Consider the following 90152-nt stretch of genomic DNA (forward strand, 5'->3'; position numbering starts at 1 on the left):
CGCAAGTCGCAGGCCGTCGACCAGCAGCAGGCGCTCGACCGTGCGCGCGCGTATCTCGGCGTGAGCGGCTTCACGAATCTCGATGCGCAGCTCGTCGCGTTCGTCGACAAGGCCGGCACGCACACCGCATGGAAGGTGCGCGGCCGCCCGCAGGACGGCCCGAAGGGCGACTGGGAACTGCTGATCGATTCAGGCAGCGGCGAAGTGCTGCGCGCCGAGGACAAGGCGTTCTATGCGACCGACGGCACCGGCTTCGTGTTCCGGCCGGACCCGCTGTCGCCGACCAAGAGCAGCTACGGCAGCACCGGCTACAAGGACAGCAGCGACGCCGATTCGACCCAGCTCACGGCCGCGCGTGTGCGCGTGACGCTGAAGGATCTCGCGCAGTCGGGCGCGCGCTATGCGCTGTCGGGCCCGTATGCGGTGTGCGTCGACTTCGACGCGCCGCGCGACAACGCGTGCCCGCTGCAGTCGACGCCCGCGTTCGAATTCACGCGCGGCAACCTGTATTTCGAGGCCGCGAACGCGTACTACCACATCGACACTTTCCTGCGCTACGTGAACCAGACGCTCGGAATCAAGGCGCTGCCGTACCAGTACACGGGCGGCGTGCAGTACGACCCGCACGGCGAATCGGGCGACGACAACTCGTCGTACTCGTCGAGCAGCGGCCGGCTGACCTTCGGGCAGGGCGGTGTCGACGACGCGGAAGATGCGGACGTCGTGATCCACGAACTCGGCCACGGCATCCACGACTGGGTGACCAACGGCGGCCTGTCGCAACAAGAGGGGCTGTCCGAAGGCACCGGCGACTATCTCGCCGCTGCGTACAGTCGCGACTTCAACCAGTGGAGCCCGTCGGATGCGCAGTACCACTGGGTCTACAACTGGGACGGCCACAACGAATTCTGGGGCGGCCGCGTGACCAACTGGAACGTCGGGCGCACCTATGCGCAGGCGCGCGGTGCCGAGATCCACACGGCCGGCCAGTACTGGGCATCGTGCAACCTCGTCGCGCGCGACGCGATCGGCGCGCAGGCGATGGACAAGGCGTTCCTGAAGGGATTGTCGATGACCAACGGCTCGACCAACCAGAAGGCCGCCGCGCAGGCCGTGCTGACGGCCGCCTCCGCGCTCGGCTACAGCAGCGCGCAACTCACGGCGATCGGCAATGCGTACAACAAGAGCTGCACGTACGGCGTGACCGTGCCGCAGAAATCGTAATTCCGCAGCAGGCGGGGGCGCAGCGCACGACCTGCGGCGCGCCCTCTTCCCCGACTTCGTTACCCTCGCGAGATCGAACATGCCTACTCTGAAACTGACTCATCTGAGCGCCGCGCTGGGCGGCATGCTGTTGTCCGCCGCCGCGCATGCGGCCCCCGTGTGGATCACGCTCGGCGATGCGGCGTTCCGCCAGCTTCAACGCATCGACGCAAGCGCGACCGCGCAATACAGCACGGCGGTCGATGCCGGCAAGACCGCCGACGGCGCCGCGCGCCGCGAAACCGTTCACGTCGTCGAGATCGACGATTCGCGACTCGGCGAGCTGGCCCATGCCGTCCACCACACGCGCGGCCACGGGCCCGGCTACGTCGCGCACGACTCGTTCGACGAAGCGCGCCAGGCGCTGCAGCCGCTGCCGCCGTCGCTCGCGAAGCAGGCCGCAGCACCCGCGTACAAGGTGTCGAATGCGCCGCAGATCGGCACCTGGATCCAGCAACTGCAGGCCAGCAACATCGTCGGCACGATCACGTCGCTGTCCGGCTTCACGAACCGCTACTACACGACGTCGCACGGCGTTGCCGCATCGGACTGGCTCGCGCTGCAGTGGAAGCAACTGGCGGGCGCACGCGCCGACATCACCGTCGAACAGTTCGCACACACGGGCTTTCCGCAGAAATCCGTGATCCTGACGATCCGCGGCAGCGATCCGGCCGCGGGCACCGTCGTGCTGGGCGGCCACCTCGATTCGACCGTCGGCCGCACGACGGAGAACACGCGCTCGCCCGGCGCGGACGACGACGCATCGGGCATCGCGAGCCTCACCGAAGCGCTGCGCGTGCTGCTCGCGAACAACTACCGGCCGAAGCGGACGATCAAGTTTGTCGGGTACGCGGCAGAAGAGGCCGGCCTGCTCGGCTCGAAGGCGATCGCGAAGCAGTTCCGCGCGCAGAATGCGAACGTGGTCGGCGTGCTGCAGCTCGACATGACGAACTACAAGGGCGATCCGAAGGACATCTATCTGATTACCGACTACACGAACGCATCGCAGAACACGTACCTGACGAATCTGGCGAAGACCTACCTGCCGGAACTCGCGATCGGCACGTCGCAGTGCGGGTATGCGTGCTCGGATCATGCGTCGTGGAATGCGCAGGGCTATCCGGCGTCGTTCCCGTTCGAGGCCGACCAGAACGACAGTCCATATATCCATACCGTGAACGACACGCTGGAGAACTCGGATCGCCAGGCGAATCATGCGCTGAAGTTCGGCAAGCTGGCGCTGGCCTATGCAATCGATCTTGGCGGGGATGGCACCGTAGTCGCGAAGCCCTGACGGCGAGCGGCCGGGTCGTTCGTCTATCCGGACACGAAGGAAGCGTGTGCTCGCGGGTTCGCACACGCTTCCTCCCGGACGACCTTGATCGGACCACCTCGCCCAGCGTCCCGTAGAGACGCACGCCCGAAGCCAGCGCGCCCCCACGGAGGCTTCATGACGCAACACGTGCCGTGCGATTGACTCGATCGAACCGGACGCGCGCGCTCATCCGGATAGAATCGTCACTCTGCCACTCCGCTACACACTTCTCTTCATGACCGACACCACCCGCTCCGTCGACGATCTGTCGCCCGCTCGCGTCACGACCGCATTCGACCTGCCCGGCCATACGACCGTTCGCTCGCTCGGCGTCGCACAGGGCATCATCGTGCGTTCGCGCTCGATCGTCGGCTCGTTCGGCGCATCGCTGCAGACGATCTTCGGCGGCAACATCACGCTCTACACGTCGCTGTGCGAGAAAGCGCGCCAGCAGGCATTCGACAAGATGCTCGCCGATGCGCGCAAGCTCGGCGCGAATGCGGTCGTCGCGATGCACTACGACTCGACCGAGATCGGGTCGGGCGTCACGGAAGTCATCTGCTACGGCACGGCCGTGCGCGTGATGCAGGACGCGTGATACGCATCACACGTCGCGCTCGAGCGACTTCATGTTCGTGAGCTGCGGAAACAGCCGCATCCACGCGAGCGCGACGGCAATCGTCGCGGCACCGCCGACGACGATCGCCGTCGGTGCGCCCCACCATGCGGCCGTCACGCCCGATTCGAATTCGCCGAGCTGGTTCGACGTGCCGATGAACAGCGAATTGACCGCGCTCACGCGCCCGAGCATGTCCTCGGGCGTGCGAAGCTGCACGAGCGACAGGCGCACGACGACGCTGACCACGTCCGACGCGCCGAGCGCGGCTAGCGCAACGAGCGACAGCGCGAAGTGCCGCGACAGCCCGAACACGATCGTCGCGATGCCGAACGCGATCACGCCGCCGAACATCGCGCGGCCCGGCCGCCCTTTCAGCGGAAAGCGCGTGAGCCACAGCGTGCCCGCGAGCGCGCCGACCGCGGGCGCCGCGCGCAATGCGCCGAGCCCCCACGGCCCGACCTGCAGGATGTCGCGCGCGTAGATCGGCAGCAGCGCGGTCGCGCCGCCGAACAGCACCGCGAACAGGTCGAGCGACAGCGCGCCGAGGATCGCCGGTTCGCGCCGGATGAACGCGATCCCCGAAAACACCGAGCGCAGCGTGACCGGCTCGCGTGCAGGTGGCGCGCTGCGCAGCGGGATCGTGCCGCTCAGCACCGCCGCGATCGCGAATGCCACGACGCTCGTGCCGAATGCGACGGGCGCACCGACACCGTAAAGCAGCCCACCGAACGCGGGACCGAGGATCTGCGCGGCCTGGTTCGCGGACGTCGACAGCGCGGTCGCGCGCGGCAGGTCGGTGCGCGGCACGACGGCCGGCAGCAGCGACGACACCGACGGCGACTCGAACGCGCGGGCCGTGCCGACGATCGCCGCGAGCGCATACACGGCCGGCGCGGTCAGCCACCCTTGCGCGGCGCCGAGCAGGAACACGCCGGCGGCCAGCGCCTCGACGCCTTGGCAGATCGTCGCGATGCGCCGCCGGTCGTAGCGGTCGGCCACCTGCCCGACGACGAGCGTCAGCGCGAACATCGGCACGAACTGCGCGAGACCGACGAGACCGAGTGCGAACGCGCTGTGCGTGAGCGCATACACGTACCAGCCGATCGCGACCGACAGGATCTGGAAAGCCAGGGACGACATCACGCGTGTGCCCCAGAAGCGCTGGAACGGGGCGTGACGGAACAGGTTGGCGGGTAACGGGGAGGAAGGGGCGGATTCGGGTAAAGGGGCGGTCATCGGGGTCTCGGCAATCGGCGGTGCGTGACGCAACCGCTCAACGAGCGGCTACCTGCGCATGTACGTGCTTGCGCAACGACTTGCCCATCGCGACGCGATATCGGTCCCCGGTCGTGGAGACGGTCGGCTGGACAGCGCAGACGCGGCCAAATCGCGATGATATGTCAATCACGGCAAACCGGCCGGTCGATCGGCCGAGGCAGGAGCGCACTACACCGGCGCAGCCGCCCCACCCCGCACCGACAGACGCAAGCGTTGAGTTCCGGTCTCGGTCGAAGCAGCGGCCGTCTGATCGTGGAGTAGTATTTCCCCATGTCCAAGTTGTTGCTCGGCCTCTACTGCGCACGACCAACCCATCCGTGACGAGGCGGCAAGCTCGTTAAAGGGTTTGGAAACTGCTTCAACGATACGTGCGGTGGCCTCGGCCGTGACGACGGCATTGATGGGAATGCATCATGTCAACCGAGTGGAAGCACCGCGTCAGACTGTTTATCCAGCGTTTCTGGCAGCCGACCAGTGCGTGCATGACCTGCATGCCGGGGAGCTGGGGCAATATCATGAGCCTTGCCCACTGGACTATTGCGTTTCATACAGGTCTGCTTACCGGGCTCCTGGCTGTACTTTTGACTTTCACGCCTTTGGCGAAACTCTACGCGCATCGATACGGCAATGCGCTGGTCGTTGGCGTCCTGACAACGTTGGGCGATGCCTACTCGCACACGAGTCACTACCGTATCCCCTATGTCGAGCACATCGTGACGGGTGCGATTTCAGGTCTCTTGACGCTGGCGGCCTCATATCTCTTCGAAGACCGCGCGCGACGCCTTCGGGCGGTATGGGCTCGGGTTTTCGGATAGCTTGTCCGCTGACTTTTTGAACCCACCGGGCCAAACGGAAAGAGGCTCCCCGGCGTGGCTACGCTTCATGATCGGGAGGCTGTGCATGGACGACGGGAGCTCGCGACCGTTACATGCCCCGGCCGAACTGCGCTTCATGGCGGCGGATTCAACCGGTCGATCTGGAGGTCAGAATCGTTGACAATCGAAGCCCGTCGCCGCTGTGCCTCGCTATGCTTGACTAACGAAAAATCTATGAACCAACGTTTACTGACCCAATGCGCTGTACTTTTCCTGTTTCTCGTTTTCGGAAAGCCAACATGGGCGACGCCCCTTGCCGAAAGCAATCAAATTGTGATCGCCGTGGACTATGGCAGCCTTGATTTGACGCGACTACACCAGCTGGAAGACGAGCTGGAATCGGTAGCGAGGGAGACGAAGTTAGGCGAGCTGGATGGTGATGAAGTGACAATCGATGGTGGCAAGGCGTCCATCTATATGATGAGCGTCCACACGGATAAATTAATCGACGCTATCCGTCCGGTGCTAAAGACATACGATTTCTCGCGTGACGCTCACATTCGTGTGGGGCGCTAAAAGTGCGGCGCGACGAAAAACGAAATGTCCGCATTTGAGAAAGCCGAAGGTCACTTCAGGGTCGGACAGCCCCCCGGAAATCCCCGAAGAAAAAAAAAGCGCGAACCGCAGTTCGCGCCAAAGAGAGACCTCGCTGAAGACGTCGCTGCTCTAAACCACCCCGCTCAGAACGAATGCCGCATCCCGATCCGCACGTCGGCCTGCGTCTGCGTCGTCGACGGCGTGAAGCTGTAGCCGACCACCGCATCGACGCCTTGCGACGCGCGCAGGTAATCGCCGGAGATATACACGTCGGTGCGCTTCGACAGCAGGTAGTGCAGGCCCGCCGTGCCCTGGTTCCAGTGATGGCCTTCGAAGCGCGTATGCTGGTAGCCCGCGATCAGGCTCAGCGCCGGCGTGAACTGGTACAAGCCGCCGCCTTCATACACCTGCATGTGCGACGACTGGCCGAAACCCTTGATCGTCGTATACGAGAAGTTGGCGTCGAGCGTCAGCTTGCCGATCGTGTAGCTCGAGCCGATGCCGAACGTGCCCTGGCTGTCGACGTTCATCGGCGTGTTCGAGAACAGGTCGGTGCGCGCGCCGGTCGCAGGATCGACGGTAACCGTCTGCTGGCCGAGGAACGTGTGCGTGCCGATCATCGCGTACGGGTCGAACGCGTAGATGCCGTTCGGGTTGTTCAGGCGCGTGTACGCGGCGCCGATCGAGAAGTCGCCCTTCGTGAAGCTCGCGCCCGCGCTCCATGCGCTGTTGCGGTGGAAGTTGCCCGCGACGTTGCCGAACGAGTACATCGCGCCGAACTTGAAGCCGCTGAGGTCGTTCGACAGGAATTTCACCGAATTCGGCAGGCGGTCGCCGTTGAAGCGGTCGAAGTCGCCCTGGTGGATCGCATAACCGCTGCCCCACGCCGAGATGTTGTAGATCGACACGAGTTCGTTCGTGATGTCGAGCTGGTTGCCGAACGACAGCGTGCCCCAGTCGTTCTGCAGGCCGACATACGCCTGCCGGCCGAACTCCGCGCCGCCGAAGCCGAGCTGCCCGTTGCCGAGGTGGAAGCCGCTCTCGAGGGTGAACACGGCCTTCAGGCCGCCGCCCAGGTCTTCCGTGCCCTTCAGGCCGAAGCGGTTCCCGTATGAGACGCCGTCGTCGAACTTGACCACGTGCGAGCCGCCGGTGTTGTTCACATACGTGATGCCCGCGTCGAGAATCCCGTACAGCGTCACGCTGCTTTGCGCGTGCCCGATGGCGGGAATGCAGGCCGCGCATGCAAGCGCGGCGGCTACGGCGACTTTCGTGTGCTTCATTATCGACCACCCTCCCTGAACCGTTCGATGGAAAGAATCTCGTTCCGGCGCGTGCCGCGATGCGCCGGTGGATTCGAATTCAGTACGCCCGCTGGCTTCGGCATTTCGTTTTTCGCAATAACGCAGCCATTGGCGAAAAAATACAAACCCATATTTCGGGTCACCCGTCTGAAGGCGACACTAAATGGTCACGATGCGACGGGTCGGGAAAACACGTAGACGGGCGGCACGGCAAAAACCGGCCGCCCGGAGGCGGGGTCAGCGGCCGTCGAGGGCCGCGCGCACGGCCGGCAGGCCCGGTGCGCCGGCGGCCGTCGTCACGCCGTCCAGCCAGCCGGCGACCAGCGCCGGGTCGGCCTTCAGCGCGTGCTGCGCCGCGAGCGCGGGCGACGTTTTGTGGTCGAGCATGTCGGCGATCATCCGGTTCTCGACGTCGACGGAGAACGTCATCTGCCGGAACAGCCGCGCAAGGTTCGCGCACTGGCCGGCGAACCCGGCGCGCGTGACCGTGTTGACCGTCGCGCCGCCGTAGTTCGGGCCGAAGTACGCATCGCCGCCCGACAGGTAGGTCAGATGGAACTTCGTGTTCATCAAATGCGGCTCCCACGCAAGAAATACAATCCAGCGCTTGTCGCGCACCGCGCGCTCGACCTGCGTGAGCATTCCCGTCTCGCTCGATTCGACGAGCGACCAGCTGGCCGTGCCGAGCGCGTGGTCGGACAGCATCAGCTTGATGTTCTGGTTCGCGGGCGCGCCCGGCTCGATCCCGTAGATCTTGCCGCCGAAGCGGTCGGCATAGCGCGCGAGATCGGCGAACGTATGCACGCCCGCGGCCGCGACGTAGTCGGGCACCGCAAGCGTGAACTTCGCGCCGCTCAGGTTCGCGTGCAGCACGTCGATCGATTTATCTTCGACGAACGGCTTCACGAGCGGCGCCTGCGCGGGCATCCAGTTGCCGAGGAACACGTCGACCTGCCCTTTCTTGAGCCCCTGGTACGTGATCGGCACCGACAGGTTCGCCACGTCCTGCCGGTAGCCGAGCGCCTTCAGCACGACGCCCGCCATCGCGTTCGTCGCGTCGATGTCGGTCCAGCCGGGCGCCGCCATCTTCACGTCGCTGCACGTCTGCGGGTCGGCCGCATGCGCGCCCTGTGTCGTCATCAGGCAGGCGGCCGCGGCGAGCGCCGCGCCGACCCGGATTGCTGCATTGCATTGCCGTTCCATCGCCAGCTTCCTCCGTCGTTCGTCAATGATCGCGATGCGGGACGCTCAGCGCCCGACCCGCGGAAAACGCGCCATCGCCTCGAGCGTGTCGAGTTCGATGTGATTGCGCATGTAACGCTGGCTCGCGTCGGTGAACGGCTGCCAGTCCCACGCATGGATGCGGCCCTGCGTCGCCGCCGCGTAATGGAAGCGCCGGCGCCGCTGGCTCGCGCGCACCTGCCGGTCCAGCTCGGGCAGGTTCCAGCGCTGCGCGGCTTCAACGCGGAACGCCGCGAGCACGCCGGCGGCTTCCGGCGAGCCGGCCAGGTTCGTCAGCTCGCGCGGATCGTCGGCGAGGTTGTAGAGCTGGTCGGGATCGGCCGGGCAATGCACGTATTTCCAGTCGCCGCGGCGGATCATCACGACCGGCGCGACCGCGCCTTCCGCCAGGTATTCGCCAAGCGCGACATCGTGCGCGGGCGTGCCGTGCAGGTGCGGCACGAGGCTCGCGCCGTCGACCGGGTCCGGCCAGCCGCCGGCGGGCGCGGCGCCGGCCAGGTCGACGAGCGTCGGCACCAGGTCGACGTGCGACACCGGCCCGCGCACGCGCGCGGCGCCGAAGCGGCCCGGCGCATGGACGATCAGCGGCACGCGGCAGCCGCCTTCGAAGAACGTCATCTTGTACCAGAGCCCGCGCTCGCCGAGCATGTCGCCGTGGTCGGACGTGACGATCACGATCGTGTCGTCGGCGAACCCGCACTGCTCGAGCGCGGCGAGCACGCTGCCGAACTGCGTATCGACGTAGGAGGTTGCGCCGTAGTACGCGCGGCGCGCGGCGCGGATCTGCGCGTCGGTCGGCGGCGTGCGATCGTTCTCGCAGACGAAGCGCAGCCGCTGCGAATGCGGGTCGCTGTCCGCTGCATCGAGCCGCACGGCCGGCATGTCGATCTCGTCGTCGCGATACAGATCCCAGTATTCGCGCGTGATCGCATACGGGTCATGCGGATGGGTCAGCGACACGACCATGCAGAACGGCCGCGCATCGTGCCCGGCCGCACGTTCGCGCGCGACGTCGTACAGCTTCTGCTTCGCGGCGAACGTGACTTCGTCGTCGAAATCGAGCTGGTTCGTGCGCACGCACGGGCCCGCGTCGAGCACCGAGCTCATGTTGTGATACCAGCTCGGCCGCTCGGTCGGGCTGTCCCAGTCGGGCACCCAGCCGAAATCGGCCGGATAGATGTCGGTCGTGAGCCGCTCCTCGAAGCCGTGCAACTGGTCGGGCCCGCAGAAATGCATCTTGCCGGACAGCATCGTCCGGTAGCCGCCCGCGCGCAGGTAGTGCGCGAACGTCAGCGTTTGCGCCGGCAATTCGGCGGCGTTATCGTAGGCGCCGATCCCCGACGGCAGCTTGCCGGTCAGCAGCGAGAAACGCGACGGCGCGCACAGCGGGCTCGCGCAGTACGCGGCGTCGAACACCACGCCTTGCGCGGCGAGCCGGTCGAGCGTCGGCGTGCGCGCGACGCGGTTGCCGTACGCCGGCAGCGCGAACGGCGTGAGCTGGTCGGCCATCAGGATCAGGATGTTGGGTGTCGGGTTCGTCATCGGCGGTCGTGGGGAAAACGGTGTTCGAATGGAACGGCGCGCCGCTTTGGCAGCGAGACGTCCGGCATGACGGAGGCGGCCCGAAGAAAGTGCCGCGCGTGCCCGCCGCGACTGGCTAGAATCGCGGAAAGGCCCGGCGCGGCGGCCGTGAAGCGCGTGTGCCGTACCGTCCGATGCACTATCTCCCGCCCGAATTCGGGCGGGTAGGCGTCCTGCCCTTATGGGGCCATTAGAAGGACTTATGTCGAAATCCGAACCGTTACCGTCGATGCAGGCGCTGCGCGCATTCGAATCGGCCGCCCGGCTCGCGAGCTTCACGGCCGCCGCGCGCGAGCTCGGCTCGACGCAGCCGGCCGTGAGCCAGCAGGTGTTCCAGCTCGAGGCCGAGCTCGGCGTGCCGCTGTTCGAGCGCAGCCCGCGCGGCGTCACGCTGACGGCCGACGGCCAGTGCCTGTACGAAGCCGTGCGGCTGAGCCTCGACACGCTGCGCGGCGCCACCGCGACGCTGCGCGCGCGCCGCGAGCACGGCGCGCTCACGATCGTCACCGACTTCGGTTTCGCGACCTACTGGCTGATGCCGCGCCTGGCGGGCCTGAAGCACGTGATGCCGGATGTCGACGTGCGCGTCGTCACGTCACAGGATTACGACGCGCAGCGCGACCACGGCGACATCGCGATCCTGTTCGGCGACGGCCACTGGCCGTCGTGCACGGCCGCGCGGCTCTTTCCGGAATCCGTCACGCCCGTGTGCTCGCCCGCGTTCCGCGACGCGCACCCGCACGTCGCGCGGGCCGACCAACTGCTCGCGCTGCCGCTGCTGCACGTGCAGCCGACGCGCCCCGAGCGCTGGCTGTCGTGGTCCGGCTGGTTCGACGCGCACGGCCTCGACACGGCCGCCGCCGCGCGCGGCGTGACCTTCAACAGCTACGCGCTCGTGATCCACGCGGCGCTGCTTGGCGAAGGCGTCGCGCTCGGCTGGTCGCCGCTCGTCGACGAGCTCGTCGCGTCCGGCCAGCTCGTGAAGCTCGTCGACGCACCCGTCGTCACGTCGCGCGGCTACTTCCTGGTGCGGCCGCCGCAGCGGCCTGAGCCGGACGCGACCCACGTGTTCCGGCGCTGGCTGCTCGACGCGTGCGCAAGCGCGAGCGCGTGACGGCCCAAGCCCGCCCCCGCGCGCTGGCGCACCGATACCAGCCACACGGCGCGTTGGTTCTATCCTCCCCAAAATCGTCCTGATTTACTTGAGTCTCCCGCAACCCGCGCGGCGCGACGCTTTGGTGCGCTGCCGCGCGGCCGTGCGCCCCATGCCATCCGAGGATTCTCATGACCGCCGAGCACCGCCCCGATCAATTCGTCCTGACACTGTCGTGCTCGAGCGCGGCCGGCCAGGTCGCCGCCGTCGTCGGCTTTCTCGATCGCCATCGCTGCTATGTCGATGCGCTGAACGTGTTCGACGACGATCTCAGCAACCGCTTCTTCGTGCGCTGCGTCTTTCATCCGACGGATGAAACGCTGCAGATCGACGCGTTGCGCCAGGAATTCGCGCCGATCGCGGCCGGCCTGGGCGGCGACATGCAATGGGCGATCCACGACGTGAACGCGCGGCCGAAGGTGCTGATCATGGTGTCGAAGCTCGAGCACTGCCTCGCGGACCTGCTGTTCCGCTGGCGGATGGGCGAACTGAAGATGGACATCGTCGGCATCGTGTCGAACCACCCCGATTTCGAGCCGATGGCCGCGCAGCACGGGCTGCCGTTCCGGCACTTCCCGATCACGGCCGACACGAAGGCGCAGCAGGAAGCGCAGTGGCTCGATTTCTTCGAATCGAGCGGCGCCGAGCTCGTGATCCTCGCGCGCTACATGCAGGTGCTGTCGCAGGAGACGAGCGCGAAGCTCGCGAACCGCGCGATCAACATCCATCATTCGTTCCTGCCCGGCTTCAAGGGCGCGAAGCCGTATCACCAGGCGCATGCGCGCGGCGTGAAACTGATCGGCGCGACCGCGCACTTCGTCACCGACGATCTCGACGAAGGCCCGATCATCGAGCAGGTCGTCGAGCGTGTGGATCACGCGCTGCGGCCGGAGCAGTTGCTCGCGGTGGGGCGTGATGTCGAAAGCATCACGCTCGCGCGTGCGGTGAAGGCGTTTATCGAGCGGCGTGTGTTTTTGAACGGGGATCGGACGGTGGTGTTTTCGTAACAGCGCGGCGCGTTCGTTCGAGCGCGAAGAAAACGAAAAATGGCCCGACCGGCGTACCGGTCGGGCCATTTTGCAATCGCATTGCGTCTGACGCTTCACGCGACGGCCCCGTGTGCGGTTTCCGGCACCATCGCGCGGCGATACGCGCATTACTTCGTCACTTCACCCACGCAAAGTAATACGACAACCAGATCGTCAGCCCCGCCCCGATCAGCGCCGCATAAGGCATCAGATTCAACCACATGCTGCGCTTCGGCACCTCGAGCTCCATGTCGCGCTGCATCTGCGCGGGAAAGCGGCCGCGGTCCTGCCAGTAGTGTCGATAGAGGAACACCGGCACGATCAGCAGCATCGCGATCAAGCCGTTGCGCAGCGTACCTTCGCCCTGCAGGTTCGCACCCGCGCCGACATACACGAGGTTCGCATAACCGCAGATCGCGCCGCCGACCAGCAGCCACGTCGGGCAGCGGAACGGTCGATCCCAGTTGCCGCGATCCATCCGGTGGATCCAGCCCGACTGAAGATTCAGGAATACGAACAGCATGTAGCAGACGTTCGAGATCGACAGCACCGTCATGTAGTCCGACATCAGCAGCAACACGAGGTTGAAGCCGAGATCGGTCCACATCGCGCGCGTGGGCGAGCCGTGCTCGTTCACGTGCGACAGGTACTTCGGCAGCCAGCCGTCGACCGATGCCTGGTACAGCGTGCGCGACGAGCCCATCATCGACGTCATCACGATCAGCAGGATCGACAGCATCAGCATCACGACGACCGCGTTCGCGACCCACGCGCCGCCGCCGACGATCTTCGCCATCGCGGCCGCGACGCCGGTGCCGTCGCCGATCGCGGGATCGAGCATCGCCTGCGTGCCGAGCGCGCCCTGGAACGCCAGCGGCACGAGCGTCATCACGACGAGACACAACGCACCCGACCAGAAGATCGCCTTCGCGGTGTCGCGGCGCGGATCGCGGAATTCACGCGTGTAGCAAACGGCGGTTTCGAAACCGTACGACGCCCAGCCGGCCATGAACATCGCGCCGAGCGCCATCGTGACGCCCTGCCCGTTCCACGAGCCGAAGGTCGCGGCCGTGAGATTGCCTTGCGCGTCGTGGCCGAGCGGCAGCAGCGGGAGCAGGTTCGACATCGGCACGTCGCCCGTGACGAACGGCACGATGCCGACGATCAACAGCGGCGTGAGCGATGCGATGCCGAGAATGCGCTGCGTGCGCGCAGCCTTCGACGCACCGCTGTGCTGAAGCTTGAACGTGATGAGAAGCAGGATCGTCGCGATGATGAACGTCGCGTTGATCCGCAGGGACAGGCCGGGCTTGATAAAGCTCAGGTCCGCCAACTTGAGCTGCCAGTGCAGCACCGCCGCGTCGGCGGGAAAGAGACTCGTGAGCGCATAGCTCGCCGCGAGGCCGCAGCCGAGCGCGAGCATCGGCGACCACGCGAGCCAGTTGCACCACACGGACACCGGGGCAATCAGCTTGCTGTAACGGACCCAGCCGATCGCGCCATACACCGACGCGCCGCCCGATTTATGAGGAAATAGCCCCGAGATTTCCGCATAAGTCGCGCTTTGGATCAACCCCATCGTGATCGCGGCGATCCAGATCGCCCACGCGGGCTGGCCGATCGTCGCGCATACGCCGCCGATCGTGAACAGCACGCCTGCCGGCACGCCGCTCGTTACCCAGAACGCGTCTTTCCAAGTCAGGCCACGATGCAGAGTGTGGCCCGTCGAATCATGTGAGATGGTTGCCTCGACATCACTGGTGCTGTTCGCACGCAGTCCTGCTTGACTCATCCATATCCTCCTGTGATGACTCCGCACAAGGGCCGTAGTGTAACAACTTAAGCACTTACTTGCAGAATCAGTAAAAGAAAACCGGGATATGGCTGCATGAATTCACGATTATTTCGGATTCCTTCAGGTCATTCCCGGCGTATTTTTACGGTGCTTCGTATGACAAAGATTTTAGTGCTTACTGCGCGCCCTCCGTCCACGAATTCACGCGATCGGCATGCGCCGCAATCCACGCGTCGGCGGCCGCTTCCGGCTTCGAACCGTTCTGGATCGCCAGCATCACGCTGTCGATTTCACCCGGCTTCCACTGGAATTTCTTCAGGAACGCGACGACCGGCTTGGCCTTCGCTTCGAGGCCCGGATTCGCGACGCTGTCGACGTGCTCGGCGCCGCCGAACACCTTCTTCGGATCCTCGAGGAAGCGCAGCTTCCACTTCGCGAACATCCAGTGCGGCGCCCAGCCGGTCACGATGACCGGCTTGTTCGCGCTGACCGAACGCGACAGCTCGGCCGTCATCGCGCTGCCCGAACTCGGCATCAGCGTGTAGCTCAGCCCGTAGCTCTTGATCGCTTCGTCGGTCTTGCGCATCACGCCGGCACCCGCGTCGATGCCGACGATCCGGCCGCCGAAACTGCCCTTCTCCGCGTTCAGGTCGTCGATGCTCTTCGCCTTCACATAGTCCGGCACAATCAGGCCGATCTTCGCATCCGCGAAATTCGCGCCGAGGTCGACGACTTTGGTCTTGTACTCATCCCAGTACGAGCCGTGCGTGACCGGCAGCCACGCGGACAGCGTCGCGTCGAGATCGCCGCGCGCGACGCCCTGCCACATGATCCCGGCCGCGACCGGCACGAGCTTGACCTGGTAGCCGAGCTTCTTCTCGATGACGCGGGCCGCGACGTTCGACGTGGCAACGCTGTCGTCCCAGCCTTCGACGTAGCCGATCTTCAACGTCGGCTTCGTATCGGCAAGCGCGGATGCGCTCAATGCCACCATCGCCGACAGTGCGCCGGTCCACAACAGTTTTCCGAACAACTTCATGGTCGATCTCCTTGATATGCGCCTGCGCGCGTTGCCTCTCTAGGTTCTTCAACCACAAATCCGCGGTATCGTTGTTTTCCGACGGATGCTTGTCCGGACGCGACGCGCCCGGACAGCCGATGGCGCGTTTTGACTACTTGTCGATCACGAGATCGGACAGCGGCTTGCTGCAGCACAGCAGCACCATCCCCTGGTCGATCTCTCGCTGGCGGATGCCGCCGTTGTGTTTCATCTCGACCTGCCCCGACACGAGCTTCACCTTGCAGGTGCCGCACATGCCCTGCGTGCACGAGGCCGGCAGCCGCACGCCCGACTGGCGCGCCGCGTCGAGCACGTGCTGCTCCGAGCCGCACGCGATCTCGCGGTTGCTCTTCGCGAAGCTGACCGTGTACTGCTTCGTCTCGGCGTCGCCGCCTTCGGCCGGCGGCGCGAGATCGGCGAGCAACTCGTCGCTCGCGGTCTGCGCAAGCGTTTCGAACGAGAAGCTCTCCTCGTGATACTGCTTGCGATCGAAACCGGCTTCGTCGAGCAGGTCGCGCACGGCCTTCATGTACGGCGCGGGGCCGCACGTGAAGACTTCGCGTTCCATGAAGTCCGGCGCGATCAGCTTCAGCAGCGGCAGCGTCAGGAAGCCCGTGACGCCCGGCCAGTTGGTGCGCGCGCCCAGGCGCTCGACGACGAATGACGTGCGGAAATTCGTATGATTCGACGCGATCAGGTCGAGCTCGCGTGCGAAGATGATGTCGTCCGGCGTACGCGCGCTGTACACGAACAGGATGTCGCGATCTTCCGCGAGATCATGGTGCGCGCGGCTCATCGACATCAGCGGCGTGACGCCCGAGCCGGCCGACAGGAACAGGTACTTGCGCGCCGGATGCCGCGCACACGTGAATTCGCCGGCCGGGCCGAGCACGCGCACCGATGCGCCCGGCTGCAGGTTGTCGTGCAGCCAGTTGGACACCTTGCCGCCCGGCACGCGCTTGACCGTGATCGACACCGTGTGCGGTCGCGCCGGCGACGACGAGATCGTGTAGCAGCGGTTGATCGTTTCGCCGTCGATGTCGAGCTCGAGCGTCAAGAACTGCCCGGGTTCGAACGAGAACGAGCGACCCTGCGGCGAACGGAAGAAGAAACTCTTCACGTCGTGCGTTTCCTGCCGCACCTGGCAGCACACCAGCGTTTCCTCGACGTCGCTCGTCCAGCGCTCGGGAAGAGCGTTCCAGAACGCCGGGCGTGTCACCCGGCTGTCCGTCGGCTCGAAATTGGCCGCATCTCGCATCATGTCAGCCTCCGCCGGGCCGCCCCAAGGAGGCTGACCGCCCCCTTGGGGGGCAGGGAACGCAGTGAGCGTGGGGGTCGTTTCATCAGTTGCTCCGCTTGTTCGCTGCTGGATACTATTCGCCGGTTTTTTCGGCGAGCCGGCCGATGTACCAGGCCGAGAATTTTTCGACGAGACCTTCCGTGTACGGCGAGTACGGGCCCGGCTCGTATGCGCTGCTGGTTGCGCCGCGCTGCGAGAATTCGACGAGCGCACGATCCTGGTCGTTGGTCGCGTTCCACACGGCCGTGAGGTTCTTCACGTCGTAGTCGATGCCTTCCTTCGCGTCCTTGTGCACGAGCCACTTCGTGCGCACGAGCGTCTTGCCGGCCGACAGCGGGATCACCGAGAACGTCACGATGTGATCGCTCATGAAGTGGTGCCACGAGTTCGGCTGCGTCCAGAACGACAGCCCGCCGAGATCGGCCTTTTCGAAACCGCCGAGCAGCTTCTTCGACGCGACCTTCGCATCGAGCGTCTGCGATTCGCCGTGGCGATCGAGCGGCAGGCGCTGCGTGCGGAAGCCCGTCACGTCGTGCAGCTTTTCGATCTCGGCGGACGGCAGGCCCATCTCCGCCCACTCCTTCCCGCGCCGGATGCACGTCTCCGCGAACGCATCCATGCCCTCGGCGTTGGCGTCGGAACGCTGGTAGCCGAAGCCGTATTCGTACAGCGAGATCGTCAGCTCCGGATGGTTCGCGACGCAGTGATAGCATTCGCGGTTGTTCTCCATCGTGAGCTTCCAGTTGCCTTCCTCGATGATGTCGATCTGCGCGGCGATCTTCGTGCTCGGCAGGTCGTGCGGCAGCAGGTACGGCTCCATCTCGGCGCGCATCTTCGCGAAGTCGACCGGCGGTTCTTCGGCGAGGCAGATGAAGATCAGGCCCGCGAGGTTCTCGACGTGCACCGACTTCAGGCTGTGCTTGCAGCGGTCGAACTGCTCGCCCATGTGCTCGGCGAACATCAGCTGGCCCGTCAGGTTGTAGGTCCAGCTGTGGTACGGACATACAATGTTGCCGACCGAGCCCTTGTCCTCGTTGCACAGGCGCGCGCCGCGGTGACGGCACACGTTGTGGAACGCGCGAATCGCCATGTCGTCGTCACGCACGATCAGGATCGAATCGGTCCCCAGCTCCACGGTCAGGTAGTCGCCCGGCTCGGGAATGTCCGGCTCGACCGCCACCTGGATCCAGTGCTGGCGGAAAATCGCCTCCATGTCGAGCGCGAAAATTTCCTCGCTCGTGTAAAACGGTGCGTCGAGGCTGTGCCCTTCCTTGCGCCGCTCGATCAGTGCACGAATGTCTGCCGATACTTTCATCGTTTGCTCCGGATTCCTTGCATCCCTGGGTTCTTGCCGACAGGCATCAAAATCAGTAGTCGATGAGCTGATGCTCGCGCAAATACGCGAGGATCACTTGTGCTTTTTCGACCGAACTCCCTTCATTTACGACGCTGCCGCCACGACTTTCGGTCGTCGTCGCGGACAGCATCCGGGCATGCCCGGAACGCTTCTCGGCGGCGACCAGTTTTACGGGTTTACGCTCAACCGGACCGACCGTCCACGCGGCCGCGTCGGCGTCCGCGCCGGGCGCCGCGAGCGCCGGCCGGATCGCGCCGGCACGCAGCCGCGCATACGCGTAGCGCGGCTCGGTATTGGCGAGCGGATGGACGGCGACGACGGCCGGCAGCGCCGCGTCGACGCGGCGCCGCAGCCCCTTCGGCAAAAATTGCCGCACGGCCGCGCGGCCGCCTTCGACCGTCACATCGACGGCCGAGCCGACGAGCGGATAACCGAGCGCGGCGGCGACGCGATACGGCAGCATCCCGGTGTCGTACGCGCCCTCGGCGCGCGTGCCGGTCAGCACGAGGTCGTAGCCTTCGATGCGCGCGGCGAGCGCGTGCGCGGCGTCGGCGTCGTCGCGGCAGGCCAGCACTTCGACCTCCCGCGCGCCGAGCGCGAGATATTCGGCAAGCGCCGCATTCGCGGGGTCGCCTGCATGGATCACGTCGAGTTGCGCGCGATGCCGTTCCGCGAGCTGGCGGCCGGTTTCGAGCGCGGCCGCGTCGTTGCGGCTGTAGCGCGCGACGCCGCTGACCGGGTGCCGGCCGACGGACACGAGCACCGCGATGCGTTGCAACTGGCGAGGGGCGTTCATGCTGCGACTCCTTCCGGTTCACGATTGCCGACCGCTGCCGGCGATTGTCCGCGCGCGACCCGCGCGGCCTGCACCTGTTCGATCAGCGCGGCGATCGTCGCCTGCGCATCGCCGACCACCGTCAGATTCGCGCGTTTCGCGATCGGCGCGCTGCCGTCGAGGTTCACCGCGATCACGTGGCGGCAGTCCTTGATCCCCTGCAAGTGCTGCACCGCGCCCGAGATGCCGAACGCGATATACACGCTCGCCTCGACCGTCTTGCCGGTCGCGCCGACCTGCTTGTCGCGCGTGAAGTGACCGTTGTCGACCGCGACGCGGCTCGCGCCGATCGCCGCGCCGAACGCACCGGCCAACTGCTCGAACGCGCCGATGTCGGACACGCCGTTGCCGGCCGACACGATGAAATCGGCTTCCTCGAGCGCAACCCGCGCCGCATCGATTTCCTCGAGGCCGAGATCGCGATACGGCTGCGCGGCGTCATGGGCCGGGCGGATTAAATCGGCGGCCAGGCGTTCGCCCGCGCCGACGAATGGCAGCTTCGCGTCGACCGCGTTCTGCGCGAGCAGGATCACGTCGGGCAGCCCGCGCGTCGCGAACGCGCGGCCGGCCTGCGCATACGCGCCGACATGCTTCGCGTCGATCTCGACGACGTTGGTCGCGACGCTCGCGCCGGCGGCCGCCGCGTAACGCCGGCCGAGATCGCCGTCGCCCGTCGCGTTGTCGGGCACGAACACGTGTTTCGGCGAGAGCGCCGCGACACACGCCTGCAACGCTTGCAATTCGCTTTCGGGATCGAATGCGCGGCGATCGAAGCCCGCAAGTTCAACCAGCTTGTCGACGCCGAGTTCGGCGACGTCGTCCTTCAGTTCGCCGAATGCAAGCAGCGCGACTTCGGTCTGGGCATCGGCGAGCACCGCGGCGGCGGCAATCGCCTGCCGTGCATGATCGTCGAGTGCGCCGCGTTCGCCGTGCGCGACCACCAGCATCACGTGCTTCGGCTCCTGCACCGTGCGGCGCGGCTTCGCGGCTGCCGCATGGCCGTGCGCGGACCAGTGCGCGGCGCTCGAGTCGGCGCTGCCTTCCTCGCCGAGCGTGATGCGCTTCAGGCCCGCGGCCGTGATGATGAACGGCCGGCGCGGATCGATTCGTTTGATCGTATTCATCGATTCACTCCAGCGAGGCGGCAACGAGTTCGGCCACGTCGAGCACGTCGGGGCGCGGGCCCACGACGCCTTCGAGCATCGCCGTGCAGTTCGGGCACGCAACCGCGACCACGTCCGCGCCGATCGTGCGTGCGTCGGCGATGCGGATGTCCGGAATGCGCTGCTTGCCGGGGATGTCGGTCAGCGGCGCACCGCCGCCACCGCCGCAGCAGCGGCCGCGCATGCCGTTGCGCTCCATCTCGACGACCTGGATGCCGATCGTCTTCAGCAGCTTGCGCGGCGCTTCCGTCTCGCCGTTGTAGCGGCCGAGATAACACGGGTCGTGATAGGTCGTGCGCTTGTCCTGCAGCGCTTCGACGGCCTTCGGCGCGATCTTGCCGCTGTCGGCCAGTTCGGCGAGATAGGTCGTGTGATGCTTGACCGTCACGCGCAGCCCGAGCGCACGGTATTCGTTGCGCAGGCTGTGCATCACGTGCGGGTCGGCCGTCACGATCTGCTTGTACGACAGCGTGCCGAGCGTGCCGATCAGGCGCTTCGCCATCTGCTGGAACGTCGCCTCGTCGCCGAGCCGGCGCGCGACGTCGCCCGTATCGGTCTCGGTCGAACCGAGCACCGCGTAGTCGACACCGGCCTTGTTCAGCACCTTGACGAACGCGCGCAGCGTGCGCTGGTAGCGCATGTCGAACGCGCCTTCGCCCGCGACGAACAGCACGTCGACCGGCTTGCCCGGCTGCGCGACCGGTGCGCTGAGGTCGACCGACCAGTCGTAGCGCGCGGCCGTGTCGTAGCCGCCCATCGTGCCGGTCTCGCGCAGGTTCGCGAGCACTTCCTGGCCCTTGCCCGGCACCGAGCCGTGCACGAGCGTGCGGTTGCGGCGCATGTCGACGATCGCGTCGACGTGCTCGATCAGCATCGGGCATTCCTGCACGCACGCGCGGCAGGTCGTGCACGACCACAGCGTCTGTTCCTCGATCAGGCCCGACACGATCGGGCCGTTCGGCTCGCCGCGATGCTGGCCGACCGCGAGGCCCGGAGGCGGACTGCCCGCGTACGCGGCATCGGTGCCGCCGGCCATGCCGACCACCAGATCCTGGATCAGCTTCTTCGGGTTCAGCGGCTGGCCCGACGCGAACGCGGGGCACGCGGCTTCGCACTTGCCGCACTGCACGCACGCATCGAAGCTCAGCAGCTGGTTCCAGCGGAATTCGACCGGCTTTGCGACGCCGTACTCCTGATGCTCGATGTCCGGCAGCTTCAGTGCGGTCGGCGGCGTGGCCGTGCCGTTGCCGGTGAACGATTCGCGCGTGGCCGCGAAACGCTCCTGGCGCGGGTGGAACGCGAGGTGCAGCAGGCCCGCGATCGCATGCTTCATCGGGCCGCCCTTCGCGGCGCCGACCGTCATCGTGAATGCGCCGATGCCGATCAGCAGCGCGCAGAGCACCGCGAACGCGCCCGACATCGCGCCGGTCGGCACCAGCATGAACAGCACGAGGCCGAGCGCGAACGAACCGAGCAGCCAGGGCAGCGTGTTCCACGGGCCGCGCGACAGGCGGGCGGGCACGTCCTTCGCCGCGCGCCGGCGCCACACGAACACCGCGCCGACCAGCATCGCGAGCGCCGCGAGGAAGATCAGCTTGTCGAGCCACGGCGAGTAGATCGCGAGGCCGTAGTTGACGAACACCAGCGCGAGCGCGCCGATCGCGCCGCCGGCGGTCGCGACGTGGGTCTTCGCGATGTACGGATCGCGGGCGACCACATGGTGCAGGTCGACGAAATAACGCTTCGGAATCGCGAACAGGTTCGCGACGCCGAACGAGCCGGGCGCCGTGGCCCGGCCGAGACGCCAGTAGGACGAGCGCTTCGCGACCGCGAACGCGAGCCCCGCCACCGACAGCCACAACAGTGCGGTAATGAGGAAGGACGGATTCATCTTCAGAAATCCTTCACGAGACGCAGCGAGTCGTAGATCGCGCCGTGGACGTTGTGCATCGAGATGCAGTCGCCGACGCGGAACAGCAGGAAACGGCCGTTGCCGAGTTCTTCCGACAGGCACGGCTGCGGTTCGGCCGCAAACAGCGTGTGCGGATCGATCTGGCCGCGGTTCAGCGATTCCGGCTTGAGCTTCCAGTACAGCTCGTCGTTCGGCGACGAACCGTTCTCGATCACCACCTGGTCGACCGCGCGTTCTTCCAGTTCTTCCGTGTACTCGTTGCGCAGCACGGCGATCTTCTTGCCGTCTTCTTCATAGACGCGGTCGAGCATCGTGTTCGGCGTGGGGATCACGCCGAGCGCGTACAGGCGGCGATAAAAGATCGGGAACGTCGTGCCGCCGCAATCATCGGCCACCTTCACGTCCGGCGTGACGACCTCGACCTTCGAGCCGCGGCTCGCCATGAAGTCGGCCACGCCCGCGCCTGCATGCGTGCTCACGCCGTCGAACAGCAGCACGTTCTGCTTCGGTTCGACCTTGCCGGTCAGGATGTCCCACGAGCTGACGGCCAGGCCTTCGGCCACGCCCCAGCCCGGCACCTGCCACGTGAAGCTCGAGCCGCCCGTCGCGAGCACGACGATGTCCGGCTTCTCGGCCATGATCATCTTCTCGTCGGCGGCGACGCCCAAGCGGCGGTCGACGCCCAGGCGCTTGGTTTCCATGTCGAACCAGCGGATGATCCCCGACATCTGTTCGCGCTGCGGCGCCTTCGCGGCGATCATCACCTGGCCGCCCACTTCCGCGTTCTTCTCGAACAGCACGACGTCGTGGCCGCGCAGCTTCGCGACGCGCGCCGCCTCGAGGCCCGCGGGGCCCGCGCCCACCACGACCACCTTGCGCTTCGGGCCGCGCGACTTCTCGACGATGTGCGGCATCGTCGCTTCGCGCGACGTCGCGGCGTTTTGAATGCACAGCACGTCGAGGCCGTTGTACTGGCGGTCGATGCAGTAGTTCGCGCCGACGCACTGCTTGATTTCGTCCTCGCGGCCGTCGCGGATCTTGATCACCATGTGCGGATCGGCGATCTGCGCACGCGTCATGCCGACCAGGTCGATCATGCCGGTGGCGAGCAGGCGCTCGGCCTGGCCCGCATCGCGGATGCTCTGCGCGTGCATCACCGGAATCTTCACGACCGACTTGATGCCGGCCGCGAGGTGCACGAACGGCTCCGGCGGCAACGCCATCGGCGGCATGCAGTTGGCGATCGTGTTGTGCGTGTCGCCGCCCGAACCGACCACGCTCAGGTAGTCGATCAGGCCCGTCTCCGACATCGCCTGCGCGATTTCCTTCAGCGCTTCGTGATCGAGGCCGTCCTCGTGGAATTCGTCGCCGCACATGCGCAGGCCGACGCAGAAATCCTTGCCGACCGCCTCGCGCACCGCCGTCAGCACCTCGATGCCGAAGCGCAGGCGGTTCTCCAGGCTGCCGCCCCATTCGTCGGTGCGGTGGTTCGAGCGCTTGCTCCAGAACTGGTCGATCAAGTGCTGGTGAGCGGCCGAGATTTCGATGCCGTCCATGCCGGCGGCCTTCACGCGCTTCGCGGCCGCCGCGAAATCGCCGATGATGCGGCGGATTTCCTCGATCTCGATGATCTTCGCGTTGCCGCGGTGCACCGGCTCGCGCACACCCGACGGCGACATCAGGTGCGGCCAGTGCTCGCCGTGGAACGACGAGCGGCGGCCCATGTGCGTCGCCTGGATCATGATCTTCGCGCCGTGCTTGTGCATCGTGTCGGCGAGACGCGTGAGCGGATCGATGATCTTGTCGTTCGACAGGTTCACCGATTTCCACCAGCCCTGCGGGCTGTCGATCGACACCGGGCTCGACCCGCCGCAGATCGCGAGGCCGACGCCACCCTTCGCCTTTTCTTCGTAGTAGCGGATATAGCGGTCGCCCGGCAGGCCGCCCGGCTCGGCATACACCTCGGCGTGCGCGGTGCTGACGATCCGGTTGCGCAGCGTCAACTGGTTCAGCTGCATGGGTTTGAACAGGTGGGGATAACGCATCGCAGGCGACCTCTGGCGTTCGAATGTCTCGTGTTGCGGGTTGTTCTGTATCGGTGAACCGGTACTTCAGTGCGCGATCGGCGACACTTCGAAGACGCAGTGGTCGTGATGCTCGGCCGCGCACTGCACTTCCTTCGATTGCGCGCGCGGCGCGCCCTTGCCTTCCGGCGTCGTGTCGTTGACCCAGTCCATCGCACCGGCGAACCAGCCGGCGAACATGTAGCAGAGCTTGCCTTCCTTGCCCGGCTGCTGAAGCACGAACGACGAGTGGCGCAGCTCGATCTTCGCGCGCGCGCTGGCCGGATCGGCCTCGATGATCGAGAACAGGCCCCAGCCGCGCTGCGACAGGCGCTTCAGGTAGTGCTCGAACACGGCCATGCCGGTCAGGCCGTGCAGCTTCGCTTCCTTGTCGCACCAGTGGTATGCGGACTTGTAGCCGGCCTTGTAGAGGATCTCGGCATACGCTTCGACGCCGAGCGCTTCCTCGACCGCGACGTGGTTGTTCGTGAAGAAGTGACGCGGCACATACAGCATCGGCAGTGCATCGGTGGTCCAGACGCCGGTATCGGGATCGACGTTGATCGGCAGTTGCGGTTGCATCGTGGTGACTCCGTGAGGAAAATGGCCGCGCGTCTCGGCGCGCAGGCATGACATCGTCCGCGTGCCCGCGCGGCTTGCGCGGGCACGTCCCGATTTTTTATTGTTGAATCGCTGGGGGTTGTCCGGCCGGCGTGACGCTTATGCGCCCCACACGTCCTTGAACACGCGCACCCAGTTCTCGCCCATGATCTTGCGGATGCGCGACTCCTTCCAGCCGGCGCGTTCCATCGCCGCGGTCAGGTTCGGGAATTCGCCGATCGTGCGGATGCCGTCCGGGTTGATCACCTTGCCGAAGTTCGTCAGCTGGCGATAACGGCCCTTGTCATGCGTCAGCATGTCGAAGAATTCCTTCGCGAAATCCTGCGTGAAATCCGTGCCGATGCCGACCGCGTCCTCGCCGATCAGGTTCACGACGTAGTCGATCGCCTCGATGTAGTCGTCGATCGTCGCCTCGATCCCGCGCTTCAGGAACGGCGCGAACATCGTCACGCCGACGAAGCCGCCCGCATCGGCGATCTCCTTCAGCTGCTCATCGCTCTTGTTGCGCGGATGCTCCTTCAGGCCCGACGGCAGGCAGTGCGAATAGCACACCGGCTTCTTCGAGAACGCGATCGCTTCCGACGACGTATTGCCGCCCACATGCGACAGGTCGACCATGATGCCGACGCGGTTCATCTCGGTGATCACTTCGCGGCCGAAATCCGACAGCCCGCCGTCGCGCTCGTAGCAGCCGGTGCCGACCAGGTTCTGCGTGTTGTAGCAAAGCTGCACGACGCGCACGCCCATGTCGTGGAACGCCTCGATGTAGCCGAGGTTGTCCTCGAACGCGTGCGCGTTCTGGAAGCCGAGGATGATCCCGGTCTTGCCTTCCTTTTTCGCGCGGAAGATGTCGTCCGTCGTGCGCACCAGCGACAGCAGCTCGCCGTTGTCGCGGATCTTCTTCTTCATCACGCCGATGTTGTCGACGGTCTTGGTGAAGTTCTCCCACACCGACACCGTGCAGTTCGCGGCCGTGATGCCACCCTTGCGCATGTCCTCGAACACCGGCTTCTCGAACTTCGAGATGTTCAGTCCGTCGATGATGATGCTGTCCTGATGCAGCGTGCTCATATCTGCCTCTCGCTTGAGTTCTGGTCTTGTCGGTGTCGATCAGTAAATCGGGAAACGCTCGCAAAGCGCGAAGATCTCGCGGCGCACGCGCTGTTCGGTCGCGTGGTCGCCTTCCGGGTTCGCGCGCAGCGCGTCGAACACTTCGAGGATCAGGCGGCCCACTTCGCGGAACTCCGCGACGCCGAAGCCGCGCGTCGTGCCGGCCGGCGTGCCGAGGCGGATGCCCGACGTGACGGTCGGCTTCTCGGTGTCGAACGGGATGCCGTTCTTGTTGCAGGTGATGCCCGCGCGCTCCAGCGCCTGTTCGACCGGCGCACCCTTCAGGCCCTTCGGGCGCAGGTCGACCAGCAGCAGGTGGTTGTCGGTGCCGCCCGTGACGAGATCGACGCCGCCGGCCTTCAGCACTTCGCCGAGCGCCTGCGCGTTCGCGAGCACGTTGTCGATATAGGTCTTGAAGTCCGCATGCAGCACTTCGCCGAACGCGACGGCCTTGCCGGCGATCACGTGCATCAGCGGGCCGCCCTGCAGGCCGGGGAACACCGCCGAGTTGATCTTCTTCGCGATGTCCTCGTCGTTGGTCAGCACGAAGCCGCCGCGCGGGCCGCGCAGCGTCTTGTGCGTGGTCGACGTGACGACGTGCGCGTGCTCGACCGGGTTCGCGTGGCGGCCCGCGGCGATCACGCCCGCAATGTGCGCCATGTCGACCATCAGCTGCGCGCCGACGCTGTCGGCGATCGCACGGAAGCGCGCGAAGTCGAGCGCGCGCGGGTACGCCGAGAAGCCGGCGATGATCAGGTTCGGCTTGTGCTCGTGCGCGAGCGCCTCGACCTGGTCGTAATCGATCAGCATCGTGTCGCGGTTCACGCCGTACTGAACGGCGTTGAACCACTTGCCCGACAGCGCCGGCTTCGCGCCGTGCGTCAGGTGGCCGCCCGCATCGAGCGACATGCCGAGCACCGTGTCGCCCGGCTTGGCCAGCGCGAGCATCACCGAGCCGTTCGCCTGCGCGCCCGAGTGCGGCTGCACGTTCGCATAACCGGCGTTGAAGATCTGCTTCACGCGTTCGATCGCGAGCGCCTCGACTTCGTCCGCGAATTCGCAGCCGCCGTAGTAGCGCTTGCCGGGATAGCCTTCCGCGTACTTGTTGGTCAGCACCGAGCCCTGCGCTTCGAGCACGGCGCGCGACACGATGTTTTCCGACGCGATCAGCTCGACCTGCGACTGCTGACGCTCGAGTTCCTTCAGGATGGCGCTGCGCACCGGCGCGTCGCGCTCGGCAAGGGTCTGCGAGAAGAAAGGCTGGGTGTTCGACATAGTGCGTCCGTGACGAAGAATAAGGGGCTGAAACCGAAGCTCAAGGCCCGCCCTGCCTGGGTTTCCTGCTTGCCCATTGCAAGACTGCCGACGGCTCTATTCTTGTCGTTCGGATTTTCGGCGGATTGATGAATTTAGACGCGTTCTTTGCCTTTTCCGCCATGCGCGTCCGTTTTATACAAGTGACCGATCGTGCTTTTTCGGATGGCCAATGAAATACGCGGAGCGCGTTTACCTATGAACAAGCACTCCGGCGGTGCCGCCGCCGCCCGGTGCAGGTGCACCTCGTCACGGGTTCGGTGCAGTGCAGCATGCGTTTGAGCCAGATCAACGAAAGCGGCTAGGGTTTCGCCGTATGGCACGCTTGTTGCACTCGCTCACACAATACTGCAGCCCGATTCGTGCCTCGGGCCTATAGCTATTAGAGATTCCAGGAAGCTCCCCATGTCGCCCGACCGCACAGCGTCGCTGTCCCACTTCGCGTTCATGCCTTTACCGAACTTCACGATGATCGCGTTCACCAATGCGATCGAGGTGCTTCGGATGGCGAACTACCTGAGCGGCCAGCCGCTCTACCGCTGGTCGGTGATCAGCCCGGACGGCGGCCCGATCACGGCGAGCAACGGGCTCGCGGTCGACACGGGACCGGCCGAATGCGTCGGGCAGCCCGACATCGTGTTCGTGTGCGGCGGCGTCGACGTGCAGCGTGCGACCACGCCCGCCCATCTGTCGGCACTGCGCCGCTTCGCGCGTTCGGGCATCCCGCTCGGCAGCCTGTGCACGGGCACCTATGCGCTCGCGAAGTCGGGGCTGCTCGCGGGCTACGCGTGCGCGATCCACTGGGAGAACATGTCGGCGCTGAAGGAAGAGTTTCCGGATACGCGCTTCCTGAAGGAACTGTTCGTGATCGACCGCGACCGCATCACGTGCACGGGCGGCGTCGCGCCGCTCGACATGATGCTGAACCTGATCGCCGCGCGCGTGGGCACCGCGCGCGTCACGCAGATCGCCGAGCAGTTCATCGTCGAACACGTGCGCGACACCAGCGCGCAGCAACGCATGCCGCTCGTCGCGCGCCTCGGCTCGGCGAACAAGTCGCTGTTCGAAGTGATCTCGCTGATGGAGAACAACATCGAGGAGCCGCTGTCGCGCGAGGAACTCGCGCGGCTCGCGAACATGTCGCAGCGGCAATTGCAGCGGCTGTTCCGCGAACATCTCGGGATGACGCCGACGCACTACTACCTGACGCTGCGGCTACGCCGCGCGCGCGAGCTGCTGCTGCAGACCGACATGTCGATCATGCACATCACGATGGCGTGCGGCTTCCAGTCGGCGTGCCACTTCAGCAAGAGCTATCGCGACTCGTTCGGCGTCGCGCCGACGAGGGAGCGCCGCAAGCAGGTCGCGCCGCTTTCGCAGGGTGCGGCGAGCGCCGCTCCGGCGTTTCCGGCGCATGTGCTGCATGCGTGAAACGCGCGTTGCACGGTAACAAATCATGCGGTCGTGAAGACTGATGCCGAGAGGTTGTAGAAGCGTGGTCGCAAACACTACGCAGAGGTGGTAATAGCTTTCGGCGCGATGCTTCTGAGCCACCTCACCTGACCGCATTACTGCTGCAGGACAATTCCCCGCCGTCCCGGTTCGCTCCCGTCACGAGAAGGCGTTCGCCGGGGATCCGGGCGGTGTCACGCCGAGCAGTACCACCCGTTCGAGCCTGTAATCTTCCCAGAGTAGAAACTCCGCGCCCATCACGTAATCTCGTCCACTCTCACCCAGCGCGACGATAGGCGCAGTCACGTCTGCGATGCATTCGCAGACCGCTTGGAGTCACCGCTTTTCGGCCGCCGAGTGCAATGCGAGCCGCGATTGAGTGAACAGGTTCACGACACCATCACGACCACGTTTCACGCGCCGTTGCCCGCGAATGCCCCGTCGATGCGGCGCAACGCACCCATTTCTCGGCCCTCGCAATCGCCGCCGATCCATTCCGCCGCGTACGCTGATTTTCGAATCTTCAATGCGTTTCATCGAGGATCTATAAATCAAGTTACATCCGCTTGTGGACGAGCAGCGTCGACAGCAAACGATCAGATCCGAGATTGCGGTGCACTTTCCCGCGCGGTTCGCGGACTTCAGCGCTCGATTGAGCGTTCACCACTCACCTCAGCATTGTCGGCCGTCAAGGCATTTACGTCCCAGTTGGATTCCTAATAAAAAATCATACTCGCCCCATATACAAACCAATCGTTACCGGCGACCTTCCATAGCTCGTCCATACATAAGATGTCCGAGCCTATGACAAAGAAAGAACACGCCGATTGTCCGTATTTTCTTCACTCTTCGATCCCGATCTACGCAATGGTGCAGCAGCTACACACCACGCAGATCCGTTCACCCGAGGCAACCGATCCGATATATAGCGGCAACATGCAAATGCTCTGCACTGGTGATCCTTTCATTTGCACGTACCTTTCGCCCCTTGACGCAGTCATGGGTTCCCGAGCACTCGTGCGCGGCGACGATCACTTTTGGCCGATCGATTTCCGGCAAGTCGATACCCATCGTTTTATGAAACAGCATGGCCGACTGTCGGTCGCCGTGAACTATGCCTATGGAGCGACCGAAGGTCGCTTGGTGGTTTCCGATGCAGGTCATCCGTTAATGACCTACACGTCTGCATCCTTCGATGTACCGGTCGAACATCGCGACCACTTCACTATCCGCTTCCCCGATAGCGTGGTCGAACGCATCGAAACAGCCTATCTACGGGCCGGACTATCCGGGTTCAGCGAGACGCTTGACGTAATGGATACGTGGACCGCTGATCAGATAGCCGATGCAGAGGCCGAAGCACTGGCACATATGCCATCGACCATCGCTGTTGAAGGCGCTGCGATCGATCAATTCGCGATCTATGACCCCGAGTCAGCCGATTGGGTCTTTACCAACTTCGATTGAGGAAACGATTATGAGCCGACGAGCAGTCAGGAACGGTGACCCGACGACAACGGGCGGCGTCGTCATCGCCGTTACGTCTACGATGTTCAATCACGGCAAACAGGTGGCCCTGGATGGCGACAAGGCAACATGCGGAAATTGCGAGGGGACATTCCCGATAGTGGGCGGTGCGCAGCGCATGATTCACCACGGCCGATGCGTTGCTCTCGAGGGTGACACCGTACTCTGTCCGTGCGGGCAAAACCGACTGATCGCGGGTAGCGACAGCACGATCTTCTACGAAGGCGACGGCGGCCATAATGCGGCGAACCCGTTCGCCGCCCGGTCGGCATACGCCCCCACGAGACACGCGCCTGGATCGGGCATCCATGACGATCAGTTCGTGATCCGCGACGTGCGGACAAAGCAGCCGTTAAGCAACGTGCGTTATTGGATAAAGGACCGATCCGGGACCGTGCTTGCGTCCGGCGTGAGTGATCGGCACGGTTGTACCGCGCGCGTGCAGACCGAATACGCGCAGACTTTGAAGCTTGTAATCGAGGATTGAGAAGATGGGGAACCAAACTACCGTTGCCGAGACAACGACAAACACCATCGCCGGATCGCAGAAATTCGCCGACGTTGACTTGCGGCCGATCTGCGAAAACATGACCGACTCGGAATTCCGCAAGATGTTTGCAGTGGCACAGGGGCGCGCGGTCGATCGATTGACGATTCGCATCGCGGATTTGAAAAAGTGGTCAAAGAACGACAAGGATCGCGTGTTCAAGTGGTTCGGTCGAGACGACGAGAGAACGCGAATGCACTTGCTCACTGGCTTAACGAAGGTGCTTGGCGTAGTTCGAGCATTCAACGAAAACAACGTCGTCCGCAGCGGCAGTGATGGTGATCTGGCGACGGGTTGCACGCCACATCCCCGCGGAACGGCCAATGAAGCCGCTCACGTGTGCGCGCCGGACACTGCGAAACATACGATCGCAATCAGCGTACGATTCTGCACGATGCGCCCGTGGTCTGCGAATGCGGATTCTCACGTATCAACTATCATTCACGAAGCAACCCATTTCCACGACACGATGTCGTCAACCGATGACGAATACACGATTACCCCGCTGCTCCCCGGTTGGGGGCAATCAAATCCTGACTTGGCAATCAACAACGCCGACAGCATCGCGGGGTACGTCGTTGACATTGACTAAATTACTAATTTCCTTCGCGCTCGCGTTGAGCTGCGCACATACGGCATTCGCGTGCGATGGTCCGTCGAACTTGCCCGGCTGGGATTTTGATGTTCGATTCGACAATGATTCGAGCGACCTCTCTATCGCCGAACTGGCGAAGCTGTCAGTGTGGTCAGCCGATATGCGCAATCGCTTTCCCATTGTCGATGTGGTCTCGGTTGTCGGTTTGGCTGAACCGACGGAGAGAGAGCCGGAAGCCCTTGCTCAACGACGTGCAGCGAATGTCAAGGACGCATTGGATCAATTTTCGGTTCGAGGCGAACGAAATTCCGTCATCGCGCGAATCTACAAATTGCCGTTTCCCGCCAGCGAGTTTGACGATACCGGGCGGCGCGTCGAGATCACGTTCGGTCCCGGGTGTCCTAATCACTGTTGCCCTAACCTAAACCCGATACCTAAGATGCACTGACGTTACACGACGCAATTACCGGCCCGCGCGAAGCGGGCCGTCTTCTTCCTGCCGTTCCAGCCTTCAACGATCACCGCAGCAATGCGTCGACACTATGCCGAGACCCTGAAGGCCGCTTCCGGCTCGTGCTTACGATCCCCACACCTGCATTTCGTAGAGCGAGTAACCCCACTGCGTCGCGCGCTGCGTGCCGAGCATCCGCACGTAACGACCGCTGCCGTTGAGATTCGGCAGCGTGACGTGGGTATATGAACCACCGTTGCTCGTCGAATAGATCGTCGTCCAGTTGACGTTGTCGTTCGACGTCTGGATCTGGTAGACGAGCGCGCCCGCATCCCAGTACAGATCGACGTGATCGATGTGCTTCACCGCGCCGAGATCCACGGAGATCCATTGCGAACCGACACCGGCGCCTTCCGGCGAATCCCAGCGCGTGCTCGCGGTGTTGCCGTCGAACGCCTTGTCGGGCGTGAGCGATGCGTTGTAGCTCGCCGACGCGGCAGCCGGACGCCCTTGCGACAGCAGCGTCGGCTGCGCGGCGGCCGGGCCGCCGTAATAGCTCGACCCGAGCTTGGCCTTCGTCGTATCGGCATTCACGCCGAACTGCGACAGGCTCCAGCGCTGGCCGGTCGTCACATCGCCGACGTAGAGCTGATAGCCGCCCGCCGTCGTCGACGAGAAGAACAGGTAATTCATTCCACTAACCGGCGCCGGGTCCGAGTTGTTGCTCACGCAGTCGTTGAGCGCCAATGCGTTCGGCGTCGACGCCGGGTCGGCGGTCTTCGAATAGATCTGGTCGGCCCCGCCGCTGTCTTTCCAGCGCGCGTAGAACACCATGCCGTCCGCACGCACGATCGGGTAGTACGTCTGCAGCCCGGCCGGACGATCGAACACGGCAGTCGCGCCGGTCGCGATCGTGCGCTTCATCAGCCCCATGTTCGAGCCGGTGCCGGTCGCGTAGTAGACGGCGCTCGCGTCCGGCGCGAGATACGGCATCGAGTATTCGGCGCCGGCCGGCGCGTTCGTCAGGCTCACGACCGACGTGAACGCGGGGCCCGCGCTCGTGTACGACAGCGTGGCCTGCTTGACGTCGCCGTTCTGCTTGAACACGAGCGTCTTGCCGTCCGCGCTGAATTTCGGGTCCTCGTTGCGCGTGGCGCCCGTGCTGTTCGTCATGTTGACGGGCGGCGTGCCGGCGCCGAGCTGCAGCATGAAGACGTTCCATGCGCCGTTGCTGATGCCCATGAACGCGAGCCACTTGCCGTCGGGGCTGAACACGCCGTTCATCGGATCGGTGATGCCCCACGTGCTCTTGCTCAGTTGCGTCAGCGTATGGGCCGAGAAATCGTAGAGGAACAGCTGGCTCGTGCCGTCGCCGTAATTGACGTAGCTGTGATAGACGAGCTTGCCGGTCAGCGCGGCGGGGAACGTCGCGTTCGGCTGGGCCGCGGGATTGCTGATGCAGGCCGCCGTGGCGGCGCCGCCGAACAGGCCGAGGGCGATACCGGCCACCAGGCCCGCGATGAGGGTCTTCGATTTCACGCTGCATGCTTCCGGGTAAGGTAAGGACGCCGCAGACAAGGTCCCGCGCGGAACGCGCGGGGCCACGGATCCGCCGTCGGGCAGCGTGAATTCCGTATCGGTCGGACATCGGGAACAAGACTTGCAGGAGCATGCCCGCTTGTCAGACGAAAGAAAAGGATCAGAGCCGTTCAAAAACATGCGGATCAGCGATTGGGGCGCGATTGCGCGCGACGGGTGCCGTGCTACTCTTTTTTCAGCAAGGCCCCGAGCGGCCGGAGGGCTGGCATGAAGCGATATGCGACGCTGGCACAGACGATCGCCGATGCGATCCGGCGCGGCGACCTGGCGGCCGGCGCGCGCATCCCCACCGTGCGCGCCGCATGCCGCGCGTATCGCGTGAGCCCGTCCACCGTATTTCGCGCGTACTACGCGCTCGAAAGCGAGGGTCTGATCGTCGCGCGTGCGCGGTCCGGTTATTTCGTTGCGAACCTGGAAGACAAGCACGTACGGGGCGGCCACAATCCGCCGCGCAAGCCGGCCGCTGCGCAAACCGGCGACGACGATCCGCTGTTCCGCCTGCTCGAATCCCTGAAGTGCGAGGACATCGTCCCGCTCGGCTCGGCATTCGCCAGCTATTCGCTGTTTCCGATGAGCAGCCTGTGGCGCTACGTGGCGTCGGCGGCCCGCAGCATGGACGGCACGAAACTGCTGTCCGGATTGCCGCCCGGCAACGACGCGCTGCGTCGCGAAATCGCGTTGCGCTACCTGAGCGCGGGCGCGGCATTGCCGATGGACGAGATCGTCATCACGACCGGCGCGCTCGAAGCGCTGACGCTCAGCCTGCAGGCGCTGACGCGCCCCGGCGACATCGTCGCGATCGAACGACCGGCGTTCCATGCGGTGCTGCAGGCCGTGCAGCGCCAGCATCTGAAGGCCGTCGAGATCCCGGTCGACCCGCGCACCGGCCTCGACCTCGACGCGCTCGCCGAGGCGCTCGACACGCACCCGGTGCGCGCCTGCTGGTTCATGACGTCGTTCCACAACCCGACCGGCGCGACGTTGACCGACGAGCGCAAGCGCGCGCTGATCGACCTGCTCGCATCGCGCGGCGTGCCGCTGATCGAGGACGACGTGTACGGCGAACTGCATTTCGGATCGGCGCCCACGCGCCCCGCGAAACTGTATGACGACAGCGGGCTCGTCCTGCATTGCGGTTCGTTCTCGAAATGCCTCGCGCCCGGATTCCGGATCGGCTGGGTCGCGGCCGGACGCTACGTGCGACAGATCCGGCAGGCGAAAGACGCGAGCGCGCCGTCGGCCGACGTGCCCGCGCAGATGGCGATCTCGAGCTACCTGCGCGACGGCGCGTACGACCGCTTCCTGCGGAAACTGCGGCGCAATCTCGCCGCGCACCAGGCGCAGATGCTCGCCGCCGTTCGCGCGTATTTTCCGGCCGGCACCGAAGTGTTCGCGCCACGCGGCGGGTATTTCCTGTGGATCGAACTGCCGCCGCGCGTGGATGCGATGCACCTGTTCGGCGACGCGATGGAAAGCGGCGTCAGCATCGCGCCGGGGCCGATCTTTTCCGCGACCGGCGGATTCCGCCGTTATCTGCGGCTCAACTACGGCCGGCCGTGGACGCCGGCAGTCGAGCTCGCGATGGAAACCATCGGGACGCTCGCGGCCCGGCAGCAGCACGACGGTTAGCGCGGATCGTACGGATCGCGACGACCGACATGCGCCTTGCGTTTCGCACGCGAGCGACAAAGAATGAAGCGGAGGGCAGCCGCGGACGAACGTGTTCAACGCGTCCGATGTTATGGAGAATCACATGAGCACCGCATGCGAACGACAGTCGACGACGCACGCTCCGCCGGCTGATGGCGCGCGTGGATCGCTTGCCGCGTACGAGAAAAACACGCTCGTCGGCGACCCTTCGTCTCGTTAACGACACCTGCCGCTTCGAACCATGCGAGTCCTGCCCAACCGGAACGTCCGCGCGCGCGATGCCTGGCGCGCCGTGCTGAACACGCGCGCCGAATCGCGGCATACCGCTTGCTGCCGCTGCAGGGCATGCGGCTTCGTGGCGTTTCGCGCACTCGAGCACTGCCCCGTCTGCGGCCGGTGGAATTGGCCGTTCGATCCGATTCACCGCGCATCGGACGACGCGCACGCCACACGTGCGCCACGGTCCTTCCACACGTGGTCGTCACGCGTCGCGCGTACGCTGCGCAACGCGGCCTTCCGGCGGCCTCACGCATCGAGCGCACCGATCCTGAGCATCCTGACGCTCATGCTGCTGGTCGGTGGCTACGTGACGGCCGACCGGACGTGCAAGGCCGATCCCGTTTGTCGCGGCCCCGACACGCCTGCCGCGTCGGCGGCCGAGTCCGGCCTGCTTGCATCGACCGATCCGGCGCTGCCGGTGTTGCCGGTGCCCGTCTATCCGTTTCATTCGACTGACGGAACGCAACTGGCGGCCAATCCACAACGCGACGGCCCAAGCGCCGGCGAACCCGCAAACCGGATGCCGGTTGCGCAGGCCGCACCGTCGATTCGCGAGCCTGGCCGGACCCACACCAGGGCAGTTCGCGTGACGGACTGGCGACGCAGTCGCGATGCCGCGCATCGCTCGCATGCGATCCGCCGCGTGGGCCTGCACACCGACCACGGCCACAGCCACGCGCGGCGCAATGCATCCGACAAAGCCGATATCGCGAAGCTCTATGCCGGCCACTGAGCGCGTGATCCTGTCGTTCGCGCCCACAGCAAAAACGGGCGGCCCGTTTCCGGAGCCGCCCGTTTCGCGTTACGCGTGTCGAACGCTAGCGCATCAGGCCGCCAGCAACCCGTGCGGGTCGATGACGAATTTGCGCGGCGCGCCGCCGTCGAACTTCTTGTAGCCTTCCGGCGCCTGGTCGAGCGAGATCACCTCGACGTTGACGATCTTCGCGATCGGCAGGCGGTCGAACAGGATCGCCTGCATCAGGTTGCGGTTGTACTTCAGCACCGGCGTCTGGCCCGTGAAGAACGAATGCGACTTCGCCCAGCCGAGGCCGAAACGGATGCTCAGGCTGCCGTGCTGCGCGGCCTTGTCCTTCGCGCCCGGATCGTCGGTCACGTACAGACCCGGAATGCCGATCGCGCCGGCCGGCCGCGTGATTTCCATCAGCGAGTTCAGCACCGTTGCGGGCGCTTCCTCCGAGTGGCCCGACGAACCGTGGCCGTGCGCCTCGAAGCCGACGCAGTCGACCGCGCAATCGATCTCGGGCACGCCGAGAATCTGCTCGATCTGTTCGCCGAGCGACGCGTCCTTCGACAGGTCGACCGTCTCGAAGCCCATCGCCCTTGCGTGCGCGAGGCGCTCGGCGTTCATGTCGCCGACGATCGTCACGGCCGCGCCGAGCAGGCGCGCCGACGCGGCCGCCGCCATCCCGACCGGGCCCGCGCCCGCGATATAGACCGTCGAGCCCGGCTTCACGCCCGCGCTCACCGCGCCGTGATAGCCGGTCGGCAAGATGTCGGACAGGCAGGTCAGATCGCGAATCTTCGCCATCGCCTGATCGCGGTCGGGGAATTTCAGCAGGTTGAAATCGGCATACGGCACGAGCACGTATTCGGCCTGGCCGCCGATCCAGCCGCCCATGTCGACATAGCCGTATGCACCGCCGGCACGCGACGGGTTCACGTTCAGGCACACGCCCGTATGCGTGTCCTTGCACATCGCGCAGCGGCCGCACGCGACGTTGAACGGCACCGACACGAGATCGCCGATCTTCAGCGTCTCGACGTCGCGGCCCACCTCGACCACTTCGCCCGTGATCTCGTGACCGAGCACGAGGCCGACCGGTGCGGTCGTGCGGCCGCGCACCATGTGCTGGTCGGAACCGCAGATGTTCGTGCTGACCACTTTCAGAATCACGCCGTGGCCGATCGCGCGGCCGCTCGGATCGACCATCTTCGGATAATCGATGCTCTGGACTTCGACCTGGCCCGGTCCAAGATAGACGACACCTCGATTGCTGCTCATCGTATTGTCTCCATGTCTCGTTGGATGGCGCGGCGGCGCGCCGGCCAATGCGGCGCACACGCAACGTGCTGTTCGAGAGTAGTCCCGGAGGCAGGGGCGTCGATGTCTCAAACGCGACATGTGTTTGAACGGCGCCGACATCGATGGCGGAAATACGAAAGTCGGGCGGGAAACGACTGGAAGGCAGGGGGCGGCCGGACATGGCGGGGGCCGGACCGCCCTTGGGCGACCGCCGCGCCCTTTTTTCGGCAGGCGTTACCCGCCCTGATTCTCGCGGATGATCGCCGCAGCGGCCGCTTCCGCCTCACTCGCCACCCCGTCGTGCACGCGCGTGCTGACGGCCGGCGTCGGCGGCTCGCTGTCGAGCGCATGGCCATTGCGGTCGCGCGTGTCGACCGTCGCACGCATCGACAGCCCGACGCGCAGCGGATGCGCGGCGAGATCGCGCGGATCGATCGCGATCACGACCGGCACGCGCTGCACGACCTTGATCCAGTTGCCGGCCGCGTTCTGCGACGGCAGCATCGAGAATGCACTGCCCGTGCCCGCCGAGAAGCCCTGCACGTGGCCGCGATAGGCAACGCGCGTGCCATAGAGGTCCGACACGACCTCGACCGGCTGCCCGACGCGCATGTGGCGAATCTGCCCTTCCTTGAAATTCGCGTCGATCCACAGCCGGTTCAACTGCACGACCGACATCAGCGGCACGCCGGGTCCGACCTGCTGGCCGACCTGCACCGAGCGTTGTCCGATCGTGCCGTCGACGGGCGCGACGATCGTCGTGCGCTTCAGGTTCCGGTACGCGAGCTTGAACTGCGCGGCTGCCTGCACGACGGCCGGGCTTTCGTCGATCGGCAGCTTGCTGCCGAGCGCGCGCGCGGCATCGAGCTGCGCCTGCGCGGCCGCGAAATTCGCCTGCGCGCCGGCCACCGCCGCGCGCGCACGCGCCAGTTCCTCGGGCGCGACGATCTCGACCGATGCGCCCGAGCGCGCGACCAGCGCGCGCTGCGCGAGCGACAGGTCGGCGCGCCGCGCGTTCACGGCCTCGACGTACATCGTGTTCGAGATCTTCGCGTTCGCGACCTGCCGCACGGCCTGCGCGAGCTGCGCCTTCGCCTGCGCGAACGCGACGGACGCCTCGGTGTCGTCGAGCCGCACGAGCGTCTGCCCGGCGCGCACGGCCTGCGTATCGGCAACCAGCACGTCGGTCACGGCGCCCGGAATCTGCGCGGCGACCTGCACGATGCTGCCCGCGACATACGCGTCGTCGGTGTCTTCGTAATAGCGGTCGCTCAACAGCCAGTACGCGATCCACGCGAGCGCGGCCAGCAGCACGGCCGCGAAGAACACCGTGAAGCGCTTGCGGCGCGTCGCGCGGCGCGCATCGAGTGCCGGGGCGTTCAGCGCGGCCGGCGGTGCGGCGGTATGAAGGTTGTCGTGGTGCATCAGTCGCTTTGCGTAACGATCAGACGATCGTGCTGGAAGACGGGGATCACCGGTGTGACCGACGGGCCCGGCACCGGGCTCGCCGATGCCGTGCGCGCGAGAACGAGCGTACCGCGAGGCGTCGCGCCGGGGTTGGTCGCACCGACCGTCGACGGACGCGCCGCGTCGACGGTCGGTGCGGGTGCCGGGGCGGCACTCGCCGTGCCGGTAGCCGGCGGCACTGCCACACTCCCCGCGCGTGCGTCGTTCGACGTACCCGCCGACCGGTGCGCGGTCGCAGCCGCGCCAACGGCCGCCGCAGTCGCCGCACCCCGCCTTGCCGCCCCGCTGCGCGCCTGATGCACGGCCGGTGCCTGCGCAACCGTTGCGCCCGCATCGAACCCGCCGCCGAGCGCGCCGATCAACCCGACGCGCAGCGTCCGCTGCCGGCCGAGCAGCGCGATCATCTGCGCGCGCTCGTCGATCAACGTGAGATCCGCGACATCGACATCCTTCTGCATCAGCACGCCGCGCCGGTGGCGGTCGGCCGCGATCTGAACGATCTTCTGCGCGGCGGCCACCGCGTCCTGCTGCTGCGTGACGAGCGTCTGCGAAGTTTGCAGCGACGTGACGAGCTGCGCGACCTGCCCGAGCGCATCGTCGACGGTCTTGTTGTACAACCCGATCGCGACGTCGGCCTGCGCGACATCCGCGCCGAGCTTCGCCTTCAACCGGCCGCGGTCGAAGATCGGCAGTGAGATCGCCGGGCCGACGGAGCCTGCGAGCGAGTCGCGCGAGAACAGCGATGCGGGTGTCAGCGCGAACACGCCGCCGAGCGCGACGAGGTTCACGTCCGGATAGAACTGCGCGCGCGTCGAATCGGCGTTCGCGAACGCGGCTTCGACGCGCAGCCGCGCGGCGACGATGTCGGGCCGACGGCCGAGCAGATCGGCCGGCAGCCGCGCGGGCATCGCGCCGCCCGCGAACGCGCCGACGCGCGGCCGCTGCAGCGCGAGCCCGCGCTCGGGGCCGCGGCCCGACAGCACGCCGAGCTGCAGTTGCGCGAGCTTGATCTGCTCGTCGTTCAACGCGATCTGTTCGAGCAGGCGGGTGCGCTTGATCGATGCGTCGCTCGCGTCGTACGCGTTGTCGAGGCCGCGCGCGGTACGTTCGCGCAGCACGGCCGTCACGCGCTGGCTGATCTTCAGCTTCTGCTGCAGCAGGTCGCGCACTGCGTACGTCTGGTCGAGCTGGCAGTACACGGTGACGATCGCGACGGCGAGCGTGAGCCGCACCTGTTCGGCCTCGACACCGGCCGCGTCGCGCAGCGACATCAGGCTCTTCGTTGCCGCACGGTTCTTCCCCCACAGGTCGAGCTGGTAGTTCAGACCGACGAACACCGACGACGGCGATACGTTCGGATCGCCGAATATCTCGACCGGCACGCGATAGCCGCCGGCCGTCACGTCGGCGATGTCGCCGGGCTTCGGCATCCGCGCGCGGCTGACCGTAGCGCCGGCGGTGCCCGTCAGCCCGGTCAGCGAATCGAACTGCTGAAGCTGCGCCTGCGCGATCCGCAGCCGCGCCTGCGCGACCTGCAGATCGGGGTTGTTCTGCGATGCTTCCGTCACCAGTTCGTCGAGCTGCGGATCCTGCAACTGCTTCACCCAGTCGAGCGCGGGCCACGCGCCGTTCGCGCCGGGGCCGGCCGTGTGCGCGAGCGCATCGCCGGCCGGCGCGCGCAGCGACAGCGACGGCAGGAAGCCCGACGGCACGCATCCGCCCAATGCCAGCAACACGGCCGCCGCCGCGATCATCGAGCCGCGTTGCACGTCACACGCCAGACCCGCCGCCTTTTTCATACGCCTCATCGCGCCCTCACCCTTGCCGAATGCGCTGCGCGCGCAACGAGCCGCGGCCGCGTGCGTTCGAGCGGGCCGAGCCGGCCGAACAGGCCATCGGCGACACCGAACAGGATGCCGGCGAGCTTCGCGCGCTTGTCGCGCTCGACGAGCGCGATCTGCACGACCTGCCACACGGTCAGCAGGTTCGGCACGATCGCCACCGGAAAGCGCAGCCCGTACTGCATCCCGAGCTGCACCGCATTGCGCGCGCTGTAGTAGCGCCGTTGCCACGAGTGATTCATCGACGTCATTTCAAAAGGGCCGATCGCGTGACGCTCCTTCGCGCCGATCCGGTGCGGCAGCACCAGCGACGGCACGACGTAAAGCGGCACGTTGCGCGCTAGCGCGCGGAAGCTGTATTCGGTGTCGACATGATCGATGAACAGCGTCTCGTCGAACCGGCCGAGCATGTCGAACGCGTCGCGCGATACGACGCAGCCGGACGAGATCAGGAACGCGCAGCGCTGCAGCGGTGCGCCCGGCTCGATGCGCAGGCGGCGCAGCCCGATCCCGTCGGTCGAGAGTTCGGGCAGGAAGCTGCGCGCGTTCTCGTCGAAGATCCGCGGGCCGGCCAGGAACGCACGCCCCGCGAGCCCCGCGCAGACATCGCGCATCGCCGGGAAATACGCGGCCGGCACCGTCGAATCCTGGTCGAACAGCGCGACCGCATCGATGCGGTCGCGAAACAGCGCCGCGAGCCCCGCGTTGTACGCGCCCGCGATCCCGCCGCGGTTGCCGTGATGCAGCAGCGCGATACCTTCGCGCGCGCACAGCTCGCGCGCCCGCGCATCGGGCTGCGGCGTGTTGTCGACGACGAGCAATGCGTCGCACATATGCCGCCACGCGCCAAGCGCGTCGAGCTGCGCGTCGCTCGGGTGATACAGGATCATGAGTGCGCCGAGTGTCGTCATGTTCGTCTCCTCAATGCCCGAAGGACGCCGCCGCGCCGCGCTTCGGCCGCGTCAGCCACATCATCGCGGCGAGCACGAGGCAGGTCATGCTCGCCATCCAGAACATGTCGTTCGTCGCCATCATGTACGCCTGTTGCATCACGACCTGGTGCAGCGTCGTCAGCTCGCGCACGCCGTCCACGCCCATCGCGTTCAGCGTGTGCACGAAGCGCTGCGTGTTCGCCGACGCATGCGTGACGGATTGCGACACGACGTCGTAGTGATAGGTCGCGCGGTTGTCCCACAGCGTCACGCTCATCGCGGTGCCGAACGCAGCCGACAGCGTGCGCAGGAAATTCGACAGGCTCGACGCGGCGGCGAGCCGGTCGTCCGGAATCCGCGACAGCGTCGCGGCGGTCAGCGGAATGAAGAAGCACGGCAGCCCGATCCCCTGGATCAGCCCCGGCGCGGCGATCTGCGCGAACGTCATCTTCAGTGTGAAATGCGCGTCCCACGCGAGCACGGCCGCGAACACGAGGAAGCCGAACGTCGCGAGCACGCGCGCGTCGAAGCGGTGTGCATGCAGCCCGACGAGGATCGAGAACACGAGCGCGAGCACGCCGAGCGATGCCGTGGCGAGCCCTGCGTGAAATGCGTTGTAGCCCATCACGGCCTGCATCCACAGCGGGAACACGACGCCGACCACCGAGAAGCTCATCATCCCGAGCGAGATGATCAGCACGCAGAACGAGAATGTGCGGTCGCGAAACAGGCCGAGATCGACAACGGGGTGCGCTTCGCCCGCCTCCCAGATCAGCAGAGACACGATCGCGAGCGCCGCGACCACCGCGAGGGTGACGATCAGCGGCGAATCGAACCAGCCGCGATCGTGGCCGAGATCGAGCATCGCCTGCAGCGAACCGACGCCGATCACGAGCAGCACGATGCCGGGCACGTCGATCGGGCCGGCCGCGCCGCGCTGCGCGTCGGGGCGCAGCATCGCGGTGCAGACCGCGAACGAGAACAGCCCGATCGGCAAATTGATCAGGAAGATCCACGGCCACGAGAAGTTGTCGACGATCCAGCCGCCGACCACCGGCCCGAAGATCGGCGCGAGCAGCACCGTCATCGCCCACAGCGCGAGCGCGATCGTGCGCTTGTCCGGCGGGAACGTGCGCAGCAGGATCGTCTGCGACAGCGGCACCATCGGCCCCGAGCACAGCCCTTGCAGCGCGCGGCAGATCACCAGCACGTGCAGGTCGCGCGCGAGCCCGCACAGCAGCGACGTCAGCGTGAACAGCAGCACCGCGCCGACGAACAGCCGCAATTCGCCGACGCGGCGCGCGAGCCAGCCTGTCAGCGGCACCGCGATCGCGGCCGCGACCGAATACGAGCTGATCACCCACGTGCCCTGGCTGTTCGATACGCCGAGACTGCCGGAGATCGCCGGCACCGCGACGTTCGTCACGGTCGAGTCGAGCACCTCGATGAAGGTCGCGAGCGACAGCGCGAAGGTCAGCAGCGCGAGCCGGATGCCGCGCACCGGCTGCGCGGCCGACGCGGGGGCCGGGGCCGGGGCCGGCGCATCGAACGCGGGCGGCGCGACGGGCGCATCGTGAAGCGGCGACGCGGTGCTCATGCGCCGGCCACCGCGACATCGGCCGGCACGATCGCCCGCCTGCGCATCGGCGCGAACCGTTCGATGAAATCGGCAGCCACGCCGCAGCCGTCCGGCGCGGCGGCGAGCAGCGCACGCGCGCGCTCCGCATGCACCGCGAATGCCGGTTCGTCGAGCACGTGCGCCAGCGCCGCGCCGAGACGCGCACCATCGACCGGGCCGTCGATACGCACGCCGCAGCCGCTCGCCGCGACGCGTTGCGCGTTGTCGAACTGGTCGTGCGCGAACGGCGTCACGACCTGCACGATCCCGGCCTCGTATGCGAGCGCCGCGGTGCCGATCCCGCCGTGATGCACGAGCGCGCGGCAACGCGGCAGCAGCGTGCGCATCGGCACGAAGCGGCGCACGAGCAGCCGGTTGCCGTCCGGCGCCGCATCGTGCGGCGTCAGCAGGACCCCGCGCGCGCCGGTCGCGCGCAACGCGTCCGCCACCGCGCGCGCATACGCCGCGTGATCGACGAGCGTCGAGCCGGCCGTGAACACGACCGGTGGTTCACCGGCCGCGAGAAACGCATCGAGTTCCACATCTTCGTCAGGCACCGCGATATCGTTGAACAACGGAAAGCCGCTTTGCAGATGATTCGCCGGCCAGTCGGGCTGCGGCGGCGCGAACCAGCCGGGGAACAGGCACAGCACGCCGTCGGTCGAATGCAGCCAGCGGCCGAGCACGCGCCGCGCGGGTGCGAGCCCGAGTTCGCGGCGCACCGTGTCGAGCGCGGGGCCGCATACGCGGTCGAGCACCTGCCGCTCGATCAGCGTCATCAGCGCCGACTTCACCGGCAGCGGCCAGCGCGCGGGAATCGTCAGGCGCGGGTGCGTCGGCGGCGCATGCGCGGACAGCAGCGTCGACGGCGACACCTGCACCGACACGTACGGCGTGCCGTGCAGCTCCTGCATGAAACGCGCGGAGAACGCCCACAGCGTGCCGACGAGCACCGTATCGTCATCGGCCAGCGCATGCAGCTCGTCGTAATGCGGGCGCAGCATCGGCGCGATCACCTGCCACAGCGTGCGGAACGACGTGCGCGGGTCCCACAGCGCGGGGTTCGCCATCGCGGCCTCGTATTCGGCCGCGGTGCCGACCGGCACGAATGCGAAACCGCAACGGCGCACGGCTGCCTCGAACGGCGCGTGCGTGCAGAACACGACGGCGTGACCGCGCGCCGCGAGCGTGCGCGCGACGCCGAGCAACGGATGCACGTCGCCCGCCGAGCCGATCGCGGTCACGATCATCTTCGCCATCGCGCGCCTCGCGGGAATCAGTAGAAGCCGGGAATCAGCGCCGAGACCTCGCGGCGATACTGCGTGTACGCCGGCCCGAAATACCCGGTCAGCCAGCTCTCCTCGACACGCACCTTGTACGCGAGCGACGCGAACACGAGCAGCACGCCGATCGCGCCGCGCCATTCGCCGCCGATCAGCGCGGCGCCGGCGAGCGCGAGCAGGCAGCCCGTGTAGATCGGGTGACGCACGAGCGCGTACGGCCCCGTGCGCACGAGTTCGTGGTCTTCCTTCAGCGTGACCGACACGCTCCAGTTCGTGCCGAGATGCAGCCGCGCCCACACCGAGAACAGCAGGCCCGCGACCAGCACCGCGAGCCCGCACTGCGCCTGCAGGCCGAAGCGTTGCCAGTCGGGCACGAGCGCCTGCCACGACGGATCGGGCAGGATGATCAGCGCGCCGCCGACGATCAGCGGAATCGACTGCAGCGTGCGCGAGCGCGACGCTTCCTTGCGCACGGTCGTCTTCACGCCCTGCGACGTGGCGATCCAGTACGCGAGCCATGCGGCCCAGGGAACGACGATGGCGATGGTCTGAACGATATTCACGGCTGGCCTGCCTCATTGGGATGGGAATTCGGATGCGCGGGCCGGGCCCGCGGCACGACGTGCGGCGTCACGACGACAGCGCGTGCATCGGCGCTGGCACGCACGCATGCGCGGCGGCGCGCGCCATGCCGGCCGCGACCGGCGCCCCGTCGCAGAAGAAATCGAGCAGCGCCGAGCGCGTGTATTCGCGCTGCGCGCGGCCTTCGATGTCGAGGAAATGGCCGGCGTCCGGCACCGTCGCGAACCGCGCGCGCGACACGTGCGCGCCGAGCTGGCGAACGTCGGCCGGCGTCGTGTATTCGTCGCGCTCGCCGTTCAGGAACAGCAGTTCGCAGCCGATGTTCGAGAACTCGCTGAAGTAGCGCTCGGGCTGCAATGACAGGATCTGGTCGACGTGGAACGCGACCTGGTCCTGCTCGTCGCGCGGCAGGCGCGTGAGATACCGGTAGTTGTACAGCTTCATGATGCGCGGCAGGTAGCGGCCGACGGTGTCGTTCAGCAACTGCGCGGCCTTCAGGTTCTCGCCGGCCGCGATGTGATCGCGTGCGCGCGTCACGTAGTCGATCATCGCGTCGTTCAGGAACGGCGAGAACGAGCAGATCGCCGCGCGCCGCACGCTCGGGCAGCCGCGCGCGAGCGCGAACAGCGATGCGACGCCGCCCCACGACACCGACACGAGGAACGCCGGCGCGAAGCGCTCGACCAGATGCTGGAGGATCGCGGCTTCGTCGTCCTTGGTCAGGATGAAGCAGCCCGGGTTGTGCTGGCGCGACTGCCCCGCGTACGGCAGGTCGAAGCAGATCGTGTTCATCCGCTCGCCCAGATACTGGACGGTCTGCCCGAACGACGCGGTCGTCGCGAGCGCGCCGTTGACGAGCATCGCCGTGTCGAACGCCGGGTCGAACACGTTCCGTTCGACGTAGACCTTCAGACCATTCGGCAGCGGGACCACGTGTTTTTCGGTCGGCATCGTCGTTCTCCGGTGGATGCGGCGTCTCGACGTCGCGGCATGCTGCAGGTGCGCAATGGCTGGCGCCGGCCCTGCGCGCGACCTGTCGCCGCGCCCATTGCCGACGCACCGCGGCAAATGCCGGCGGCGCCCATTCATTCCTCGTGGTGCGGCGCCATACTAATACGGACAATATTACTGACTCAAGTCACTCCAACGATTCCCTCTACTCGACCCGGGAATACGCCCGATTCAAATTCTTTTATCATTTTTTATGGTAAACGCGATCGAATCAAACGCTCCAGCAATCGTTTGCGAACGATCTGCCGCGCCATTCACAAGTCAAACATTTCCCTTTGTATTCATACACATATCACATTTTAATCACTCGATTTAAACGGATTTTATGACATTACCGATCTTCATGACCGAAACTCACAATTTCACATCGCGGAGAATATTGCAGACCTCCACACTCTTTCGTTTTGTAATAGAAACGGAGTCGGAAATTTTCCGCCGCATTGCGTCACCTTTTCGCAAACCGTTTTAAACAAACTCCAGCTTATTTAACTTCCTTTCAATTCATTTTTCCGCACCTGCACATCGCGGCAAACGATCGGTCCGCCGCACTGCCGAGCACTCCGCAACCGTCAGACCCCGATTTTTTGTTGATTGAACGTTCAATAAAAAACCGCTAAGCTCTCGACTTCCATGGATTGGCCCGCCCGGGCGAAGGGAGTCGCGATGCCGAAAGTCGGAATGCGGGAGATTCGCCGCGCACAGTTGATCGACGCCACGCTGCGTTCGATCGACGAAGCGGGCCTGCCCGGCACGACGCTCGCATCGGTCGCGCAACGCGCGAAGATCTCGACGGGCATCGTCAGCCACTACTTCGGCGACAAGGACGGCCTGCTCGAAGCGACGATGCGGCACGTGCTGCGCGACCTGTGGTCGGCCACCACGCGCCGCCGCGTGGCGGCCCGCAAGGATCCGCGTTCGCGGCTGCGCGCGGTCGTCGCCGCGAACTTCGACGACACGCAGGTCAGCGCACCCGTGATGAAGACCTGGCTCGCGTTCTGGTCGCAGAGCATGCACGACCCGATGCTCAAGCGCCTGCAGCACGTCAACACGCGGCGCCTCCATTCGAACCTGTGCGCCGAATTCGCGAAGGCCTTGCCGCTCGCGAAGGCGCGCGAGGCCGCCAGCGGCCTCGCCGCGCTGATCGACGGCCTGTGGCTGCGTGGCGCGCTCGCCGGCGGCCCGATCGACACCCGGGCGGCACTGAAGCTCGCCCACGATTACATCGACCTGCTGCTCGCGTCCGACTGACGCTACGCAGTCGCCCTCAAGGAGATCCTCATGTCCGTATTCGGTTTGCAGCGCCTCTACATCGGCGGCGGTTACGTCGACGCCACGAGCGGCAAGACTTTCGACACCTTCGATCCCGCCACCGGCGAACTGCTCGCGCAGGTGCAGCAGGCGAGCGCGGCCGACGTCGACCGTGCGGTCGCGTCCGCGCAGGCAGGCCAGCGCGAATGGGCCGCGATGACCGCGATGCAGCGCTCGCGCATCCTGCGCCGCGCGGTCGACCTGCTGCGCGAGCGCAACGACGAGCTCGCGGCGCTGGAAACGCGCGACACCGGCAAGCCGATCGGCGAGACGCTCGCGGTCGACATCGTCACCGGCGCGGACGTGATCGAGTATTACGCGGGCCTCGCGACCGCGATCGAAGGGCTGCAAGTGCCGCTGCGCGCCGATTCGTTCGTCTACACGCGCCGCGAGCCGCTCGGCGTGTGCGCGGGCATCGGCGCATGGAACTACCCGATCCAGATCGCGTGCTGGAAGACGGCGCCCGCGCTCGCCGCCGGCAACGCGATGGTGTTCAAGCCGAGCGAAGTCACGCCGCTGACCGCGCTGAAGCTCGCGGAAATCTATACGGAAGCCGGCGTGCCGGCCGGCGTGTTCAACGTCGTGCAGGGCGACGGTTCCGTCGGCGCGCTGCTCACGGGCCACCCGGACATCGCGAAGGTGTCGTTCACGGGCGGCGTCGAGACCGGCAAGAAAGTGATGTCGCTGGCCGGCGCATCGTCGCTGAAGGAAGTGACGATGGAGCTCGGCGGCAAGTCGCCGCTGATCGTGTTCGACGATGCGGATCTCGACCGTGCCGCCGACATCGCGGTGACCGCCAACTTCTTCAGCTCGGGCCAGGTCTGCACGAACGGCACGCGCGTGTTCGTGCACCGCTCGATCAAGGACGCGTTCACGCAGCGCGTGCTCGAACGCGTGAAGCGCATCCGCGTCGGCAAGCCGACCGATGCCGACACCAACTTCGGCCCGCTCGTGTCGGCCGCGCAGCTCGACAAGGTGCTCGGCTTCATCGAAAGCGGCAAGGCCGAAGGCGCGAAGCTGCTCGCCGGCGGCACGCGCCTGACCGACGGCCACTTCGGCAGCGGCCAGTACGTCGCGCCGACCGTGTTCGGCGATTGCCGCGACGACATGAAGATCGTCCGCGAGGAAATCTTCGGGCCGGTGATGAGCATCCTCGATTTCGAATCGGAGGACGAAGTAATCGCCCGCGCGAACGACACGCACTACGGCCTCGCCGCAGGCGTCGTGACCGAGAACCTGTCGCGCGCGCACCGCACGATCCATCGCCTCGAAGCCGGCATCTGCTGGATCAACACGTGGGGCGAATCGCCGGCCGAAATGCCGGTTGGCGGATACAAGCAATCCGGTGTCGGACGCGAGAACGGCATCACGACGCTCGAGCACTACACTCGGATCAAGTCGGTGCAGGTCGAGCTCGGCCGCTACAACCCGGTGTTTTGAATCTCAAAGGAGGAGAACCCGTCATGACGACACGCGAATACGACTACATCATCTGCGGCGCAGGTTCCGCGGGCAACGTGCTCGCAACGCGCCTGACGGAAGATCCGGACGTCACGGTGCTGCTGCTCGAAGCGGGCGGCCCCGACTACCGCTTCGACTTCCGCACGCAGATGCCGGCCGCCCTCGCCTATCCGCTGCAGGGCCGCCGCTACAACTGGGCGTACGAGACCGACCCCGAGCCGCACATGGACAACCGCCGGATGGAATGCGGCCGCGGCAAGGGGCTCGGCGGCTCGTCGCTGATCAACGGCATGTGCTACATCCGCGGCAACGCGCTCGACTACGACAACTGGTCGACGCACAAGGGCCTCGAGAACTGGACGTATCTCGACTGCCTGCCGTACTTCAAGAAAGCCGAGACGCGCGACGTCGGCCCGAACGACTACCACGGCGGCAGCGGCCCCGTGTCGGTCACGACCAGCAAGCCGGGCGTGAACCCGCTGTTCGAGGCGATGGTCGACGCGGGCGTGCAGGCCGGTTATCCGCGCACCGACGACCTGAACGGTTATCAGCAGGAAGGCTTCGGCCCGATGGACCGCACCGTCACGCCGCGCGGCCGCCGCGCGAGCACCGCGCGCGGTTATCTCGACCAAGCGCGTGCGCGGCCGAACCTCGAGATCGTCACGCATGCGCTCGCCGACCGCATCCTGTTCGACGGCAAGCGCGCATCGGGCGTCACGTACCTGCGCGGCAGCGAGCGCGCGACCGCGCATGCGCGCCGCGAAGTGCTCGTGTGCAGCGGCGCGATCGCATCGCCGCAACTGCTGCAGCGCTCGGGTGTCGGCCCCGGCGCGTGGCTGAAGGAACTCGACATCCCCGTCGTGCTCGATCTGCCCGGCGTCGGCCAGAACCTGCAGGATCACCTGGAGATGTACATCCAGTACGAGTGCAAGGAGCCCGTGTCGCTGTACCCGGCGCTCAAGTGGTGGAACCAGCCGAAGATCGGCCTCGAATGGATGCTGAACGGCACCGGCCTCGGCGCGAGCAACCACTTCGAGGCGGGCGGCTTCATCCGCACGCGCGACGACGATCCCTGGCCGAACATCCAGTATCACTTCCTGCCGGTGGCGATCAACTACAACGGCTCGAACGCGATCGAGATGCACGGCTTCCAGGCGCACGTCGGCTCGATGCGCTCGCCGAGCCGCGGCCGCGTGAAACTGCGCTCGCGCGATCCGAACCAGCATCCGAGCATCCTGTTCAACTACATGGCCGAAGCGCTCGACTGGCGCGAGTTCCGCGATGCGATCCGCGCGACGCGCGAGATCATGCGGCAGCCCGCGCTCGACCGCTATCGCGGCCGCGAACTGAACCCGGGCGCCGACTGCAAGAGCGACCAGGAACTCGACGCGTTCGTGCGGGCTCGCGCGGAGACCGCGTTCCATCCGTCGTGCTCGTGCAAGATGGGTTACGACGACATGGCGGTGGTCGACGAAGAGGGTCGCGTGCACGGGCTGGAAGGCCTGCGCGTCGTCGATGCATCGATCATGCCGATCATCACGACCGGCAACCTGAACGCGCCGACGATCATGATCGCGGAGAAGATCGCCGACAAGATTCGTGGCCGCCAGCCGCTCGCGCGTGTCGACGTGCCGTACTTCGTCGCGAACGGTGCGCTGGCGCGCAACGTCGCGAAGGCCGTGCGGCAGCCGGAGACGGTCTGACGACGGCGGGCGTGCTGCCCGCTCATCGGCATACTGACGAAACGCCGCCGGCAGTGATGGTTGGCGGCGTTTTCGTTTCTTTTACGGTGACTTGCGCGGAAGCGAGTTCCCGACTTGCAGCCATGTGATCACATCGGCCGGATGAGTTCGCGGGCGCACGCGTTTTGAACGGCTTGAGGACTTCTGAACCGTTCGCCAGCCGGTTCATCTTCACCGGCGAGCGCGGCCCGCGGGACCCTGGCGTAGCAGGGCAACGTTCTCGTTGATGCGGCCTTGGATCGTGCGCAAGGTATCTCGAGTAATAACCCGCGGGTACATGTTCTCGGCCATGTCCGAGAATTGGCTGGCCACTTCGCAAATGCCGTCAATCATTCTGCCGGCAACGTCCTGGGGCACTTCGGCTTCCTCGGCAAGCCGAAGCATATGCGCGCGGGCAATCTCCAGTGCCTCACCCATCACGTCCATTTGGTGATATCCACCGGGTCCCTCGCAGAAGGTCACATCGTAGGCCGGCGCCAGTCTCCACTGACCATTTGGCGCCATGACGTAGGAGAAGTTCTTGGGATGGTCGTCTCGGTTGTTGAACGCGACGTTGAAGACGGCGCGCTCGAAGGCTCTCCCCATCTCTCGCACGTCGTTGGTACAGATCTGGGTCGCCCGCAAGAAGTTGAAGTAGTCCAACGACCCCGCAACCTGGTAATCGGCCCCCGTAAACGCCGCGAGACTCTGCATGGGGACGCGCAATCCATCATGCCGATCAAAGCGCTTGCTGGCGAACGCCGCCAGCCCATTGGGCAAACTGAAGTACTGCGTGTCCGGGGTCTCGATGCCACATCTGCGCAGACATTCGGCGTAGACCATCTCGATGGCGCACACCTCGGCATGCTCTTCTCCGCCCGGGAACTTGACCAGCCAGGCGTCGAAGCCCGGCGTGACGGCCGTGGTAAGCCCACCTGTTTGCGGATCGCGATAGACCAGGGCCTTGGGCCTTGCACCTTGGGGCGAGCCGCCCACCAGCAGCAACGTCTGCAGGAACTCACTACCTTCACCGTGGAGCACTTCCTGCACTTCGGCAGCAAGCTGTTCCAGCGGGATGTGGACGTCCGGCGCCTCTCCTTCGGGTGCGACGGGTTCAAACGTCATGGCCCCCATCGCGTTGCTACCGATATAGGCCAACCGCTCCAGGGCACCAATGCGGGCCGTGTTGAGTCCACGGCGCCTGAACATACGGTCCATCAGCAGCATGCCCCACCCGTCTGGCAAGGCGTCATAGACAGGCCCCGGAAGTTGCAACTGATGGCCCGGGAAATCTCGCCGCAACTGAGGGCCCTCCAGCGGCAGCGTGTACGAAGACAGCTCCAGGCCCCTTTGCCTGGCCTCGTTGCTGTACTCGAACACGATCAGCGGGCGACCGGTCAGGGCTGTCGTGGAGACCAGCGTGCCCCAATGCCATCGCTCCCCCCAGCCCTCGTAGAAGACATTCACCTGTTCAGGCATTGCTGGACTTCCTCCTTGTACGGAGGCGCTTGGCTGTTTTCTCGTAGCGCAGAATGTCCTCGATGCTGTCCAGCTTTGGCTGGAACAGACCTTCGAACTCCTTGATTCGGCCGAGCGCCATCGCCACCCGGACCACGGCCTCGAAGCCGACATTGCGCCCGGCCTCCAGGTTGGACACGGTGTTGACCCCAATGCCGGCACGCCCGGCCAGATCCGACTGAGTCATGCCCAGAGCCAAACGCTCTGTGCGCAAGCGATCGCAGAGGCGCTTGACGACCTCACTCGGCTTGCTAAAGCTTAAATCCAACATAGTGTGCATCTACCCCCTTCTATGCCGGTTAACACCCAAAATTATAGAATTAACGCCACCTTGGTTCAAGAGGCGTAATTCCTCAATTCCACGCCTTATCGGCAAAATTATGCAAATAACCACAACATAATGGAGTTAAGCAGCTCCGCGGCAAAGAAGCGGCCGATCAGACCGTCCCGGGGCTGCGCGGACTATCCGGGGCAGTGATGGCTGCGGATATCCATATCTTCACCGACCAAGCGCACCCGGTGCGAAGCCTGTGTCCAGGGTCTCCGTGGTGGAGCCGGATGCTGCACAGCGCCTGAAAAATGAACTGGCTGCGGCGTTGCCAGCCGATCCCGTCGTCGCAACAAAGGCCATGCAGCGGCGCCTTCAACAAGGTGGCGAGGCCGTCGTACACGGGATGGGTGAACCGGATCGTGTACTTCGTCGGTTCGCTCATGCCGCCGGCACCTTCGAAGGCAAAGATGTCCGCGAGCGCGGCGCTCTTCGCCCTGGGGCATGCCCAGGCTGCAGGACGGGTGGATGTCGACGCCCGCACGTGCGGATGGAACGACAAGAACGCTGCTCGCGTGCGTCGTCGTGCGTTACTTCGTCGCGAAGCCGGCAAGGCAGCCGGAGACGGTCTGACGACAGCGGGCGCACTGCCCGAACGCCCACGCGAAACGCCGCCGACGATCACCGTCAGCGGCGTTTTTCATTTCCGGCTCAACCGTTGTTGACCTCTTGCCGCAAACGCTCGACGTCGACGTGCTTCAGGTAATTCGTGATGTTCTGCCAGATCGGATGGAATCCGTAGCCGCCGTGCTGCAGTTCGTCGAGCGCCTGCTCGCGCGTCCAGCCCTGGAACACCATCCGGTACAGCGCCGACACGAGCCCGGTGCGATCGGCGCCATGCTGGCAATGGATCAGCACCGGGCCGTCCTGGTCGGCGGTCCGCAGCGCCCTCAGCGCGGCAACCATGTCTTCGTCGCGGATGTACCACGTATTGATCCGGATGCGCTGCATCGTGATCTGCGTGCCGGCCAGGATGCTGTCGTCCGCGTGAAACGCGCGGAAGCTGATGACCTTGCGGATGCCGAGCTTCTGCAATTCCGGCACGTCTTCGCGCGAAAGCTGCGCGCTGCGGTACAACGTCGGCGTGATGCGATGCAGGTTGTTCACGCGTGCGTCGGCAATGTTTTGCGCCCATTGGATCGGGCGTGAGGAAACGCCGGACACCGGGTCCGCCTGGGCCGGCTGCACGAGCCCGGCAAGCGTAACGGCGATCGCGGCAATGAAGGCGATTTTCATATCGGTTCGGTGTTCAGTGGAATGCGCGCTTGCGCTCGCGCGACAGGATGAACAGGACGATCGCGGCGGCGCTTATCGTCCAGTAGTCGGTGGGCGCCACGCCCAGCCAGTGGACATGCCACGGCACGTGCGCCGGGTTGAAGCGGGCAAGACCGTAGGCCGGATTCAGCACGAACCACAGAAAATCCTCGGTCAGCCAGAACACCATGATGCACGCGACGATGCGGGCTTCGATGCGCCACGACCAGCGCGCGTTGAAGATGGGCGGCAGATGGAGGAACAGCGCGACGAACGGGAACACCCACGCGTGGTATCCGGTCATCGGGCGCCCGCCCCAGAAGATATCGAGCAGCCAGTGCTTGTCGATGCGCCAGGTCGGCAGGTTGGCGGCCCAGCCCGCGCTGCCCTCGATCTGGATCTCGACGTTCGCGAAAAAGAACGCGAGCAACATGACCCACGCGACGACGAACAACGTATGGCGCGTCGGCACAAAACGCGCGACGCTCATGCGGCAGGCTCCAGGCCCAGCACGCGATCGAGCACGAAGCGTCCGGCCAGCGGCCGCCCGAGCGGGGCCAGGCGGCGGCGCATGTCGGCCAGGCGCTCCGGCGTCTGCAGCAGCGCGCGGATCCGGTAGACGAGCGCATCGTCGTCGATGGCCTTCAGCGCAACGCCCTGTTCGAGCAGGAAATCCGCATTGCGCTCTTCCTGGCCCGGAATCGGCGAGTTGACGATCATCGGCAACTGCATCGCGAGACATTCGGACGTCGTCAGGCCGCCCGGCTTCGTGATGACGAGGTCGGCACAGGCCATCAGGCGTTCGACCTGCTGCGTGAAGCCCTGCGGAAAGAGCCGGCCCGGATGCTTCGCGGCGAGCGCCTGCAGCGACGCCAGCATCGCCTGGTTCTTGCCGGCCAGCGCGATCAACTGGAAATCGGCGTCCATCTCCAGCAGCCGCGTCGCCAGCACGTCGAGCCCGCCGAGGCCCGCGCCGCCGGACATCATCAGGAACGTCGGTCGCGCGGGATCGAGGCCGAATTCGGCCGCGCAGGCCGCGCGGTCGAGCGGCTGGCCGAACGCCGGCATGATCGGGATGCCGCTGACATGCACCGTTTCAGGCGCCATGCCGCGCGCGTGCATGCGCCACGCGATCTCGTCGTTGGCCGCGAAGTAGCCGCGCATGTTCGGCACGACCCACATGCTGTGCAGGTCGAAATCGGTGACCTGCACCCACACCGGCGTGTCGACGCGGCCCTTGCGGATCTCGCGCGACAGCAGTTCGGCGGGCAGGAAGTGCGTGCAGATGATCGCGTCCGGGCGCTGCCGTTCGATCTCCGCGAGCAGCTGCCGGCAATTGAGCCGCTCGATCGCGCGCCGGATCTTCTGCGACGGCGCGGCGGGATCGACCTCGTCGGTCTTCTGGTACAGGTAGCCCCACAGCGCCGGCTGGCTGCTGACGAGCTTGATGTAGAGATCGGTGTACAGCTTGCGGAAGCCGGTGGACACGAAATCCATCACGTCCAGGTGCGTGGCTTCGATGCCGGCGGGATGGCTGCCGGCGAATGCGCGGATCGCTTCGGCCGCGCGGGTATGCCCGGCGCCGGCGCTGACGCTCAGGAGAAGGATTTTCTTGTTTTGCTTTGACATCTGACTGACCGTATCGATGAAGGTGATCCGGACTCGGATTCGGCAGCGGCGCTCTCACGCAGCTGCGTCTCGCGTCCGGCTTTCAACAAGCTTGGCGGATCTTCGGCGGCGCGGGCGATCGGGTACTCCGAATCGATCGATCGCCGGCATCGACTGCGGAATCATACTGCGTCCGGTCGATGCGGCCCGGATCTGCGGCTGCCGCGCGGTCGGTCAGGTTGGCATGGCCCGCGTGCGCATCCGCTTTGCGCGGACGATCGGGTTCCATCGCGACGTCAGGCTCATCGCGTCGCGCAGGCGCTCGAACGCGACATCCTCCTTCGGTCCGAAGCGGCTGACTGCCGGCCGCGCGAGCACGTCGTCGAGCCACGTCTGCCAGGTGTCGCCATGAAAACGACGGCCGATTTCCCGCACCGCGTCCGGCGCTTCGATCACGATACCCGCCAGCAGGTAGTACGCCCAGAAGCTGCCCGCGCCGACGAGTCGGTCGAGCCGGCACACGGACAGCGCCGCGAGCAGCCCGTCCACCGACGCGAGATCGGCCCGATGCGTGCGGATCGCCCGCGCAACGAGGTTGTGCTGACCGCCGTACGCCACAACGGAAATCCCGTTGCCGGCGGCGAGCTCGGCCGAGAACATCGCGAGCGCGGCCATCTCGTCGATGCGTGATGCGTCGTCGCGCGGGCCGCACACGCGCAGCACGATCGCGTCGATGATGGCGCCGGGACGGGCCGATGTTTCCGCAGTCGTCGCCGCGACGACGGCCAGCCTTTCTCTCAGGTTCTTCGCAAAGGGCGCCTCGCCCTGCCCGTCTCTTTCATCTACGGTGCGTTCGCCAGCGTCTTCGCCGTTGCATTCGACACCGCCGGCAATCCGTTCAAGTGCAGCCCAGCCGACATCGGAATCGTCGAACGCGCATGCGTCGATCACGCCGTGCGCGGCTTCGAACACGGCGCGCGAACCGGCGCAGCAGCGTTCGGCTTCAGCGAGCTGCCGCGCGGAAGGCACATGCGAACACGCGCCGAGCGGGTCGGTCGCGTCGCAAGCGCAGCCGCCGCCATCCGTTGCGATCCACGGCGCGAGCCGGTGAAGAATCTCGGTTGCGTTGCGAGACAGGTTCGTGCCTGCCCTCATGCGTATCGCATGTGACGCAACGACGGTCGCGTCGCCGGCGTCGCCCGCCGCCGCCACGCAAGCGGCAGCGCCGAGATGTTCGATCAGGTACTGCAGCCACGCAGCCGTGCGCAGCCGGTCGGGCGTCGCGCCGCGGGCATCGCCATACTTCGCTGGGTCGGTGAGCATGGGTCGTCCGGGAGTGTTCTGGCCAATTGGAATAATGTTGTTTCAGTCAGCGCGGTACACCGCGCCGACCTTGCAGGTCCGCCCGCATCGGATCGCGACACGGGCGGCCAATCGGCCGTCGCGCCGATACGCGCGACGGCACGAATGCATCGAAGCCGCGGACACCCGCCGCGCATGCCGCACGGCCCTCACGCACGGCGGGCGCCCCGTTTCGATCGTGCGACGCTTACTGCACGTGGAACTTCGGCGACGTCGTGACCGTGCCGGACACCGTGCAATTCGGCGTCAATGCAGCGTTATTGAACGTCAGCGACGAGTTCGGATCGTTCCATGCCGTTACCACCTTGCTCGGGCCGCACGCGCCGAGCAGCGCGACGTTCACCTGCACGTTGTTGATCGACAACTGCGTCGTGCTGTCGGCCTGGCCCGTCCACGGCGACGTGCTGCTCGCGCTGCCGCTGATCAGTCCGCACGTGGCGCCGCCGGTGAACTGCGTCGACGTGATGTGAACGATGCCGGTCGACGTGATCGTGCCGTTGAACGTCGCGTTGCAGGATGCGGCAATCGATCCCTTGCTGAGGTTCGTGAGCCCCGATACGGAGAACGGTTCGCCGTTCGGGTTCATCGGCTGCCCGTCGGCACGCGAAACGGTGACTGCGAAAGCAGGCGCGGCCGAAACCGCGGTGAAAGCCACTGCAGCAACAAGCGATACGATTTTGCGAATGCTCATTTGAACTGCCCCCTCTCTTCACAAATGGCGGCACGCCGCCAGGAACGCAACCGTCCGGCCGGAACAACCCGGCCAGCCGGTCGCAGGAAGCCGCCGGCGCGCGTCATGCGCGCCGGACGGCTCAGAACTTGTAGGAAATGCCGACGAACGTGATCAGCGGATCGGCCTTCAGCCGCGTGCGCGTGGTCGCGAGCGTCGACCCGTCCGCCGCCTTGATCACGAGCGACGAGTAGGTCTTCAGCGGCATGTACGTCAGCGTCGCGGTGAGCCCCCAGTGCTTGTCGATCGCATAGCTCGCGCCGACGTTGTAGACCGGCGTGAACGACGACGACGCCTTGCCCTCCACCGACGTCGGCCCCGGCTTGCCGGCACCGGCCGCGAGCACGCTGCCGAGGTTCTCGTTGATGTCCTTCGCGAAGTTGCCGTTCAGCTCGATGTTGCTGAACCAGCTGTAGGCCACGCCGATCCCGACGAACGGGCGGAACTTCGCCGTCGGCGCATTGAAGTAGTACTGAAGGATGATCGTGGGGCTCCACTGCCGCGCGTTCTTCACGGCCGGCTGGTTCGACGTCTTGTCCATGTCGACCGAGCCGAGCGAGCCGGCCGGGCCCGGCGGACGGATCACGCCGTGCCCGGTCAGCGTGAACTCGGGCGGCACGCCGAGCACCGACGTCACCGCGATGTGGTCGGTGAAGAAGTGTGTGAGCGTGAGGCCGACCGTATCGGCGTTGTTGACCGTCAGGCTCGTGCCCGGCGACGTGAACGACCCGGGCAGGCGCAGCGGCCCGTTGATCGGCATGTTCGCGAGATTCGTCGTCAGCCCATTGGTCGAATCCTGCGGCATGATGTGCAGCCAGCCCAGCGTCGCGACGTTGTCGCCCGCCTGCTGGGCCGATGCGAGCGTCGACATGCCTGCGACGACACCCGCGACAATCAGCTTCTTCATGAAGTCTCCCTCTCATTCTGTCCGGGCGCCGCGCACCTGCGCGCGGCGCCGCCGTGTCTCCGTCCGGGTGCGGTCACTGCACGAACGCGCCGACCGTGAAGTACGGGTTGCTCGTATCGGCCATGTCGAGGAACCCGAACACGCCGCCGGTGAACACGAACTTGCCGGTCGCCGGCCCCGACGCCGCGTCCGCATGCACGGTCGCGACGACACCCGGCACCTTCTGCGTGAAGTCGAGGTTCAGTGCGCGCGTGAGCGCGGCCTGCGACGCGTTGAACGGATCGAGCAGCGTCGCCTGCGCGCCGACGAGCGCGGTCGCGCGGTAGTTGAACGCGCTGTCGACACCCGTGTACTCGCCGTTCTGCGAGCCTTGCGCGATCGCCGTTCGCGGGCTCAGGAACGAGATGCCCGATTCGTCGTCCGCGCTCGGCGAGCCCTGCGTGAGATCCGCGTTCGCGGCACCCGTGCGGATGAAGATCGGCACGAGCTGGTTGCGCAGCTTGCCGACGATCAGGATCCCCTTGCCGGCCTTCGCCGGATCGAGTGCGGCGAGCGTCGGCGGAATCTGCGGCTGGTAGTTGAGCGACTGGAACGCTGGCGCATCCGCGCGCAGCGTGAACGACTGGTTCGCGGTTGCGCTCGACGCGAGCGGCTGCCCGCCGTTCTTCTTGCCGAAGTTGTCGGTCTCCACGTAGCTGCCGTCCGCGTTGATCGTCACCTGCTGGTCAAGCGCCACCGGCTGGAAGTTCTGCGACGGCACCTGGTGATAACCGAGCTGGTTGTAGGTCCCGGCAATCTTCGTGAGATCGGTTTCCAGCGACGAGAAGCTGATGAACGGGTAATACGGGAACGTCGTCTTCGGAATCCTGCCGACGCCGATCACGCCGTCGAACTGGATCGTCGCGCCCGGAATCGCGCCGCCCAGCACGCCTTCGCCGAGGAACAGCCGCGCGGGCCGGCTCGGGTCGAGGCTCGCGTTCTGCATCCGGAACGTGCACTGGTTCAGCTTCACCGTCGGCAGGCCCGTTTCGTCGGCCAGCGTGCCGTCCACCACATTGGCCGGCGCCGTGTCGCGCGTCGGCTGCACGGTGCCCGCGGTGGTCGGCACCGGCGACGCGAGGTAGGTCATCCGGTACGTCATCTTCGTGGTGTCGAGCTGCACTTTCACGAGTTCGCCCGACCCGGAGCCGCCGATGAACACCGTGTTGTAGTCGATCGTCTGCGGGCACAGCCGGACCACCGGCGCGGGCGGCGGGTCGCCGTCGCCGCCGCACGCAGCCAGCACGGGCGCGAGCGATGCCGCGGCCATCCATTGTTTCAAATTCATAGGAATCCTCTTGAAATTCGATTCGCCGGCGGCGACGCGTGCGCCGCCGGTGTTACGTGTTCAATGCAGGGTTACTGGACGAACGCGCCGACCGTGAAGAACGGGTTGACCTTGTTGTTGTTGACGACCATCGCGTAGACGCTGCCGGCCGTCACGAGCCAGCCCGTATCGCCCTTGCTGAAGATCGCCACGTTGCCGTTCGCGCCCTTCGCATTGAAGTCCTGCGTGGCCGTGACCTTGATCTTGCCGGGCGTGGCCTGCGTGTAGTCGAGCGAGAACAGCGAGCTCACCGACGACGTCTGCGGATCGATGAAGGCCGCGGTATTGCCCTGGAACAGCGTGGACGTGTAGTTCGCGGCGATCGTCGAGACGGCGGTGCCGTCGTTGCAGGTGCCCGCTTCCGGCAGGAAGGCGTTGCCGTTGAAGGTACCGGGCAAGTCCGGATGCGGGATATTGACGTTGAAACTCGGACCGCCCGTCGCGAAAGCGCCCGTCGGTCCGTTGGACGTCACGATGCCGCATGCCGACGCGCTGGTTGCACCGATGTACCCGCCTTTCAGCGAATTCGCCGCGATCGCCTTGGTCGACGACAGCATCGAGATGCCGACTTCGGCATCGGCGACCGATGCAAGGAGGTTGCTGGGATCGATATGCGTGTAGCCGACACGAATCACGACCGGCACCAGCACGCCATTCAGCTTGCCGACGATCATGATGCCCTTCGCCTGGCTGGGGGCCACAATCACGATGGCCGATCCCTGCCCTGCGAACGGATAGACGACCGTGCCGACCTGGTTTGCCATCGCATTGCTCACGAAGACGTTATCGGCCGATCCGTCGGCGTTTTTACGCAACGCCCATGGCGATCCAGTGGTCTGGCACGAGTAGTCGCTGCCCCGCGTGATCGTGCACGATCCATCCGCGTTGAACGTCTGGTTCCAGTTGATCACGTCAGGCTGCCAACCAACGGGCCCCAGCAAGTTCTGATAGTTGGTGCCGACCGGCGACAGGTGAATGCCGACCTCGTTGTAGTTGCCCGCGACCTTCGTGAAGTCGGTTTCCGTTTCGATGAAGCCGATGAACGGATAGAAATCGAACGTGCGCGACGGCACCACGCCGAGGACGAGACCCGGAATCGGCTCGAGGCCCGCGAACGCGATCGTCGCCCCCGGAATCCCGCCGCCGACCACGCCATTGCCGACGAACAGCATCGGCGGATCGGCACGATTGATCGTCACCGAATACGCGCCGTCGCTCGTCGCGCCGCTATCGAGCACGAACGCGCAGCGGTTCTGCTCGGCGGTCGGGAGATTGGTCGGATGATGGAACGCGCCGCTGATCGTCAGGCCCGCGCGCGTGTTGTTGACTTGCCCTGCCGACGTCGGCACCGACGATTCGATGAACTGCATCTGGTAGGTGAGCTTGGTCGTGTCGAACTTCACCTTCACGTATTCGCCGCTGCCGGCACCGCCCGTGTAGGTCGTCGTGTAATCGAGCGAATCCGGGCACAGCTTCGTCACGACGGGCGGCTGCGTGATCGGGCCGCTCGGCCCGCATGCGCTGCCCGAGCACTGCGGCACGTTGATCGGCCCCGGATCGTCACCGCCGCCGCAACCGGCCACGAACGGCAGCACCAGCACCGCGCACGACAGGATCGCCTTCCGCCATTCAGGAATGCAAATCATCAACCCCTCCTTTTCAGGTACGACAAGTCTCGTCCGGACGGGCTGCATGGCCCGCCGGTTGGTATCGCGCCGCCGCAACAACGCGCGGCGCATGATGGTGTTCGCAAGGCAACCGCTCTGCCGCTCATGCAACTGCGACGAAAGCCGCGGCGGCAGACAAGCGCTCTCCCGCGGCGCCGTCATGCGGCACGGCGCCGTCGGAACGATCGAAACGGAAAGTGGTTCGCCGCTACACGGCGATGCGACAACGCAGACAGGCGACCTGCGTCGCGCCTGCATTCAGCGAAAAACTGGGAAACGGCAGTCCGGCTGGCCTCGCGGATACGCGTCGCATGAATTGGTCTCCGTACGTACGCTTGATTCGTTATCGTGATGCGTCGTTTGTCGAGACTATGATCGGACGATACGCACAAGTAAATGGATGCAGAGTTCCAAACGGCCGGAACCACGCGATCCTAGTGTTTTCACGGTGTTTGACAGATTTTCAAACGGCCTTCATTTTATTTGCTCAGACAAATAGATGGCCCGATCGGCGGCCCTGCGCGGCAGGCCGCTCCCCGCGCCGGGCGGGCGACGCGGCCCGCAGGCGGCGTCGCGAACGCGGCCGCGCAACCTTACACGTCGATGATCGCGAGCGTGCCGTGGCTGCCGGGCAGCACCGCGTGGCGCGTGCCGGCGAGCGCGAGATACATCTGCCCCGCCTCGACCACGACCGTTTCCGCGCCGACTTCGAGCATCAGTTGGCCGTCGAGCACCAGCAGCCCCTCGTTGTAGTCGTGCACTTCCGCTTCGTACGGCTGCGCGTCCATGCGCAACACCTTGATCCTGGCCGGCCCGACCTCGCCGACGATCGTGGATTTCCACGCGACGGCCTCCGCGGCCGCAACGGATCTGAAATCGATCAAAGACATTCGCACTGCTCCGTGAACCGTGAAAGGAACGCATTATCGCGAGCGCCAGGCATGCCGTCCCGGTACGGCGCAAAGGCGTTCGGGCGGCACAATCGGCGGGCCGGCCGCCGCACGGCCGCGCGAAAACGCGATCGCCGTCCGGCTCGCCGAAAATAGTCCAAATTGTTCGAACAACTCAAACAAAGCGCCGCTTTATTGAGCAACACTCGAGCATTTCGAGCAAATCCGGCACCCACAACGCCCGGCCTTTCCACCGGAATGCATTTCCATCTGCCGGTTGCTAATATGGCGGTCCCGCGATCCCGCACCACAACGCCGTTCGACATGACGCCCGTTCGCCATGCCGTCCCCGATCCCGGCCGCTTCGCAGCGGCGGCTCCGGGCACGCGCGGCACACACCGTCGCGCCGACCGGCCGTGCCATCCGTGAGCATGCAACCGATCCTTTCCGTCTCCGACCTCTCCAAGACTTACGCATCCGGCTTCCAGGCGCTGAAGCACGTGACCCTCGACATCCGTCCCGGCGAGATCTTCGCGCTGCTGGGGCCGAACGGCGCCGGCAAGACGACGCTGATCGGCTCGATCTGCGGCATCGTCACGCCGACCGAAGGCCGCGTGACGGTCGGCGGCCACGACATCCGCGATCAATACCGCGCGGCCCGCGAAATGATCGGCCTCGTGCCGCAGGAGCTGACCACCGACGCGTTCGAAACCGTGTGGGCGACCGTGTCGTTCAGCCGCGGCCTGTTCGGCAAGGCACCCGATCCCGCGCACATCGAGAAGACGCTGAAGGCGCTGTCGCTGTGGGACAAGCGCGACAGCAAGCTGATGACGCTGTCGGGCGGGATGAAGCGCCGCGTGATGATCGCGAAGGCGCTGTCGCACGAGCCGCGCATCCTGTTCCTCGACGAGCCGACGGCCGGCGTCGACGTCGAGCTGCGCCGCGACATGTGGAAGCTCGTCGATTCGCTGCGCGAAAGCGGCGTGACGATCCTGCTGACCACGCACTACATCGAGGAAGCCGAGGAAATGGCCGACCGGATCGGCATCATCCTCGGCGGCGAGCTCGTGCTCGTCGAGGACAAGCACGAGCTGATGCGCAAGCTCGGCAAGAAGCAGCTCACCGTGCAGCTCGAGCATCCGCTCGCGGACATGCCGCCCGCGCTCGCGCCGTTCGGGCTCGAACGCGCGGACGACGGCGCCGCGCTCGTCTACACGTACGACTCGCAGCGCGACGACGCGAGCATCGCGACGCTGATCAACGCGCTCGGCTCGGCCGGCATCGGCTTTCGCGACCTGCACACGACGCAGAGCTCGCTCGAGGATATTTTCGTCAGCCTGATCGACAACCGCCGCAACGGCGCACAAGGAGCCTGACGCGCATGAACCTTCATGGAATCCGCGCGATCTACCGCGCAGAAATGGCCCGCACGCGCCGCACGCTGATGCAGAGCATCATCGCGCCGGTAATCTCGACGTCGCTGTATTTCGTCGTGTTCGGCTCCGCGATCGGCTCGCGCATCAGCGACGTGAACGGCATCGGCTACGGGTCGTTCATCGTGCCGGGCCTCGTGATGCTGTCGCTGCTGTCGCAAAGCATCTCGAACGCATCGTTCGGCATCTACTTCCCGCGCTTCACGGGCACGATCTACGAGATCCTGTCCGCGCCCGTGTCGTACTGGGAGATCGTGATCGCCTACGTGGGCGCGGCCGCGTCGAAGTCGATACTGCTCGGCGTCATCATCCTCGCGACGGCCGGCCTGTTCGTGCCGCTGCATATCCTGCATCCGTTCTGGATGGTGCTGTTCCTCGTGCTGACGGCGGTCACGTTCAGCCTGTTCGGCTTCGTGATCGGCATCTGGGCCGACAGCTTCGAGAAACTGCAGCTCGTGCCGCTCCTGATCATCACGCCGCTCACGTTCCTCGGCGGCAGCTTCTACTCGGTCGACATGCTGCCGCCCGCGTGGCGCATCATCACGCTGTTCAACCCGATCGTGTACCTGGTCAGCGGCTTCCGCTGGTCGTTCTACGGGCTCGCCGACGTGCACGTGTGGATCAGCCTCGCCGCCACCGGGTTGTTCCTCGTGATCCTGCTCGCGATCGTCGCGTGGATGTTCCGCACCGGATACAAGCTGAAAAACTGACGCACCCGGCGCCGCCCGCCGATGACGCATTTGAGCAAGCAGGCGGCGCTTTTCCTCTGATGCGGCACTTTGTGGTCGCGTCTACTGAATACCGAAGCATCGGGGCCTTGGAGCATGCGCTGCGAGGCCCCTTTTCATTTCAGAGGACGCCAATGCCCGCCGCCACCGCTCCCGCCTCCGCCGCCGCCCGGCTCGAACGCCTGCCGTTCTCCGGCTATCACAAGCGGATCTTCTTCATCATCGCGATCGCGTTCTTCTTCGACTCGGTCGACCTCGGCACGATGACGTTCGTGCTCGGCTCGATCCGCAAGGAGTTCGGGCTGTCGACCGCGGCCGCCGGCCTCGTTGCGAGCGCAAGCTTCTTCGGGATGGTGCTCGGCGCGGCCGTCGCCGGCCTGCTCGCCGACCGCTTCGGCCGCCGGCCGGTGTTCCAGTGGAGCATGGTGCTGTGGGGCGCCGCGTCGTACCTGTGCTCGACCGCGCAGAGCGTCGACGCGCTGATCGTCTACCGCGTGCTGCTCGGGATCGGGATGGGGATGGAATTCCCGGTCGCGCAGACGCTGCTGTCCGAATTCGTGCCGACCGAGAAGCGCGGCCGCCTGATCGCGCTGATGGACGGCTTCTGGCCGCTCGGCTTCATCACGGCCGGCGTCGTCGCATACTTCGTGCTGCCGCAGTTCGGCTGGCGCACGGTGTTCGCGCTGCTCGCGATTCCCGCCGTGTTCGTGCTCGTCGTGCGCCGCATCGTGCCCGAATCGCCGCGCTGGCTCGAGCATGCGGGCCGGCACGCGGAAGCCGACACGGTGATGAACACGATCGAGGCGAAGGTGATGCGCTCGGCCGGCGTCACGACGCTGCCGCCGCCGTCGCGGCTCGCCGAACCGGTGGCCGCACGCGGCCGCGGCGCGCTGCGCGAGATCTGGAGCGGCGTGTACCGCCGCCGCACGGTGATGGTGTGGCTGCTGTGGTTCTTCGCGCTGCTCGGCTTCTACGGCCTCACGTCGTGGCTCGGCGCGCTGCTGCAGCAGGCCGGCTTCGAAGTCACGAAATCGGTGTTCTACACGGTGCTGATCTCGCTCGGCGGCGTGCCGGGCTTCCTGTGCGCCGCGTGGCTCGTCGAGCGCTGGGGGCGCAAGCCGACCTGCATTGCGTCGCTGATCGGCGGCGGCGCGATGGCGTATGCATACGGCCAGAGCGCGCTGTACGGCGGCAGCATGACGCTGCTGATCGGCACGGGCCTCGCGATGCAGTTCTTCCTGTTCGGGATGTGGGCCGCGCTGTACACGTATACGCCCGAGCTGTACGGCACCGGCGCGCGCGCGACGGGCTCGGGCTTCGCGTCGGCGATCGGGCGCGTCGGTTCGCTGATCGGGCCTTACGTGGTGGGCGTCGTGCTGCCCGTGTTCGGCCAGGGCGGCGTGTTCACGCTCGGCGCGCTGTCGTTCATCGCGGCCGCGGTCGCCGTGTGGACGCTCGGGATCGAGACGAAGGGCCTTGCGCTGGAGCAGTTGGCGGCGGGCGATGAAGCCGGCGGCGGCGGCCGGTATCCGGCGGCGGCGGCGGACGAGGCGTCCTGATCCGCGGATCGGATGGCAGTGTTCTTTCAGGCCGGGATGGCGTTCAGCGCCGTTTCCGGCCGCTGCGTGAACTGACTGGCTTCACGTCCGGTTCGACGCTGCTAGACTGCATCGGGGCACCGGATCGTGCGGCCGTTGGTGCGTCGCGGCGATCGCGCCACGCTGCTGTCGTCGGACATCCTGATGCGCTTCGGCGACGAAGCAACGGACGACCCGCTGCCGGCGATCCTCGATTCGATTACGCGCTCGGACTACCTGCCGTCGCTCGCGCACATGGCGAGCGCGCTGCGCCGCATCCAGGCGCTCGATCTCGACATCATTCTGCCGATGCACGAGCCGGCCATCACGCACGAGACATCCCGCGCGTGCTGGCCGGTGCGATCGCGCATTGCGAGGCCGCCGCGTAACGCACGCGGGCGGAGACGCAAGCGGTGGTATGACGAATGCCCGTCAGGCGCCGGTGACGACGAACTCTTCGGCCGCCTTGCGCTGGATCGCGGCCATCACCGCCAGCTCGCGCTTGCTGCGCGTGTCGGAGGACACGACGCCCGTCGCGTGCTTCGCCTTCGCGCCCAGCGGGAAAAACACGAACGACGCGCCGTCCGGGGCGGACGGCTCGGCGCGCAAGCGTTTGTTCAGGATCTTCAGGTATTTTTTCTTCGAGACTTCTTTAGCAGCCATGGCACCCTCCGCGTAAACGTGGTGAGGTTCAGCATACCAGTTTTGGCGGGGCGCTCCGCGGCAGCGCCCGCCGGTTCGCCCGTCATCGAAAATTCTTTGTGCACGATGTCGATTCGCGCCATTCTCGCGCGTCGTATTGTCGTAACCGATCGTTTTGCCGTCGGCACGACCAGCGGCAACCCCCGATTCCCATTCAAGGAGATACAACAATGCGCGTCATGGTCATCGTCAAGGCAACCGCCGATTCCGAAGCCGGCAAGATGCCCGACACCGAACTGCTGGCCGCGATGGGCCAGTACAACGAGGAACTCGTGAAGGCCGGCGTGATGCTCGCCGGCGAAGGGCTGCATCCGAGTTCGCGCGGCAAACGCGTGCACTTCGCCGGCAAGGGCCGGACGGTGATCGACGGCCCGTTCGCCGAAACCAAGGAACTCATCGCCGGGTTCTGGCTGTGGCAGGTGAACTCGATGGACGAAGCCGTCGAATGGGTCAAGCGCTGCCCGAACCCGATGCCGGGCGAATCGGATATCGAGATCCGCCAGGTGTTTTCGCCCGAGGATTTCGGCGCGGAATTCACGCCCGAGCTGCAGGAGCAGGAAGCGAAACTGCGCGCGGAAATCGACGCCCGGCAGAAATCCTGAACGGCGGGCGGGAGCGGAGCCGGTGCGGTGCCCGCCTGACAAACCCGTAGGATTAACCGAAATATGGTTGAAAGGTGCGGTTGCTAGAGTCGTCCGAACAGGGTTTTCCCGGTGCCCCGGCGCCGGACAGGGTCGACACATGCAAGGATCGATGCACCTGGCACGCGCCTTCTGGCTGCTTCTGCTGCTCGCCGTCACGAGCCCTGCCTTCGCGTTTCATGCGCGGGTCGTCGCGATCCCGAGCGCCGCGATGAGCGAGACGCTCAGGGCGACCGTCGTGCTGCCCGACGACTACGCACGCGCCAACCGCAACGGCGAACGCTATCCGGTCGTCTATCTGCTGCACGGCTCGGGCGGCGACCATACCGACTGGACGTCGAACACGCACATCGCCGCGCTGGCCGACCGCTACCGCGTGATCCTCGTGATGCCCGACGGCGGACACGAAAGCTGGTACATCGACAGCCCGTTCGATTCGGGCAGCCGCTATGAAACCTTCATCGGCGACGAAGTCGTGTCCTACGTCGATTCGCACTTCCGCACGATCGCAACCCAGCGCGCCCGCGCGATCACCGGGCTCAGCATGGGCGGCTTCGGCGCGCTGCGCATCGCACTCGACCGGCCCGACACGTTCGGCGCGGTCGGCAGCATCAGCGGCGCGGTCGATCCGCGCTGCTGCGAGGACGAGCCGGGCATCGACCACGTGTTCGGCGATCCCGGCCGCCATCCGTCGTTCTGGAACCGCAATGCAATCGTCGAAAGCGCGCGTGCGTTCGTGCGCGCCCATCTCGACGTGACGATCGATTGCGGCCGCGACGACGCGTTCGTCGGCTCGAACCGCACGCTGCACGAACGGCTCGTCGCGCTCGGCGTGCCGCACGACTATGCGGAGCGGCCCGGCGGCCATACTTGGGATTACTGGGCAAATGCGATCCGCTACCAGATGCGGTTCTTCGCGGCGTCGTTCCAGCACCGCGGCTACGCGTTCCATCCGGCAACCCCTGCACCGGGCATGACGCGCGCGGGCTGACGCGCACGCCGCGTCGCCGCGCGGCCCGGTGAACCGGTGGTACGATGCGCCGGCACCGACTACCCGACGCCTTCCATGCCGCGCGACAACTTTGCGGACCTGCTCGCCTTCATCGCCGTCGCGCGCGAGCGCAACTTCACGCGTGCGGCCGCCCAGCTCGGCGTGTCGCAATCCGCGCTCAGCCATACGATCCGCTCGCTCGAAACGCGCCTCGGCGTGCGGCTGCTCACGCGCACGACGCGCAGCGTCGCACCGACCGAAGCCGGCGAGCGGCTGCTGCGCAACATCGCCCCGCGCTTCGACGAAATCGAGGCCGAGCTGTCGGCGCTCGCGGAACTGCGCGACAAGCCGGCCGGCACCGTGCGCATCAATGCGACCGACTACATGATCCGCACGCTGCTGTGGCCGAAGCTCGCGCCGGTGCTGCGCGACTACCGCGAACTGAAGGTCGAATTCGTGACCGACTACGGGCTGTCCGACATCGTCGCGGAGCGCTTCGACATCGGCGTCCGGCTCGGCGACCAGGTCGCGAAGGACATGATCGCCGTGCGCATCTCGCCCGACCTGAAAATGGCGATCGTCGGCGCGCCCGCGTATTTCGCGGAACGCGAACGCCCCGCGTCGCCGCAGGATCTCGTCGCGCACGACTGCATCAACCTGCGCCTGCCGACACATGGCGCGCTGTACGCGTGGGAGCTTGCGCGCGGCGATGACACGCTGCAGGTGCGCGTCGACGGGCAGGTTACGTTCAACGGCACGTACGAAATGCTCGACGCGGAGCTCGCCGGCTACGGGCTCGCATACGTGCCCGCCGACCTCGCGGCGCCGCATGTCGCCGCCGGCCGCCTCGACAGCGTGCTCGACGACTGGTGCCCGACGTTCCCCGGCCATCATCTGTATTACGCGAGCCGGCGACAATCGTCGCGCGCGCTCGCGGTGATCGTCGACGCGCTGCGCTACCGTGCATGAGCTGCGCAGGCGTCGGCCACGGGCCGCGATTCATGAATCCACTCGATAAGTGCATGCAGATTGTTGGGGATTATCGATAGGCGCATCCGTCGCTACCATCGTCGGTGTCCCCAACATCTCCCGGAGCCCTCGATGTCCGAACCGACTTCCGCCGCGCACAAAGCGTTCGGCGCCATCGCGCCCGCCCTCGCCGACTACACCGACAACGTGCTGTTCGGCGACGTCTGGCAGCGCGCCGGCCTGTCGCCGCGCGATCGCAGCCTCGTGACGGTCGCGAGCCTCGTGTCGCTGTATCGCGTAAACGAGCTGCCGTTCCATCTGAAGAAGGCGCTCGACAACGGCCTCACGCGCGACGAGCTGATCGAAGCGATCACGCACCTCGCGTTCTACTCGGGCTGGCCGACCGCGAGCTCGGCGCTGCCGATCGCGCAGCGCGTGTTCGACGAAGCCGGCGCGTAAGCACGGCGCCCCTTCCTTCAACCGGCGGGCCCGCGCCCGCATGGAGCCTCCCCATGGATTACCGCTATCTCGGGCGCAGCGCGCTCAAGGTGTCGCCGCTGTGTCTCGGCGCAATGATGTTCGGCGGCGAGACCGACGAAGCGACGTCGTCACGCATCATCGACAAGGCATTCGACCGGGGCGTCAATTTCATCGATACGGCCGACGTCTATCACGCCGGCCGCTCGGAAGAAATCGTCGGCCGCGCGATCGCGCCGTGTCGCGACAGCTGGGTCGTCGCGACGAAGTTCGGCTATCCGGCCGGACCCGACGCGGGGCCGAACCGGCAGGGCCAGTCGCGCAAATGGATCTTCGAATCGGTCGACGCGAGCCTGAAGCGGCTCGGCACCGATTACATCGATATCCTCTATTTCCATCGTGCGCTGACCGACGCACCGCTCGACGAAGGCATGCGCGCGCTGGCCGACCTGATCCGGCAAGGCAAGGTGCGCTATTTCGGGCTGTCGAACTTCAAGGGCTGGCGCATCGCCGAGATCGTGCGCCTCGCGGACCAGCTCGGCATCGATCGTCCGGTCGCGAGCGAACCGCTGTACAACCTCGTCGATCGCACGGCCGAAGTCGAACAGCTTCCGGCCGCCGCGCATTACGGGATCGGCGTCGTGCCGTACAGCCCGCTCGCGCGCGGCGTGCTGACCGGCAAATACGCGGCTGATGCGCAGCCGCCCGCCGATTCGCGTGCAGGCCGCGGCGACCGGCGTATCCAGCAGACGGAATGGCGGCCCGAGTCGTTGCACCTCGCGCAGCAGGTGGCCGCGCATGCGGCCGCGCGCGGCACGACGTCGGTCGCGTTCGCGCTCGCGTGGGTCATGAAGAACCGCATCGTCAGTTCGACTATCGCGGGGCCGCGCACCGAAGCGCACTGGGACAGCTACGTCGATGCGCTGACGCTCGAACTCGGCCCCGACGACGAACGGTTCGTCGATTCGCTCGTGCCGCCCGGCCACGCGTCGACGCACGGCTACACCGATCCCGGTTATCCGGTCGAAGGCCGCAAGGTCTGAAGTCGGGAAGGAATGAACGACTGACATGCCGGGCGGCACGCCCGGCAAGATGACGAAAGCGCGTCGCTCGACGCGCAGAAAAATGGCAGCGGCAGAATCAGTTGCCGCGCGCCGCGTCGGCACTCACCACGCGATCGAAGACTTCCTGCGCACGCGCCAGCTCGTCGAGCGCGCGATCGAGGCGCGACATCGCGCGTGCGTATTCGGCCGACGAGACGTCGTCGTCGCTTTCGCCGCGCACGGCTCGAAAGGCCTGATCGACGTTGCGCGTGGCTTCGACGAAGCGTTGCGCGGCCCGGGCTTCCCGCGAACAGATATGGGTCGACATCGACACTTCTCCCTCAGGATTGCAGTGTGAAGCAAGCCGACGCTCAGTGTGCGTGGTACGCATGTCGGCGGCGTGAACCACGATCCATCGATTGTCGACGCATCGGCCGCCGCGCAGCGCGCTTCGTGCCGATTGTCCCCCTGCGCTCGCCGATCCGCTACGGCGAGATTGCAACAAATTTTCGTGCGACCTTCTCCGCGCTTGCCGTCACGCGCGCCCGATGCGCGGATGCGCGAGGCCACCGAACGCAGCAGCGTCACCCGGCGACAGGTCGAACAGATCGCCCGTGAGATCGCGCGGATGCTCGACCGCCGGCCGGCTGCGCAATCGCGCCGCATGCGCGGGTGCGACATACGCGGCCGCGGTTTCGATCGGCGGCACGTCGAACAGGTCGCGCGTGACGCCGCGCACGGCATCCGTCGGCGAACGGCCGCGCAAGCGCGCAACCAGCTCGACGAAACGATCGAAATCGCCTGCGCGCGTCGCCTTGTTCACTTCCGCGAGATCGCGCGCCCTCAGCACACACGGCTGCGCGAGCCGCACGAAATACGGCGCTTCGAGCTCGACCGACAGCGCGAGCGGATAGCTCTTGCCCGTCTGCTCCTTCGCGCGCCCGATGCAATCGACCACGGCCGCGCCCTGTGCGGCGCCCAGCGGCTTGCCCGTGCTCACGCTGCGCAGGTGATCGGGAAACACGCGCAATTGCGTGCCGACCGTCAGCGCGGTGGACGACGCGCACACGAGCGCGTAGTGCTGTTCGCGGCGACGGCCCGACGGCAGCGTCGAGCGGCTCGCGATGAACGTGTGCGGCGGAAGCGGGCGCACCTGCCCGCTCGCGTCGATCCATGCGTTCCACAGCAGCGCGTCCTTGCGCGCGCCCGCGCGCGGGCGCGATGCGACCGGCGAAAACAGCGCGAGCAGCGAGCCCGTGCGATGCGCGGCGACTTGCGCGCTGCTGCCGAGCGGCTGGTTGATGCCCCACAGAAAACGCCCGCCCCCGAGCCGGCGCTCCCATTCCTTGCGGAGCACGACGGTCGGCAGTTCCTCGCCGGACTCGGTACCGATCTTGGACCAGCAGAACGTGGGGGGAAGGTGTTTCAGCGTCATCAACTTTCTCGGGATACAGCCTCGCTGGTGACAGGAAGCCCATTCAACAGCCGTAACTGTATAGGTATAATGCATCGCATGGAAGCCCCGGACCAAGATTTTCCCGTTCAAGACCTGTTGCGCCGCCTGATGGCAGATACACGCTCGTCCAGCGAAATCGCGCGACTTTCCGGGGTCAGCCAGCCGACCGTATCGCGCCTGCGGCTGTCGAACGGGCATCGGCTGCGCCGCAGCACGCCATTCAATAAGCTATGCAGTTTCTATGGTGTCGATACCGGGCCGTCGCGCCGCCGCTATAACGACCTGCTGCGCGACGCGATCGTCGATGCATGGGACGGCTCCGACGAGCACGGGCGCGCGCTGCTGGTCGTGATCCAGGGGTTGAAGGATCTGCAGGCGAAGGCGGATGACGGGTGATGTCGCGGTTCGATTTCGTTCGCCTGGCTGGGCGCGGCTTGAAGCCGCCGGGAGCGAAGCTGACCCGGCATGACGGCACGCGGGTGGCGACGATCGATCCGGTCGCCGCCGGTGTTGCATCTGGATGCGGGTAACGCGCGCTCGTTGCAGGCGGACGCGCGGCGACAAGCGGCTGCGCCCGTTCACTTCGGTGTCGGGTTGCGCTGGTTGCGGGAAGATATTTGTCGCGCTACTGCCGCGCGGACTTCGGTGTCGGGTTGCGCTGGCTGCAGAAAGGTAATTGTTGCGCTACTGCCGCGCGGACGCCGGATCGGTGACGAAGCCGATCTTCGTCAAGCCGGCCGCTTGCGCAGCCGACAGCAACTTCGCGACGCCGTCGTAGCGGGCCGCGCGATCGGCCGACAGACGCACTTCCGGCTGGGGCGTGGCGCGGGCCGCCGCGGCAAGACGCGCCGGCAGTTCGGTATCGGACACCGGACGCGCGTTCCAGCTCACGCCGCCGCTCGCGTTGATCGCGACGTCCACGTGCGGCACGCGCAGATCCTCCCGCCGGCTCGCCGCCTGCGGCAATGCAATGCGCGCGGCGTGATGCAGCACCGGCAACGTCACCATGAATACCACCAGCAGCACGAGCATCACGTCGATCAGCGGCGTCATGTTGATGTCGGCCGCGAGCGCCATCCCGTCATCGCCGTCGTCCGGGCCGGCCTTCATGCTCGTGCTCCGTCGGACGTCGGCCGCAGGTCGACCGACGCATCGGCCGCTGCGGGGCCGCTGCCCGTCAGCAGCAACAGATGCAGCCCGTGCGCGAAACGATTGAGCCGCGCGACGATATCGCGCGACAGCCGCGCCAGCGTGTTGTAGCCGAGCACGGCGGGGATCGCGACGCACAGCCCGAATGCCGTCATCACGAGCGCCTCGCCGACCGGCCCGGCCACCCGGTCGAGGCTCGCATCGCCGGCCGCGCCGAGCGACAGCAGCGCGTGATAGATCCCCCAGACGGTGCCGAGCAGCCCGACGAACGGCGCGGTGCTGCCGATCGACGCGAGCAGGCCGAGCCCGCGCTGCATCCGTGCCGCCGATTCGTCGACCGACGACTTCAGGCTGCGCGACAGCCAGTCGCTCGGATCGATCCGGTCGTGCAGCCGGTGCCGGCTCGCTTCGTGATGCGCAATAGCCGCTTCGCCCGCGCGCACGAGATCGAAGTACGGCATGCCCTGCCCGCCGAACGCACGCATCCCGCCGGCCATGCCGTCGGCGTCCCAAAATCGCGCTTCCGCGCGCGCCGCGCGGCGCCGGATGCCGACGAGTTCGATCGCCTTGATCACGATCACCGTCCACGACGCGATCGACATCGCGACGAGCAACAGCGCGATCGCGCGCGTCATCGGGTCGCCTTGCGCCCAGATGTGACCGATTCCATAGTCCGTCATGATGAGGTATCCTGTCATTCGTCGAGATTGAACGTGATCGGCGCGCGCGCCCGCGTCGGGACCGGCGCGCCGTTCTCCACATGCGGCGCGCAGCGGCTCGCCAGCACCGCTTCGCGCGCCGCCGCGTCGAGACGCGGATAACCGCTGCCGGTCACGACACGCGCGGCGACGACCTGGCCCGCCGCGTCGGTCTCCAGTTCGACGAGCACGGTGCCGTGCTCGCTCATGCGCAGCGACTGCGGCGGGTAGTCGGGTCTGGTAAGCGCGCATTCGGGATGCGCGACGAAGCGTGGCGTCGTGGGCGCGGGGGACGCTTGCGTCTGCGTCTGCGTCTGCGTCTGCGTCTGCGCGGCATTGGACCGCATAACGTTCTGCGGCGCACCTTGTCGCTCGATTGCCGCGGCGTCAGGAACAGGCCGCAACGGCGCAGGCGCGTCTTGCACCTGCGGCCGGGTTCGCACAGGTGCGGTCGGCTTTGCCGGTGACGATTCTCGGCTCGCCGACGATCGGGGCACGGGTGTCGCCCGACGCATCGCGTGCGACGCTGCCGTCGACTTCGTCACGAGAGTCGTCTTCGTCGAAGCCTCCGGTGCCGGCGCAATCAATGTCGCCACCATCACCTGCCGTTGCACGGGCACGCTATGCACGGCTTGTTCACGCGCGAGCAGCACGAACCCACCCACATGCAGCACGCACACGGCAGCGACGACCGAAGCGACGCGCATTCCGCGATGACGGGCGCGATCGCGGACGGCTCCGATCGCCCCGCCCATCTCTCGCGCGCCGAGCGCAGCGGTACTCATCACGCGCCCCGTCCCGCGTTCGCCCACCCTCGCTCACGCACATCACCTCTCCACCATGAAGAGGACTGCATATCGATCGCCACGGCGTTCATCGTTTCGCCTCGTTCGCTCCCGCCGCCGTCGTCGCCGTGTCTCGTCAGCGGTCGCACGCCGCCCCGCATTGCGCGAGCGAATTGTCCCTGCTGCGAAACACCAGCGGCTGCTCGTCGCGCGGCGCCGGGCGCCGCGCAAATTGCACAGCCTGCTCGACCTGGCCGTGATGCGCTGACTTCGCGCACACCGGATCGGCTTCCTTCGGATCGCCGGCCAGCAGGTACGCCTGGCACCGGCAGCCGCCGTGATCCGTATGCCGCTCGTCGCACGTGCGGCATGGCTCGCGCATCCAGTCATCGCCGCGAAACGCGTTGAACGCGTCGCTGTCGTACCAGATTTCCTTCAGCGACCGGTCGCGCACGTTCGGCAGCGCAAGCCCCGGCAGCGAACGCGCGGCATGGCACGGCAGCGCGGTGCCGTCCGGCGCGACGCCGAGAAACACGGAGCCCCAGCCGCTCATGCACGCCTTCGGGCGCTCCTCGAAATAGTCGGGCACGACGAACAGGATCCGGCAGCGCTCGCCGACCAGCTTGCGATAGCGGTTCACCGTTTCCTCGGCCTCGCGCACCTGTTCGACGGTCGGCATGAGCTGGTCGCGGTTCAGCATCGCCCAGCCGTAGTACTGCGTGTTCGCCAGCTCCAGGTAATCGGCGCCGAGATCGAGCGCCATCTCGATGATCTGTCCCACGTGCGGCAGGTTATAGCGATGCAGCACGCAGTTGAGCACCATCGGGTAGCCGTGCGCCTTGATCAGACGCGCAACGCGATGCTTCAGCTCGAACGTGCGCGTGCTGGTCAGGAAATCGTTCAGCTCGCGCGTCGAATCCTGCAGCGACAACTGGATGTGGTCGAGCCCGGCCGCCTTGAGCCGCTCGATGCGCGCGACGTTCAGCCCGATGCCCGACGTGATCAGGTTCGTGTAGAAACCGAGCCCGCGCGCATGCTCGACGAGCGTCTCGAGGTCGTCGCGCAGCAGCGGCTCGCCGCCCGAGAAGCCGATCTGCGCGGCGCCGAGCGCGCGCGCATCGCTTATCACCGCGCGCCACGCATCGGTGTCGAGCTCCGCGCCGTGCGTCGCGAAGTCGACCGGGTTGTAGCAGAACGCGCAGTGCAGCGGGCAGCGGTATGTGAGCTCCGCGAGCAGCCACAGCGGCGTGGACGGACGGGAAGTATCGGGCGTCATGTCAGTCGAGCCAGCCGCGCAGCCGCGCGTGATCGAGGAAACGGTATACGTCGGAGGCAAGGTCCGACGTGCTGAACAGGCACTCGAGTTCGCCGATGATGTCGTCGAGTTCGCGTGTGCCGTCGCAGCGCACGAGTATCTCGGCCGCGCTCGGGTTGAGCTTGACCATTCCTTCCGGATAGAGGAGCACGTAGGCATCCTGGGCCACCTCCCACTGCAGGCGGTACATGCCCCTCAGGCAGGGGCGCAGCGGCACGCCGCTGGCGGCATCGATCGCGTTCATACGGGGTAGGCCTTTTCGACGGCGTCGAGCATCGACCACAGAATGTCGAGCTTGAATTGCAGGATGCCGAGCGCGCGCTGCTGCGCGTCCGGCGTCGTGAAATGCTGCAGCGTGACCGCAAGCCCGTGCTCGACGTCGCGCTGCGCGAGCGGCACGCGGCTGCGGAAGTAATGCAGCCCGTCCGGCTCGATCCACGGGTAGTGCGACGGCCAGCCCGCGAGCCGGTCGAGATGAATCTGCGGCGCGAACATCTCCGTCAGCGACGAGCACACGGCTTCCTGCCACGGCGCGCGTCGCGCGAAATTCACATACGCGTCGACCGCGAAGCGCACGCCGGGCAGCACGTGTTCGAGCGACCACAGCTCGGCACGGTCGAGACCGCACGCCTCACCGAGCCGAACCCACGCCTCGATGCCGCCTTCGTTGTCGCCCTGCCCGTCGTGATCGATCAGCCGCTGGATCCACCGGCGCCGCGTGTCGCGGTCGGGGCAGTTCGACAGGATCGCCGCATCCTTGAGCGGGATGTTGATCTGGTAGTAGAAACGGTTCGCGACCCAGCCGCGGATCTGCGCGGGCGAACAGGCGCCGCTGTTGAGCCGCCGGTTGAACGGGTGATGGATGTGATAGCGCGATTCGAGCGCGCGCAGGCGGGCCTCGAATTCGGTCGCGGTCCAGGGCGTCGCGTGCAACGCCGTAGCGGGGATCGGTTCGTTCATGGTCAGACCTGGAATTGCATGCCGTCGTGCGCGACGTCGATGCCATGCGCGCGCAGGTGCGCGTGCTCGACGGAATGCGGATCGAGAATCGGGTTCGTGTTGTTGATGTGCGTGAGCACCTTGCGCGTGCGCGCGGGCAGCATGTCGAGCCAGTCGATCATGCCGTGCTGCCCGAGTTCCGCGCACTGCGCGAGATGCCCCATGTCGGCCGCGTGCTTGCTCGACAGGCCGAGGTCGATCATCTCGGTGCCGGTCCAGAACGTGCCGTCCACCAGCACGAGATCGGCGCCGTGCATGGCCGCGCGCACGTCGTCGGAAACGGCCGCGAGCCCCGGCGCATAAAACGCGCGCCGGCCGCTCGCGACATCTTCGATCGACAGCGCGATGTTGTCCCCGGGCGCGGCCGACGCACGCCGCGGCGAATACGGCGGCGCCTTGCTGTCGACGGGAATCGCGGTGAAGCGGATCCCGCGCGCCGCCGGCACCGTGAACGGCTCGCCGAGCGCGATCGTGTGCGCATCGACGCCGCAGTAGTGGCCGAGCAGCGGCACGAGCGGCAACCCGGTCGACAGGTCGTCGAGCACCGGCGCGCTCGCGTAGAGCGGCAGCGGCGTCGAACGCTCGCGCAGCATCAGCAGGCCGGTCACGTGATCGATCTGCGCGTCGCACAGCACGACGGCGGCGATGCCGCTGTCGCGGATCGCGCGCGCCGGCTGCAGGTCCGGATTCGCGCGCAACTGGGAAAGAATGTCGGGCGACGCATTGACGAGGATCCAGTCGATGCCGTCCGCGCTGACCGCGAGCGACGACTGCGTGCGCGGCAGCACATGACCGCTTCCGCTGCGCGCGCGGCGACAGTTCGCGCAATTGCAGTTCCACTGCGGCAGGCCGCCGCCGGCTCCCGAGCCGAGTATCTTGATCTTCATGGGCGTCAACTCCCGAGGCCGTCCGCGCCGCGCATCGCGGCACGGACGGCGCATCGCGACGATCAGCGGTTGGCGATGTACATCGTGATTTCGAAGCCGAAGCGCAGGTCGGTGTAAGACGGGGTCGTCCACTGCATGATGTGTCTCCTGGTTGGGTTGGTGAGTCGCGTCGGTGAGTCCGACAACCGCGGCAATCTGGCGGTCGGTTCCTCTTCAGCAAGGAGCGTGCCGAAGCCGCACTTTGCCTCCGCGACGGCGGAACATGGCCGTCGTGCAGGCATCGGGACGGAATCCTTACGATTATCTGACACGATTCGCGCGGATGCGATTCGCCGCCCCGGCGGCACGATGCGCGGGGGCGGTGACAGGTGTTGAATCGTTGAACACCGGTGTTGCAACGGGTGTTGCAACTTGACACACCGGCTGCGACGGATGGCGCGCAGTGCGCGGGCCGCGCAACCGCGATCGCGCGGCCCGCGCGTCAGCTTTCGTCGGACGGTTGGCGCTCCGCGTCGGCCGCCGGCATCTTCCGGTAGATCGTGTTGCGCGACACGCCGAGCGCGCGCGCCGCGGCCGACACGTTGCCGCCGTGACGGGTCAGCGCGGCGGCGATCGCGGACGCGGCGACGTCCTGCAAGCGCGCGTCGGCGGGCGGGAACGCCTCCACGGCGCACGGTGCGGCGGACGGCGCAGCGGCCGGATCGTGCGCGGCCGGCTCGGCCGGCGCATCGCCGCGGCGCAGGTCGTCGAAGAAATCGTCCGGCAGGTGCTCGCGCCGGATTTCGCCATCGTCGTCGACCATCGCCGCCGCCGTGCGCAGCAGGTTGCCGAGCTGGCGGAAGTTGCCGGGCCACGTGCAGCGCACGAACAGCGCCATCACGTCCGGCGCGACGGAAAGCGGCGGGCGGTCGGAGCCCGCGAATGCTTCGCGTTGCAGCATCTTCTGCACGACGACCGCGAGATCGGTGCGGTCGCGCAGCGGCGGCAGGCGCACCACGAGGCCGTTCAGCCGGTAGTAGAGATCCTCGCGGAAGCGGTTCTGCGCAATCATGTCGCGCAGGTCGCGGTGCGTCGCGCAGATGATCGAGATGTCCACGGCGATCGTCTTCGTCGACCCGAGCGGATTGACGAGGCGCTCCTGCAGCACGCGCAGCAGCCGCACCTGCAGCGGATACGGCATGTCGCCGATCTCGTCGAGGAACAGCGTGCCGCCGTTCGCCTGCAGCAGCTTGCCGATCGCCCCCTTGCGGCGCGCGCCGGTGAATGCGCCCTCCTCATAGCCGAACAGCTCGGATTCGATCAGCGTCTCCGGAATCGACGCGCAGTTGACCGCGACGAACGGCGCGTCGCGACGCGGCGAGTCGTTGTGGATCGCCTGCGCGAGCAGTTCCTTGCCGGTGCCGGTCTCGCCGGTGATCAGGATCGGAATGTCCTTGCCGATCACCTTGCGCACCTTCGCGATCACGCACGCGACCTGCGGATCGCCGGTGTCGAGATAGTTGAGCCGCGACAGGCCCGCCGACGTGCCCGCCGCCGGCGCCGGCACCGCGCTCGCTCGCGCGGCCGGCACACCCGCGTCGTGGACGTCCGTCGGCCGGCTGCCTTCCGCGAGCGTCGCACGCCGGAAGTGCACGCGCGCGCAGACCACCGCGCCGGTGCCGAGATTCAGCATCAGGTGCCGGTCGGTGCTCGCGCGCATGCGGTCGATCAGCTGCGCGCTTGTGATGTCGAACAGCGACGACAGCGTGTGCGCGCGCAGCACCGCGAGCGGCATGCCGAGCTGGAACTGCGCGCTGCGATTGGCCGACAGGAAGCGGCCGTCGGCGGTGAACGCGACGATCCCCTCCATCAGCGTGCCGAGAAACTCGGGACGGCCATGGAACGACACCTGCAGCGTTTCCTGAAAGGTCGTCGTAAACAGGTGATTCTCGATCATCTGCACCGACATCTTCGCGAGCGCCATCGTGTGCTGGTGATAGCTGCGGTGGTCGCCCGTCACGTCGAGCACGCCGATCGCGTCGCCGTACGGGTCGAGGATCGGCACGCTCGAACAGGTCAGGAAGCGGTTTGCGGCCAGGAAATGCTGGTCGCCGTGGACCACCATCGGGCACAGCTCGGCGAGCGCCGTGCCGATCGCGTTGGTGCCCTGCCTGCTCTCCGCCCAGTTCGCGCCCGGGCGCAGCGCGACCTTCTCCGCGCGCTGCAGGAAATCGTCGTCGCCGATCGAATGCAGGATCAGCCCTTCCGCGTCGGTCAGCACGATCATGCTCTGCGTGTTGACGATCTGCTCGTGCAGCGTCTCCATCACCGGCATCGCGTGCACGCACAGCACGCGGCTCTGCTCGCGCTTGAGCACCAGCGCCGCGCTCGACAGCACGTCGTAGTCGGGGCGTGCCGATACCTGCAGGCCGAACGTCTCGGACCGCTCATGGGCTTTCTGGATCGACGGCGCGGGCCAGCCGGCGGGATGCGCGGCCCGAGTCCGGGCCGCCTGATCTACGTCATCGCGCATTGTCTCCTCCGGGGATCCTTCCGGTCATCTGCCGGACTCTTTGCCGTCATGACAAGCAAGCATCGGGCCACGCGAGCGGCGCGGCGCAGATCGAAAGCATGATGTAAGACATTGTCCGATCGCGGCCGCGCATGTCGATTCACCCGACGGGTCGGCCTTCGTGATACCGCGACTGCCCGACGCGTGACTACCCGTGCGAATCCCGATCTTCGCGGCTGGCGCGTTTCTGGCTTTGTCTTGGATCAAGCCCGGCGGTCGCCCGGACACCCACGCGGCCGAGTGACGGTTGCTCCGATTCCATCCGAACCACATCGACATGACGCCTGCCCCGATTCGACCCGCGCCGTCGCCCGCGATGGCGGCCTCTTCGGCCGCGCCTCTCGCGCCTGTATCACCCGACGAACCTGCCGTGCCTGCCGTGCCTGCCGTGCCTGCCGTGCCTGCCGTGCCTGCCTCGTCTGCAGTGCCCGCCGCCCCCGTTCACCGGCGCCTGCACCGCGATGCGCAGTCAATCGCGTTCACCGTAACCGGCTCCGCCCACGGCCACCCGGTCGTCGTGCTGCACGGCGGCCCCGGCAGCGGCAGCCAGGCCGGCATCCTGCGCCTGTTCGACCTGACACGCATGCGCGTCGTGCTCGTCGACCAGCGCGGCGCGGGCGCGTCCGCGCCGCGCGGCGGCACGCGCCACAACAACACCGCGCGGCTGATCGGCGATCTCGAGGCGGTGCGCGAGCAGCTAGGCATCGCGCGCTGGGGCGTCGTCGGCGGATCGTGGGGCGCCGCGCTTGCGCTCGCGTATGCGGGCACGCATCCCGCGCGAGTGACCGGCGTCGTGTTGCGCGGCCTGTTCCTGACGTCGCCACGCGAAGTCCGCCGGCTGTTCACGACGTCGCGCACGCGCGCGCCCCGCGAATGGCGGCGCCTGTGTGCGGCGGCCGGCAGCGACCAGCCGGATCGTCTGCTGTCGTGCTGCGCGCGGCGGCTGCGCCCCGGCGCGGGCGCGGCGCGGCAGCGCGCGGTGGCGCTCGCGTGGCGCGCATACGAAAACGCCGTCCTCGCGTCGTCGCAAACGCGCCGCTCGCCCGCGCACGCGATCCGCTCGCACAAGACTGTCAGCCGGCTGATCGACAAGTACCGGATCCAGGCGCATTACCTGCAGCGCGATTGCTGGCTCGGCGAGCGCCGCGTGCTCGCACTCGCGCGGCGGGCGGCCGGCGAAGGCGTGCCGCTGTTCGCCGCGCACGGGATGCACGACCCCGTTTGCCCGGTCGACAACGTCGCCCGTCTCGCTCGTGCCGTGCCCGGCGCCAAAATCGAACGCGTGCCTGCCGGTCATCTGGCGAGCGACCCGGCATTGGTGCGCAGCGTCGCCCGCGCGGTGCAAGCGATGTTCGCGGCGGCGCCGTTCACGTGACGGCGCATGTCGGGCACGGTCGGCGCCGGCTCACGTCGTCGCACAACGGCAAGCGCAGCCAGCCGCGCAACACTCAATCCCACGCATAACGCACGCCGACCCACGCGCCGCGCGGCGCACCGGGCCCGACGAACTGTTCGTTGACCGGATTAGCGCCGTCGAACGTGTGATTCGGCCCGTTGAAGAAATTCTGGCCGAGCACGCCGAAGCTCGCGTAGCGCTTGTCGAACAGGTTCGTCACGCTCGCGAACACCTCGAAGCGCTTCGTGATCCGATACCGCATGTCGAGATCGACGAGCACGTAGCCCGCGATCCTGCCGTTCGCGTCCTGGTTGTTCTCGTCGCCGCGCGCATACACGCCGCTGCGCCACGTGACGTTCGCGCCGATGTTCCATGCGTGCGTCGCCGCGTAATCGAGCCGCAGCTTCACCGTGTGCGCGGGAATGCCCGGGATGCGGTCGCCCGCCTTGACCGCCACGTTGCCGTTCGCGTCGGCGGCCGAGTTCGCGGGGCTGTGTTCGGTCCACGACGAACGGTAGGTCGCGTCGACGTAGCTGTACGACAGCCCGACGCCGACCGGGCCGAGCTGCGTGCGGCCCGCGAGCTCGATGCCCTGGCGCCGCGTGTCGCCGACGTTGCGGAAATAGCCCTGCGCGCTTGCAGGACTGCTGATGAACTGGATGTCGTCCGTCAGCGTCGTGCGGTAGGCGGCGGCGCTCCAGGTCGTCGCGGCGCCGATGCGGCCGCGCGCGCCGACTTCGAACGTCTTCGAGATCACCGGCTTGAGCGCCGGGTCGGCGATGAAGTCGTTCGGCAGCGAGCACGGCGCGGCGGGGTCCGCGCAGGCGAGTTCGATCGCGGTCGGCGAGCGCATTCCTTCGTTGTAGGTCGCGTACGCGGTGAAGCCCGCGACCGGGTTCCAGTTGAGCCCCGCCGCCGGGTTGAAGCGCGAGAACGTATGGTTGCCGTCGAGCAGCGGCTGCGAGCCGCTCTCGTCGCCGATCTGCGACTTCGACCAGTCGTAGCGGCCCGACAGCGTCAGCGTCCAGTGCGGCGTCAGCGACAGCGCGTCGCTCAGGTATACGCCAAGGTTCGCATTGCGCGTCTTCGCGTTCGTCCGCTGGACGAAATCGCCGATGCCGATCGCCGCGCGCGTGTCGGTGAAATACGCGTCCTGCGACGACGCGACGTAGCTCGAGTTCGCGAAATCCGCCGCGACGCCCGCGATCAGCTGGTTCGACATCCCGCCGAGCTTGCCGAGCAGCGTGAGCTGCAGGCTGCCGCCGTAGCTGTCGGTGACGATCGTCGATTGCGCATTGGTGCCCTGCACGGTGTCGACCGTGCCGTCCGCGCCGACCGATCCGTAGTCGGTATTGTTGTTGCTGCTGATGTTGCTGTTGCGCAGGTGCCGGTAGTACGCATTGCCGCTCAGCTCGACGTGCTCGCCGAAGAAATGGTCGCCCGACAGCGTCAGGTACCCGGCGCTGTTGCGGTTCAGGTCCGGATACGTGTACGCCTGCTTCCGGTTGTCGAGGAACGAGCGCGGGATCGTCTGGGTGCCGTACAGCGCGTTGTCCGCGCCGCCCGCGGCGATCGACAACGTCGTGTCCGCATCGGTGTAGCGCAGCTTGCCGAATACCTGCCTCACGCGGCTCGCGTTGTGGTCGGCCCAGCCGCCGTCGTTCGCGACGTTCGCGGTCGCGTAGTAATCGAGGTTCGAGCCGATCGTGCCGCCCTGCTCGATGTCGGCGGTCTTGCGGCCCCACGAGCCGCCCGACACTTCCGCTTCGCCGCCCGGATTCGACTTGCCGTTCTTCGTCGTGATCGCGAGCGCGCCGCCGAGCGTATTGCGTCCGTATACCGGGTTGGAGCCCGGAATCAGCTGCATCCGGTCGATCGCCTGCGCGGGCAGGATGTCCCAGTTCACGATGTCGCCGAACGGCTCGTTCACGCGCACGCCGTCGACGAACACCGACAAGCCCTGCGGCGTGCCGAGCAGCGGCGACGCGGTGAAGCCGCGATAGTTGACGTCCGTCTGGTACGGGTTGCCCTGCGCTTCCGAGATCGTCACGCTCTGCAGGTTCGCCGCGAAGAAGTCGGTCAGCGTCGCGCGGTGCTGTGCGTCGAGCTCGGCCGCGCGCACCGTCTGCACGTTTGCCGGCACCTTCGACAGCGGTGTGCCGATTCCGAGCAGCGGCGTCGTGCCGACGACGACCACCGCGGGCAGCATGTCGGCCGACGCTTGCGGCGCGGCGGCAGCGGCAGCGGCCGGCGGTGCGGCGGCGCTCGCCGCTGCCGTGCCGTCCGTCGTACCGTCCGTATTCGGCTGCGCATGCACGCCCGCCGTCGACAGGCCGAACAGCGCGATCGCGCCGAGGGTCGAGCCAAAAATCGGGCCGAAAATCGCGCCGGCATACCACGCGCGCCAGCCGCGTCGCATCGCATTACCTCGCCCGACCGCCTTTGGCCTCCTGATCATTTCCGTTGTCTCCGTCTTTGTGTTCCGCCGTGGCACGTGCTCCACCGAGCGGCGATATGTTGTCGCGAAGCGAGCTTGCGATAACCGTGCCAGCACCGCAGGTTCAGCGCGCGCAAGCGTCGCAGCGCACGCCGCGCACCGTCTCCGTTCGGCATGCGCGCGTGAGGTCGTCCACCTGTCACGAGTGCCACGCCACCTGTCATGTTTGGCAACACCTCGCACACGGCGGTGTACCTGAATGCAACACCTTCGTTGACGCCGTCGCAGCGCGCGCTGCGGCCCGACGCCGCACCGCGCGGCCCTCGCGCCGCGATGGCATGCGACTTGCGTGAACGGCATCGCATTCGGCCCGGAACCCCCACCCGTGCCGGCGCGACGAACCGTTCGCGGCGGTGCGACCACAATGACTCAGGAGACAACCATGAAAAAACTCTCGGCTTCAGCGAGCCGGCTGGCGACGATCGGCATCGCGGCGGCAGCAGCCGTTGCGCTGAACCCCGGCCTCGTCGAAGCGGCCGCGGACTATCCGGCCGTGACCTACCAGCGGCTGACCGATGCGCAGCGCGATCCGGGCTGGCTGACCTACTACCGCACCTACAACGGCCGCTCGCATTCGCCGCTCAAGCAGATCGACACGTCGAACGCAAAGGACCTCAAGCAGGTATGGGCCTACAAGTTCCCCGCCGACCTGAAGCAGGGTTTCGAAGCGACGCCGATCGTCAACGGCAATTACCTGTTCGTGTCGACGCCGAAGGACAACGTCTACGCATTCGATGCGAAGACGGGCAAGCAACTGTGGAAATACGAGCCGAAGCTCGGCGCGGCATCGTTCAAGACCGCGTGCTGCGACGTCGTCAACCGCGGCGTCGCGCTGTATGGCAAGAACGTCTATATCGCGATGCTGAACGGAGAAATCGCGGCGCTCGACGCGCAGACCGGCAATCTCGTCTGGAAGAAGCAAATGTTCGAGCCGGGCCTCGGCTACGCGTTCTCGCTCGCGCCGCTCGCGCTCGACGGCGCGATCGTCGTCGGTACGTCCGGCGGCGAATACGGCATTCGCGGCTACATCGCCGCGCTGAATCCGGACGACGGCTCGGAGGTCTGGAAACGCTACACGATCCCCGATTCCGGCGAGAAAGGCTCGGAAACCTGGCCCGACGGCATGCAGAGCCATGGCGGCGGCGCCGCCTGGCTCACCGGCACGTACGACGCGGCGTCCCGCACGCTGTACTGGGGCGTCGGCAACCCCGGCCCGTGGCTCGCGGCGCTGCGCCCCGGCGACAACCTGTATTCCGACTCGCTGCTCGCGCTCGACGCGAAGAACGGCAACCTGAAGTGGCACTACCAGTACACGAGCAACGACACGTGGGACTACGACGGCGTGAACGCGGCCGTCCTCGCGGACATCCGCTACAAAGGCAAGGACTACGACGCGATCATCCACGCGGACCGCAACGGCTTCTTCCACGCAATCGACCGCACCACCGGCAAGCTGATCTATGCGACGCCGTTCGTGAAGGCGACCTCGGTCACCGGCTACACGGCCGACGGCAAGCCGATCCAGGACGCATCGAAGTTCCCGAAGGCCGGCACGACGATCGAAACGTGCCCGAGCTTCCTCGGCGGCAAGAACTGGTGGTCGATCTCGTACGACCAGGATCGCAACATCGCGGTCGTGCCCGCGCTGCACGCGTGCATGAGCCTGACCGGCAAGTCGGTCAGCTACCAGGAAGGCCTGCCGTATCTCGGCGAAGGTTTCGAGATCAAGCCCGAGCCGGGCAGCGAAGGCTACGGCGAGCTGACGGCTATCGACGTGAACACCGGCAAGAAGCTGTGGAGCCACTGGTCGAAGAAGCCGTGGAACGGCGGCGTCGCGACCACCGCGAGCGGCCTTGCGTTCAGCGGCTCGCTCGACGGCCACCTGTACGCGTTCGACACGGCGACCGGCAAGGTGCTGTGGGAAAGCCCGCAGCTCGCGAGCGGCATCATTTCGCAGCCTTCGGTGTATGAGGTCGACGGCAAGGAGTACGTCGCCGTGCTCGCCGGCTACGGCGGCGCGAACCCGATCTGGGGCGGCCCGATGGCCGACATCGCGAAGGACGTTCCGCGCGGCGGCACGCTCTACGTGTTCGCGCTCGACTGATCGGGCCACGGCCTGTTCGCAAGCCCGCTACCGGCGCGAACCGGCCACGGCCCCGGTCGCGCCCGCATGCGCACGATGCGGGCGCGACGCCCCAACCGCTTCATCCGGACACACGATCATGAATACTCGCCTCACTCCCGTTACCGTCGCCAGTCTGCTCGCCGTGGGCGTGGCGCTGACACCGGCAGCCGCGTCGGCCGGCGTGCGCGTCTGCACGCTGCCCGGCAGCCCGACCATCGCACTCGACCAATCCGTTGCGCGCGAAGTGTTCCGCACCGCGGGCATCGCCGCATCGTTCAACAAGCGTGGCGTCGACGACGACGGCGGCGACGACGGCATCTCCGCCAGCGAGCTGAAGAAATCGCTCGAACGCGACTGCGACGTGATCGCCGGCTTCCCGCGCTCGGAGATCGCCGACGGGTCGGGATCCAGAATGACGTTCTCGCAGGGCTACCTGCGCTCCGGCTACGTCAGCGTGTCGCTGCGCAACACGCAAGCGTCGTCCGGCACCAAGGAAACGATCGCAGCCACGTACGGCAGCCCTTCGCAGTTGATCGCCGCGCAGCAGACGAACGCCCGCTTCGACCTCGAAAATACCAGCGAGAAAACCATCGGCGCAGTCGCCGCGGGCCGCGCACAGCGCGCCATCGTCTGGTATCCGAGCGTCGTCGCGTATGAGCGCGCGCACCCGCAACAACGGTTCCAGGTAGCGGCGACGTCGTCGCCGTACTCCGACTGGCAACTGTCGTTCGCATTCGGGCCGGGCAAGGAAGCGCTGCAGAAGCGCATCGACGCGGCCTTGTCGCGGATGAACGGCAACGGCCGTCTCGCCGCGCTCACGCACGGCTGGGCACTTCCGGAAACGGTCGCGCAAGCAACGGGCACGCATGCGCCCGGCCGATTTCTCGACGGGTCGGTCGCATCCGCGCAACCGGTAAAAAGCGGCTTCATCAAGGTTTCGGCCAACGAAGGCAGCGAAGTACCGCCGTTCGAGCAGGCGCAGGTGCAGCATGGCAAGAAGATCTACGCCGATGCCTGCGCGAAATGCCACGGCGACCAGCTCGAAGGCAATACCGCCCCCGCGCTGAGCGGGGAATCCTTTGCCCCCGAGGGCAAGTCGCACATCACGGTCGGCGGCATCTACCAGTACATGTCGAGCAACATGCCGGCCGATCGCCCCGGCAAGATGACCGAACAGGAATACTCGGACCTGATGGCGTTCCTGCTCTACTCGAACGGCTACGACGCGTCGAAAACAAAACTGACCGCCGATGCCGCCAACGCGTCGAAGGCGCCGCTCATCGCAGGGCCGCGCAAGTAACGCTCCCGCCCCATTCGTTTCGGTCCACCCGCCGCGCCGGCAAGCATTCCCGGCGCACGGGGCAGATTTTCTCTTTTCATTTCATTCAGGAAAACGACATGATCTCCCGCAATCGCAGAACCTTCATGATTCAGACGGCCGGCCTGTGTGCCGCGCTCGCGGCCGGAACCCGCTCATTCGCGGCAGCGCCGCTCGTCGACGAGAACGACCCGGCCGCGAAGACGCTCGGTTACCGCGCGAAGGCGACGACCGTCGACGCGAGCAAGTTCCCGAAGTACCAGGCAGGCCAGACGTGCTCGAACTGCCGCTTCTACAAGGGCGCTGCGGGCGAATCCTCCGGTACGTGCCCGATGTTCGCGGGCAAGGCGGTTGCCGCTGAAGGCTGGTGCAACGTCTATGCAAAGCTTGCTTGATCCCGGGCACGCGCGCGGGCACGACAGCGCGCCGCATCGCGGCGCGGACGCCGACCGCGCCGCACATCTGCATGCGCTGATCGCACTCGGCATCGATCGCGGCTACGTGACGCGCGGCGAAATCGTCGACGCGCTGCCCGACGAAGCGGCCGAAGACGCGGATTTCGACGCGGCCGCGTCGATGCTCGGCGAGTTGGGGATCGAAATGCGAGAACACGTCGATTCACGAAGCGCATGGACGCTCGATCGTCATTTCGCGCGAGCGGCGGACGCGTCGGCACCGCTCGCCGATGCGTCGGCGCCGCTCGCGACCGCCGATCTGCTCACGGGCCGCACGAACGATCCCGTTCGGATCTATCTGCGCGAAATGAGCGCGACACCTTTGCTCGAACGCAAAGAAGAGATCGCGCTCGCGCTTCAACTGGAAAGCGGTCGCGCGGCCTGCATCGCAGCGATGAGCCGCGATCCCGCCGCGCTGTGCGCCATCGCGTCGATTGCCGCCGACATCCGCGCGGGCAAGGTGGCCGCTTCCGTCTACGTGACAGGGTTCGTCCGCGATTCCGACACGCACGCGGAAATGCCCGCGGATTCGCCCGCGAGCGACGCGGCGCCCGATCCGGATTTCGAATCGTCGCCACTGGACGACGAATCCGACCAGTCGCCGGACGACATCGCATCGCGCGATGCCATCGCCGGATCGCTCGACCACGCCGCCGCGCTGGCATCGCGGATGAGCGAAACGCTGCGCACCGCCGGCTTCGCATCCGCCGGCTATCGGTCGCTGATGCGCGACGCAGCCGAGCTGACCGGCGCAATCCGCTTTACCGCGCGGGCGATCGAGCGCATCGGCAACACGATTCGCGAACGCGCGACGCAGGCCCGCCGGCTCGAGAAACGCATCACGGCAACGTTGGCCGAAGCCGGCATCCTCGCCGATGCGCCGCACCACGGCCTGTTCGCGCCGTGCGACGACGTCCGCGCATGGCTCGACGCATGCACGACCGGGCATCCCGGCGGCACCGCCGCGCTCGCCCGGCGCGCACCGGTGCTGCTCGAAGCGCGCACCGCGCTTGCGCAGCTTGCCGACCAGCCGGGCCTGCCGCTCGACATCGCGATCGCGATCGACGCGCGACTGTCGCGCATCGATCGTGCGATGCAGCCCGCGAGGAAGAAGCTGTTCCAGAGCAACCTGCGGCTTGTCGTGTCGATCGCCAAACGGTATCCCGACCGCGGCCTGCAGTCCCTCGATCTGATCCAGGAAGGCAATATCGGGCTGATGAAGGCCGTCGAGCGCTACGACCACCGGCGCGGTTTCAAGTTCGGAACGTATGCGACCTGGTGGGTCCGGCAGGCCATCACGCATGCGATCGCCGATCAGGGCCGCACGATACGCGTGCCCGCGCATACGGTCGACGCGATCAACAAGCTGTCGAGGCTCGCGCGAACGCATGCGCAACGGACCGGCCATGCTGCCGACGCGCCGGCGCTCTCCACGCAGATGCGGCTGCCCGTCGACAAGGTGCGCGACCTGATGAGCATCGTGCGCGAGCCGGTCTCCGCGGACACGCCCGTTTCGCCCGATCACGACCTCACGCTGTGCGACGTCGTGATCGACCACGATGCGCCGACCCCGGAAGAAGCCGCGAGCGCCGGCCAGCTTCGCGCCGCGGTTGCGGCGCTGATCGACAACCTGCCGGCGCGCGAAGCGTGGATTCTTCGCTTGAGGTACGGCGTCGACGTCGACGGCGAGTATTCGCTGCGCGAGATCGGCCGACAGCTGAACCTGTCAGCCGAACGCGTTCGCCAGATCGAAGCGGCGGCGCTCGAACGGATCAGGCAATTCAGGCACGCGCCGGCGCTTCGATCGCTGATCGCCTGACGCTGCCGTGCCGCCCTGCCGCCCGATCGCGATCCGAATCGGCCGGCCGACCGCCCTCGCCGCCATACACCGGCTGTTGAGGACTGCAACACAACGTGCTGCATATCTGAACGACAAGCTGCATCGCGCCACTGCCTGCGCCCCCCGCCAGCTCTACCCGGTCGATCGAAACGCGCACGGCTGCCGCGGCTTTCACCGAATGCGCGCATCGATCGCCGCTGCTGGCACGCATGTTGCGTTTTCTCGAACGCAACCCGATATCACAAGAACGCATGGAGACACTCTTGTCCACGATTGAATCGGTTCTTCACGAAACCCGCCAGTTTGCGCCGCCCGCGGCGCTCGAGCAGGCGGCGACCATTTCCGGCATGCCGGCCTATCGCGCGCTCGTCGCCGAGGCCGAGCGCGACTACGAAGG

Annotated in this window: 80 protein-coding genes and 1 pseudogene (1 of these 81 running past the window's edge); 33 read left to right on the forward strand and 48 right to left on the reverse strand. The window is 66.4% G+C overall.

Going from position 1 to position 90152, the window contains the following annotated elements; translation table 11 throughout:
- The 3 genes from GD429_RS17135 to GD429_RS17145 form a co-directional block, all read left to right on the forward strand.
- Positions 1–1224, forward strand: the 3' portion of a protein-coding gene (locus GD429_RS17135; RefSeq protein WP_152858160.1) for a M36 family metallopeptidase. 489 nt of this gene lie to the left of the window's left edge; 1224 of the gene's 1713 nt are visible here — the last part of the coding sequence; the start codon falls outside the window, past its left edge; the stop codon is at positions 1222–1224.
- Positions 1225–1303: 79 nt separating this feature from the next.
- Positions 1304–2557 carry a M20/M25/M40 family metallo-hydrolase gene (locus GD429_RS17140; protein ID WP_152858162.1) on the forward strand — a complete coding sequence of 418 codons (1254 nt, stop codon included), beginning with the start codon at positions 1304–1306 and terminating at the stop codon, positions 2555–2557.
- Positions 2558–2813: 256 nt separating this feature from the next.
- Positions 2814–3176, forward strand: a complete 363-nt coding sequence (locus tag GD429_RS17145; RefSeq protein WP_152858164.1) for a YbjQ family protein — start codon at positions 2814–2816, stop codon at positions 3174–3176.
- Positions 3177–3182: 6 nt separating this feature from the next.
- Here GD429_RS17145 and GD429_RS17150 read toward each other — a convergent pair whose 3' ends face one another.
- Positions 3183–4433, reverse strand: a complete 1251-nt coding sequence (locus tag GD429_RS17150; protein ID WP_152858166.1) for an MFS transporter — start codon at positions 4431–4433, stop codon at positions 3183–3185.
- A 455-nt stretch (positions 4434–4888) separates the two neighbouring features.
- Here GD429_RS17150 and GD429_RS17155 point away from each other — a divergent pair, with 455 nt between their 5' ends.
- Complete coding sequence (locus tag GD429_RS17155) at positions 4889–5290, forward strand: hypothetical protein (RefSeq protein ID WP_105391694.1); 402 nt, start codon at positions 4889–4891, stop codon at positions 5288–5290.
- Between the two features lie 234 nt (positions 5291–5524).
- Entirely contained in the window at positions 5525–5866 is a 342-nt protein-coding gene (locus GD429_RS17160) for a hypothetical protein (RefSeq protein WP_152858167.1), read from the forward strand.
- Positions 5867–6030: 164 nt separating this feature from the next.
- Here the strand turns inward: GD429_RS17160 and GD429_RS17165 are convergent, their stop codons facing one another.
- The 3 genes from GD429_RS17165 to betC form a co-directional block, all read right to left on the reverse strand.
- Positions 6031–7170, reverse strand: a complete 1140-nt coding sequence (locus tag GD429_RS17165) for a porin (RefSeq protein ID WP_152858169.1) — start codon at positions 7168–7170, stop codon at positions 6031–6033.
- 258 nt (positions 7171–7428) lie between these two features.
- Positions 7429–8394, reverse strand: coding sequence for a choline ABC transporter substrate-binding protein (gene choX, locus GD429_RS17170; RefSeq protein WP_152858171.1), 966 nt, complete (start codon positions 8392–8394; stop codon positions 7429–7431).
- Positions 8395–8439: 45 nt separating this feature from the next.
- Positions 8440–9975: a choline-sulfatase gene (gene betC, locus GD429_RS17175; RefSeq protein ID WP_152858173.1), complete on the reverse strand. Its 1536-nt coding sequence runs from the start codon at positions 9973–9975 to the stop codon at positions 8440–8442.
- Positions 9976–10216: 241 nt separating this feature from the next.
- Here betC and GD429_RS17185 point away from each other — a divergent pair, with 241 nt between their 5' ends.
- Both GD429_RS17185 and purU read left to right on the forward strand, forming a co-directional pair.
- Positions 10217–11128, forward strand: coding sequence for a choline sulfate utilization transcriptional regulator (locus tag GD429_RS17185; RefSeq protein WP_152858175.1), 912 nt, complete (start codon positions 10217–10219; stop codon positions 11126–11128).
- A gap of 170 nt (positions 11129–11298) precedes the next feature.
- Positions 11299–12174 (forward strand): formyltetrahydrofolate deformylase, encoded by an 876-nt coding sequence (gene purU / locus GD429_RS17190; protein WP_072441954.1) that lies wholly within the window; start codon positions 11299–11301, stop codon positions 12172–12174.
- Positions 12175–12331: 157 nt separating this feature from the next.
- Here purU and GD429_RS17195 read toward each other — a convergent pair whose 3' ends face one another.
- The 11 genes from GD429_RS17195 to GD429_RS17245 all read right to left on the reverse strand — a co-directional run bounded on the left by GD429_RS17195 (position 12332) and on the right by GD429_RS17245 (position 26686).
- Positions 12332–13987: an APC family permease gene (locus tag GD429_RS17195; RefSeq protein WP_152858177.1), complete on the reverse strand. Its 1656-nt coding sequence runs from the start codon at positions 13985–13987 to the stop codon at positions 12332–12334.
- A 178-nt stretch (positions 13988–14165) separates the two neighbouring features.
- Positions 14166–15029: a glycine betaine ABC transporter substrate-binding protein gene (locus GD429_RS17200; protein ID WP_152858178.1), complete on the reverse strand. Its 864-nt coding sequence runs from the start codon at positions 15027–15029 to the stop codon at positions 14166–14168.
- A 133-nt stretch (positions 15030–15162) separates the two neighbouring features.
- The gene (locus GD429_RS17205) at positions 15163–16311 is read right to left on the reverse strand and encodes a hybrid-cluster NAD(P)-dependent oxidoreductase (RefSeq protein ID WP_152858180.1); all 1149 of its coding nucleotides are present in this window, start codon (positions 16309–16311) and stop codon (positions 15163–15165) included.
- 112 nt (positions 16312–16423) lie between these two features.
- Positions 16424–17665, reverse strand: coding sequence for an aromatic ring-hydroxylating oxygenase subunit alpha (locus GD429_RS17210; protein WP_152858182.1), 1242 nt, complete (start codon positions 17663–17665; stop codon positions 16424–16426).
- Positions 17666–17717: 52 nt separating this feature from the next.
- On the reverse strand, positions 17718–18503 hold the full coding sequence (locus GD429_RS17215) for an electron transfer flavoprotein subunit beta/FixA family protein (protein WP_152858184.1): 786 nt from the start codon (positions 18501–18503) through the stop codon (positions 17718–17720).
- Positions 18500–19666, reverse strand: a complete 1167-nt coding sequence (locus tag GD429_RS17220; RefSeq protein WP_152858186.1) for an electron transfer flavoprotein subunit alpha/FixB family protein — start codon at positions 19664–19666, stop codon at positions 18500–18502. Before GD429_RS17220 ends, GD429_RS17215 begins: the two co-directional genes overlap by 4 nt.
- Before the next feature lie 4 nt (positions 19667–19670).
- Positions 19671–21596 (reverse strand): (Fe-S)-binding protein, encoded by a 1926-nt coding sequence (locus GD429_RS17225; RefSeq protein ID WP_152858188.1) that lies wholly within the window; start codon positions 21594–21596, stop codon positions 19671–19673.
- 2 nt (positions 21597–21598) lie between these two features.
- A complete protein-coding gene (locus tag GD429_RS17230; protein WP_152858190.1) occupies positions 21599–23662 on the reverse strand; it encodes an NADH:flavin oxidoreductase in 2064 nt (687 codons plus the stop codon).
- Between the two features lie 66 nt (positions 23663–23728).
- On the reverse strand, positions 23729–24262 hold the full coding sequence (locus GD429_RS17235) for a DUF5943 domain-containing protein (RefSeq protein WP_006488993.1): 534 nt from the start codon (positions 24260–24262) through the stop codon (positions 23729–23731).
- 138 nt (positions 24263–24400) lie between these two features.
- On the reverse strand, positions 24401–25372 hold the full coding sequence (locus GD429_RS17240) for a dipeptidase (protein ID WP_065501298.1): 972 nt from the start codon (positions 25370–25372) through the stop codon (positions 24401–24403).
- 39 nt (positions 25373–25411) lie between these two features.
- Positions 25412–26686, reverse strand: a complete 1275-nt coding sequence (locus GD429_RS17245) for a serine hydroxymethyltransferase (protein WP_152858191.1) — start codon at positions 26684–26686, stop codon at positions 25412–25414.
- A 444-nt stretch (positions 26687–27130) separates the two neighbouring features.
- On the opposite strand from GD429_RS17245, the gene GD429_RS17250 reads away from it, so the two are divergent.
- From GD429_RS17250 to GD429_RS17270, 5 genes are all read left to right on the forward strand, one after another.
- Positions 27131–28156, forward strand: coding sequence for a GlxA family transcriptional regulator (locus GD429_RS17250; protein ID WP_152858193.1), 1026 nt, complete (start codon positions 27131–27133; stop codon positions 28154–28156).
- 825 nt (positions 28157–28981) lie between these two features.
- Complete coding sequence (locus GD429_RS17255) at positions 28982–29644, forward strand: hypothetical protein (RefSeq protein WP_227791670.1); 663 nt, start codon at positions 28982–28984, stop codon at positions 29642–29644.
- Between the two features lie 10 nt (positions 29645–29654).
- Positions 29655–30191, forward strand: a complete 537-nt coding sequence (locus GD429_RS17260) for a PAAR domain-containing protein (RefSeq protein WP_152858197.1) — start codon at positions 29655–29657, stop codon at positions 30189–30191.
- 4 nt (positions 30192–30195) lie between these two features.
- A complete protein-coding gene (locus GD429_RS17265) occupies positions 30196–30843 on the forward strand; it encodes a M35 family metallo-endopeptidase (RefSeq protein ID WP_152858199.1) in 648 nt (215 codons plus the stop codon).
- Complete coding sequence (locus GD429_RS17270) at positions 30830–31294, forward strand: hypothetical protein (RefSeq protein ID WP_227791671.1); 465 nt, start codon at positions 30830–30832, stop codon at positions 31292–31294. Before GD429_RS17265 ends, GD429_RS17270 begins: the two co-directional genes overlap by 14 nt.
- Before the next feature lie 129 nt (positions 31295–31423).
- Here the strand turns inward: GD429_RS17270 and GD429_RS17275 are convergent, their stop codons facing one another.
- Positions 31424–32836, reverse strand: a complete 1413-nt coding sequence (locus GD429_RS17275) for a discoidin domain-containing protein (RefSeq protein ID WP_321574669.1) — start codon at positions 32834–32836, stop codon at positions 31424–31426.
- 267 nt (positions 32837–33103) lie between these two features.
- On the opposite strand from GD429_RS17275, the gene GD429_RS17280 reads away from it, so the two are divergent.
- Together GD429_RS17280 and GD429_RS17285 are read left to right on the forward strand one after the other, a co-directional pair.
- A complete protein-coding gene (locus tag GD429_RS17280) occupies positions 33104–34525 on the forward strand; it encodes a PLP-dependent aminotransferase family protein (protein ID WP_152858201.1) in 1422 nt (473 codons plus the stop codon).
- A 262-nt stretch (positions 34526–34787) separates the two neighbouring features.
- Positions 34788–35558 (forward strand): hypothetical protein, encoded by a 771-nt coding sequence (locus GD429_RS17285; protein WP_152858203.1) that lies wholly within the window; start codon positions 34788–34790, stop codon positions 35556–35558.
- Positions 35559–35651: 93 nt separating this feature from the next.
- On the opposite strand, the gene fdhA is transcribed toward GD429_RS17285, so the two are convergent.
- The 8 genes from fdhA to GD429_RS17330 form a co-directional block, all read right to left on the reverse strand.
- On the reverse strand, positions 35652–36848 hold the full coding sequence (gene fdhA / locus GD429_RS17290) for a formaldehyde dehydrogenase, glutathione-independent (RefSeq protein ID WP_129515652.1): 1197 nt from the start codon (positions 36846–36848) through the stop codon (positions 35652–35654).
- A gap of 255 nt (positions 36849–37103) precedes the next feature.
- A complete protein-coding gene (locus GD429_RS17300; RefSeq protein WP_152858205.1) occupies positions 37104–38294 on the reverse strand; it encodes an efflux RND transporter periplasmic adaptor subunit in 1191 nt (396 codons plus the stop codon).
- Positions 38294–40144, reverse strand: coding sequence for an efflux transporter outer membrane subunit (locus GD429_RS17305; RefSeq protein ID WP_193727123.1), 1851 nt, complete (start codon positions 40142–40144; stop codon positions 38294–38296). The genes GD429_RS17300 and GD429_RS17305 overlap by 1 nt, the downstream gene beginning before the upstream one ends.
- Positions 40141–41088, reverse strand: a complete 948-nt coding sequence (locus tag GD429_RS17310) for a glycosyltransferase family 2 protein (RefSeq protein ID WP_152858209.1) — start codon at positions 41086–41088, stop codon at positions 40141–40143. The genes GD429_RS17305 and GD429_RS17310 overlap by 4 nt, the downstream gene beginning before the upstream one ends.
- Positions 41089–41098: 10 nt before the next feature.
- Entirely contained in the window at positions 41099–42706 is a 1608-nt protein-coding gene (locus tag GD429_RS17315; RefSeq protein WP_152858211.1) for a DHA2 family efflux MFS transporter permease subunit, read from the reverse strand.
- Positions 42703–43986: a glycosyltransferase gene (locus tag GD429_RS17320; RefSeq protein WP_152858213.1), complete on the reverse strand. Its 1284-nt coding sequence runs from the start codon at positions 43984–43986 to the stop codon at positions 42703–42705. Before GD429_RS17320 ends, GD429_RS17315 begins: the two co-directional genes overlap by 4 nt.
- Before the next feature lie 17 nt (positions 43987–44003).
- Positions 44004–44573 carry a methyltransferase family protein gene (locus GD429_RS17325; RefSeq protein WP_175918506.1) on the reverse strand — a complete coding sequence of 190 codons (570 nt, stop codon included), beginning with the start codon at positions 44571–44573 and terminating at the stop codon, positions 44004–44006.
- Between the two features lie 67 nt (positions 44574–44640).
- Entirely contained in the window at positions 44641–45543 is a 903-nt protein-coding gene (locus GD429_RS17330; RefSeq protein ID WP_152858215.1) for an alpha/beta fold hydrolase, read from the reverse strand.
- A gap of 723 nt (positions 45544–46266) precedes the next feature.
- Here GD429_RS17330 and betI point away from each other — a divergent pair.
- From betI to betA, 3 genes are read left to right on the forward strand one after another with little or no spacing between them, the layout of a single operon-like run.
- A complete protein-coding gene (gene betI, locus GD429_RS17340) occupies positions 46267–46851 on the forward strand; it encodes a transcriptional regulator BetI (protein WP_152858219.1) in 585 nt (194 codons plus the stop codon).
- A gap of 30 nt (positions 46852–46881) precedes the next feature.
- A complete protein-coding gene (gene betB, locus GD429_RS17345) occupies positions 46882–48351 on the forward strand; it encodes a betaine-aldehyde dehydrogenase (protein ID WP_152858222.1) in 1470 nt (489 codons plus the stop codon).
- A gap of 23 nt (positions 48352–48374) precedes the next feature.
- Entirely contained in the window at positions 48375–50075 is a 1701-nt protein-coding gene (gene betA, locus GD429_RS17350; protein WP_152858223.1) for a choline dehydrogenase, read from the forward strand.
- 210 nt (positions 50076–50285) lie between these two features.
- On the opposite strand, the gene GD429_RS17355 is transcribed toward betA, so the two are convergent.
- A complete protein-coding gene (locus GD429_RS17355; protein WP_152858225.1) occupies positions 50286–51572 on the reverse strand; it encodes a type II toxin-antitoxin system HipA family toxin in 1287 nt (428 codons plus the stop codon).
- Positions 51565–51879, reverse strand: a complete 315-nt coding sequence (locus GD429_RS17360) for a helix-turn-helix domain-containing protein (RefSeq protein WP_415748939.1) — start codon at positions 51877–51879, stop codon at positions 51565–51567. Before GD429_RS17360 ends, GD429_RS17355 begins: the two co-directional genes overlap by 8 nt.
- Positions 51880–52159: 280 nt before the next feature.
- On the opposite strand from GD429_RS17360, the gene GD429_RS17365 reads away from it, so the two are divergent.
- Positions 52160–52645 (forward strand): hypothetical protein, encoded by a 486-nt coding sequence (locus GD429_RS17365; RefSeq protein WP_415748940.1) that lies wholly within the window; start codon positions 52160–52162, stop codon positions 52643–52645.
- Here the strand turns inward: GD429_RS17365 and GD429_RS17370 are convergent.
- From GD429_RS17370 to GD429_RS17410, 9 genes are all read right to left on the reverse strand, one after another.
- Entirely contained in the window at positions 52591–53175 is a 585-nt protein-coding gene (locus GD429_RS17370; RefSeq protein ID WP_152858229.1) for a dual specificity protein phosphatase family protein, read from the reverse strand. The two genes, GD429_RS17365 and GD429_RS17370, sit on opposite strands and share 55 nt — an antisense overlap.
- A gap of 13 nt (positions 53176–53188) precedes the next feature.
- Positions 53189–53683, reverse strand: a complete 495-nt coding sequence (locus tag GD429_RS17375; RefSeq protein WP_152858231.1) for a hypothetical protein — start codon at positions 53681–53683, stop codon at positions 53189–53191.
- A complete protein-coding gene (locus GD429_RS17380; RefSeq protein ID WP_152858233.1) occupies positions 53680–54822 on the reverse strand; it encodes an MGDG synthase family glycosyltransferase in 1143 nt (380 codons plus the stop codon). The genes GD429_RS17375 and GD429_RS17380 overlap by 4 nt, the downstream gene beginning before the upstream one ends.
- A gap of 213 nt (positions 54823–55035) precedes the next feature.
- Positions 55036–56124 (reverse strand): hypothetical protein, encoded by a 1089-nt coding sequence (locus tag GD429_RS17385; RefSeq protein ID WP_152858235.1) that lies wholly within the window; start codon positions 56122–56124, stop codon positions 55036–55038.
- A gap of 226 nt (positions 56125–56350) precedes the next feature.
- On the reverse strand, positions 56351–56854 hold the full coding sequence (locus tag GD429_RS17390; protein ID WP_152858237.1) for an activator protein: 504 nt from the start codon (positions 56852–56854) through the stop codon (positions 56351–56353).
- A gap of 121 nt (positions 56855–56975) precedes the next feature.
- On the reverse strand, positions 56976–57800 hold the full coding sequence (locus GD429_RS17395; protein ID WP_065501258.1) for an OmpW/AlkL family protein: 825 nt from the start codon (positions 57798–57800) through the stop codon (positions 56976–56978).
- Positions 57801–57873: 73 nt separating this feature from the next.
- Positions 57874–59127 carry a DUF2957 domain-containing protein gene (locus tag GD429_RS17400; RefSeq protein ID WP_152858240.1) on the reverse strand — a complete coding sequence of 418 codons (1254 nt, stop codon included), beginning with the start codon at positions 59125–59127 and terminating at the stop codon, positions 57874–57876.
- Positions 59128–59198: 71 nt separating this feature from the next.
- On the reverse strand, positions 59199–60812 hold the full coding sequence (locus GD429_RS17405; RefSeq protein ID WP_152858243.1) for a DUF2957 domain-containing protein: 1614 nt from the start codon (positions 60810–60812) through the stop codon (positions 59199–59201).
- A gap of 614 nt (positions 60813–61426) precedes the next feature.
- A complete protein-coding gene (locus GD429_RS17410; protein ID WP_152858246.1) occupies positions 61427–61723 on the reverse strand; it encodes a cupin domain-containing protein in 297 nt (98 codons plus the stop codon).
- Positions 61724–62154: 431 nt separating this feature from the next.
- On the opposite strand from GD429_RS17410, the gene GD429_RS17420 reads away from it, so the two are divergent.
- From GD429_RS17420 to GD429_RS17430, 3 genes are all read left to right on the forward strand, one after another.
- Positions 62155–63099 carry an ABC transporter ATP-binding protein gene (locus GD429_RS17420; RefSeq protein ID WP_152858248.1) on the forward strand — a complete coding sequence of 315 codons (945 nt, stop codon included), beginning with the start codon at positions 62155–62157 and terminating at the stop codon, positions 63097–63099.
- A 5-nt stretch (positions 63100–63104) separates the two neighbouring features.
- Positions 63105–63866, forward strand: coding sequence for an ABC transporter permease (locus GD429_RS17425; RefSeq protein ID WP_085038800.1), 762 nt, complete (start codon positions 63105–63107; stop codon positions 63864–63866).
- A gap of 152 nt (positions 63867–64018) precedes the next feature.
- The gene (locus tag GD429_RS17430; protein WP_152858252.1) at positions 64019–65443 is read left to right on the forward strand and encodes an MFS transporter; all 1425 of its coding nucleotides are present in this window, start codon (positions 64019–64021) and stop codon (positions 65441–65443) included.
- Positions 65444–65893: 450 nt separating this feature from the next.
- Here GD429_RS17430 and GD429_RS17440 read toward each other — a convergent pair whose 3' ends face one another.
- Positions 65894–66124, reverse strand: coding sequence for a hypothetical protein (locus GD429_RS17440; RefSeq protein WP_034180778.1), 231 nt, complete (start codon positions 66122–66124; stop codon positions 65894–65896).
- Positions 66125–66333: 209 nt separating this feature from the next.
- Here GD429_RS17440 and GD429_RS17445 point away from each other — a divergent pair, with 209 nt between their 5' ends.
- From GD429_RS17445 to GD429_RS17465, 5 genes are all read left to right on the forward strand, one after another.
- On the forward strand, positions 66334–66765 hold the full coding sequence (locus GD429_RS17445) for a YciI family protein (protein ID WP_152858255.1): 432 nt from the start codon (positions 66334–66336) through the stop codon (positions 66763–66765).
- 151 nt (positions 66766–66916) lie between these two features.
- Positions 66917–67795 (forward strand): alpha/beta hydrolase, encoded by an 879-nt coding sequence (locus tag GD429_RS17450; RefSeq protein ID WP_174417659.1) that lies wholly within the window; start codon positions 66917–66919, stop codon positions 67793–67795.
- A gap of 75 nt (positions 67796–67870) precedes the next feature.
- Complete coding sequence (locus tag GD429_RS17455) at positions 67871–68764, forward strand: LysR family transcriptional regulator (protein WP_152858262.1); 894 nt, start codon at positions 67871–67873, stop codon at positions 68762–68764.
- A gap of 132 nt (positions 68765–68896) precedes the next feature.
- A complete protein-coding gene (locus tag GD429_RS17460; protein WP_152858265.1) occupies positions 68897–69223 on the forward strand; it encodes a carboxymuconolactone decarboxylase family protein in 327 nt (108 codons plus the stop codon).
- A gap of 53 nt (positions 69224–69276) precedes the next feature.
- Complete coding sequence (locus GD429_RS17465; RefSeq protein WP_152858268.1) at positions 69277–70284, forward strand: aldo/keto reductase; 1008 nt, start codon at positions 69277–69279, stop codon at positions 70282–70284.
- A gap of 97 nt (positions 70285–70381) precedes the next feature.
- On the opposite strand, the gene GD429_RS17470 is transcribed toward GD429_RS17465, so the two are convergent.
- Entirely contained in the window at positions 70382–70612 is a 231-nt protein-coding gene (locus GD429_RS17470) for a hypothetical protein (RefSeq protein WP_111018829.1), read from the reverse strand.
- Between the two features lie 207 nt (positions 70613–70819).
- The gene (locus tag GD429_RS17475) at positions 70820–71719 is read right to left on the reverse strand and encodes a hypothetical protein (protein WP_152858271.1); all 900 of its coding nucleotides are present in this window, start codon (positions 71717–71719) and stop codon (positions 70820–70822) included.
- A gap of 78 nt (positions 71720–71797) precedes the next feature.
- Between GD429_RS17475 and GD429_RS17480 the strand changes: the two genes are divergently transcribed.
- Entirely contained in the window at positions 71798–72136 is a 339-nt protein-coding gene (locus GD429_RS17480; RefSeq protein WP_047902495.1) for a helix-turn-helix domain-containing protein, read from the forward strand.
- Positions 72137–72424: 288 nt separating this feature from the next.
- On the opposite strand, the gene GD429_RS17485 is transcribed toward GD429_RS17480, so the two are convergent.
- The 9 genes from GD429_RS17485 to GD429_RS17530 all read right to left on the reverse strand — a co-directional run bounded on the left by GD429_RS17485 (position 72425) and on the right by GD429_RS17530 (position 80085).
- Positions 72425–72850, reverse strand: a complete 426-nt coding sequence (locus GD429_RS17485) for an ExbD/TolR family protein (protein WP_152858274.1) — start codon at positions 72848–72850, stop codon at positions 72425–72427.
- On the reverse strand, positions 72847–73569 hold the full coding sequence (locus GD429_RS17490; RefSeq protein WP_152858276.1) for a MotA/TolQ/ExbB proton channel family protein: 723 nt from the start codon (positions 73567–73569) through the stop codon (positions 72847–72849). The genes GD429_RS17485 and GD429_RS17490 overlap by 4 nt, the downstream gene beginning before the upstream one ends.
- 14 nt (positions 73570–73583) lie before the next feature.
- Positions 73584–73934, reverse strand: a complete 351-nt coding sequence (locus GD429_RS40485; RefSeq protein ID WP_193727124.1) for an energy transducer TonB — start codon at positions 73932–73934, stop codon at positions 73584–73586.
- A 574-nt stretch (positions 73935–74508) separates the two neighbouring features.
- Positions 74509–75648: a pyrroloquinoline quinone biosynthesis protein PqqE gene (gene pqqE, locus GD429_RS17500; protein WP_152858282.1), complete on the reverse strand. Its 1140-nt coding sequence runs from the start codon at positions 75646–75648 to the stop codon at positions 74509–74511.
- 1 nt (position 75649) lies between these two features.
- Positions 75650–75931: a pyrroloquinoline quinone biosynthesis peptide chaperone PqqD gene (gene pqqD, locus GD429_RS17505; protein ID WP_034180785.1), complete on the reverse strand. Its 282-nt coding sequence runs from the start codon at positions 75929–75931 to the stop codon at positions 75650–75652.
- On the reverse strand, positions 75928–76647 hold the full coding sequence (gene pqqC, locus GD429_RS17510; RefSeq protein WP_152858285.1) for a pyrroloquinoline-quinone synthase PqqC: 720 nt from the start codon (positions 76645–76647) through the stop codon (positions 75928–75930). Before pqqC ends, pqqD begins: the two co-directional genes overlap by 4 nt.
- A gap of 2 nt (positions 76648–76649) precedes the next feature.
- Positions 76650–77573, reverse strand: coding sequence for a pyrroloquinoline quinone biosynthesis protein PqqB (gene pqqB / locus GD429_RS17515; RefSeq protein ID WP_152858288.1), 924 nt, complete (start codon positions 77571–77573; stop codon positions 76650–76652).
- A 62-nt stretch (positions 77574–77635) separates the two neighbouring features.
- A complete protein-coding gene (pqqA, locus tag GD429_RS17520; protein ID WP_006485436.1) occupies positions 77636–77710 on the reverse strand; it encodes a pyrroloquinoline quinone precursor peptide PqqA in 75 nt (24 codons plus the stop codon).
- Between the two features lie 344 nt (positions 77711–78054).
- Positions 78055–80085, reverse strand: coding sequence for a sigma-54-dependent Fis family transcriptional regulator (locus GD429_RS17530; protein ID WP_152858291.1), 2031 nt, complete (start codon positions 80083–80085; stop codon positions 78055–78057).
- A 436-nt stretch (positions 80086–80521) separates the two neighbouring features.
- Between GD429_RS17530 and GD429_RS17535 the strand changes: the two genes are divergently transcribed.
- Positions 80522–81499: an alpha/beta fold hydrolase gene (locus GD429_RS17535; protein ID WP_321574674.1), complete on the forward strand. Its 978-nt coding sequence runs from the start codon at positions 80522–80524 to the stop codon at positions 81497–81499.
- A 73-nt stretch (positions 81500–81572) separates the two neighbouring features.
- Here the strand turns inward: GD429_RS17535 and GD429_RS17540 are convergent, their stop codons facing one another.
- On the reverse strand, positions 81573–83978 hold the full coding sequence (locus GD429_RS17540; protein ID WP_152858294.1) for a TonB-dependent receptor: 2406 nt from the start codon (positions 83976–83978) through the stop codon (positions 81573–81575).
- Positions 83979–84399: 421 nt separating this feature from the next.
- Here GD429_RS17540 and GD429_RS17545 point away from each other — a divergent pair, with 421 nt between their 5' ends.
- From GD429_RS17545 to GD429_RS17565, 5 genes and pseudogenes are all read left to right on the forward strand, one after another.
- Positions 84400–86121 carry a methanol/ethanol family PQQ-dependent dehydrogenase gene (locus GD429_RS17545; protein WP_152858297.1) on the forward strand — a complete coding sequence of 574 codons (1722 nt, stop codon included), beginning with the start codon at positions 84400–84402 and terminating at the stop codon, positions 86119–86121.
- 118 nt (positions 86122–86239) lie between these two features.
- On the forward strand, positions 86240–87442 hold the full coding sequence (locus tag GD429_RS17550; protein ID WP_152858300.1) for a c-type cytochrome: 1203 nt from the start codon (positions 86240–86242) through the stop codon (positions 87440–87442).
- 98 nt (positions 87443–87540) lie between these two features.
- A complete protein-coding gene (locus GD429_RS17555) occupies positions 87541–87855 on the forward strand; it encodes a high-potential iron-sulfur protein (protein WP_152858303.1) in 315 nt (104 codons plus the stop codon).
- Positions 87839–89734 carry a sigma-70 family RNA polymerase sigma factor gene (locus tag GD429_RS17560; RefSeq protein ID WP_152858305.1) on the forward strand — a complete coding sequence of 632 codons (1896 nt, stop codon included), beginning with the start codon at positions 87839–87841 and terminating at the stop codon, positions 89732–89734. The genes GD429_RS17555 and GD429_RS17560 overlap by 17 nt, the downstream gene beginning before the upstream one ends.
- A 284-nt stretch (positions 89735–90018) precedes the next feature.
- Positions 90019–90152, forward strand: a pseudogene (locus tag GD429_RS17565) (AMP-dependent synthetase); the annotation flags it as partial.

It is taken from the genome of Burkholderia sp. BE17, assembly GCF_009362305.1.
Taxonomy (GTDB): Bacteria; Pseudomonadota; Gammaproteobacteria; order Burkholderiales; family Burkholderiaceae; genus Burkholderia; species Burkholderia pyrrocinia_C.

Bases quoted from the DNA above. Each gene is read 5' to 3' on its own strand.
- GD429_RS17140 (WP_152858162.1), top strand. From the start codon at position 1,304: ATGCCTACTCTGAAACTGACTCATCTGAGCGCCGCGCTGGGCGGCATG.
- GD429_RS17145 (WP_152858164.1), top strand. From the start codon at position 2,814: ATGACCGACACCACCCGCTCCGTCGACGATCTGTCGCCCGCTCGCGTC.
- GD429_RS17150 (WP_152858166.1), bottom strand. From the start codon at position 4,433: ATGACCGCCCCTTTACCCGAATCCGCCCCTTCCTCCCCGTTACCCGCC.
- GD429_RS17155 (WP_105391694.1), top strand. From the start codon at position 4,889: ATGTCAACCGAGTGGAAGCACCGCGTCAGACTGTTTATCCAGCGTTTC.
- GD429_RS17160 (WP_152858167.1), top strand. From the start codon at position 5,525: ATGAACCAACGTTTACTGACCCAATGCGCTGTACTTTTCCTGTTTCTC.
- GD429_RS17165 (WP_152858169.1), bottom strand. From the start codon at position 7,170: ATGAAGCACACGAAAGTCGCCGTAGCCGCCGCGCTTGCATGCGCGGCC.
- choX (WP_152858171.1), bottom strand. From the start codon at position 8,394: ATGGAACGGCAATGCAATGCAGCAATCCGGGTCGGCGCGGCGCTCGCC.
- betC (WP_152858173.1), bottom strand. From the start codon at position 9,975: ATGACGAACCCGACACCCAACATCCTGATCCTGATGGCCGACCAGCTC.
- GD429_RS17185 (WP_152858175.1), top strand. From the start codon at position 10,217: ATGTCGAAATCCGAACCGTTACCGTCGATGCAGGCGCTGCGCGCATTC.
- purU (WP_072441954.1), top strand. From the start codon at position 11,299: ATGACCGCCGAGCACCGCCCCGATCAATTCGTCCTGACACTGTCGTGC.
- GD429_RS17195 (WP_152858177.1), bottom strand. From the start codon at position 13,987: ATGAGTCAAGCAGGACTGCGTGCGAACAGCACCAGTGATGTCGAGGCA.
- GD429_RS17200 (WP_152858178.1), bottom strand. From the start codon at position 15,029: ATGAAGTTGTTCGGAAAACTGTTGTGGACCGGCGCACTGTCGGCGATG.
- GD429_RS17205 (WP_152858180.1), bottom strand. From the start codon at position 16,311: ATGATGCGAGATGCGGCCAATTTCGAGCCGACGGACAGCCGGGTGACA.
- GD429_RS17210 (WP_152858182.1), bottom strand. From the start codon at position 17,665: ATGAAAGTATCGGCAGACATTCGTGCACTGATCGAGCGGCGCAAGGAA.
- GD429_RS17215 (WP_152858184.1), bottom strand. From the start codon at position 18,503: ATGAACGCCCCTCGCCAGTTGCAACGCATCGCGGTGCTCGTGTCCGTC.
- GD429_RS17220 (WP_152858186.1), bottom strand. From the start codon at position 19,666: ATGAATACGATCAAACGAATCGATCCGCGCCGGCCGTTCATCATCACG.
- GD429_RS17225 (WP_152858188.1), bottom strand. From the start codon at position 21,596: ATGAATCCGTCCTTCCTCATTACCGCACTGTTGTGGCTGTCGGTGGCG.
- GD429_RS17230 (WP_152858190.1), bottom strand. From the start codon at position 23,662: ATGCGTTATCCCCACCTGTTCAAACCCATGCAGCTGAACCAGTTGACG.
- GD429_RS17235 (WP_006488993.1), bottom strand. From the start codon at position 24,262: ATGCAACCGCAACTGCCGATCAACGTCGATCCCGATACCGGCGTCTGG.
- GD429_RS17240 (WP_065501298.1), bottom strand. From the start codon at position 25,372: ATGAGCACGCTGCATCAGGACAGCATCATCATCGACGGACTGAACATC.
- GD429_RS17245 (WP_152858191.1), bottom strand. From the start codon at position 26,686: ATGTCGAACACCCAGCCTTTCTTCTCGCAGACCCTTGCCGAGCGCGAC.
- GD429_RS17250 (WP_152858193.1), top strand. From the start codon at position 27,131: ATGTCGCCCGACCGCACAGCGTCGCTGTCCCACTTCGCGTTCATGCCT.
- GD429_RS17255 (WP_227791670.1), top strand. From the start codon at position 28,982: ATGACAAAGAAAGAACACGCCGATTGTCCGTATTTTCTTCACTCTTCG.
- GD429_RS17260 (WP_152858197.1), top strand. From the start codon at position 29,655: ATGAGCCGACGAGCAGTCAGGAACGGTGACCCGACGACAACGGGCGGC.
- GD429_RS17265 (WP_152858199.1), top strand. From the start codon at position 30,196: ATGGGGAACCAAACTACCGTTGCCGAGACAACGACAAACACCATCGCC.
- GD429_RS17280 (WP_152858201.1), top strand. From the start codon at position 33,104: ATGAAGCGATATGCGACGCTGGCACAGACGATCGCCGATGCGATCCGG.
- GD429_RS17285 (WP_152858203.1), top strand. From the start codon at position 34,788: ATGCGAGTCCTGCCCAACCGGAACGTCCGCGCGCGCGATGCCTGGCGC.
- fdhA (WP_129515652.1), bottom strand. From the start codon at position 36,848: ATGAGCAGCAATCGAGGTGTCGTCTATCTTGGACCGGGCCAGGTCGAA.
- GD429_RS17300 (WP_152858205.1), bottom strand. From the start codon at position 38,294: ATGCACCACGACAACCTTCATACCGCCGCACCGCCGGCCGCGCTGAAC.
- GD429_RS17305 (WP_193727123.1), bottom strand. From the start codon at position 40,144: ATGAGGCGTATGAAAAAGGCGGCGGGTCTGGCGTGTGACGTGCAACGC.
- GD429_RS17310 (WP_152858209.1), bottom strand. From the start codon at position 41,088: ATGACGACACTCGGCGCACTCATGATCCTGTATCACCCGAGCGACGCG.
- GD429_RS17315 (WP_152858211.1), bottom strand. From the start codon at position 42,706: ATGAGCACCGCGTCGCCGCTTCACGATGCGCCCGTCGCGCCGCCCGCG.
- GD429_RS17320 (WP_152858213.1), bottom strand. From the start codon at position 43,986: ATGGCGAAGATGATCGTGACCGCGATCGGCTCGGCGGGCGACGTGCAT.
- GD429_RS17330 (WP_152858215.1), bottom strand. From the start codon at position 45,543: ATGCCGACCGAAAAACACGTGGTCCCGCTGCCGAATGGTCTGAAGGTC.
- betI (WP_152858219.1), top strand. From the start codon at position 46,267: ATGCCGAAAGTCGGAATGCGGGAGATTCGCCGCGCACAGTTGATCGAC.
- betB (WP_152858222.1), top strand. From the start codon at position 46,882: ATGTCCGTATTCGGTTTGCAGCGCCTCTACATCGGCGGCGGTTACGTC.
- betA (WP_152858223.1), top strand. From the start codon at position 48,375: ATGACGACACGCGAATACGACTACATCATCTGCGGCGCAGGTTCCGCG.
- GD429_RS17355 (WP_152858225.1), bottom strand. From the start codon at position 51,572: ATGCCTGAACAGGTGAATGTCTTCTACGAGGGCTGGGGGGAGCGATGG.
- GD429_RS17370 (WP_152858229.1), bottom strand. From the start codon at position 53,175: ATGAAAATCGCCTTCATTGCCGCGATCGCCGTTACGCTTGCCGGGCTC.
- GD429_RS17375 (WP_152858231.1), bottom strand. From the start codon at position 53,683: ATGAGCGTCGCGCGTTTTGTGCCGACGCGCCATACGTTGTTCGTCGTC.
- GD429_RS17380 (WP_152858233.1), bottom strand. From the start codon at position 54,822: ATGTCAAAGCAAAACAAGAAAATCCTTCTCCTGAGCGTCAGCGCCGGC.
- GD429_RS17385 (WP_152858235.1), bottom strand. From the start codon at position 56,124: ATGCTCACCGACCCAGCGAAGTATGGCGATGCCCGCGGCGCGACGCCC.
- GD429_RS17390 (WP_152858237.1), bottom strand. From the start codon at position 56,854: ATGAGCATTCGCAAAATCGTATCGCTTGTTGCTGCAGTGGCTTTCACC.
- GD429_RS17395 (WP_065501258.1), bottom strand. From the start codon at position 57,800: ATGAAGAAGCTGATTGTCGCGGGTGTCGTCGCAGGCATGTCGACGCTC.
- GD429_RS17400 (WP_152858240.1), bottom strand. From the start codon at position 59,127: ATGAATTTGAAACAATGGATGGCCGCGGCATCGCTCGCGCCCGTGCTG.
- GD429_RS17405 (WP_152858243.1), bottom strand. From the start codon at position 60,812: ATGATTTGCATTCCTGAATGGCGGAAGGCGATCCTGTCGTGCGCGGTG.
- GD429_RS17410 (WP_152858246.1), bottom strand. From the start codon at position 61,723: ATGTCTTTGATCGATTTCAGATCCGTTGCGGCCGCGGAGGCCGTCGCG.
- GD429_RS17420 (WP_152858248.1), top strand. From the start codon at position 62,155: ATGCAACCGATCCTTTCCGTCTCCGACCTCTCCAAGACTTACGCATCC.
- GD429_RS17425 (WP_085038800.1), top strand. From the start codon at position 63,105: ATGAACCTTCATGGAATCCGCGCGATCTACCGCGCAGAAATGGCCCGC.
- GD429_RS17430 (WP_152858252.1), top strand. From the start codon at position 64,019: ATGCCCGCCGCCACCGCTCCCGCCTCCGCCGCCGCCCGGCTCGAACGC.
- GD429_RS17440 (WP_034180778.1), bottom strand. From the start codon at position 66,124: ATGGCTGCTAAAGAAGTCTCGAAGAAAAAATACCTGAAGATCCTGAAC.
- GD429_RS17445 (WP_152858255.1), top strand. From the start codon at position 66,334: ATGCGCGTCATGGTCATCGTCAAGGCAACCGCCGATTCCGAAGCCGGC.
- GD429_RS17450 (WP_174417659.1), top strand. From the start codon at position 66,917: ATGCACCTGGCACGCGCCTTCTGGCTGCTTCTGCTGCTCGCCGTCACG.
- GD429_RS17455 (WP_152858262.1), top strand. From the start codon at position 67,871: ATGCCGCGCGACAACTTTGCGGACCTGCTCGCCTTCATCGCCGTCGCG.
- GD429_RS17460 (WP_152858265.1), top strand. From the start codon at position 68,897: ATGTCCGAACCGACTTCCGCCGCGCACAAAGCGTTCGGCGCCATCGCG.
- GD429_RS17465 (WP_152858268.1), top strand. From the start codon at position 69,277: ATGGATTACCGCTATCTCGGGCGCAGCGCGCTCAAGGTGTCGCCGCTG.
- GD429_RS17470 (WP_111018829.1), bottom strand. From the start codon at position 70,612: ATGTCGACCCATATCTGTTCGCGGGAAGCCCGGGCCGCGCAACGCTTC.
- GD429_RS17475 (WP_152858271.1), bottom strand. From the start codon at position 71,719: ATGACGCTGAAACACCTTCCCCCCACGTTCTGCTGGTCCAAGATCGGT.
- GD429_RS17480 (WP_047902495.1), top strand. From the start codon at position 71,798: ATGGAAGCCCCGGACCAAGATTTTCCCGTTCAAGACCTGTTGCGCCGC.
- GD429_RS17485 (WP_152858274.1), bottom strand. From the start codon at position 72,850: ATGAAGGCCGGCCCGGACGACGGCGATGACGGGATGGCGCTCGCGGCC.
- GD429_RS17490 (WP_152858276.1), bottom strand. From the start codon at position 73,569: ATGACGGACTATGGAATCGGTCACATCTGGGCGCAAGGCGACCCGATG.
- GD429_RS40485 (WP_193727124.1), bottom strand. From the start codon at position 73,934: ATGCGGTCCAATGCCGCGCAGACGCAGACGCAGACGCAGACGCAGACG.
- pqqE (WP_152858282.1), bottom strand. From the start codon at position 75,648: ATGACGCCCGATACTTCCCGTCCGTCCACGCCGCTGTGGCTGCTCGCG.
- pqqD (WP_034180785.1), bottom strand. From the start codon at position 75,931: ATGAACGCGATCGATGCCGCCAGCGGCGTGCCGCTGCGCCCCTGCCTG.
- pqqC (WP_152858285.1), bottom strand. From the start codon at position 76,647: ATGAACGAACCGATCCCCGCTACGGCGTTGCACGCGACGCCCTGGACC.
- pqqB (WP_152858288.1), bottom strand. From the start codon at position 77,573: ATGAAGATCAAGATACTCGGCTCGGGAGCCGGCGGCGGCCTGCCGCAG.
- GD429_RS17530 (WP_152858291.1), bottom strand. From the start codon at position 80,085: ATGCGCGATGACGTAGATCAGGCGGCCCGGACTCGGGCCGCGCATCCC.
- GD429_RS17540 (WP_152858294.1), bottom strand. From the start codon at position 83,978: ATGATCAGGAGGCCAAAGGCGGTCGGGCGAGGTAATGCGATGCGACGC.
- GD429_RS17545 (WP_152858297.1), top strand. From the start codon at position 84,400: ATGAAAAAACTCTCGGCTTCAGCGAGCCGGCTGGCGACGATCGGCATC.
- GD429_RS17550 (WP_152858300.1), top strand. From the start codon at position 86,240: ATGAATACTCGCCTCACTCCCGTTACCGTCGCCAGTCTGCTCGCCGTG.
- GD429_RS17555 (WP_152858303.1), top strand. From the start codon at position 87,541: ATGATCTCCCGCAATCGCAGAACCTTCATGATTCAGACGGCCGGCCTG.
- GD429_RS17560 (WP_152858305.1), top strand. From the start codon at position 87,839: ATGCAAAGCTTGCTTGATCCCGGGCACGCGCGCGGGCACGACAGCGCG.